This is a genomic window from Novosphingobium capsulatum NBRC 12533 (assembly GCF_001598375.1).
Lineage (GTDB): Bacteria > Pseudomonadota > Alphaproteobacteria > Sphingomonadales > Sphingomonadaceae > Novosphingobium > Novosphingobium capsulatum.
In genome coordinates, this window is sequence record NZ_BCYV01000012.1 from 57,672 (window position 1) to 173,014 (window position 115,343).

Genomic DNA, 115,343 nt, shown 5'->3' on the forward strand with positions numbered 1-115,343 from the left:
CAGCGCCGCTTCGTCGAGCAGGGCTACCTGCCCCCGGATTACCCCGGTTTCGCGGAGGCGGGCGATGCGGCGCGAACATTGCGAGGGCGAAAGGTGCACCGCCTCTGCCAGATCGGCATGGCTGGCCGAGGCATCGGCCTGAAGATGCGCAAGAATGCGGTGATCGATCCTATCCATGCGCCGATCGTGCAGCATCTGCAGGATCAGCGCAAGATCACGGCTTATCGGGTCGGGCCGAACCGCGCCACGAGTTCATAGGCGCCGGCCACGAATGTCTGACGCACGAACGTGACGCTATCGGCCCCGCGCCAGGTGTGCCGTGCCACCACCAGGCAGGCCGCGCCCGCAGCAACGCCCAGGGCGCGTGCCTGGTCGCGGCTGGCGGAATCCGCGCCGATGCGGTTTTCCGCTTCCGTCCAGGGAATGTGCCGCAGCAGCCAGCCGCCAGGGGGATCGGTGGTGAAATCCACCTCGGCCATGCCGGGCACCAGCGCCAGGTTGATCACGCGCTCTTCCAAGGCCAGCGGCGCGCCATCGGCAAGGTGCAGGCCCGACAGCCGCAGGATCGGGCCGACCGGGCCGAGTTCGGCCGCCGCCTCTGCATCGCTGGCGGTATCACCCAGGCTGCGCGACAGCAGGCGAAAGCCATAGGCCTGCCCGCGCCCCTGCACTTCCTGCGCCAGATCGGGAATATCCAGCACCATGGAAACCGTGCGCGGCCGCGCCACGAATGTGCCGGCACGCTTGCGCCGATCGAGCAACCCGCTTTCCGCCAGACGTGACAGCGCCTTGTTCACCGTCATCCGCGCGCAGCCATAGTGCGCCATCAGCTCGAGTTCCGACGGAATGCGTTCGCCCGGGCGCAAGTCACCGGCCAGGATGCGGCCCTCGATTTCCTGGCGGATGCGCTCGTGCATCGGCAGGGCGGGCGGCGAAGGATCGGCAGCGGCGGTCATTCCCCCAGCACAGAGAGCGCCCCAGGCACACTGTCAAGGGCCCAGACCATCTCAGGGGCAGTGCGGCCGGGCGCGTGCCAGCGGCATGGCCAGGCCCAGCGCCAGGGCGCAACCGGCAAACCCCACCAGCCCGACCCCGGCAAACGATCCGGTGGCATCGGCCATCAGGCCCGCCCCCAGCGCGCCGACCGATTGCGCCAGCAGCCAGGTGGCCGTCATCATCACCGCCAGCCGGCCATCGGGTTCCTGGTCATAGGCCAGGCCCAGCAGCATCGGATAGGCGATGAACCAGCTGGCATTGAACACCACCAGCGCCACGGCAAAGACCCAGGCAATGCCCGCCGTGGTCAACAGCGCGCACGACAACGCACAGGCAATCAGCCCACCGCCCAATAGCGCGCGGCGCGGCAGGCGGGTGATTACCACGGCCAGCGCTGCATTGCCCAAGGCGCTGGTGATCGTGGCCAGCGATTGAAACCAGCCAAACGTGGTGGCGGGCAGGCCAATGGCGTGGGCGGCGCGTTCCATGAACGGCCAGATCGACAGGCTGCCCCCAGCAAACAGGCCCATGGCCAGCAACAGGCGCCATCCCGCCGGGCTGATCGGCCGCTGCGCCCTCGCGCCGGCAAGCTTGGGCAGGGCCGTGGCCGGCAGCGCCAGCGTGCCCAGGCCGAGCAGCAAGGACAGACCAGCCAGCGCGCCAAACATCGCCATCAGGCCATGGCGCGCCGCCACTTGCGGCAAGACAATGTTGACCAAGGCAAACAGCACGGTCTGGCAGGCGATCCCCACCGAAATGGCCCGCGCCGGATGCGCGGTGCGCCCGGCGGCAAGGTTGACCGCCCCGTTCATCACGCCAAAGCCAAAGCCGGTGGCCAGCCGCCCGGCCAGCAGCAGCGGCAAGACCCCGCCCAGCCCGGAAAGCGCCTGGGCCGCCACCACCAGCACGGTGCTGCCCAGCGCCAGCCAGCGCGGCGCCAGCCGGCTGCCCCAGCGCGCCACGCCCAGCATCGCCGCGCCATAGGCCAGCGTTTCCAGCATCGCGAACAGGCCCATCGCCCCGGCGGTAAAGCCATAGGCATCGATCAACCCGCCCACCAGGAAGGTGGTGAAATTGTTGCCGATATGCGCCGCAGCCGTGCCCGCACCGATCGCCGCGAGCGAGAGCGCCGGGCGCGGGCCGCCAGATCCCGCCGCCACAGTGCCGGGGGCCGCATCGGCCGATCCTGCCATCGCTACCCCCATTGCCGCGTCCCCCCGTATGTGCGCGATGCGCTGGCCTGCCAGGCGATCAATCGAAGCGCACGCGCGGGAAGCGCGCAACCGCTTCCAGCAATTCCAGATCCATATGCGCGCGGATATACTCGCGCGAGGCATCGCGCGGCACCTGGTGGTCCCAATGGGTCAACGCGCCGGCCGCATTGGCCCGCGCCACCAGATGGCGGCGTTTCTGGCTGGCCAGCACCTGCGTTTCGATCAGCGGCAGGTTCCAGCGCTCGGCCACTTCCGCGCGCAAGGCCGTCACGCGATCGGCCTGGGCCGGCTCGGCGGCAAGGTTGCAGGTCTCGTCAGGATCGTCGGCCAGGTTGTAAAGCTGGTCAGGATCGGTCGGGCAGTGCACGAACTTCCAGTCGCCGCGCCGGATCATCACCATTGGCGCGATCGCTCCTTCGCCCAGGTATTCGCCCAGCGCCAGGTCGTGGCCGTCTTCGCCGCGCAGATGCGGCACCAGGCTGTGCCCGTCGATCGGGGCCGCGTCGGCGGGCGGCAATCCCGCCAGATCGAGCAGCGTGGGCAGGATATCGAGAGTCGACACCGCCGCCTCTACCCGCCTCGCGGCAAAGCGGGCCGGGGCATGGACCAGCAGCGGCACCCGCGCGGCGTTTTCGAAGAAGTTCATCTTGTACCACAGCCCACGCTCGCCCAGCATCTCGCCATGGTCGCCGCTCACCACCACCACGGTGTTTTCAGCCAGGCCGGTTTCATCCAGCGTGTCGAGAATCAGGCCGAACTGTTCGTCGACAAAGCTGATCGCGCCGAAATAGGCGCGCCGCGCGGCCCGCACCTGTTCCTCGGTCACCGGCATCAGGTCGGTGCCGCACACATGGCGCAGCCGCTGCGCATGGGGATCATCGACCACGTCGCCGCGCCCGATGCGCGGCATGGGGATTTCAACGCCGTCATAGAGGTCCCAATAGCGGCGCTGGATGGCAAAGGGATCGTGCGGATGGGTGAGCGAAGCGACCAGGAAAAACGGCCGCTTCGCCGGATCGCGCGCAATGTCGAACAGCTTGCGCCGCGCGGTGAAAACCACTTCCTCGTCGAAATCGATCTGGTTGGTGCGCACCGTCGGCCCGGCAGTGACGACCGAATCCATCGAGTGATACCAGGTGGGCCGATGATCGGGGCGCGACCAGTCGGGCGTCCAGCCGAAATCGGCGGGATAGATGTCGGTGGTCAGCCGCTCTTCAAACCCGTGCAACTGGTCGGGGCCAACGAAATGCATCTTGCCCGCCAGGATCGTGTGCCACCCACCAGCGCGCAGATAATGCGCCATGGTGGGCGTATCGGCGGCAAATTCAGCGGCATTGTCATAGGCACCGATGCGCGAGGGCAACTGGCTGGCCATCAGCGAAAAGCGCGAGGGCGCACACAGCGGGCTGGGGCAATAGGCATTGGCAAACACCACGCCACGTTCTGCCAGCGCCGCCAGCCGTGGCGCATGGACCGGCCATTGCCCCATGAACGGCAAGGCATCGGCCATCATCTGGTCGGCCATGAGGAACAGAAAATTCGGCGCCTCGGTCATCCCCATCAATCCCTTTTGGCAAATCGCAAGGCATAAGCTAGAACCAAGGCAGAGCAGCGGTGAAGCCGTTGTCTGCTTAAGGGGGCATAAGTGGAACTTGCGCCTGGAACCTATGCACGCCTGCCTCTGCGCGGCCTTTTGGTGTTCGAGGCCGCGGCCCGGCGCGGCACCTTTTCGGGCGCGGCACGCGAACTGGCGATGACCCAGGCCGCGATCAGCCAGCATATCGGCCATCTTGAGGCAGAACTGGGCGTGACGCTGTTTGCCCGCCACCATCGCGGCGTGGAACTGACGCAGGCGGGCGAACGGCTGCTGCCGCGCGTGGAAGAAGGGCTGCAATCGCTGGCCAGCGGCGTGGCCAGCGCGCGGCGGCACAAGGGCACCCGCACTGTCACGATCCTCACCGATTTCGGCTTTGCCGCATGGTGGCTGATGCCGCGCATCGGCGAGTTGAGCGACCTGATGCCCGAGGTGGAAATCCGCCTGATCACCTGGCAGGGCACCAGCGACGCGCTGGGCACCGAGTTCGACCTCGCCGTGCTGTTCGGCAATGGTCAATGGCCCGGTTGCCGCGCCCATCGCCTGTTTGCCGAAGAGGTCTTTCCGGTCTGCGCGCCCAGCTATCTCGGCACGCGCACGGCCCCGCTGCCCCCGGCAGAGCTGGCCGGCATGCGCCTGCTGCATCTGCGCGGCGCAGGGCCGACCCGCTGGTTTGATTGGGCAGACTGGTTTGCCGGCATGGGCGTGCCACCGCCCGCCACCAAGCAGGAACTGGCGTTCAACAACTATCAGATCGTGCTGCAGGCCGTGATGCTCGGCCAGGGCGTGGCGCTGGGCTGGACCCCGCTGATCGACGATCTGGTGCGCGCCGGCAACCTGGTGCGCCTGACCGAGCGGCCACTATCAAGCCCGCGTGGCTACCATCTGGTAGAGCCTCTATCCCGCCCCCTTCCCGCCGACGTGGCGCGAGTCAACGCGTGGCTACGCCAGGCCGCCGCGCGCTAGGGGTTCGCCTGACGGGATGCGCCGACAAAACAGCGGGCCCCCGGATCAAGTCCGGGGTGACGAGGAAATATAGATAATCTATGAACTTACCGTCACCCCGGACTTGATCCGGGGTCCCGCTTGAACCTTTGGATCATAGCTGCAACGCCTCATCCCGCATGCCGCGCGATTTCCTCGGCAATATGCCCGCGCCACAGGGCGGCAAGCAGGTCGGTTTGGGCAATCAGGCCGAGGAAGCGGCCTTGCCCGTCCACCACCACGGCTTCGCGGTGCAGGCCTCCCGACAGGATCGGCAGCAGTTCATCGATCGCACGGTCCGGGCTGGCCAGGCACGGGGCTGCGTCCATCACAGACGCAACCGTTGCATCCTGCCCAGCGCTGGCGGCGGCCACAGCCAGTTGGTCGGCGCGCAACAGGCCGGCAACATGGCCGTCGGCCCGCACCACCGGCAGGCTTTCGCCATGGGCAGCCAGCGTGCGCGCCGCCACATCCAACAGCGCGTCGGGGGCGATCGTGGTGGCGTCAGCCCGCATGATCTGTTCGCAGCGGATAACCCCGTGCAGGCGGCGATAGGCGCGCCCCTCCACCTGGCGAAACAGCGCGTCGAGGTCTTCGCTGCTGACGTCGAGCAGTTCATCGTATTGCGCCAGCACCGCTTCCACGTCCGCCATGGTGTAGCCGGCGGCCGGCGCAGTAGCAGGGTCTGCCACGGCGCGAACATGGTGGGGATAATTGCCCCTGGTGGCGAGATTATAAAGCCAGCCAGCCGCCACCAGCAGCAGGCAGTTGATGGCCACTGGCATCAGCGCGAAATGCCAGCCTGCCGCCGCGATCACCGGGCCACCGATCACCGCCGTCAGCGCCACGGCGCCGCCGGGCGGATGCAGGCAGCGCAGCAGGCTCATCATCACAATGGCGCTCGCCACCGCCAGGCCGGCTGCCAGCGTCGGATCGCCTAAAGATCGCGCCCAGAAGATGCCGCACAGCGCCGAAACCGTGTTGCCGCCGATGATCGCCCAGGGCTGCGCCAGCGGGCTGGCCGGCACGCCGAACAGCAGCACGGCCGAAGCGCCCATCGGCGCCACCAGCAGCGGCACCGATACCGCCTGCCCGGCGGCCCAGCGATGCATGACAAAGCCCGTGATGAAAATGCCGAACACGGCACCGATAAAGGCATGAACCAGCCGCCAGGCCGCCGGGCGCGGCTGCACCCCCGCCCAGCCAAAGGCACCATGCCAACGCGCGCTTGTGCTCACGCCCCGTAGTCTCCCCCGTGCATTGTCCCTTATCCCTCCTGCGCCGCGCCGCCGATGCGGTCAACGCGCGCCAACAGCGCCGTCAGCATGGGCCGCAAGCGCCTGATCTCTTCACGGTGCACCGCCGAAAGCGCCGCCAGCGCCGCATCGGCCTGCGGCGTCAACGCCAGCAGCGCCTGGCGGCGATCGTTTGGAGCCGGCCGCCGCTCTACCAGGCCCAGCGCGACCAGGCGATCGATCAGGCCCGTGACGCTGTGGGGCTTGAGGATCAGCCGCTCGGCCACATGGCCCACGGTTACCGTGCCGGCCTGCCCGGCGCGAATGGCCAGCAACGCCTGGTGCTGTTGCGGGGTGAGGCCGGCGGCCTGGGCGTGCGCCTCGCTAAAGGCGTGAAACTGGCGCAGCGCAAAGCGAAAATCGGCCAGCGCCGCATAGTCTTCGTCGCCCAAGGGCGCTGGCATAGGATCAGGCTCGGTCATTGGCGGCGTGTCTCTTCAGGCAGGCATGGCGGCAAAGCGGCTGCGGCCGGTTTCGGCCTGCTGCGCGCGGCGGCGTGCCTTGAGCAGATCGTGCCGCGTGACAAGCCCGATTACGCGGCCGCTGCCCGGTTCCACCACCGGCAGGCGGCCCTCGCCGCTTTCCAGGATCAGATCGGCCACCGCGCCCGCCGGCGTATCGGCATGCACCACCACCTGCCCGGCGTCAGACACGGCATCGGCCAGGCGCACCTCGGCCAGGGCCAGGTCGCCCTGCCAGCGCAGCGCATCGGCGCGCGACACCATGCCGAGCAGCACCCCGCCAGCATCGACCACCGGATAGCTGCGATAGCGCGCCGGGTCCGACAGGAATTGCGTGGCCTGCGCGATCGTCATCGTGCCGGGCAGGGTATCGACGCCTTGGGTCATGATCTGCCCGGCCTGCACCAGATCGAGCGGATCGACCGTGTATTCCTGCAGGATATGCCGGCCACGCCGTGCGATCTTTTCCGTCAGGATAGAGCGCCGCATGATCAAAACACTGGCGCCATAGGCAGCCCCTGCGGCCAGCAGCGCGGCGGGCAGCAGGTCAAACCGCCCGGTCAGTTCAGCGGCAAACAGCGCGCCAGTGAGCGGTGCACGCATCGCCCCGCTCATGATCGCGGCCATGCCCAAGAGCGCCCAGGCCGCCGCTCCGCCGGGCAGCACCTGGCCCGCGAGGAACCCGGCCGCGCCGCCCAGGATCAGCAATGGCGCCAGAACGCCGCCCGATGTGCCCGAACCCAGCGCCACCAGCCACACCGTGGCCTTGAGCAGCAGCAGCGTCATCACCACCCGCACCGGCAGGGCGCCATCCAGCAGCGCCTGGATCGTGCCATAGCCCGCGCCCAGCACGCGCGCATCGGCGAGGCCACCCAGGCCCACGGCCACCGCGCCAAGCGCCGGCCACCACATCCAGTGCAGCGGCAGGCGGTGGAACAGGTCTTCCACGCGATAAAGCAGCCACGACAGCGCCGCCGCTTCCAGCCCGACAACCACGCCCAGCGCCAGGGCACCGGCCAGGCCCACCACGCCCGGTACCGGGGCCACGCCAGCCGCCAGGGCAAACATCGGCCCCGCGCCCAGCAGCAGCGGCCGCCAGGCATGGGCCACCAGCGCGGCCATCACCACCGGCACGAAGCTGCGCGGCTTCCATTCGAACAGCAGCACTTCCACCGCCAGCAGCACGGCAGCGAGCGGAGTGGCAAAAATCGCGGTCATCCCGGCCGCAGCGCCCGCCACCAGCAGTGTCTTGCGCTCGGCCGCGCTGAGATGAAAGCACTGCGCAAACAGCGAACCGATCGCGCCGCCGGTCATGATGATCGGCCCCTCCGCGCCAAACGGGCCACCGCTGCCGATCGAGATGGCGGACGATAATGGCTTGAGCAACGCGACTTTGAGCGAGAGCCGGCTTTCGCCATAGAGGATCGTCTCGATCGCCTCGGGAATGCCGTGGCCCCTGATCTTGTCAGAGCCATAGCGCGCCATCACGCCGACGATCAGGCTGCCCACCACCGGCACTGCCACGATCAACACGCCCAGATGGGCGTCACCGGGAACGACCGGCGCCGTGGACAGCCGGCCAAACCAGAACAGGTTGGTGGCGATGGCGATCAACCGCATCAGCGCCCAGGCACCCAGCGCGCCGCCGGTGCCCACGACCATGGCCATCGCCGCCAGCACCACCATGCGCATATCGGCGCTGTGATCGGCCTTGCGCCAGCCCGGCGCGGCCCATTCGCGGGATGATGTGTGATCTGCCATGGCGTTCTCCTCGGCGCCGGCAGTTATATCGCAATACGATATAGGTCAATCCATCTCCACCAGCAGTGGATCGAGATCGCAACTGACAAAGCTCGCGAAGTTGTCGGCAATGCCATAGGGCACCAGCAGGCGGCGGCCGAGCACCAGGCTGCCGCAGCTATAGACCACGTTGGGCACATAGCCGTCGCGCTGTTCCGGGCCAGGGCGCAGCAGCGGCAGCCGCGCCCGGCCCAGCACGCGCGATGGGTCATCACGATCGAGCAGCACCGCGCCGATGGTGTAGTTGCGTACCGGCCCCACACCATGAGTCATCAGCAGCCAGCCCTCGTCGATCTCGATCGGCGGGCCGCAATTGCCCATCTGCACGAATTCCCAGACATGGCGCGGGCAGACGATCCGCTCGGCCTCGTCCCAGTGCCACAGGCTGTCTGATCGCATCAGCCAGATGTTTTCGTTGTCCTGCCGCCCGATCATGGCATAGCGCCCGCCCACCTGGCGGGGGAACAGCGCCATGCCCTTGTTCAACGCCACGCGTCCGGTCAGGGTGCGGATGTCGAACCGGCGAAAATCGCTGGTCGAGAGCATCTGTGTGCGCCCGGTCACCCCGTCGAACGCGGTAAACGTACCGTGATAGCAGGCCGTGCCATCGTCCTGCCTGAACTGCACCAGGCGCAGGTCTTCCAGCCCGCGCGCCTGCGCCGCCGTCATCGGAAAGAGCACGGCTTCCGACACGTCTTGCGCGCTATCGAAATGCAGGCGCAGTGCTGTGCCGTCTTCGTCCTGCGCATCAATGCGTGGCGAGGCGGCCAGTGGCGCTGGCGGATCGATCGTCACCCCGGCAGCGCCATCCCAGCAGCCGGTGCGGAAGGTGATCGAGGATACGTGCCCCTCCCCAATGCCACGCAGCGCGCAGATAAAGCGCATGCCGCCCGGCGGCGCGTCGCTTTGATCAGGCGCCGGCACGATCGTAGGATTGAACAGGGCCGCCGCCTCGAACGCATATTCCTGCAGGAACATGCCGCCCACCAGCAGGCGCTGGCCGATGCCCAGTTGCGCAGTCTGTGGAGCGATGGCGGTGATTTCACCGACCCGCCGCTCCAGCGTTGCCAGTACGTCGCGATGCCGGGCGTCGAGCAGTTCCTTCATATAGGCCAGCGCCTGGGTCACGGCGTCATCGTCAAGCCCGGCAATGCGATCGACAATCGCGCGCACGCGGTCGCCGGGTTCCTCGCCAAAGCCTTCGGGATAGGCCAGGTCGAACGGGCGCAGCACGGTGCGCGTGGCATCGGGCTTGAGCTGCACATGCGCGCGCTGCCAGAACCCGACGATCGGCGGCGGCAGCACCGCTGCATCAACCCGCGCGCGCAAGGCATCTTCATCGCTCAGGCTGTCGTTGGGTCGATCGGCAGGGGGCATCACGGCATCCTTCTTGTCGGCACGCGCCATGCCGCAACAAACGCCGCAGCGCGGCACAGGCTCCTGCACAAAAAGGCAAAAAACGCAGTTGGCCCACCACGCCCGCGAAACCGGGCACGCCCTTGGTCGTTGCTTGCCTCATACCCCGCGCGCCGCAGGCCGCCCTATCGGGACATCCCTTGATGACAGACAGCGCCCCAACCTTTCACCCCCCGGCGGCCAAGATGCAGTCGCACGACGATCGCCTGGCGATCGACACGATCCGCACCCTGGCGATGGACGCCGTGCAAAAAGCCAATTCGGGCCATCCCGGCACGCCGATGGCGCTGGCGCCGGTGGCCTATGCGCTGTGGCGCGATGTGCTGCGCACCGATCCGGCCTGCCCCGATTGGCCCAACCGCGATCGCTTCGTGCTGTCGGTCGGCCATGCTTCGATGCTGCTCTATGCCGTGCTGCATCTCGCCGGCGTGGAAGAAATCGACGCCAAGGGCACCAAGACTGGCAAGCCCGCCGTCAGCCTGGCCGATATCGAGCAGTTCCGCCAATTGGACAGCAAGACCCCTGGCCACCCGGAATACCGCATGACCACCGGGGTTGAGACCACCACCGGCCCGCTGGGCCAGGGCGTGGCCAATTCTGTTGGCATGGCCATGGCCGAACAGAGCCTGGCCGCGCATTTCAACCGCGAAGGTTTTCCGCTGTTCGATCATGATGTCTATGCCCTGTGCGGCGATGGCGACATGATGGAGGGGATTTCGGGCGAAGCGGCCTCGCTCGCCGGGCATCTGCGCCTCTCAAACCTGTGCTGGATCTATGACAGCAACACGATCTCGATCGAAGGGTCGACGCAGATTGCCTTTACCGAGGATGTCGGCGCCCGCTTTGCCGCCTATGGCTGGCAGGTGCTGCATGTTGAGGATGCCAACGATCTGCCCGCCCTGCACGCGGCGTTCGCACGTTTTCGCGAAACCACCGACCGCCCGACGCTGATCATCGTCCGCTCGGTGATCGGTTGGGGCAGCCCCCGTGCGGGCAGCGCCAAGGCCCACGGCGAACCGCTGGGCGAAGACGGCGTGCGCGCCACCAAGGCCGCTTATGGCTGGCCGCAGGACAAGACATTCTACGTGCCCGATGGCGTGAAGGAGGCGTTTTCCGACGCGATCGACGCGCGCGGCCGCCCCTTGCGCGAGGCGTGGGAGGCGATGGTCGAACGCTATCGCGCGGTCTATCCCGCCCTGGCGAAGGAGTTGGACCTGCTGCGCGGCGGACGCCTGCCCGAAGGCTGGCAGGATGCGCTGCCCAGCTTCCCCGCAGATGCCAAGGGCCTCGCCTCGCGCGAGGCGGGTGGCAAAGTGCTCAACGCGCTGGCGCCGCATCTTCCCGCACTGATTGGCGGCGCGGCGGATCTCTCTCCCTCCACCAAGACCGAGATCACCGGCGCGCGCTCGTTCTCACCAGACGATCGCGCCGGGCGCAACCTGCATTTCGGCGTGCGCGAACATGCCATGGGCGCGATCGCCAACGGCATGGCGCTGTCATACCTGCGGCCCTACACCGCCACGTTCCTGGTCTTTGCCGACTATATGCGCGCGCCCATTCGCCTGGCCGCGATCATGGAAGTGCCCACGGTGTTTGTCTTCACCCACGATTCCATCGGCGTGGGCGAGGATGGCCCGACGCACCAGCCGATCGAGCACCTGGCCACGCTGCGCGCCATTCCCGGCCTCGATACCATTCGCCCGGGTGATGCCAATGAAGTGGCCGTGGCCTGGCGCCTGGCACTGGAAAGCACGCACACGCCCACTGCGCTGATTCTCTCGCGCCAGGCCATCCCCACGCTCGATCGCAGCGAGATGGCCAGCGCCGAAGGCGTGGCGCGCGGCGCCTATGTCCTCGCCGATTGCCCCGGCGCCGGCGATGCCGATCCCGAGGTGATCCTGATCGGCACGGGTTCCGAACTGCCGCTGGCGGTAGAGGCCTGGCGCAGCCTGTGCGAACAGGGCCTGCGCGCCCGCGTGGTCTCCATGCCCAGCTGGTATCGCTTTGAAAAACAGGATGCCGCCTGGCGCGAAAGCGTGCTGCCGCGTGCAGTTCGCGCCCGCGTGGTGGTGGAACAAGCCGGCTCCCTGGGGTGGGATCGCTATGTCGGGATGGATGGGGCGATGGTCACCATGTCCACCTTTGGCGCTTCGGCCCCGCTTGCCAAACTTCAGGAAAAGTTCGGCTTCACGCGTGACAACGTCGTCAAGCTGGCGCACGAGGCCATCGCGAAAAGCCGCTGAGCCGTCCAGGAACCGGCGCTGGCTCGCGGCCGGATTGAAAAGTTCGACAGGAGATTGCTTGCATGCGTGTTGCCATCATCGGCCTGGGCCGCATGGGCGCCGGGATTGCCCGCCGCCTGATGCGTGCCGGCCATGAAATCGTTGCGTTCGACGTGGCCAAGGAGGCCGTTGCTGCCCTCGCCGAGCATGGCGCGATTGCCGCTACCTCGCTGGAGGATGCCGCCACCAAGTTCGAGGGCCAGAAGGTGTTCTGGGTCATGCTGCCCGCTGGCGAGATCACCGAAACCACCATCGCCCAACTGGCCGATCTTGCCGCCCCTGGCGACATCCTGATCGACGGCGGCAATTCGTTCTACAAGGACGATATCCGCCGCGCCAAGGCCTTGGCCGACAAGGGCATCGCCTATGTTGACGTGGGCACGTCTGGCGGCGTCTGGGGCTTTGACCGCGGCTTCAGCATGATGGTTGGCGGGCCGGCAGAGGCCGTCGCCGTGATCGACCCGATCCTGGAATCGCTGGCCCCGGGCATGGGTGCGATCGAGCGCACTGCCGGCCGTGGTGACGATGCCGATCCGCGCCCGGAAAAGGGCTACCTCCACGCCGGGCCGGCGGGCGCGGGCCATTTCGTCAAGATGGTCCACAACGGCATCGAATACGGCATGATGGCCGCCTTTGCCGAAGGGTTCGATATCCTCAAGGCCAAGGCATCGGACAAACTGCCCGAAGACGAACGCTTTGACCTCAATCTGCCCGATATCGCCGAAACCTGGCGCCGCGGCAGCGTGGTCGCGTCCTGGCTGCTCGATCTGACGGCAGATGCCCTGGCGCGCGACCATGCGCTCGACCAGTTTTCGGGCAACGTGGCGGATTCGGGCGAAGGCCGCTGGACGGTCGAAGCCGCGATGGAAGAAGCGGTGCCGGCCTATGTGCTCTCGGCCGCGCTCTTTGCCCGCTATCGCAGTCGCATGGAAACCACCTTTGGCGACAAGGTGCTGTCGGCCATGCGTTATGGTTTTGGCGGCCACGTCGAACCCAAATGACTGCGGCGCACCCTCAACGCAATGGGGGTGCGCTAAATTGGTTCGGTCTGCATCTGGATTGCACAACCACGCAATCAGGCCATGATCTTTGCAACCCCTTGCTCCATCTCTGCTGCTATTGTGCAGACGGATTGGCAGCAGGGGGTTTTTGCGATGCACGCACGGCAGATGGCAGCGGTGGCAATTGACGCGGCGCCGCGCCGCTGGGCCGATTGGGCGATCGCCCGGATCGAGGCAGACTATGCCCGCAGCGCCGATACCCACCTGATCCCGCTCGATCTACCCGCGCTGCCCGGCGTTGCCATCTACCTCAAGGATGAAAGCAGCCACCCAACCGGCAGCCTCAAGCACCGGCTGGCCCGCTCGCTGCTCCTGCATGCCCTGTGCAGCGGCTGGATCGGCGAAGGTACCACCGTAGTCGAGGCCTCGTCCGGCTCCACCGCCGTATCGGAAGCCTATTTCGCGCGCATGCTGGGCCTGCCGTTCGTCGCGGTGATCCCGGCCACCACCGCCGCCGAGAAGATCGCCGCGATCGAGGCGCTGGGCGGGCAATGCCACAAGGTGTCCGATCCCACCGCCGTCTATGGCGAGGCGCAGCGCCTGGCTGACGAGCGCGGTGGCCACTATATGGACCAGTTCACCTTTGCGGAACGCGCGACCGATTGGCGCGGCAACAACAACATCGCCGAAAGCATCTTTGCCCAGATGCGCCGCGAGCCTGCCCCGATCCCCACCTGGATCGTGTGTGGTGCCGGCACGGGCGGCACTTCGGCCACGTTGGGCCGCTTCGTGCGCTATCACCGCCACGCCACGCGCGTCTGCGTGGCCGATCCGGCCCATTCGGTATTTCACCGCCACTGGCACGATCGCGCGATCGTGCGCAAGGACGGCGCCTGCAGCGTGATCGAGGGGATTGGCCGGCCGCGCGTGGAACCCTCGTTCGTGCCAAACGTGATCGACCGGATGGAGGTGGTGGAAGACGCCGCCTCGATCGCGGCGGCGCGCGCGCTGTCGCGCCACCTCGGCCGCCGCGTGGGTGGATCGACCGGCACCAACCTGATCGGCTGCGCGCGGCTGGCGAGCGAGATGGCCCGCGCCGGCCAGCAAGGCTCGATCGTCACGCTGCTATGCGATTCCGGTGAACGCTATGCCTCCACCTGCTTCAACGATGCCTGGCTGGCACAGCGCGGCCTGGATATCGCCGACGAGGAAGCACGGATCACGGCCTTTCTCACCCACGGGCAATATTGATGGTAGCGCAACCAAACTGAACGCCCTATCTGCCGTGGCCAGACCGCGCGGGCTGCCGCGCACAACGGCAAAGGAACTTGCGCCCATGAACGGTGCCTATCTGATCGGCGGGGAAAACCGCACCAGCAGCGAAACCTTCACCGGCGTGGCCGCCGCCACCGGCCAGGCGCTGGACGGCGATTTTGCCGTGACGCCGCTGGCCGATATCGCGCAGGCCTGTGCCCTGGCGGGCGCGGCATTCGATACCTATCGCGAAACCACGCCGGCCGCGCGCGCTGCATTCCTGGAAGCGATTGCCACCGCGCTGGAAGCCCGCGCCGAGGCAATCATCGCCCGCGCCATGCTGGAATCCGGCCTGCCGCAGGGGCGGCTGGCGGGTGAACTGGGCCGCACCACCGGCCAGCTCCGGCTATTTGCCACGGTCGTGCGCGAAGGCACCTGGGCCGGCGCGATGATCGAGCCCGCCCTGCCCGATCGCCAGCCCCTGCCCCGCCCGGCGCTGGCCTCGCGCGCCATTGCGCTTGGCCCCGTGGCGGTGTTCGGCGCATCCAACTTCCCGCTGGCGTTCAGCGTTGCTGGTGGCGACACCGCCTCTGCCCTCGCCGCCGGCTGCCCCGTGGTGGTCAAGGCACACCCGGCCCACCCCGGCACCTCGCGTCTGGCCGGCGAAGCCATTGCCGAAGCCGTGGCCCAGTGCGGCCTGCCCGGTGGCGTGTTCAGCCTGGTCCAGGGGCCAGGCAACGACATCGGCACCGCGCTGGTGGCCGATCCGGCGATCAAGGCCGTGGGCTTTACCGGTTCACGCCGGGGTGGCCTCGCGCTGATGGCGGTGGCCGCCGCGCGGCCCGAGCCGATTCCGGTCTATGCCGAAATGTCGTCGATCAATCCGGTCCTGCTGTTCCCCGCCGCGCTTGCCGCCCGCGCCGAAGACCTGGGCAAGGCCTATGTCGGCTCGCTCAGCCTGTTTGCCGGGCAGTTCTGCACCAATCCGGGCCTGGTCATCGCGCTCGACAGCCCCGATCTCGACCGCTTCCTCGCCTCGGCCGCGCAGGCGCTGGCCGGCGTTGTGCCGCAGGTCATGTTGACCGGCGCCATCGCCGCAGCCTACGCCAAGGGGATCGCCACGCTTGCTGGCAGCGAGGGCGTGACCGTCGTGGCCGCCGGCAGCGATGGCGATGCACAACAGGGCGCCGCGCGGCTGCTCACCGTCGATGCGGCCCACCTGCTGGCCAATCCCGTGTTGACCGAGGAAGTGTTCGGCCCGTCGTCGCTGGTGGTCCGCGCGCAGAGCACCGATCAGATCGCCCAGCTGCTCGAAGCGCTGGAAGGCCAGCTCACCGCCACGCTGCACCTGGATGAGGCGGACCATGCCCTCGCCGCCCCGCTCATCCCGGTGCTGGAACGCAAGGTTGGCCGCATCCTGGCCAACGGCTGGCCCACCGGCGTGGAAGTGAGCCGGACCATGGTCCATGGCGGGCCGTTCCCCGCCACCAGCGACGGTCGCACCACCTCGGTTGGCGCCATGGCGATCCACCGCTTCCTGCGGCCCGTCTGCTACCAGGCGCTGCCCGATGCGCTGCTTCCCGCCGCGCTGCAGGCGGCCAACCCGCTGGGCCTGCCGCGCCAGACCTTTAGCTGACCACGTTCCGCGCCTGCCCGCACAGCATGGCGGGCAGGCGCATCTTCCCATGCGCCGCCAATGGCGTATGGACAGGGCATGACGTTTACCGACATTGCCCGGCGCACTTACGATCACAATTTCCGGCTCGATCCGATCGTGCGCAGCCTGCTCGATACCGATTTCTACAAGCTGCTGATGCTGCAGATGATCCGGCATGTGCACCCGGATGTGACCACCACGTTTTCGCTGATCAACCGCACCACCAGTGTGCGCTTGGCCGATGTGATCGACGAGGCGGAACTGCGCGCGCAGCTCGATCACGCGCGCACGGTGCGGTTTACCAAGAAAGAGCTGATCTGGCTGGCCGGCAACAGCTTCTATGGCCGCCAGCAGATGTTCGGCCCCGATTTTCTGGCATGGCTGGCTGATTTCCATCTGCCCGAATACGAATTGCGCCGGCACGATGGGCAGTTCGAACTGCATTTCGCCGGCCCGTGGACCCACACCACGATGTGGGAAATCCCCGCCCTGACGATCATCAACGAACTGCGCTCGCGCGCGGCACTGCGCGACAAGGGCAAGTTCGCGCTCGATGTGACCTATGCCCGCGCCAAGGCCAAGCTGTGGAACAAGGTGGAGCGGCTGCGCACCCTGCCCGATCTGGTCCTTTCCGATTTCGGCACGCGGCGGCGCCATGGTTTCCTGTGGCAACGCTGGTGCGTCGAGGCGCTGAAAGAAGGCCTGGGCGAGCGCTTCATCGGCACGTCCAACGTGCTCCTGGCGATGGACGCCGATCTCGAGGCGATCGGCACCAATGCCCATGAACTCCCGATGGTTGCTGCGGCATTGGCGCAAAGCGATGCCGATCTCGCCCGCGCGCCCTATTGCGTGCTGGAAGAATGGCGCCAGCATTACAACGGTAACCTGCTGATCGCCCTGCCCGATGCCTTTGGCACCACCGCGTTCCTGCGCCACGCGCCCGATTGGCTGGCCGGCTGGACCGGCTTTCGCCCCGACAGCGCGCCGCCCATTCCCGCTGGCGAGCAGATCATCGCCTGGTGGCAGGCGCACGGCGTCGATCCGCGCCAGCGCCTGCTGATCTTTTCCGACGGGATGGACGTGGACACGATCGAGCAGACCTATCGCCACTTCCACGGCCGCGTGCGGATGAGCTTTGGCTGGGGCACCAATCTCACCAACGATTTCCGCGGCTGCGCCCCCGATGGCGATACCGCGCTCGAACCGATCTCGCTGGTCTGCAAGGTCACCAGCGCCAATGGCCGCCCCGCAGTCAAACTATCGGACAACCCCGCCAAGGCCACCGGCGATCCAGCCGAAATCGCCCGCTATCTGCGCGTCTTCGGCACCGAAGGCTTCGCGCCGGCGCCGGTGAGCGTCTGAGCGGCGGGATAGGCGAACAGAACAGCTGGACCCCGGATCAAGTCCGGGGTGACGAGACATATCAATGATTTAAAAAATCAACGTCACCCCGGGCGTGATCCGGGGTTCCGCTTTCTATCAGCAGCTACCCACCCAGCCCCGCACTTGCCCGCGCGCGCACGGCGTCGAATGTATGCCGCACAAGCATCTCGCCATTGCGCCACACCGGCACCAGCAGGTCATCACCCGGCGCCACCGCATCGCGCCGCGCGGCGACCATCGCGCCATCGCGCAGGACCACGGCCTGGCGCCCGGCCTTGCTGGCCTTGGCGGGATCCGTGGCAGGATGCTTGAACACGTCATGCCACACGCCGTGCGCGTCCAGCATGGCATTGGCTTTCATCGCAAAGCGCAAGGTATCGCGGTTGACCTTCTGCAACAAGCCGGCGCCCATGCCAAAGGCGATGTTGTCGATGGCAAAGCCTGCCGCGATCAGCCGCTCTATCAAGAGGCCGATGGTTTCGGCGGTCATGCCATCGCCCTGGATCACCCGCACATGGCGGTCGAGCACGCGAAAGCCCTTGGCGTTGGTTGTGCCGCCAAAGGCATCCCATAGCGTGGCAATCGTGCGCAGCGGGGTTTCGATCGGATCGCCGCTGTCGGGGCGCACTACCAGCGTGCCCTGGCGGGCCAGCACATGGTCGCGCAGCGTGCCGCCCCAGATGCCGCGCACCGCCGCGTCGAGGTCATAGCTGTCTGATACCACGGCCACCAGCCGTCCAGGTCCATCGAACGCATCGAGCATGGTGCGATAGGCGTCTGCCTCGCGCGCCTCGCCCCAGCTGGTCATCGTGCTGTGTTCGGCCGCCGGGATGGAAAATCCGGCCATGTCTGCCCCGTAATAGCGGCGCGCGGCCAGCAGCCCCTCCATCGTGTCGGTGCCCTGGAAGTTGACGAGGTGCGCGAGGCCGCCCAGCCCAGCACTTTCCCCGCTGCTCACCCCGCGCGCGCCAAAATCGTGGAGCTTGAACGGCAGTTGCCCGTCCACGTCCTCGCTCGTTTGCTCCAGCCCGGCGCGGATCACCTGGCGGCATTGCCAGCTCATCGTGGCAACCGTGCTGGGATACCACACCGCGCGCAACAGCGCGGTTTCGACAAAGGTGGTGAGCCACGGCATGCGCGGGTCGGTGTTTTCCACCTGCACCAGCGGCACACCCGCCGGCACCACGCTGCCTTCGGGCAGGGCGCGGATTTCCAGTGGCAGGTGGCCGTCGTGGTCATCCACGATCGCCTGCCAGCCGGCGCGGTTGAATGGCACGCCGTGCGCCATGCACACCGCCTCGGCCTCCTCGATATCCGCCCCGGTCACCGCGCAGCCCAGGTAATCGATCAGATAGGGTTGCAGCCCCAGGAACAGGACCACGTCACTCGCCCCGCCGGGCCGCGCCTCCACATAGGCGCTGATCACCCGCGCTTCGGGCGGATATTGGCGAAAGTGGCTGTGCTTGTAGCTGTCGGTGGCCAGGATCGGATTGGTCATGATGGGTATTTCCCTCACACGCCAGGCCACGCGCGGCAAGCCCTGCGCACGCGGCGGCCGCTGCCCTTTCTGCATGGTGCAGGATCGTTGCAGCCTGTTGCGCGTTCGAACCGCACATTCTCCCCCAAGACGAGGACCGCTTCCGGCCATGGCCCCCACTTTGCCAACCGCGCACGTCAACGGCCAGCCGCAGACGCTGCCCCTAGACCCCCGCCGCACCCTGCTCGATTGGCTGCGCCACGATCTGGGCCTGACCGGCACCAAGAAAGGCTGCGACCATGGCCAGTGCGGCGCCTGCACCGTGCTGGTCGATGGCAAGCGCATCAATTCCTGCCTCTCGCTGGCCGCGCTGCATGATGGCGACAGCATCGAAACGATCGAGGGCATCGGCACGCCCGACGCGCTTGCCCCGCTGCAGAAGGCGTTCGTATCGCATGATGGCTATCAGTGCGGCTATTGCACGCCCGGCCAGATCTGTTCGGCCAAAGCGCTGATGGCCGAACTGGCCCAGGGCTGGCCCAGCGCGGTCAGCGCCGATGTGGCCGCCCGACCCATCCCCACCGCCGAAGAACTGCGCGAGCGGATGAGCGGCAACCTCTGCCGCTGCGGTGCCTATTCCAACATCATCGCCGCGCTGAAAGAAGTCATCGGGGCGGAGGCGCTGGCATGAAGCCCTTCACTCTCGATCATGCCGCAAACGCAGCGGCCGCGCTCAGCGCCATGGGCCAGGGCGCGACGGCGATTGCCGGCGGCACCAACCTGGTTGATCTGATGAAGCTGCAGGTGGCGACGCCCGAGCGCCTCGTCTCGATCCGCCGCACCGGGCTCGACAGCATTGTGCCCGATGGCACGGGCCTGCGCATCGGCGCGCTGGTCACCAACGCCGATTGTGCGGCAGACATGCGCGTGCGCCAGGATTGGCCACTGCTGGCCCAGGCGATCCTGGCCGGCGCCAGCCCGCAGCTGCGCAACCGCGCGACCACCGGCGGCAACCTGTGCCAGCGTACCCGTTGCGGCTATTTCTATGATACCACGCAGGCCTGCAACAAGCGCGCGCCCGGCAGCGGCTGCGCCGCGCGCGACGGTTTCAACCGCATCCATGCCGTGCTCGGCACCAGCGACGCCTGCATTGCCACCTATCCCGGTGACATGGCCGTGGCCTTGCTCGCACTCGATGCCGTGGTGCTGACCGAAGGCCCGTTCGGCCCGCGCCAGATTCCGCTGGCGATGTTCCACCGCGAGCCGGGCGATGACCCCACGCGCGACAACGTGCTGCAGCCGGGCGAACTGATCACGGCAGTGCGCCTGCCCGCTCCGACCGGCGGAACCCAAGTCTATCGCAAGGTGCGAGACCGCGCGTCCTATGCCTTTGCTCTGGTTTCCGTCGCAGCCGACGTGACCATGGAAGAAGGCCGCATCGCGCGCTGTGCTCTGGCCTTTGGCAGCCTCGGAACCGTGCCGTGGCGCGACAGCGCCGTGGAAGCAGCGCTGGTGGTGGAGAAGCCCTCTCCCGCGCTGTTCGACCAAGCTGCCGAAATCCTGCTGCGCCAGGCGCGTGGGTTTGGCGCCAACGATTTCAAAATCCCCCTTGCCGCGCGGGCCCTGGCCGCGACGCTGGCCCAAGCGACGAAGGGTTGAACACCATGCACCTTCCCCTGTCAGACATGTATAACCAGCCCGACGAACGCAATCTGCTCGACCAGATGCGCCAAGGCGTGATCGGCCAGCCGCTCGACCGTCCCGAAGGTCCGCTCAAGGTCAGCGGTACGGCGACCTATGCCGCCGAATGGCGCATCGATGGCTGCGTCGAAGGCGTTCTGGTGCTGGCCGGCATTGCCCAGGGCCAGGTCAGCAAGATCGACCGCGACGCGGTGCTGTCGCGCGAGGGCGTGATCGCGGTGATCGCCGACCCGGCGATGACGCGGCGTCCGGCGCAGGGCATGGCGGCCAAGGCGCCGCAGCAGGATGCGGCGAAGGTGGAATACTTTGGCCAGCCCGTGGCGCTGGTGGTAGCGCAAACCTTTGAGCAGGCGCGTGACGCCGCGCTCGCCCTGCCGATCCACTATACCGACGCCGACGGCGATCCCGTGCCTTTCGATCCCGCCGCGCCGGGCGTGAAGGTGGAAGCGCCATCCAGCAGCAAGCCGGTTGAGGGCGGTGACCTTGACCAGGCAATGCAGAACGCGGCCTTTTCCGTCGACGTTGAATATGAAACGCCTGGCCACGCCAGCGCCGCGATGGAACCCCACGCCACCATCGCGCAATGGCAGGGCGACAGCCTGATCCTGCACGGCAGCTACCAGATGCTGTCCTATAACGTGAAGGAAATTGCCGATTGCCTGGGCCTCTCGGCCGACAAGGTGCGGATCATCGCCCCCTATGTCGGTGGCGGCTTCGGCTCCAAGCTGGGCATCACCCACGAAGCAGTGGCCGCCGCGCTCGCCGCGCGGGAATTGGGCCGCCCGGTGCGCGTGGTGATGAGCCGGCAGCAGGTGTTCCAGACCGTGATGCGCCGCTCCGAAACGCGCCAGCGCGTGCGCCTGGCCGCCGATCCCGCTGGCCGGCTGATCGGACTGGGCCACGAGGCGCTGGTATCCAACCTGCCGGGCGAAAAGTTTGCCGAGCCCGTCACCCAGGCGACCGAGTTCCTCTACGGCGGCGAAAACCGCCTGCTCAAGGTTGAAGTGGCGCGGATCAGCCGCCTCACTGCCGGATCCGTGCGCGCCCCCGGAGAAGCGGTGGGCATGCAAGTGCTCGAAGCGGCGATGGACGAACTGGCCGAGAAGATCGGCATCGATCCGATCGAGTTGCGCAAGCGCAACCTGCCGTCCGCAGTTCCTGTGGCCGGCACGCCTTATTCCTCGCGCATGTTGACACAGGCGCTCGAACAGGGGGCTGAAGCGTTCGGGTGGAGCGCGCGCCAGGACCGTCCCTGTCAGACGCGGGACGGCGATTGGTGGATCGGCATGGGCGTGGCGAGCGCCGCGCGCGTCAACATGATGGTGCCAGCCAAGGCGCGTGTCACGCTCAAGGCCGATGGCAGCGCGGTGGTGGAATCCGACCAGACCGATATCGGCACCGGTTCCTATGCCATCCTCGGCCAGATCGCCGGCGAAATGCTGGGCCTGCCGATGGCGCGTGTCGACGTGAAGCTGGGCGACACCGTCCACCCGGCTGGTGCCGGTTCGGGCGGGAGCTTCGGCGCCATCTCCACCGGATCTGCCGTGATGTATGCCTGCGAGGCGATCCGCGCCAAGCTGGCCAAGGCGCTGGGTTGCGACGCCGATGCACTGGTTCTGAAAGACGGCATGGCCAGCGGCGGCAACGCGCCGGCACGCCCGCTGCGCGATCTGCTGAACGGCGAAGACATCGCGGAAACCGGCACGATCAAGCCGGGCAAGACGGCCAAGTCATTCTCGCAGGCCAGCTATGGCGCGTTTTTTGCCGAGGTGGCGGTCCATGCGTTCACCGGCGAGGTACGCGTGCGGCGGATGACCGGCGCGTTTGGCTTTGGCCGCGTGCTCAATGCCAAGACCGCGCGCTCGCAATGCCTGGGTGGCATGGTCTGGGGCATCGGCAGCGCGCTGACAGAGGAGCTGGCGTTCGATACCCGCGACGGGCACCTCGTCAACCATGACCTGGCCGAATATCACGTGCCGGTGCATGCCGACGTGCCGGCGATCGAGGTGATCCTGCTGGAAGAACGCGATGCCGCAGCCAGCCCGCTCCAGGCCAAGGGCGTGGGCGAATTGGGCATTTGCGGCGCAGCCGGCGCCATTGCCAACGCGGTTTACAACGCCTGCGGCGTGCGCGTGCGCAGCTTCCCGCTCACGCTCGACAAGATCCTGCCCGCCCTGCCCGATCCGTTCGCTTCCGGCGCAGACACTGCGCTTTGAAAGGAATACCGTCGATGACCAATCCCCCCATCGCCTACTCTGCTGACCTCGAACAGATCGAAGACAACGAAGCGGAAACCGACGCCTCGTTGGAAAAGTCGTTCGATCATATCCTCGAAACCACGGCGCAGGACTATGGCCGGCCGGTGCGCGCGGTTCATGCCAAGGCGCACGGCCTGTTTGAAGGCACGTTCACCGTCGATGCCAACCTGCCGCCCGAGCTTGCCCAGGGGCTGTTTACCCAGGCGGGCCGTTATGACGCGGCGCTGCGCATCTCCACCAATCCGGGTGATATCCTGGATGACAATGTCGTGCTGCCCCGTGGCCTAGCACTGAAAGTGGAAGGGGTGCCGGGGGCCTACCTGCCAACCGCGGAAGGGGACGCGCAGGACTTCCTGTTCGTCAACGGCCCGGTGTTCGCGACGGCGCGGGCCGATCAGTTTGCCGGCAAGCTCAAACTGCTGGCCGCCACAACTGATCGCGCGCCTGGTGCCAAGGTGGCGCTGTCAACGGTGCTGGGCTTCATCAACAGCGCGCTGGGCAAGGTCGGCCTGGAATCAGGTGCTCTGGCCGCCATGGGCGGCGCGCCGCAGGTTCATCCGCTGGGCGAAACCTATTTCTCCACCACCCCGTTCCGCTATGGCGATCATGTTGCCAAGTTCCGCCTGCGCCCGCTTTCCCCCGCGCTCACCGCGCTGTCCGGCAAAGTAATCGACACCAGCGGCCGCCCCGATGGGCTGCGCGAAACCATTCGCGAGGACGCCGCGAACTTGACCGGCGAATGGGCGTTCGAAGTGCAGTTGCTGCGCGACCTCGATCGCCAGCCGGTGGAAGATGCCAGTGTGGAATGGCCTGAAGAGGTCTCGCCTTTCGTCCAGGTGGCAACGTTGCGGGTGGAACCGCAGGATAGCTGGAGCGCAGACAAGGTGCAGCGGATCGATGAAACCCTGCACTTTTCGCCGTGGAACGGGCTGGAAGCGCACCGTCCGCTCGGCGGTATCAACCGCGCGCGCCGGCGCGCCTATCGCCATTCGGCTGATTTCCGGGTGGCAGCACAGCAAGGCTGCCCCGTCGCGCATGGCGAGGCGCCGGCATCCGAACCGGCCGCCTGACGGCGGCCGGAATGCGGCCGGTCAGGCCTCGATCCTGACCGGCACGCCCTTGGACGCCGGCGTGTCTGACAGCTTTTCGCGCAGCGACAGCGGCACCAGGGCGTTGAGTTCAGGGAAATAGCCGGCCACCGTGCCCGCCGGCAGGTCATAGGGCACGACCTTGAGCCCGCCCACCGCACGGCGCGTGGCCGGATCGGCGGCCGTCACCAGAGTGATGCGCTGCCCTTCGGCGAGGCCCAGCCGGGCGATTTCCTGCGGCGCCATCAACGCGATCGTGCGCTCTCCCGAAAGACCGCGCAGCCGGTCGTTCATGCCATAGACCGTGGTGTTGAACTGGTCGTTCGACCGCAGCGTGACCAGGCGCAGCGTATCGTCTGCCTCATCCTGCGGGCCGGCGTTGAGTACGCTGGGGTCGGTAAACTCGGCCCGCCCGCTTTGGGTATGCCAGACCCGGCGGCGGGCATCGTTGCCGCGGAAAAACCCGCCGGGCTGATGCATGCGCCGGTCCATGTCGAAGAACTCCTTGGGATAGGTCCGCGCGATCAGATCGCGAATGCGCGCATAATCGCCGCGCCATGCATCCCACTGCCAGCGCGGGTTTTCCGGCAGGCTGGCCTTGGCCAGTTCGCAGATGATCGCCGTCTCGCTCAGCAGGTGCTCGCTTGCCGGCTTGCGCTTGCCCATCGAGCTATAGATGTGGCTGAAACTGTCCTCGATGCTGACGAACTGGTTGCCGCTGTCCTGGATATCCTCTTCCGAGCGGACCAGGCAGGGCAGTATCCAGCTTTCCTTGCCCGGCAACAGATGCGTGTGGTTGAGCCGGGTGGCGATGTGCACCGTCAGGTCCATCTCGCGCCACGCGGCGTGGATCTGGCCGTGGTCCGGCACGGCCATCGCCAGATTGCCGCCCAGCCCCACATAGGCGCGGTTCTTGCCGCCCTGCAGCGCTTCCAGGAACTTGGCCGTGTTGTGCCCATCCTCTGGCGGTGTCTCCAGCCCCAGCACGGTGCGATAGGTTTCCACCGGCGCCAGCGCCACCTTTTCGGTGATGCCCACGGTGCGCTGGCCCTGCACGTTGGAATGGCCGCGAATGGGCGAACAGCCCGCGCCCGGCCGCCCGATGTTGCCGCGCAGCAGGAGCAGGTTGACCAGCATGCCGATCGCCTCGCTGCCGTGGACCTGCTGGGTCAGCCCCATGCCATAGATGCCGATCACCGCCTTGGCATCGGCATAGACATCGCCGGCCGCTTCCATCTCGGCGCGGGTCACGCCGCTTGCCGCCTCCAGCGCGTCCCAGCCGGTGACATCCAGCTTGGCCCGGAACGCCCCGAAACCATGGCAATGGGCGTCGATAAACCCTTGATCGAGCAGGCCCGGCTCATGCGCAGCGCGTGCCAGCACATGCTTGCACACGCCCATCAGCGCGGCGATATCGCCACCGGGGCGCACTTGCAGATACAGGTGGCTCAACCGCGTGGCCTTGCCCGCCAGCATGTCCAGCGGGCTTTGCGGATTGACGAATTCGACCAGCCCCGCTTCCTTGAGCGGGTTGAACGTCACGATCTTGCAGCCGCGCTTTACCGCCTGTTGCAGCGGATGGAGGATGCGCGGCGAATTGGTGCCGGGGTTCTGGCCCAGGTAAAAGATCGCGTCGCACTGCTCCAGGTCTTCCAGCTGGCACGTGCCAACCGGCGAGCCGATCACCTTCTTGAGACCGACCGACGTGGTCTCGTGGCACATGTTGGAACTGTCGGGCAGGTTGTTGTGCCCCAGCATGCGCGCGAATGCGGCGTAGAGATAGCTCGGCTCAAGCGCCGCCTTGCCGCTGGCGTAGAATGTCATGGTCGCAGGATCGATCTGGCGCAGCCGCGCGCCGATCGCGGCAAAGGCTTCTGCCCAACTGGCGCGCAGGTAGCGGTCGCTGGCAGGGTCATAGCGTAGCGGCTCGGTCAGGCGGCCTTCGCGCTCAAGCTCATTGGCGCTCAGTCCCCACAGCGAACTGACGGTGTGCTGTTCAAAGAATTCGGGTGTGCAGCGCGCGCTGGTCAGGTCCCACAGCGTTGCCTTCGCGCCGTTTTCGCAGAACTCGAACTTGGCCGGCGTCGGCGGCTTGATCCACGCGCACGAAGTGCAGGCGGTGCCATCCGGCTTGTTGAGATGCGCCAGTGTTTCCAGCGCGCCGGGGCCCGCCCGCTGCGACAGTTCGGTGGCGGTAATCCCTTCCAGCGATCCCCATCCCCCGGCTGCTTCGGGCACCTCGATCGCTTGTGCCTTGGCTTCCGGGGTCTGGGGCTCAGTCATGATCGGCTCATCCTGTCTAAAGGGTCGGCGGCACAATGAAAATTCAAGAAATCACAACGGCCATCACCCCGGATTTGATCCGGGGTGATGGTAACGTTTCACTCTTTTACCGCTTGCGGGATCAAGCCAGGGCGCGGACCTTTGGCTCGCGGGCAAAATGGCGCACCGGCCCCACCTTGATCAGGTCTTCGTTGGGCACCACGCCATCGTCCTTTTCCACACCGGCCTTGTCCAGGATCACCTGGGTGCCGGGACAATGGGCAATCGTCTTGCAATGGCCATAGGCGTCCATGAACCATTGCACCGCTGCGCCTTGGCGGGCCAGTTCGGCTGCCGCTTCGGGCATCAGGACCGAGGCGACCGCATCGAACATGACCGAGGGCGAACCATCAAGCTGCCCATCGGCCTTGAGCGTGCCGCCCTTGACGGCAATGCCGCCCACCTTCGGCGCCACCAGGAATACCGATCCGCCGGCACCCTCAATGTCCTTCTTGAGCGTGTCGATCGCCGCCTTGTCCGATCCTTCCGCAAACAGGATGCCCACCTTGCGGCCTTCGAAGGTCTTGCGGGCCTGCTTCTGGATCGACAGCGCATCTGACGGCTTCATCGCCGTAACGGCACGCGCGGCGGGTGCCTTTTCCGGCAGGTCCATCGCCAGGCCCTTGGCCACGCGGCTGGCCAGTTCCTCGTCCACATTGCGCAGGCGCGACAGCACGCGGGTGCGAATATGCTCCAGGCTCACCTTCGACAGTTCGAACACCAGGGCAGAGGCGATGTGCGCCTGCTCGCTTTCGGTCTGCGAATGGAAGAACAGCGCAGCCTGGCTATAGTGATCGGCGAAAAGCTCGGGCCGCACGCGCAGCTTTTCTGTGGGATCGTTGCGCTCGCCGTTTTCCCGGAACGAGGTGAACCCGCTATCTGGATCGGCCCGCGGTCCGCTGGCTTCGCCCGCTTCATTCAGCGAGTTCGGCTCGTAATTGGCGCGGCCGGTGGGCACCAGCGTCTGCATCAGGCCATCGCGCTGCATGTTGTGGAACGGGCATTTGGGCGCGTTGATCGGGATCTGGTGGAAATTGGTCGTGCCCAGGCGCGATTTTTGGGTGTCGAGGTAGGAAAACAGGCGGCCCTGAAGCAGCGGATCGTTGGAAAAATCGATGCCGGGCAAAACGTTGGTGGGCAGGAAGGCCACCTGCTCAGTCTCGGCAAAGAAATTGTCGACATTGCGGTTCAGGGTCATGCGCCCGACGATTTCCACCGGCACGTCTTCCTCGGGCACCAGCTTGGTCGCGTCTAGCACGTCATAGGGCTGCTTGGCCGCCCATTCCTCGTCGAACACCTGCACGCCCAGATCCCAAGCGGGATAGGCGCCGCTGTCGATCGCTTCATAGAGGTCACGGCGGTGGAAATCGGGGTCGGCACCGGCGATCTTCACGGCTTCGTCCCAGATCAGCGACTCCAGGCCCTGCACCGGCTTCCAGTGGAACTTGACGAAGCGGCCCTTGCCCTTGGCATCAACCAGGCGGAAGGTGTGGACGCCGAACCCTTCCATCGTGCGCAGTGTGCGCGGAATGGCGCGATCGCTCATCGCCCACATGATCATGTGCATGGATTCCGGCATCAGCCCAACGAAATCCCAGAACGTGTCATGCGCGCTCGCGGCCTGGGGATAGCCGCGATCGGCCTCCATCTTCACCGAGTGGATCAGGTCGGGAAACTTGATCGCATCCTGGATGAAGAACACCGGGATGTTGTTGCCGACCAGATCCCAGTTGCCTTCGTCGGTGTAGAACTTGACGGCAAAGCCGCGCACATCGCGCGGGGTATCGACCGAGCCGGCCCCGCCCGCGACGGTCGAAAACCGCACGAACACCGGGCAGGTCTTGCCGGTTTCCTGGAACAGGCCGGCCTTGGTCAATTCCGGGATCGCGCGGGTCACTTCGAACACGCCGTGTGCGCCGGAGCCGCGCGCGTGAACGATCCGCTCAGGGATACGCTCGTGGTCGAAATGGAAGATTTTTTCGCGCAGGATGAAGTCTTCCAGCAGCGCCGGGCCGCGCGCACCGGCCTTGAGGCTGTTCTGGTTGTCGGCCAGGCGATGGCCGAAGTTGTCGGTGAGATAGCCATCGGCCGAGGCACCCGTCGCTGCATCCTGATGGGTTTCCCCGCCGCTGCCGGCGCGGGTTTCGTATCCTGCGTTTCCGGCGCCGGGCTGATGATCATGCAGCGCGTTGTCCTGCGCGGGCGAAGACTTGGGGGGCTTGGTCATGGTCATGGTCCTTTTACCGGCGGCAGGCGCGCGCGGTCGCCCGGACAAAGCAGCAAAAGGCTTCGCCCGGCAGCAGACGCCAAAAATGAAACGGATAAGTTCAATTAAAGCGAAACCCCCGCTCCTATGCCGGAACGGGGGCTTGCTGGGGTATCATATTAAACGGCGGGAGCGCGGCGCGCCTGGCGCTTGGCCATGTAGCGCTTGGCCAGCAGACCACCGGTTGCTGCCGCCACAAAGCCCACAGGGCCCAGGCGGCGCAGCACGGTAGCAGCAGCCACGCCAATCAGCGCGCCACTGCCTTCGCTCATCCCGGCGGTGCGCTCTGCAATCTTCTTGCCGACCACGGCGGAAACGATCTTGCCAATCACGGGGCGCCCTTTCGATCTGGGGAAATTCAAGGGCTTTAACGCCTGCGTGCGGCCATCGTTCCACGCCGTGCGCCGGTTGGCCGCAGATCAGACCTTCTGGCCGACAGCGGGCGCGGGGACAGCCGGTGCCTCAGCCTTGGCGGGGATTGCCTGGCTATTGGGCCTGACCGCGCTGCAACTGTCGGACGCCGCCTGGGTTACGCGCGGGGCCGCCTGCGCGCCGCCTTCAGAGCTGTACGATACCGTGCGGGTGCAGCCCGAAGCGTCCGTCGTGCTCGACACATAGGTCATGTGCACCCCCTTGGGCAGGTTGGTCATGCCCGCCACCGTCATGCCCGGTACGCCGTCTGCCGCGCCCGCCGTACCCTCGGCCATGGCAGCGCGCTGCATCAGCGCGGCTTGCTGCATCATCGCGGCGGCCTGCTCATCGAGCATCGCCGAAACCAGCGCCATGTGGGCAAAGGGATCAGCCGCCATCAAGGCCTGCTCGTCGGCCGCCGGATCAACGCCAGCGTCCATCGCGGCCACCGGCTGGATCGCGATGCGCGGCGCGACAGCGCCGTGGTACTGTACCTGCGCCACCGTGCCGTCGGGCAGATTCACCAGCATCGTGTGCAGATCATTGGTTGCAGCCTGGGCCGCGCAGGCACCAGCTACGCTCAACGCTGCGGCACCGATCACAAACTTGGGAAATCCTGGCATGGATATCGCTCCTTGTGCTTGTTTGCGCGGGAAATCTCCGCAATCGGGCTGAACGCGCGATGAAGCAGCAAAGGCGATGCGACGGGCTGTGAAGCAGTGGCGCCCCACACCACGCCAGCAAGCGCGGCATGGGGCGACAGGTGATCATCAGCCGCCCGTGACGGCGATGACATTGTCATCGCTCTTGCGGTCGATGAACGTGTTGTAGGGATCGACCCCGGCATAGGCCGGCTTGCGGTGGCTGGTCAGCACGATCGTGCTGGTGCCGTCGTGCAGGCGGTGGCGCTCCATGGTGATGACATCGGCCTTGCCAAAGGCGCCCTCGCCCGGCTGTGCGGTGAACAGGCCAATGTCGACATCCTGATCGAGCGGCACGGGGGTGCTGGCGCCCTTGCCATCGTCGCGCGCCATGCTGGCGCTGAGCGTCAGCGTGGTCTGCCAGGTGCCATCGGCACGGCGCTGGGTTTTCGCGCTGTCCGCCTTGAAATCCCACACCGTGATGGTTTCCAGAAGATCACGCACCAGCGCATGTTCCTGCGGCGTCCGCGCCAGCGCGTGGAAGCCGCGCACCAGATCCATCGAGGTGGAATAAGGCGGCCCCTGAAAGCGATAGCGCGCCAATATCTGGCGCAGCATGGCATTGACCCGCGCCTCGCCGAGGCGATCCTGCAGCAGGTAGAGCGCGACCGCGCCCTTGCGATAGTGGATATAGGGCTGGTCTTCCACGCGGGCCAGCGGCACTTCCTCCACCGCTTCCCGTCCGCGCGAGGAAAGGTAGCGATCGAGTTCATAGCGCAGGAAGCGGCGGATCTTGTCCGGCCCGTAAAGCTGCTTCATCACCATCAGCGCCGAATATTGCGCCAGCGTTTCGACCATCATCGTGCCGCCCTGCATTTCCGCGCTGATTTCCTGGTGGGCCCAGTACTGATGCGACAACTCGTGCGCGGCGACATAGGTGGCGTAGTCGATCTTGTCGGGATCGCTGAAATCACCCAGGAACCCGATCGATTCCGAAAACGGCATCGTGCCGGCAAAGGCCTGGGCAAAGCTGGCATAGCCGGGGAATTCGATGATGCGGGCATAATCGAACTGATAAGGCCCGAAATTGCGGCGGTAATAGCCCAGCGCCACACTGGCGGCGCGCTGCAGGCGGGCGACGTTGTAGGCATGCTGGGGATCGTAATAGATCGAGACCTGCACGCCATCGGCATCGCGGGTGTCGATCGCATAGCGGGCCGACTGGATTGACCAGAAGTTGAGGATGGGCACACGCGAGACAAAGCGCGCGGTGCGCTGCCCGCCCGCCACCGCATCGGCCACCTTGTCGCCCGGCGCCAGCGGCACCTGGTCGGCGGCGGTGGTGACGGTGATGTCGCTCGTCACCCAGCTGGCGTTGGCGATATAGTTGAACCGCCGCGCGCCCTGGTCTTCCAGCTTGGGCATGCGGTGCTCTGCCGGCAGCCCGTGTTCGCGGCGCTTGACCGGATCGCTCAACATGGCGGCGCGCTGGATGCCGATCGTCGGCGCGATCTCGCTGGAATCGAGGAACGTGCCATTGGCCAGCAGGCGCGTGTCATCGCCCAGCGGGTTGATACCCTGCTGCCAGCGCCGCACGCGGAAATGCAGCCGGGTGGTGGCGCCCGGCGCCAGCGGGTGATCGAACGTGAAGAAGCGCACCTGGCGTCGATCATCGTCATGGCTTACCCGCGCGCCGTCGATCGTCAGCGCCAGGACATCGCGATCGTGCTGCGGCAGCATCAGGTGCACGGTGGACAGCGGCGCGCCGGTGCTGTTGACCAGGTCATAGGTGCCCTCTGCATCCATCCGCGGCGTGGCCGGATCGATGCGGACCTTGAGCGCGATATGCGTGACGCTCGGCTCGGGCGCATATTCATAGCGGGCATAGAGCTTTTCGAGGTTGGCCGTGTCGATCTCCTGCTGCGCGCCATTCTCGTAATGGTTGCGCACATCCATCTGATAATAGAGCCAGGCGCCGGTTGCCGCCATGCCGGCCAGCGCGGCCAGGATCAGGCCGCCGGCCGGGCTGCGCAGCCGGCGCAGCGCCTGGCGGCTGCGTGCGCCGACGCCATCGTTGGCACCACGCGGCCACAGCAGATGCGCTGCCGCCATCAGCGCCACCAGCAGCAGCCCTGAATAGAGCCGCAGCCACCAGTTGGTGGCCCAGCCCACCCGCGCGCCGTTGATGTCGGTCAGCGGATTGGGCACGCTCGAGGCATATTGGTACAGCGGGTGGTCCCAATGCATCGCCGAGGCGACGATGCCGAACACGAACCACACCAGCAGCAAGCCCCAACCGACATACTTGCTGGGCGAAACCACCTGAAGGAACACGGCCAGGCCGGCCAGCAACACCATGTCGGCCGTGGTCGGCACCAGGTACCACCACAGGTATTGCCCCAGGGCGATCGCGGTAAAGCCATTGGCCAGTTGCACGCCAATGCCCACCAGCGTGCCCAGCGCCACGGTGATGAACAGCACCAGCACCAGCGCCAGCACCTTGGGCAGCAGCAAGGCCCAGCTGGGCAAGGCGCTGGCATCGATGATCGCGCTGATCCGCCGCTCACGATCGCGCCAGACCAGTTCGCCGGCATAGAACCCGGCGATCACGATCGGCCCCAGCGTGAACGCGCTGCGCAGCGCCATGATCTGCAGGAACGTGGCAGGGTAGCTCTTGCTGCCATACATGCTGTCGCTGAAGCTCAAGGCCGCCAGCGCGTTGATCGCGCCCACTGCGACGAGCACCAGGAACGCTGGGCTGCGCAGGATCATCCGCGCCTCGAACGTGATGCGCGCGATCAGGCGCGGCCATTGCGCGCGGGCCTGGTCAGGATCGGGCAGCCGGCTTACCCGGTTGGGCGTGGCAGCGGCAAGCTTGCGCGCGCGCCGTGCCTCGCGCCGCAACTGGCGCTTGCTCGCCGCCGGGGTAGCAAAGCTGAAACGCCACCATGCCAGCGCCAGCGCTGCAACGGTGACAGCCAGCCAGATGGCGCGGTTTTCCAGCATGAGCGCGGAAAACGGAAAAGGCTGCGCGTTGATTTCCGCCAGCGTCCAATAGCGGGTTTCGAGCGCGATGCCGACAACGCCGAACGGATCGGTGAGCGCCGCCAGCGTGCGCAGATCGGGATGGCTGGCGAGGATGCCGCGCGTTACGCCCCAGATCAGCAGGCTGGCCACCACCGCCACATAGGTTGCCATCATCGAGCGGGTAAGCGTGGCCACGGCAAAGAAAAACGCCGCACTCCACAACAGCGTGGGCATCGCCACCAGCACGAACGGGCGCAGATAGGCGTCGAGCCGGTTGGGCCCGATCGTTTCGGGATCGAGCCAGGGCATCAGCGACCCGACGAAGCTGCCCAGCGGCACCGCGGCAAAGACCAGCAGCGACACGAGATAGGCCCCGGCAAAGCGGCCGAACAGGTAATCGCCCTTGCGCACCGAGGTTGCCCGCACAAGCGGGCCAAAGCCGCTGTCATCATCGCGCACGATCACGTTGGCGACGAATGCCGTGGTGGAAAACAGCGCAAAGATCGTCATCACACCCTGGGTCATCGCCAGGGACAGCGTGCCGTTTTGCCAGGCGTTGTCGGGCGTGCCACCGATCGAGATCTGGCTCGAAGCCATGGCGCCAAACGAGAGGAGGAAGAACAGCGCGAACACCACCCAGAACACCGGGCTGCGCAACTGATAGCGGATTTCGAACGCGGCGATGCGGCCAAGCATGTCTGTGCCCCCTTGCCCGCTCAGGCGACGACGGCCGCCGGCGCGGATGCGCGCGCGGCAAGCAGCGTCGAGAAATAGACATCTTCAAGCCCGCCGGGAACGGCGGTGAAGCCCTCTCCTGGCGCCGTGTCGGCAATCACGTGGACCACGGTGCGGCCACCACGCAGGCGGGTGGAGATGACGCGGTGCGCCGCGCTGATCGCGGGCAGATCGGCGCGGTCGATCGCGCGCTCCCACACTTGGCCAGCCAGGGCGCCGATCAGGGCGGTGGGCGCGCCTTCCAGCAGGATCTGCCCCTGCCCCAGGATCGCCATGCGCGGGCACAGGTCGGTCACGTCGTCCACGATGTGGGTCGACAGGATCACCACCACGTTCTCGCCGATTTCGGCCAGCAGATTGAGGAAGCGGTTGCGCTCTTCGGGATCGAGCCCGGCGGTGGGTTCGTCGACGATGACCAGGCGGGGATTGCCGATCAGGGCCTGGGCAATGCCAAAGCGCTGCCGCATCCCGCCCGAATACCCCGCCACGGCCTTGCGCCGCACGTCCCACAGGTTGACCTGGGCGAGCAGCGTCTCGACCGTGTCGCGCCGCTCGCCCCGCCCGGCGATACCCTTGAGCACGGCCATGTGATCGAGCAGATCATAGGCGCTGACGCGGGGATAGACGCCGAAATCCTGCGGCAGATAGCCAAGCTGTCCACGGATCGCCTGGGGATCGCCGACCACGTCGATGCCGTCGAACATGATCCGTCCGCTGGTGGGGATTTGCAGCGTGGCGATGGTGCGCATCAGGGTGGACTTGCCCGCGCCATTGGGGCCAAGCAGCCCGAACATGCCCTTGGGAATGGTCAGGCTGACGGCATCCAGCGCGCGCGTGCCATTGCCATAGACGTGGGAAACCCCCTGAAGTTCAAGCATGATCTGATGTGCCCTGCTGCCGTGATCGAACCGGGGCAGGCTAGGCAGGGCACCGCCGCTTGGCAAACACCGCTCGACGAACGCCTTGGTCGATCATTTGGGAAAGGTCGCCGCGAGGTGATCGATCAACGCGCGCACCGCCGGCGGCAACCCCCGCCTGGTGGTGAAGACCAGGTGCACGATACCGATCTGCGCGCGCCACTGCGGCAGGACATGCACCAGTTGCCCCTGGCGCAGCGCCTCTGAACACACGTGATCGGGCAGCAGCGCCACGCCCAGGTTGCGGATCGCGGCGGCGCGCACGGCGGTAAAGTCGCTGCAGGTCATGCGGGGCTCGTGCCGCAGGCGGTGGGTTGCGCCATCAATGTGCTCCAGCTGCCATTCCACCTCGCCAATTTCGTCAGAAGTGCCCAGTGTCGGCATCGTGGCCAGCCCAGCTGGATCCGCGCCCATGCTTTCTGCCAGCTGTCGGCCGGCCACGAGGATACGTGCCGAGGTGCCCAACGAACGCATCGTCAGCGCCGCATCGCTGGTCAAGGCCACGCGGACGCGCAAGGCAAGGTCGATACGTTCTTCGATCAGGTCGACGGCGCGGTCGCTGGCGATCACCTGCAGGCGCACGCGGGGATAGCGGGCGAGAAATCCGGGCAGAATATCCGACAGGATCTCGACCAGGCCGGTCGGGCAACTGAAGCGCACGCGGCCATGCGGTTCGGCCTGCGCCTCGGCCACCAGAGCGACGGCCTGCTGCGCCTCTGTCATCATGGCACGGCAGCGTTCGTAAAATGCCTGGCCGACGTCGGTCACGCGAAAGCGGCGGCTCGATCGCTCGATCAGCCTTACGCCCAGCCGCGCTTCGAGAGCAGCGACACGGCGGCTCAACTTTGACTTGGGTTCGCGCAGGGCACGGCCCGCCGCGGCAAAGCCGCCATGCGCCACCACCTCGGCAAAGTAGGCATAGTCGTTGAGGTCTTCGCGCATCAGCGTTCCTTTGATGCAACGATACGTATCAATTTTGCTGACTACAGCCAATATCGTTGCACACTTATGTGCTTTTTCACCGGCGCAGCACAGCGCCGCTCCAACCAACAGGAGATGAAAGATGGCACAGGATTTCAACAACAAGGTGGTGGTGGTCACCGGCGGCACATCGGGTATCGGGTTGGCCACGGCGCAGGCGTTCGCAGCAGCTGGCGCAGCGGTGTTCATCACCGGACGCCGCCAGGAAGCGCTGGATGCGGCAGTCAAGGCAATCGGCGGGCGGGTTACCGGCGTGCGCGGCGATATATCGCAACTTGCCGATATCGATCGCCTTTACGATGCCGTTCAACAGCAGCACGCCCAGATCGACGCGCTCTTCGCCAATGCTGGCGGGGGCAGCTTCGCCCCGCTCGGCGCAATCAGCGAGGAACATTATCAGCAGACCTTCGACACCAATGTGAAGGGCGTGCTGTTTACCGTACAAAAAGCGCTACCCTTGCTGCGCGATGGCGCTTCGGTCGTTCTTACCAGTTCGACCGCGGCGATCACCGGCACCGCAGCGTTCAGTGTCTATTCCGCGACCAAGGCGGCGGTGCGCAGTTTCGCACGAAACTGGATGCTCGACCTGAAGGACCGCAAGATCCGCGTCAACGCCGTCAGCCCGGGGCCGGTCGAAACGACGGGACTGGTCGAACTGGCAGGACCAGACGCGGCATCGCAGCAGGGCCTGCTCGATTTCATGGCAGGACAAGTTCCGCTCGGCCGGGTTGGCCAACCCGATGAAATCGCCAAGGCTGTCTTGTTCCTCGCTTCGGACCAGGCAAGCTTCATCAACGGCATCGAACTGTTCGTCGATGGCGGCATGGCCCAGATCTGAACCGCAAATGCGGGGCGCGCTGCAATTGGCGGTGCGCCCCACGCGGCTTAGGCAACGGGCAAAGGCTCAATGCACGCGCGTCAGCTTGTCGGGATTGCGGATGACGTAGATGGCCTGGATGTGCCGGCCCTCCACCAACAGGGCCGTGGTCTGCAGCAAGCCATCGGGCTCTCTCGTGATAAAACCCGGCAGGCCGTTGATCGTGGTGAACCGCACCAGTTCGGAAGGGGCGCGGCGCAGCCGTATCAGCGCCGCCTGGGCGCGCAGATATTCGCTGGCGCCTTGCAGGATACGCGCCACTGCGGGGCGCTTGCCGCCGCCATCTGCATGGAACTGCACGTCCTGGGCCAGCAACATGCTCAATTGCGCCATGTCTCCCTTCTGCGATGCCTCGAAAAAGGCAGCGGCGATGGCCTTGCCGTGTTGGTGATCGATCGGGAACCTTGGCCGGGCATCACGCACATGCCCCCGCGCGCGGCTGGCAAGCTGGCGGCAGGCGGGCACATCGCGATCCAGCACCAGCGCGATATCCTCGAACCGCTCTCCAAACACGTCATGCAGCAGAAAGGCTGCCCGCTCGAGCGGGGAAAGCCGCTCGAGCGCCAGCAGCAGCGGCAGGGTCACATCGTCATCGAGCGCGTCATCCACGGCCGGTTCGGGCAGCCACGGCCCGACATAGATTTCGCGCTGGACCCGCGCCGATTTAAGGTGATCGAGGCACAGGCGCGTGACGATGCGGCGCAGAAACGCGGCCGGCACTGCCACCTCTGCATGATCCACTGCCTGCCAGCGCACATAGGCATCCTGCACCACGTCTTCGGCATCGGCAATCGTGCCCAGCATGCGATAGGCAACACGCAGCAAGGTGGATCGCTGCGCGTCAAAGATCTCGCCCGCCGTCTGGCTCATTTCCAACCCAGTTCCGGAGCATAGAAATTGAAGCCGACCGCCAGGCGGTTCCATCCGTTGATCACATCGATCGCCAGCGTCAGTTGCACTTGCTCGGCCGGGGTGAACTGCGCAGCCAAAGCGGCATGGACGGCATCGGGCGCGCGGCTGGTCGCGATCTGCGTCATGTGTTCGGTCCAATCCAGCGCCGCGCGTTCGCGATCGGTGTAGCACGGCGCATCACGCCATGCAGCCACCAGATGGATGCGCTGCTCGGTTTCACCAGCCTTGCGCGCATCAGACGTGTGAATATTCAGGCAGTTGGCACAGCCATTGATCTGCGAGGCGCGGATTTTCACCAGTTCGAGCAGTGGCTTTTCCAGGCCGCATTCCGCCACTTTCTGCGAATAGGCAAACCAGGCTTTGAAAATGTCGGGCTCGGCGGTGTAGAGATTGAGACGCGGGGTCATGGTCAGCATCCTTTCGATAGGGATGCCATCATGACGAACCCGCTCCACGCTTTGTGACATGGGCACTGGATTTTACTGCTCCACCTGCAAACACGCGAAGGCTGGCGGCCTTCGTGCGGGACGGACCAGGTGCTGCTTCCGAGCGGAATCGCCATACCCTCAAACTCGCTCGCGATACCGAAGCATTCCGATGGCATCGGCAAAATCCCGGCAATATTTCCTATAAATCACAATGCATATTGGCAGAACCTGCCATTTCAGACGATTTAAGGGCAATCCTTTCGCAAGGACATGCCCCGCCAGGCAGCGCTAGAACCTGTCGCTCCACATCAGGACACGCTCATGGACACGACGACTTCCCCTTCCCGGCAGGACACGATCAGCGCGCTGGAGCATCTCGACACGCGCCTGTTGTGGCTTTCGTCGTGGATGATCCACAATGCCAACCATCTGCGTCCCAAGCGCGATGGCCTGAAAGTGGGTGGCCATCAGGCCAGTTGTTCGTCGATCACCGCGATCATGGCGGCGCTCTATTTCCATGCGCTGCGTCCGCAGGATAAAGTGGCGGTAAAGCCGCACGCCGGACCGGTGCTGCACGCCATCCACTATCTGCTGGGCAACCAGACGCGCGAGCGGATGGAGCGGTTTCGCGGCCTGGGCGGCGTGCAGAGCTATCCCAGCCGCACCAAGGACAACATTCCGGTCGATTTCTCCACCGGCTCGGTCGGCCTGGGCGTGGCAGTGACGGCCTTCAGCAGCCTGGTGCAGGATTATCTCATCGCGCATGGGCAACTGCGCGAGGAAGACGCCGGGCGCATGATCGCGCTGATGGGCGATGCTGAACTCGATGAAGGCAATATCTACGAATGCCTGATCGAGGGCTACAAGCACGACCTGCGCAACTGCTGGTGGATTGTGGACTACAATCGCCAGTCGCTTGACGCCACCACGGCCGATCGCATGTTCCGCCGCTTCGACGATATCTTCGAAACCTGCGGCTGGCGCGTCATCACGCTCAAGTATGGCAAGATGCAACTGGCCGCCTTCGCGCGGCCGGGCGGCAAGGCGCTGGAAGAGTGGATCGACAGCTGCCCCAACGCCGAATTCGCGGCGCTGACCTATCAGGGCGGCACGGCCTGGCGCGAGCGGCTGCTGGCCGACATTGGCCACAAGCCCAACGTGAAGACGCTGCTCGACAGCTATGACGATGTCGAGCTGGCGCGGCTGATGACCAACCTGGGCGGCCATTGTGTCGAAACCCTGATGGATGCCTTCGACGCCGCGCAGGACGATCGCCCCACGCTGTTCATCGCCTATACGGTCAAGGGCCACGGGCTGCCGCTCGCCGGCCACAAGGACAACCATTCGGGGATGATGAACCCGGCGCAGATGGAGCAATTCCGCCTGAGCCTGGGCATTGCCGAGGGCAACGAGTGGGAGCCGTGGGGCGCGCTCGGCGACAATGTCGCCACCGATCTCAAGGCCTTCGTGGCCAATTCGCCAATCGCCCGGACCAAGGCTGAACCGGTTGCGCCTGCCGTTCCCGTTCCGGCAATCCCCGCGCCCGAGGGCGCCGACCAATCGACGCAGGCCGCGTTCGGGCGCATCCTGCTCGAATTGGCGAAATCGGGCGAGGAACTGGCCGATCGCATCGTGACCACGGCACCCGATGTTACCCAAACGACCAACTTGGGCGCCTTCGTCAACCAGCGTGGGCTGTTCCGGCGTCAGGAACTGGCGGACGTGTTCCACAAGGCCAAGATTCCTTCGGCGCAGAAGTGGGCGCAGCATGCTGCTGGCCAGCACATCGAGCTGGGCATTGCCGAAAACAACTTCTTCCTCATGCTCGCGTCGCTGGGCCTGGCCGCGCCGCATTTCGGCACCCGCCTGCTGCCGGTCGGCACGGTCTATGATCCGTTCATTGCGCGCGGCCTCGATGCGCTCAACTATGGTTGCTATTCAGACTCGCGCTTTCTGCTGGTGGGAACGCCATCGGGCCTGACGCTGGCCGCAGAGGGCGGCGCGCACCAATCGATCAACACCCCGCTGATCGGCATGGGGCAACCCAACCTGACCTATTTCGAGCCGGCCTATGCCGATGAACTGGCGGCGATGATGGCGTTCGCGTTCGATCACATGCAGCAGGTCGATGGCGGCTCGGTCTATCTGCGCCTGACCACGCGCGCGATCCCGCAGATCACGCGCACAGATGACACCTGGCGGGAAGACGCCTTGAAGGGCGGCTACTGGCTGCGCCGCCCCGCCGAAGGCGCGGATGCGGCGATCGTGTTTACCGGCGTGGTGGCCACCGAAGCGCTCGCGGCCTGGGAACAGCTGGTCGATGATATCCCGGGCCTGGGCCTGCTCAACGTGACCTCGCCCGATCTCTTGCATCGCGGCTGGTCGGAACGCCACGCGACACGCTGGACCACCGGATCGCCAGCGCCCTGCCATGCCGAAACCCTGCTGGCGCCGCTTGCCCCGGGCGCCGGCCTGGTGACGCTGATCGACGGGTCACCCGGCGCGCTGTCGTGGCTTGGCGGCGTGAAGGGCATGCGCGTCAGCCCGCTCGGCACCGACCGGTTTGGCCAGACCGGCGATCTGCCCGATCTTTACCGCGAATACCGGCTGGACAGTGATGCCGTCATCGATGCCGCGGCAGAACTGTTCCTGGGGCAATGACGTGGCAAGCGAGGATGCCGTCTAGCCACAGGGTCTAGATTGGCAGCGCGGTCTTGTAGACCACCGGCCGCAGCGCAAAGCTGGTGGTGACCTGCGAGACCCCCTCAATGCGCGTCAGCTTCTGCCGCAGGAAATCCTCGAAGGCGCCCAGTGAATCGAACAGGGCGCGCAGCTGGTAATCGCAATCGCCCGACATCAGGTAGCATTCCATGACTTCGGGAAAAGAGGCCACCGCCGCTTCGAACTGGGCCAGATGGCGATCGTCCTGCCGGTCCAGCCGCACGCGAATGAAAGCGGTGACCGGCAGGCCAACCGAGATCGGATCGACCAGCGCGACATAGCGGAAGATCACGCCGTCGCTTTCCAGGGCGCGCAGACGGCGCAAGCACGGAGAGGGCGAGAGGCCAACCTGTTCGGAAAGATCCTGGTTGGTCATCCGCCCGTCACTTTGCAGGGCGTTTAGAATGCGGCGATCGATCTGGTCCATGATTGTCATTCCATGCTCAGCCCATGATTGAGCATGGATGTTCCAAAAATAGACATGAACGGCAAGATGCTGCCGCATTTTTGAGATTTCGGGCTATTACCTGGAAGGCCCCTCCCTCCCCCTTACCGGCCGCGCGTCCTGATGATCGCGACCGGTTCGGGGATGGACTGCGGGCTGGCCAGCCGAGCCGCCTTGCGGCCCGTGCTGCATGAAAGCCAGCCACGCAATCCAGGGTCGCACCAGCGCCCGGTATCACCAGGCCGTGATGAAGGGCCCGTAGGTTGGCGTGCGGTCGCCAACCTCTTCGGCGACGATATGGTTGGTCTGGCGGCCCAGGTAGGTGATCTCGCTTTCCATCACATCGCCGGGCTTGAGCCAGGCATTGCCCCACATCGCGCCGTTCCCCGGCGGCGAACCGGTGATGAGCAGATCGCCCGGCACCAGACGAATGCGTTCCGAGGCATAGGACAGGATCTGTTCCGGCTGGAAAATCATGTCGGAAATCGGCCAATCCTGCCGGATTTCGCCATTCACCTTAAGGCGGATCTGCACCTTCGAGCGATCGACAAATTCCTTGGGTACGGCAAAGGGGCCGAACGGCTTGAAGTTGGGCTGATGCTTGCTGACCCAATCGTACATGAAGCGCACATCGACGCGGCGGAATTCGTCCACCGTGCCCAGGTCGTTGACCATGACATAGGCAGCGATCAGTTCGTGGGCGTCTTCCGGGCGGACATAGCGGCCAGTCTTGCCGACGATCGCGCCGAACTCCAGTTCCCAGTCGGGATTTTCGCCGATCAGCGGCAGCGGCACGTCGTCATTCGGGCCGCACAGCGAGGAATGCAGGCCGGTCCAGAAGAACGGCATGCCTTCGCGGCTGCGGCGATCGATTTCGGCCAGATTTCGCTGGAAGAACTGCTCGTCGCTTTCGCCTTCGCCACGCTTGTCCTGGTTGAACTTGTTGAAGGTCATCATCTCGGCCACGTGCTGGCGATAGTTTGATCCGCCACACAGCATGTTGGGATGGGCCAGAACGGGCAGGATGGTCAGCGCGCGATAATCGTGCGCCTTGCGGTCCTGCTTGGCCGCAACATCGTTGGCCAGGTTGGAAGCGCGCGCCCAATCCTCGAACACGGCATGGGTATCGGCATATTCGCCGGCAAGGCTGAACACGCCGCCGCCCGGCACGACGACACCGGGAAACGCGGCGCCATCACCATCACGGAACGTGCCAATTCCGAAAGAACCGGAAACGAGGCCGGTAACATCATCGATGCCCTCGGGCTGGGGTGCGGCGGGCAGCGGCTTCAAGAAGGAATGATCAGACATGGATTTCTCGCTAACGTTTCGTTTGAATATTTTGGGGATCAGGCAAAATAACGGTCGGGCGGGTCCGAGCGCCACACGTCCATCTCGACATCGTGAATATTGTGAATTCGCGTGCCGTCAGACTTCTTCAACCGATCGGTGTCGCTGAACGTCTCGAAGCGGTTGCGGTCAGGGTCGCGCCACACGTCGAACACATGGCTGCCGTGGGGGTGGCGCCCCACGCCCCAGACCAGTTCGTACCCCTGGGTTTCGAGGTAGCGGTGCGCCATGAACTGCGCCTCGAAGTCTTGTGCTTCGAAGCTGATATGATGGCAGTCGACCCGCCCATCCATGCTCTGCATCAGGGCAACGCTGTGGTGATCCACCAGGTCTTCGCCATGGTCAAGGCGCAGGAACCCGACGATCTGGACATGGGGCTGGCCCGGAACGTGATAGACATCGCTGGGGATCAGCCCGAGCACGTCCTTGTACCAGGCCTGGGTAGCCAGGTAGCTCGGCACGAACAGGCCAATATGACCCAGACGAAACAGCTTGGCCGGGGCCAGCGGGCGCTTGGGCTCGAAACGCCCGGCGCGCGGATAGCCCAAGGGCGAGTTCATCTGCCACTCGGGATAGGACTGCAGCGCGGGCTTGCTGGCAATTCCGTGGACCAGTTCCACCCGGAAGCCATTGGGGTCAAACAGCGACACGGACCGACCGCCACCGGGCAGGTCCATCTCGACCACATCGCTGGCGCCATGATCGGCAATGGCCTGGGCAAGATCGGCCTCGTCGGCAACCTCGAACGCAAGTCCGATGAACTTGGGTTCGTCAGATTGGTAGGCGACATAAGAATAGGAATCGCCGCCCTGCGTGGCCATGACAAGTCGTTGGCCAGCTTTTTCTACCGTCAGCAGGCCAAAGTCGTTTGCAAACCGCTCTGTCGCGTCAAGATCACTGACATGAAACGTAACATGGTGCAGCTTTCGCAGCATCATTAGGGTTCTCCCTGGATTTTCTTCTGACGCTCGCGGCGTGCTATAGACGTGACGAAATTTACCAGGGCATCTTCGTCGATCGGGAAATTACCGTCCAATCGAATATCGCGGTTGTCAGCTATAGGTTGCGCTGATAGGTTTCGCGGATGCGATTTGATGGTCTCGATCTTAACCTGCTCGTGGCGTTTGAAGCCTTGTCAGAGGAAAGGAACGTCTCGGCGGCAGCCCGGCGCCTGAATTTGACCCAGCCTGCGGTGACCGGGGCACTCAACCGCCTAAGGGACTATTTCCAGGATGATCTCCTGGTGCTCCACGGGCGCAAGATGCACCCCACGCCCAAGGCAGAGGCGCTTGCCGGCCCGGTGAAACGGGCGTTGCTGCAAATTCGCGGCGAAATTACCAGGGCAGGTAACTTTGATCCTGCGACATCAAACCGCCATTTCCTGCTCGTGGCCTCGGACTATGCCTATGCGATCAGCCTGGCCGATATCATCGCCCATGCCTCGCACATTGCGCCCCTGGTGACTTTTGAAGTCATTCCGCCCAGCGGCATCGCAACCGAACGGCTCGAGCGTGCAGAGGTCGATCTCGTGATCACCGTGCAGCCCTATGCCAACTCGCGCTATCCAACCCGCGAGTTGTGGCGAGACACCGACGTGATCATCAGTTGGCGCGACGCAAATTATGGCACGATCAGTGAAGAGGTGTTCTTTGCCGCGGGCCATGCGGTTGCCACTTTTGGCCCCGACCGGCGCCCTTCCGTCACCGATCAGCATATCGCGAAAATGGCGCATGATCGCCGCGTCGAAGTGCTGCTGCCCAGCTTTGGCGATCTATGCCGCGGCATCGTGGGAACGCGCCGGCTGGCCACCATGCACCGGCGCTATGCCGAGCATTTCGCCAAGCTCTATCCCATTGCCATTCATGAGACCTGGACACCGTTTCCCGACGTGATCCAGATCGCGCAATGGCACAAGGTGCGCGACAGCGATCCGGGCGTGCAATGGATGCTGGAAATGCTCGAGAACGGCTGCTCGGAAAAAACGCAATGATGGGGGAAGCGCGATGCTCCCCCCACCCTTGCGCCATGACGGCAGCAAATTTCTAGAAGCTGTAGGACACGCGCCCACCATAGGTGCGCGGCGGGCGCAGCGTGGTGGCGTAAAAGGCCGTGCCAGGCGTTGGATATGATTGCGATTTCAGGGTCTTGTCGAAGATATTGTTGACGTAGACGCCAAACGTCAGCCCATGGATATTGGGGCTGAAGCTGACCTGGGCATCGGCCAGCCAATACGCCGCCTGCTGTTCGACCGGGGCGAATTCCATGCCGGTCATCGTCGCGGTCTGGTAATGCGCTTTGGCGTTCAGCGTGAATTCGCCGACCGAGACGGGAACGCGCTGGTCGACACCCAGGTTAAGCGTCCATTTTGGGGCATTGACCGGCCGCATGCCGCTGCAGTTGATGATGTAGGAATTGTTGGCAAATCCGGCCGTCGGGCAGGATGTGCCGTTGAAGACTCCGCCGTTGCTGTTCGGGCTCTGATACGTGAACTGGTCGTATTTCGCGTCGAGGTATTGCGCGTCAACATGCAGCGTGGTGAACGCGGTCGCGGCGAATTGCCCCTCGACTTCAAAGCCCTGGAACGTGGCCCGCCCGACGTTTTCGGTCACGAAAGTGGGCACGGTGCCGATCGTCAGCAGATGGCTGATCTGCTGGTCTTTGTATTTCCAGCGGAACACTTCCAGGTTGAGCTGAATCCGGTTGTTCCAGAAACGGTTCTTCGATCCGAACGTCAGCGCGCCCAGCGTCTCGGGTGCGAACTGCCCCCCGGCGCCGTTCGGGCTGTAGAAAAAGCCGCCGGCCTTGAACCCGGTTTCGTACGAGACATACAGCAGGTTGTGCGGCGTCAGATCCCAGTCAGCGCCGACCCGCCAGGTGAATTTGCTGAACGATTTGTTCTCGCTGTTGGAAAAGACCGTGGCGGCCTGGATGACGTTGGGGTTGCCGACAACATCGGGCAGGCCACCATAAGGGGCAGCACCCAGTGCTGGCACCACGACCGAGGGGAATGCGCCCAGCGCCGGCGCCGTGGGGCCATAGGGCAGCGAAGGCGCCGTCGGGCACGAGGCGGCGGTGCAAATGCGGGTCAGCGATATGCGCGAGCCGCTGAAATCCTTGTCTTCCCAGGTTTGCCGCCCGCCCACGGTCAGGCGCAGCGCAGGCGTGGCCGCATACGTCAGCCGGCCGAACAGCGCCTTGCTGGTGGTGTTGAGCAAAGTGTTCTTGTCATACTGGGCGTTCCAGTTGGACGCATAATCGCCATAGGGGCTGTCGGTGTGGTCATGGTAGTAAAACGCCCCGAACAGCGCCCGAAGCGGCAGGGCATCGGGCGTGGCAAAGCGTGCTTCGACGCTCGTCTGCGCGTTGCGCTCCACCGAATAGACCTGGAAGCCGGGCACGAAGCTGTTGAAGTTGAGATGCCCCTCTCGATAGGAAGGAACAATCGTCAGCGTGCCCAAATCGCTTTGCCATTCCGCCGTCGCTGACACGCCGACGAAGTGGTTGCGCAGGAAAGGCTGGAAATTCGCGGCGAAAGCCTGGAACGGCCGCCCGAGCGTGCCGGCCCACTGGCTGGAGTAAAACGCCTGGCCTTGCGGTGAATAGATGCCGATGCGGCTGTCGGGCGAAATCATCGTGGCGGCAGGGGTTCCCTGCGGCGCCAACAGCGGGGTCATGCCAACGCCGCGCCCGCCCTGGTCGAAATAGTCTGCCACCACGCCGATATGCAGATTGCTGGTCGGCTCGAACCGCAAGGAACCACGCACGCCGACGTCGTCCTGATCGTCAGTGCCGTCGTTCATATAGCCATCGTGCTTGACGCGCACGACGGCAAAGCGCGCGGCGGCCTTGTCGCCCAGCGGGATATTCAGTGCGGCATCGAGCCGCACGGCCGAATAATTGCCCACATCGACCGCGCCAAATCCGCTCCAGACGCCCAGTTCAGGCTTCTTGGGCAAAACGTTGATCGCGCCACCGGTGGCGTTGCGGCCATAGAGCGTGCCTTGCGGCCCCTTGACCACCTCGATCCGGTCAAGGTCATAGAAAAAGCCGGTCGTGGCAGACGGGCGCCCGATGTAGACACCGGCGAAATTGAACGCGATGGCAGAATCGGAAAACGCGTTGCCGTTGAAATTACCAACCCCGCGCAAGTAAAACAGATTATAAGGCCCAGCCGCGGGGGCAACCTGCAGAGAGGGTACCACGCTGGTCAGCCCGGTTGGCTGGGTGATCCCAGACGCGCGCAGTGCATCCCCCGTCACTGCCGACACCGCGATGGCCGCTTTCTGAAGGTTTTCGTTGCGCCGCTGGGCGGTCACAATGATCTCTTCGACGCTGGGCGCAGCAGTTTGTGCGCCATCGCTGCGCGCTTCGTCAGCCAGTGCCACGTTTGGAAGCGCAAGCGCAAGGCAACTGGCCGCGATGAGATATCCCGACTTCATCTTCTCCCCTCCGATGTTACTGCCCTTTTGTGCAAGGGCGGATTATTTCATCTGGAATTTCACGTCAGCAGAACGCCGTCCAATCAATAATTAGCCGGTTTAATATCACTGAAATTTATTGAACTGTGCTAGGTGTGATGGGCGCAGCCGTGGGGGCACGCCGACAAGCCGAGCAGGTCTGCTGCATTCAGCCCGAGCAAGCGCGCCTTGATGTCGTCCGGCAAATGGTCGTGAAAACCCAGCGGGTCCGGCTCGCCCATATCGAACGGATAATCGGTGCCCAGGCACAGGCGACTGGCGCCATGGGTGCGCACCAGGCTGTCGAGCTGGTCGCGATCGAACACCAGGGTGTCGAGCCAGACGTTGCGCAGATAGGACGATGGCTCTCGCGAAATGAACTGGCGGCAGTCTTCCCTGGCGCGGAAGGCGTGATCCATGCGCCCCCAATAGGCAGGAAGATACCCACCACCATGCGCGACGCACAGCTTCAGGCCGGCATGCGCTTCCAGTACGCCGCCAAAGATCAAGTGGCTTAACGCTATCGTCGATTCCAGGGGATTGCCGATGATGTTGTCGAGGTAATGCTCGGCCAGCCGGGAACCGTGGGTAAAGCCCAGCGGATGCAGGAACACCAGCACGTCCAGTTCCTCGGCCGCGGCAAAGAACGGCCGGAATTCTGCGTCAGCCAGTTCCTTGCCCGCCACGTTGGAGCCGATTTCCACGCCGCGCAGGCCCAGTTCGCCCACGCAGCGCCGCAATTCCTCCACCGCCATGCCAACGTTCTGCAGCGGTACCGTGCCCATGCCGACCAGCCGGTCGGGATGCTTGGCCGCCGCGTCCGCCATGCCGTCGTTGATCAGCCGCGCGGCCTCGCGGCCGACTTCCGGCGGTACGGCATAGTAATATTGCCCTGGCGATGGACTGATTGCCTGCACGTCGACGCCCAGACGATCCATGTCCTCAAGGCGCTCGTCGATCCCGTTGAGCTTGCGCCCGATCGCGCCAAACAGCTTTGCATTGGTTGCCTTCGACGCGTCCGACATGAAGGCGAACGGGTTGGGCAGATCGGGAACCTCGCGGCGCACAAGCGCTTCGGCCGACGCCACGTTCAAATGGCAATGCAGATCGACCACGAGATGCTGGCCGCGCTGCGCTACAGGAATAGGGGCACGTTCGGGCCCACACGCCGTCAGGGTTGTGCCGTTGCTCATGCTTCGGCCTCCATCATGAGGGCGATCTGGCGGCGCACTTTCACCGCCGGGGCGTCGGACTTGGCCAGCAATTCCTGCTGTACCCGCGCGGCGGCATCGACATGCGGTTCGATCGCTTCCACCGCATCGATATCCTGTTGCCGGATCTTTTTGTCAGACTCCAACTGGAACGCGTCCAGCGCCGGATCGTCGAGCCGGAAATTGCGGTTGGCGAAGCCGAAATAGTGCGTGCTGTTCGCCGTTTCCGGGGTGATCCCGTGCAAGATGTGCAAATGCCCAAGCGCCGCCGGCACCTCTTCGTGCCCCGGAATTCGGGTGAACAGCGGCATGTTGGTGCGGATGAACTCGGGCCCATAGAAATCGGTGATCGATTCCCAGTCGGCCAGGCCCTCATAGCGATTTTCCGCGCCCCAGAGCAGATCGTGGAAGCCACCCCACGGCAGCTTGCCGGTTCGGATCAGGCGATAGCTTTCCTCCCGCTGCTCCTCGCGCATGGGCATGGACTTCATCGCCTCGCCACCGGCGACGTGGTAATGCAGGTAGGGAAGATGTGTCAGATCCATCAGGTTATCGATGATCAGCTGCGCGCGCGCCTTCACGATGAAATGGTTCTGCGAGCTGTAGCGCCACCCCGGCTCACCAAGGCCGAAATCTGCGTAAGGCGGGATCAGCGACGGATCGCACGCGGCGGCGTCGCCCATCCAGATCCAGCACAGCGGGCCGCGCTCCTCGATGCGGTAGGTCGGTTGGCAAAAGCCGGCGCCGGTGCCCTGAGAGGGGATGGCGCTGCACTTGCCGTCCGCCTCGAACACGAAGCCATGATAACCGCACACCAGTGCATCGCCTTCGACCTTGCCTTTCGCCAGCGGGAAATAGCGATGCGGGCATAGGCCATACATAGCCACTACCTTGCCCTGCGTGGTGCGATAAAGAGCGAGCGGTATATCCAGGATCGTGCGCGCGAGCGGCTGGCGGCTCACCTCGTCCGAGAACGCGGCGATATACCAGCGATTCTTCACAAAAGGCCGATCACTTCCAAACGGATACATCCTCGATCGCTCCCATCAGCATTCTTTGCGCGGGACGCTACAGGCAGGCGTTTGGGAAATATAATCGATAATATATTGGCATTCTATCAGCCAAAATGATGGATATGCCGCCGGCGTGTTCGCCTTGGGCTGGCGCGGCTCGTCGGTGGCAGCGCAGCGCCAGCAACCGTCAAGAATGCGCGCGGATGCTGCGAACCGGCACCACCGACACACATCGTTGCACGGCCCTAAGTATAATTTTTAACGATAGCTAATGCGGCATCTATTGATTTGACGAGAATGCACCGCCTCCGTCATCAACCGCCCCGTACCCCCCTAGGTGCCCCGTGTGACGTGCGCCGACCGAAAGAAGGGGATCTGAGAGGAGGCATTATGAAGCGACTGCTTTTGACCACCACGGCCTTGCATGCGGCGTGCATGTTGGCGACCCCCGCCCTGGCGGATGACGCGCAAGCCGCGCCACAGGCCACCACGAGCGCCGCCCCGATTGCCCAGGCAACGCCGGAAATCATCGTGACGGCGCAAAAGCAGAGCCAACCGCTTCATGGCACGCCCGCGGCAGTGACCGCGCTTTCCCAAGATGCCCTCACCACCGCCGGGATCACCGATATCCGCGGCGTCGCCAGCCTGGTTCCTTCGGCACAGTTCCAGGCCGAACGCGGCGCAACCAAGGTGTACCTGCGCGGCGTTGGCACCTTCCTTGACGTGGACAGCACCGATCCGGCCGTGGCGATGAACATCGATGAAGTCTACGCGCCGCGCGAAATCACCGGTGGCGCACTGTTCGACCTCAACGACGTTGAAGTGATCTCTGGCCCGCAGGGCACGCTCTATGGTCGCAACGCCGCGGGCGGCGCGGTCAACATCTCGACAAAAGACCCCACCCATAACTTCGGTATCAACATGATGGCCGAAGGCGGCAATTACAATTTCATCCACACCACGGGGGCCGTCAATGTCCCAGTCGGCGACGATGTCGCGGTGCGCGCTGCCTTTGATTACCAGGATCACGACGGCTACCTGAGCAATGGCTTGAACGATCAGAAGAGCATTGCCGGCCGGCTCAAGGTCAAAATGACGCCGACGGAGCGTTTGACCGTCACCCTTTCGGGCGAATACTATCACAGCGGCGGGCTGGGCTTGACGCCCAAGCCGGTCACGCCCAGCGCGCAGTTTCCGTCTGATGCCAGCCCCTGGCAATTCAATGTTGACCCCACGGCGGCCAATTTCTTCAACAAGTCATGGTATGATCTTGTCCATGCCAAGTTCGAATATGACCTGGGCGGTGGAACCAGCCTGATCTACATCCCGGCCTACCTGCATTACAGCAGCCGCTCGAACTTCTACAACGGGCCGGGCACGCTGGAACTCGATCCCTCGGCCACCCAATACACCCATGAATTGCGGCTGTCGCACCAGGGTGAGCACCTGAACTGGGTTGCCGGTGGCTATGCCTATCTCAACGATGGCCTGACCACCAGCACCCTCACGCTGGCGCCCATTCCCGCCCGGTATCCGCAGGTCACCCAGAATTTCAACGTGCATTCGGTCAGCTATGCCGGGTTTGGACAGGCGACGTACACGCTGCACGACGGCCTGAAGCTGACCGGCGGCATTCGCTATTCATACGACAAGCGCAGCGGCGGCGGGGTCAACGGGTTCGGGCCTGCGCCAGGCGTGAGTTTCCCCACCACGTTTACCACCGCGTTGAGCTCCAGCAACGTCGATTACCGGGTCGGCGTGCAGTATGACATTTCGCGCGACAACATGGTCTATGCCAACTTTGCCACCGGCTATAACGAGGGCGGGTTCGTCCCCACGGTTGACGCGAACGGCAAGGCGCTGACGTTCCGGCCGCAAACGCTCAAGGCGGTCACGGTCGGCACGAAAAACCGCTTCTGGGGCGGCCGCCTCGAGATCAATGACGAACTCTATTACTACGCCTTTTCCGATTACCAGGTCAGCGCGTTCAACCAGGCAATCGGCGGCCTGATCATCGTCAATGCCAAGTCGGCACAGATGGTGGGCAACGACCTGACCGTGCGCTTCAAGGCGACCGTGCACGACACGCTCGGCCTGGGCCTCGGCCTCGAATCCGCGCGCGGACTGGACTTCGATGTTCCGGCCTCGGCGGTTGGCGCCGGCAATGCCTGCGCCTGTAGTGGCCTGGCTCTGCCCCAGGCGCCCACCACCACGCTCAACGCCGATTACACCCACATCTGGGACTTCAGCAATGGCGCAACCCTGGCGCTGGCGGGTGATCTGTATTTCTCAAGCAGCTATTGGGAAGTCTATACGCACAACCCGCAGACGCTTTCGCCTGCCTATACGCGGTCGAACGCCACGCTGACCTATACCACAGCCGACAAGCGCTGGACCGTCGCTGCATGGGTCAAAAACATCGAGAATACTGCCCGCTACAACGCGATTTCGCAGCCTTCCAGCGATGCCACGCCGACCACCGGCATTATCGAGCCGCCTCGCACCTTTGGTCTGCGCTTCGGAGTACACATCTGATGCAACACGCTGACACCGCACGTCCGGCGACCGGACACCCCCTGATGCCGCGGGTGTTCGACCCGCAGGGAACATGGTTTGAAAATGGCATTTCCCTGGCCGGCCGGGCGATCATCGCATGGTTTTTCATCGGTGCGGCGCGCTATCACCTTTCCAGCGCCCACTATGCCGATACCTTGAGCGACATGACTGCCAGGGGCGTGCCCGCCCCTGCCCTTGGCCTGGCCATCGGCATGGCCGTGTCCGTCATCGCCTCTCTTGCCCTGGTGTTCCGAATGGGCGGCCGCTGGCCCGCCCTGGTCCTGGCGGTCTACAGCATTGCCGTATCGTGGTTGATGCACAACCCGATCTATGGGCACGGACCGGACATGTTCTTTTTCTACAAGGATCTGGCGATTACCGGGGCGCTGCTGCTCGCCGGGTCATGGCCCGGCAATTCCAGGCTCTGACAGGCCAGGCTCTGACAGGCTTTCCACAGGATGCCTGCACCGGGGGGACGCTCCCGCCTGGTGCAGGCTGTTCTGCTTCGGCGCTATCACCCCATGCCGATGTTTTCCCGCCGCAAGTTCGCGATAAGCTGGCGCGTATGGCGCCCACCCACGTCGCTGGCGATGTCAATCAGCGGTTCGTCGGGACACTCGAGCATCCGGCGCTGCTGCAGTTCCAGGACCTCCTGGTCTTCGCGAAACGTGCGCGCGGTCTGTTCAAACACTTCGTCCGGCACGCCATTGTCGAGAATGTTGGTCGCCATCGACCAGAAGTAATGCGTGGTCGTTTCCGTTTCAGGCGTGATCGCGTGGCAGCCGCGCATGGAAAACCGCGTCGTGCCCAAGGCGCCGTAATCCGGCCCGTCATATGCCCCCGTGCCTGCGTCGCACGCGCCGGTGTGGATGCGAATGAACACGGGTTCAAAGATGACTTCCTGCCAACGGTCGACCTTGCCCTGGAAATTGGCAGCGTCGACATAGGTCGGCGGCGGCTCTGAATCGGGCATGAGCCGGGTGACCCGCACTGTCTGGCCACGCTTCTCGGACTTGGTCTTCGTGCGGAAGTGGAGATCCGGATCGCCGCCGATCGTGCGGGCGTGAATGTATGGCAAGTGTGACAGGTCCATCAGGTTGTCGACCAGCAACTGCCAGTTGCCATTGACCTGCAAGTGCGCGCCACGCCAGGCGTAGCCGGCGTCTTCGTGAATAGGGTAATCGGGAATCAGGCTAGGATCCGCCTGTTCGGCATCGCCCATCCAGATCCACATCAAAGCCTGTCGTTCGACCAGCGGATAGTGCCGCACGCGCGCCGTCTCGGGAATGCGATCCTGCGCCGGAATCCGCACGCAGCGCCCGTCCGCCGCAAATTCCAGGCCATGGTAGGCACAGCGCAGACGCGAGCCGGTGACGACACCGGCCGACAGGGCCATGGCGCGGTGGACACAGCGATCTTCAAGCGCGCTGGCCGTGCCTTCCTCCGATCGCCACAGCACGACCGGCCGGTTCAAAATGGTGCGCGCGATCCGGGCGCCGGGCGCCAGATCGGCACTCCATCCCGCAGCATACCAAACGTTTTTCAGGAATGTGGATTGGCTCACAGCACGCTCTCCCGGATCATGCGCGCGGTTCTAGCAAGGGCAGAGGAAATCCACATCACTGTATAGCGTTATTTCCGATATCCAGATATCTTATAACCCATGAGCGTACGCGATTTTGACCTCAATCTGCTCGTGGTTCTCGATGCGCTGATCGAAGAGCGCAGCGTCAGCGCCGCGGCAAGGCGGCTGGGCGTCAGCCAGCCCAACGTGAGCTTTTCGCTCAACAAGTTGCGGGTGCAGTTCAAGGATCAACTGCTACTCCGCTGCGGCAATACGATGCAGTTGACGCCGCTGGCCGAACGGCTGCAAGAGCCGCTCCGGCGCGTGCTTGACGGTGTGCAAACCGACGTTCTGGCGGAACGGAAATTCGAGCCCGCCAGTTGCCAGCGCCGCTTCGTCATCAGCACTTCGGATATCGGTGAACTGATCTTTCTGCCGCGGCTGATGGCGGCGCTGTCGCGGCTTGCGCCGCAGGCAACGCTACAGTCCCGTTCCATGACGCCGATCGAACTCGAGACCGCGATGGCCGAGGGCAAGGTCGATCTCGCGCTCGGCTATTTTCCCGATCTGAACGGCAGCAACTTCATGACGCAGAAGCTGTTCGATCACGACTTTGCCTGCATCGCGGCGGCTGACCACCCGCATGCCAGACCGGGCTGGGCGCTCGATACGTTCCTGAGCCTGGGCCATATCGTGGTGGCGCAGTCCGGGCGAAGCCAGGAACTGGTGGAGCAGGAGATGCGCCGCAAGGGGCTGGAGCGGCGCGTGCAACTCCAGTCGCCACACTTCATGAGCGTGCCCCTGCTGGTTGCCGAATCCGAACTGATCAGCACCGTTCCAGCGGCAGTGGCAGGGATATTCGCCACCATGGCCCGGCTGCGGGTGGTCGCGCCGCCGCTCGCGCTGCCGCGTATCAACATTCAGCAATTCTGGCACCGCCGCGTCCACGACGAGCCGTCGAACCGGTGGCTGAGAGGGCTGATCTGCGAACTGTTCCTCAATCGCGACCCTTCGCCGGCAACACCTGCGCGCAACAAGCGGTAAGACCGCTGCTGCGCGCAGGCGCAGGGCTATGCCAGTTCTGCCTTCAACAGGGCGCTCACCCGCCGGCGCGCCAGCACGGCTGACTTGTCGATCGGCAGCAGCAGGGGCTTCATGTCGAACAGTTCGCGTCCCTTCATGCGCCCCTGGATATCCGCGATCATCGGTTCGTCCTCGTTCTTGAACGCGCCCTCGACGCCCAGCCGGAATCCTTCGGAAACGGCCGGCACGCCCTGCAGCTGGTTGCGGCCACCCGCCCAGAAATAGTGCGTCGTGGATTCCGTCTCTGGCGTCAGCAGGTGGCAGAACGGAACCTGCACATGGGCATTGGCCATGTCGGCGTGCCGGGCAACGTCAAAGCAATTGCGTTGCACGAGATTGGCAGGTGCCTGCCAGCGCATGACGGACAGCAGGCTGATCACCTCGGGGGCGTCGTTCCACAGGCCTGCAACCAGCGGCGTGCGCTTGCACTGGGGGCGGTTGTACTGCGAAACCACCTGCTCCCCCTCTTCATGACAGGTCACTTCCGTGGGGAACGTGTCCGAAGGGTCTGCAAGGAATGGATGCAGGAACTCGACATGGGTCAGGTCCAGCAGGTTGTCGATGACGAGTTGGTAATTGCCTTCGACATGAAGGTAGCCCTCCACCCAGTCAAACTGCGCGTCCTCGCGCGCCGACAGCACGGGAATTTTCGCAGCGTCGGCATTGTCCGCCTGCCCCATCCAGATCCACACCATGCCATGGCGTTCGACCAGGCTGTATGACCGTACGCGGATTGCGCCCGTCGCCGGTCCATGTGGATTGTGCACGCAGCGCCCGTCGGGGCCAAACCGCAAGCCATGGTAAGGGCAGGCAATGGCATCACCATGCAGCTTGCCCTTGGCCAGGGCGGCAAACCGGTGGGGGCAGATATTGGACAAGGCGACCGCCGTGCCCTGGCTATCGCGATAGAGCACCACCTCCTCGCCCAGAAACGTGCGGGCAACCGGCTCTGCCCCAAGCGACGACGACCAGCTTGCCGGATACCAACTCTCGCGGATGAACGGCATTATCCCACTCCCTTGTTGTACGGGCACGGCGTGATCGCGCGCCAGACGATTTTCGTTGCGTGGAGCCTAAATCCTTCGGATGCTGGCCGTGATGGTTACGCGTACGGAAAAACGGCTGCTCCGTCCGGATTTTGCAGCACCCTCGATCACCAGCAGCCTGCTAGCGGATTTCCGGCTGGTGGGCGCCTCGCTTACCCGGTTCACGCTGCGTGCGCGAAAGGGGTTTGTCATGAGCGGCATGCCCTACATGTTCATCGTGGCAGAAGGGCATTGCCGCGTCGGTCTTCCCGATGGGCGAACCATCAAGCTGGAGCCAGGCGATGCCGTGATGGCACTGGGTGGCGCCCCCACCCAGCTGGCTGTTGGCGGCAGAGTGTCTAGCTACGCGGACATGGGCGAAGTCTGGGACGCCAATGCCGGACCGCCGACCTCGCTTGAGGGCTATGAACGCCCGGTCGATATTGCCTGGGGCGATGGCCCCGTCGGCTGCGTCCTCATCGGCAGCGCGATGACCCTGTCGCACCGCGCGGGAACACCGCCCGTGCAGAAAACGCTCCCCGCGGTGCTGCTCGCACGCGACAGCGAGACGCGGCTGCGTTTTTGGACCGCGGCGCTTGTGCAGATGCTCGACGCGGAAAGCGCTAAGCCGTCAGACGGATTTGCCGCGATCAGCACGATGACCTCGCAGTTCCTCATGGCGCAGATCCTGCGCACCCACCTTGCTGCCAATGCCCCGGCGTTGAGCGACATCCTCGACAAGGGCCGCTCCCGCGCGCTCGCCAGCCTGATGCGCCGGCTGCAACGCCACCCCGAAAACGCCTGGACCCTGGCCGACATGGCCAAGGCGGCCGGCATGTCTCGTACCGCCTTTGCCGAAGTGTTTGCACGCGCGACGGGCACGACACCTTTTCGCTATCTCACCGGGTGTCGCATCAATGCTGCGGCTGATTTGTTGCGCAACACCGATCTGCCCATAACCGATGTGGCCGATCGCTGTGGCTATCGTTCGGAACGGGCATTTCGGGACGCGTTCGTCCAGGCTCACAACATGCGCCCGCTCGCCTTTCGCAAGGCACAGCGGGCGAAGGATGATGCGATCGCCAGGGCGTGATGTGGGGCGAGCCCGGCCGGGTGGGCTATCCTGCCGGCTTGCCATCCTCCGTCCACACCGCCGCCTCGTCGCGGATCAAGCCCGTCAACCATTGCAGGCCCATGTCGCCCCTCCGCGCCGGGTGGTGCTGCATCACAACTTGCTGCAAGGGCATGGCAAAGGGTGGCTCCGCCACGGCAAGCGGGGCGATCCGCGCAAAGAAAGCGGCAAGGCGCCCATGCATGAGCGCAAGCCGCGGCGTGCCGACCAGGAACCACGGCAGCGACGCGAACGAACTTGTCGTCACCGCGATGCGACGCTCGATTCCCATTTTCTCGATCACCTGATCGGCAAACGAAGCCTCGCGGTTCGGTCCGAACGTGGCGACGACATGCCCGGCAGCGGCATAGTCAGCCATGGCAATCGGTCCAGAGAACAGCGGGTTGTTCGCGCAGCCGACGATCACGTGCCGCTCTTCGAACAGCAGTTCTGACGGAAACCGCGCCAGCACAAAGGCATCGGGCCCGATCAGCAAGTCCACCTGTCCGTTGTCGAGCGCCAGCCCGGATTGTTGCGAGGGAGGAATGATATCAAGGCAGACATGCGGCGCCACCTCGCCCAATCGCGCCGCCACGCGGGTGAGCAGTACCACGGCCATGTAGTCGGACGCGATGATGCGAAAGGTGCGCTGGCTGCCGGCAGGTTCGAACCGCTGGCCAGCCTGCAGCATGGTCTCGGCATCGCGCAGCAATTGCCGCACCAGGGGCAGCAGTGTCTCGGCGGTTGTGGTGGGCAGAAAGCGCTTGCCATTCAACACCAGCAACGGATCGCCGAAATGATCCCGCAGACGGCCAAGCGCTGCACTGACAGCGGGTTGCGACAAGTTCATCCGCTTTGCCGTCTCGGTGATGCTACGTGTGGTCAGCAGCACTTCGAGGGCCACCAGCAGGTTGAGATCCAGGCCTTTGAAGCGCATGCCATCCTCTGATTTGGTGAGGATTTATCCTCAAACCTTTCGATTTGCTTGAGACATGACGCACACCCAAGATGTCCGCAACAGCAAAACGGGAGAAGATCATGGACGATGCGAGCGCCACCGCACCCGAACCCGTGCGTGACGGCATCAGCACCACCGGACCAGAGCGCAATTGGCCGAACAACAGCTGGTGGGTCGCCGCGCATGGCAGCGAGGTGACGGACAAGCCGATCCTGCGCTGGATCCTCGAAATGCCGGTTGCGCTCTATCGCAGCGAGGCGGGCGTGGTCTCGGCCCTGCACAACCGCTGCCCCCATCGCTGGGCACCGCTGCATCTTGGCCATGTCGAAGGCGCGGATCTGGTCTGCCCCTACCATGGCTTTCAGTTCGCGCCATCCGGGCAGTGCGTCCGCGTACCCAGCCAGGCCACCACCCCACCGGCCATTCGCGTGCGCGCGTTCCCGGCGGTGGAGCGCTATGGCTTTGTGTGGATCTGGACCGGAGAGGTGGAAAAGGCCGATCCCAACCTTATCCCGGCAGACCTTGCCTACCTTTCCGATCCTGCCTGGCACACCGTCTGGGGCTACAAGTCGGTTAACGGCAACTATATGCAGCTCAAGGAAAACGTCCTCGATCTCACCCATTTCGCGTTCCTGCACAAAAACTCGCTGCAGGTCAGCGGGTGGGACCGCGCGCCAGAAGTGGAGATGGGCGAAGGCCGCGTCGGCTATGTTCAGGTGCACGACATGGAGCCGCTCGCCCCCGTCTATGCCGTTCCGGCAGGCAAGCCGATCGGCAAGCTGGCCAATCGCACCACGCGTGGCACCCAGCTTTCACCCGGCGCGCACCATGCCGAGGTCGCAATCCACGATCCCGCACCCGACGACGGCGGGCTGGCACATTTCTCGCTCCGCATGGTTCACCTTACCACCCCGGTGTCGATCGCCCGCTCGCACTATTACTGGGCGATGGCCCGCGATCATGGCGAGCCGTTCGACGTGGAAGCGACCCGGGGCATGGCCGACATCGTCTTTGGCGAAGACATCGCCATGGTCGAGGCGACCCAGCAGATGGCGCGCTGCGCCATTGATCATGATCAGGCGGTGGAGTTCAGCGTATCGGCCGATCAGGCCGCCATCCAGGGGCGCCGGCTGGTGCAGGCGATGGTCAACGCCGAGCGCGCAGGCTGAAGCGCGGCGACCATCGACGCGGTCGATAGCACGACCTCACGCATAGTCATTCGACCTCGCATGCGGCGCAGCGTTATGACGCCGCAACAACGAGATCGCGCCGCGCCTGCATCACCGGAGCGCTGGCCGAAATACCATCCGGTGGGGGAGGCCAAGCATGAAAGAGACCCGCACCCGCCTTCGCCCTGCGCGGCGGCGGCTACCCATGGCGCGCACGCTGGCGCTGATCGGGACACCGGCCTGGGCTGCCGCTGGCCTGGTCTTGTTCGGTGCGCCCGGCAACAGCCAGGTTCCCGCACCCGCTGATCGCGGCGTTCCGGTGGTCTCCGCCCTGGTCCGCACAGGCGATCCGGTGGGCGTGCAGGTCTATGCGCGCACCTGCGCCTATTGCCACGACCATGGGGTTGGCCCGGCCATCACGCACCGTGGGTTGGATCCCGCCGTGGTGCGCCTGATGGTGCGGCATGGCGGGCTTGCCATGCCGGCATTCCGCCCCACCGAAATCAGCGATGCAGAGCTTGCCGCCGCCTCGGCCATGCTGGAGCAAAGCAAGTGACCCTTCCGCTTGGCCGCCGCGCCTTTCTCGCTACCACCGGCGCGGCCATGGCAGCAGCCAGCACTAGCGCACTGGCCAAGGCCGCCCCGCCCACGCCAGGCTTGTTGCTCCTTACCGACGCACCTGCGGCGCAGGCCTGGCTGCAATCGCTTGCCAGCGCCTTTGCCCAGCAGGCCGGCAGCCCGGCCGAAATCGTGGTGGCAACGCAGCCCGAGACCATGATGACGCTGATCGCCGATCGGCTGGCGCGGCCGCGCGGTGCGTTTCTCAGCCTTCTCGCCAGTTCCTCGCACCTGCTGGTGCAAGTGGCCCTGCGTGATTCCGGGGCGCACCAGTACCTGGAACTGGAACGGGCGGCCGATCTCCTCCAGGCGCCCCAGGCTGCACTTCCCCTGCACAGGGCGTTGGGTTTCGCGCCGCAACTGCCCACACCTGCAACGCTCGCCGGCCGCTCGCTGTTGGCAGGCGCAATGGAGATTTCGCGATGACCGTCGATTCCCCCAGGCCGGTCCTTCCTCCCGGGCACGATCGCCGCAGCTTCATGGCCGGCATCGCCGAGTTCCGAAAGGCGATCGGCGAGGACAATGTGTTCGTCGAAGAAGAACGCCTGGCGCCCTACACCAAGATCATGATCCCTGGCGAGGATGCAGACCATGCGCCCTCGGCAGCGATCGCCCCGGCATCGGTTCCCGAAATCCAGGCCATTCTGGCGATCTGCAACCGGCACCGGATTCCGGTCTGGCCGGTCTCCACCGGCAAGAACTTCGGATATGGCACAGCCGCGCCGGCCATGCGCGGCACGGTTGTGCTCGATCTCAGGCGGTTGAACCGCATCATCGAGGTCGATGGCGAACTGGGCACCGCCTTGGTCGAACCGGGCGTGACCTATCGCGCGCTGCTCGATCATCTCAAGGCGCAAGACCTGCCCTATTGGATCGACGTGCCCGCCCCCGGCCCGATCGTCGGCCCTGTGGGCCAGATCCTGGAACGCGGCATCGGCTATACCCCCTATGGCGATCATTTCGCCCACGCCTGTGGCATGGAAGTCGTCCTTGCCAATGGTGATATCCTGCGGACCGGCATGGGCTCGATCGCGGGCGCCAAAAGCTGGCAGACCAACCGCTATGGCTATGGTCCCTATCTCGACGGGATTTTCAGCCAGTCGAACTTTGGCGTGGTTACCAAGATGGGCCTGGGCCTGATGCCGCGGCCCGAGGTTTACAAGCCGTTCCTGGTCTCGTTCCCCAACCACGGCGATCTGCCCCGCGCGGTAGAGATTGCCCGTGACCTGAGCTTGCGCGGGGTCATCCGCAACACACCAGTCGTGGGTCACGTGCTCTACATGATCGCGATGAAAGCCCGGCGTGCCGACGTCTTTCCCGGCGAAGGCTCAGTCACCGACGAATGGATCACGCAATTCACGCGGGATCATCATCTCGGCATATGGGTGATGCAGGCCGCGCTCTATGGCTCGGCGGCGCAGGTCGCTGCAGACTGGGCGCTGATAGAGCAGGCCTATGCCAAGAGCGGCGCGATGCTGCTGACAGACCGCGAATTGGGCGACGAGCCCACCTGGCAGCATGCCAAGCGGCTGATGGCCGGCGAACTCGATCTCGACGAATTCGGGCTCTACAACTGGCGCGGCGGCGGCGGATCGGCCTGGTTCGCGCCGGTTGCCCGCGCCACCGGCGCCGACGCAACCGCGATCGTCACGCTGGGCAAGCAGATCCTTGCCGAGTTCGGCTTCGATTATCTCGGCGGCTTCATGGTGCAGCAGCGCAACATGATCGCAGTGATGGACCTGCTGTTCGACAGGTCTTCGCCCGATGAACGCAAGCGCGCCCACGATTGCTTTGCCCGCCTGATGAGCGAGTTCGGCAAGCGCGGCTATGGCATCTATCGCACCAACATTGCCTTCATGGATGTGGCAGCGGCCCTGCAGGGTCCGGTGCGGATGAACGTCAACCGAACGCTGAAGCGCGCGCTCGATCCCAACGGCATCATCGCCCCGGGCAAGTCAGGCATCCATCTCTGAACACATCGATCGTTGCGCTGGGGGCGTATCGCCCCTCAGCGCAAACCGAACAGCTTGCCACGCAGCTGGAACAGGTGCTCGCGCATCAAGGTCTCGGCGCCAGCGGGGTCGTGCCGGCGGATCGCGTCGACCACTTGGGCGTGCTCGCTGTCGGTATCCGCCTTGGGTCCTGGCTCGGCGCCAAACACCTGGTCGATGCGGCTATCGAGCGTGAACTTCATTTGCGTGCGCAGCGTGTCATACAGCGTGAGCAGCAGATTGTTGCGGGTCGCCTGCGCGATGGCGCGGTGCAACCGCTCGTCCAGTCGCTTCCAGTGGAGCATGGATGGGGCGAGCTTCATCTCCGCAAGGCAGGCGTCCATCTCTGCCACGTCCTCCGGGGTGCTGTGAATGGCGGCCAGCGCGGCGAGTTGCGGCTCGAGCGCGGTTCGTGCCTGAAGGATATCGTCGACGCTGAACGAGACGGCAACGGGATTGCTGTCGATCAGCTTGCGCGGGCCAACAAAGGTGCCCTTGCCAACATGGCGCCAGATCTCGCCTTCACTTTCCAACCGCTTGAGCAAGGTACGCAACCGCCCGCGCGAGATGCCGAGTTCGTCGCTAAGCTTCGGCTCGGGCGGCAAGCGATCTTCGCCGCGCTCCACCGTCTGGTCGAGAAGGGCCCTGAGACGGACCAGATCGTCCTTGATCACCCTGCACTCCCCATCGCTGTCGCTGCTTTCGCCACGCCTCTCCCATGCGGTATGCGCCCGTGCCGATCAATAGCATGGGCGCGGGAAAGGCGCGGGCGGCAGCTGTCAAATCCCGCCCAGGGCCACGTACTTGGTTTCGAGGTATTCCTCGATACCGACCTGGGAGCCCTCGCGCCCGAGCCCCGATGCCTTGACCCCGCCGAACGGGGCCACCTCGGTAGAGATCAGGCCTTCGTTGACCCCGACCATCCCGAATTCCAGCCCTTCGACCACGCGGAAGATCCGCCCGGCATCGCGCGCACAGACATAGGCGGCAAGACCGAACGGGGTATCGTTGGCGAGGGCAATCGCCTGTTCCTCGGTTTCAAAGCGGAACACCGGCGCTACCGGGCCAAAGGTTTCCTCGCCAAAGATCTGCGCATCGTGCGGCACATTGACCAGGACCGTCGGCTCGAAGAAATTGCCGCCCAGCGCGTGGCGCCGGCCACCCGCCGCCACGCTGGCGCCCTTGGCCACCGCGTCGGCGATATGCTCCTCCACCTTGGCGAGCGCGGCCGCGTCGATCAGTGGGCCGATCGCCGCATCGGGCTGGGTGCCTTCCGCCACCTTGAGCTTGGCGGTCTCCTCCGCCAGACGCCGGGCGAACGCATCGTGGACGCCGGCCTGGACCAGAAAGCGGTTCGCGCCGATGCACGATTGGCCACTGTTGCGATATTTGGCGACCAGCGCCGCCTTGACCGCCACGTCCAGGTCGGCATCGTCGAACACGATGAACGGCGCATTTCCGCCCAGTTCCATGCTGGTGCGCTTGATGGTCGGCGCGCATTGTTCCAGCAGCAACGCGCCGATCTCGGTCGATCCGGTGAACGACAGCTTGCGCACGGTGGGATTGGCAGTGATCTCGCCCCCGATTGCCCCGGCAGACCCGGTCACCACGTTGCACACACCCTTGGGCAGTCCCGCGCGCTCGGCCAGCACGGCCAGCGCCAGCGTGGTCAACGGGGTCTGGCTGGCAGGCTTGATCACCCCGGTGCAGCCTGCGGCCCAGCCTGGCCCGGCTTTGCGCGTCAACATCGCCGCAGGGAAATTCCACGGCGTGATGGCGGCAAACACGCCCACTGGCGCCTTTTGCACCAGAATGCGCCGGCCCTGCATGTTCTGCGGGATGATCGCGCCGTTGACGCGCTTCGCCTCTTCCGAAAACCACTCGATAAAGCTGGCGGCATAGAGCACCTCGCCGCGCCCCTCGCTCAGCGGTTTGCCTTGCTCGGACGTAATCAGCAGAGCAAGATCATCGATATTCTCGATCATCAGGTCGAACAGGTTGCGCAGGATGGCGCCACGTTCCTTGGCCAGCAGACCCCGCCAGGCCGGCAGGGCCGACGCAGCGGCCGCGATGGCACGGCGCGTTTCCTGCGCGCCAGCCTTGGGCACGCGGGCGATGAGCGCGTTGGTCGCCGGATTGCGCACATCGAACGTTGCGCCATCGTCTGCCTGCACCCATTCGCCATCGATCAGCATCGCCTGCCTAAGCAGCGACGGGTCGTTCAGCGCAAGCGGGGTCGGTTGTTCCATGGTTACGCCTTTCAGCAGGGGTTGCGGCCGATGAAGAACAGCTCGTCGGCATCGGTAGTCGGATTGAGGCCAGCGGCTTCCTGCCCACGGCGCAGCGCGGTCATGTCGCGCTGGTAAACCCGCGCCGTGGGATGGCGCAGCGGGCCACCGTTATAGCCCTGCAACCAGGCTTCATACTTCCACATCATGCGGTTGATCAGGCCATTGCCAGCCTGGGGAACCCCGGCAAACGCACGACGCGCAGGATCGACACGGTGAAATTCGGCCGTCGCCTCGTCAAAGCGCTTTTCGCGGATAAGCTGGAACACCTTGGGCAGCCAGGGCCCGAAATAGGCCGAGAAGTTGGTGCCGCAGAACGGCACGTCGATCAGTTGGGCCAGCGGCACGAACTCATGCTCAAGCGGATAGGAGATCACCACTTCGTTGCCGAACGCGCGCTGCGCCTCGATCGCGCCCATGATGAACGGCGCCCCACCCTCGGCCTTGATCGATACCACGTTGGGGCAATCGTCGACCAGGCGGCGCAGCAGTTCGATCGGCATGTCAGTCGGGCTCAGGCGCGAAAAACCCCAGGTCGGGATCGGGAAGAGCATGACCGCCAGGTCGGTCGCATCGCAGAACGCCTTGGTATAGGCATAGATATCGTCGAGCGACTTGGGGAAGAAATAGGGCGGATAGCCCAGCAGGATCAGCTCTACCCCCGCGGCCTGGGCCAGCTTTGCCGCCGCAATGTTGTCCTCCAGCGTGTTGAACACGGCGTGGTGGACCACGAAGATCCGCCCGGCGGACTGCTCTACCATCACTTCGACAAAGCGCTGGTATTCGGCCATGGTCACGGCCACTTCCGAACAGGCCAGCGTGCCGACAAAGCCATGCGCAATGGTCGTCTCGATATCGTGGCGGGCGGCCTTTTCATTCAGGCCGGCAAAGTCGTTGGTCATCGTCGGGATGGTGACGTTGGCAACGCCAAGCATCTTTTCGCGCGCCCAGGCGCGGGCTTCGCTCTTGGTGTAGCTGGGCATGATATCACTTCCCCTTGTTGACGGGTTGAATAGGAGCCGGAATTTCGGTGCCAAGGCCCAGTGCCCGCGCGCGTTCGACGCACATGGCGGCAACGGTCAGGTCCTGGATCGCCGCGCCGACCGACTTGTAGAGCATGATCTGATCGGGTGACGTGCGCCCGGGGCGGGCGCCCGACACGACGGCCGACAGGCTGGCGAGCTTGTCAGCAAAGGCAACGCCGGCAGCGCTCGCCGCGATCATGTCGCCCGTGTCGTGCGCCACTTCCTCGACCATGTCGGCCACGATCAGATCGGCCCGTTCGATGGCTTCGGGATCGAGTTCGCGCTGTTCCGGCAGGGTCGATCCGATCGACACCACGGTCATCCCCGGACGCAGCCAAGCGCCGCGCAAGGTCGGGCTTTCATCGCGCGAACGCGCAGCGCAGATCACCAGGTCGGCCGATTGCACCGCCTCCTGCGCGCTGTGGGCCGCTGTTACGGCAACGCCCTTGTCTGCCAGGGCCGCGCAAAAGGCAGCGCGGCTGCTTTCGCGCGGACTGAAAACCTCTACTGCCCCGATCGGGCCGGAGTGTGCCAGTGCTTCAAGATGGGTGCGCGCTTCGAAGCCCGATCCGATCACGGCAACCCGGGGCTGCGGCTTATCGAGTAGCTCGCGCGCGGCCAGCGCCGATGTCGCCGCCGTTCGCAGGCCCGTGATCGAGGCAGCGTCCATCAGCGCCTCAAGCGCCATCGTCGCGCCGTCGAACAGCGGAATCAGGTAAGAGGCACAGGCATTGCGCGGTGACGCGGCGATCATCTTGGCCCCCAGGTACTTCTGCCCCGGCATCACCCCAGACAGCGTGCGCAGCCACAGGCCCTGTCCACGGGCCATCGAGCGTGGGGGAAACTGCGCATCGGTTACATCCACACCATAAGCGTCACGCAGCGCCGCAATGGCCGCAGCCCAGTCAAACGCGGCCCCCACGTCCGCATCGGTCAGGATCAAGGTTTTGAGGCTCACGCACGACTCCTGCGAAGATGCACCAGGCTGAATTGCCATTTTGGGTGCGCTAATTACATCAATGAAACGTGTCAATTTATAAATTGATTCGAAAGAGGTCAGCCAAGGTCGTGCGCCGCCGCACACCGTCCCCATGTTGTAATTTTCGCGATATCAGCCCGACGCGGTGCGTCCGGCGCTGCTTGCGGCAAGGTGCGCCTTGGCAGGATCGCGCGACGCCATCAGCCGGATGCGTTCCACCAGCCAGTTCAATGCCAAGTCGTTGCCGCTGGCGACATGCCATTGCAGCATCTCGCGAATGGGCGGCATCACGAAGGGCAACTCACGCAGCACGATCGCCTCGCTCTGCGCCATCTGCTCGGCCAGCCGGCGCATCACTGTCGCCACCCGCCTGGTGCCGACCACCAGTTTGGGAAGCACCAGAAACGTCGGCGCAACTACCTCCACCCGGCGCGCCAGCTTCATCCGCGACATGAAGCTGTCCTCGAAAGCCGGCACCCGCATGCGCCCAAAGCGGGCAACGGCGTGGCCCACATCAAAGTAGGACTGGCGCGTTATCTCGCTGTGCATGAAGGGATTTTCGTCCCAGCCGATCATCACGTGATCGTCCTCGAACAGCAGGCAACTGGGATGATCAGGGCTCAGCGCATAGTCGAGCGAGACGAGGAGATCGGCCTGCTGCCGCTCGATCACCTCGTGCGGGGCATCATGCAGGGGGAGAATGTCCACCCGCATGTTGGGTGCCGATGTTTCGAGATCGCACAGCACGTCGGCCAGCAGGACCTGCGTGACATAGTCCGAGCCCACGACCTTGATCTGGCGATCGCAGGTCAGCGGGTTGAATTCAGGAGCGACCGTGATCGTGTTGCGGATCTGCTCAAGCACGGCGCGGACCGGCTCGCGCAGTTCCTCGCCACGCACGGTCAGGGTCATCTGGCGGCCACGCACCACCATGAGCTCGTCGCCGAAATAGTCGCGCAGCCGCGCCAGGGAACTGGAGGCGGCAGACTGGGACAGGCACAGGCGCTCTGCCGCCAGCGTCACGCTGCGTTCAGTGAGCAGGGCATCGAGCGCCACGAGCAGGTTAAGATCGAGTCGCTCGAACCGCATAGAACATCTCCCGGTCGTTTTTCATCATTTTGCGCCAAGCCTACTAACGCGTCGCGCCTTGCCGAACCACCTCCCCTGTTCAGATCGGCTCCGCCAGCGCGGCAACAGCGGCCCCAAACACCTGCGTCTGCTCTGCAGACGGGGCGCGGTCGATCTCCATCTGGCCCAGCCGCACGCTGGTTTGCACCACCAGCCGGCTGCGTTCCCAGCGGCGCTCTGCAAAAGCGTGCCACCCGGTCGCAACGCTGTCCGCCGCAAGCATTTCGTGCGCCAGAACCAATCCGTCTTCCACCGCCAGACCGGCGCCCGACGCAAGATGCGGGGTGGTCGCGTGCGCGGCATCGCCGATCAGGCCGACCCGGCCCACGGCCCAGGGGCGCGGCAGCAGCATCGCCTCGAGCGGGCGATAGTTGAACGCGCTGTCGGGCCCCAGATCGTCGCGCACAGTGGCGATCACGCCGCCAAAGCCAGCCAGAATCTCGCGCAGCATCGCGATCCCTTCCTCGGCACCCACCCGCGGGTTGCCGGGCATCGGGGTATTGCAGAACAGGTACATCTTGTCGGCCGAGCATGGCGTCACGCCGGCCTTGCGGTCTGGGCCGTAATACATGCGGCCACTGTCCAGCCACGCCGGCCGATCGGCCAGCACGCGCCAGCACCCCTGCCCGGTGAATTGCGGGCGCGGTGCATCGGGAAACAGCAGCCCGCGCATGGCAGAAAACGCGCCATCGGCCCCCACCACCAAGTCATAGCGCCCGGTTGCCCCATCGGTGAACACCACGTCCACGCTATCGGCATCCTGCGTGAACGATGCCACCGTCACCCCCAGCCGCACATCGGTGCCCACTGCGCGGGTGCGGCTCGACATGATGTTGTGCAGCACCGGACGCAAGATGCCACCGGCGGCCGGAAGGTCGGCGGCCAGCGGCGGCATCGCGTGCTCGGCAATCAAATCACCGGCCTGGGTATAGAGCCCGACCTTCTTGGAAAAGGCCGCAGCCGTGCTCACTTCGTCCAGCAGGTCGAGCGCCTTGAACGCGCGCAGCGTAGGCCCGGTGATGGTGATGCCGGCGCCCAGCACCTTCCACTGCGGATCGATATCCACCAGATCGACCACGATGCCGTGCTGGGCAAAGGCAATCGCGGTGGCCATGCCGCCAACGCCGCCACCGACGACAAGGGTTTTCAATTGCTTGGGCATAGTACGTTCCTTGTCGGGAGGCTGCAGTCTAATCAGAGTTTCTTGATGCCCGGCGTTGCCATGCGTGGTTTGCCATCCGGGCACCGGGGAAGGATCGCCCTTCCCCGGCTTTGAGCTTTAGAACTTCACCGATGCGCGCGCGCCATAGGTGCGGGGCGGCGCATAGGACGTGGCGATCACACCGCCGACGTTGTTGTTGTATTGCGTCAGGATGCGGACGTTGTTGTCGGTCAGATTGCGGACCCACGCCGTCAGTTGCCAGCGCTGGTCCTGCGGGCCGAACGCGATCGAGGCATCAGCGGTGAAATCGTCGCCGGAGTTGTGCTGGGCGAGATATTCAAAGCCGATCACCCGGTTGGAGCGATAGCGGCCATCGAGCGACAGTTGCAGGGTGTAATCACCCAGCGGGACATCCTGGCGAATGCCGCCATTCAGCGACCAGCGCGGGGAGTTGAGCCCCGGCTTGCCGCTGCAGTCAATCGTGTAGACCGGCAGGCCACCCTCGGTGCCGGGCGCGTAGGGGCACCCTACCGCCGGCGGCAGCGAGGTGCCGCCACGCGGCACGTTGTAGGTGAACTGGTCCAGTGTGTTGTCGACATATTGAACGTCACCCAAAAGCAGCGTGGTCGGCGTCGCCTTGAACTGGAAATCGATGTCCACTCCCTTGATCGTCGACTTGCCGACGTTGGTGGTGAAATAGGTCGTCAGGCCATCGCTGCCGAAGCCGAAGTGTGAAACCTGCTGGTTGCGGTACTTCCACAGGAACGCCTCGACGTTGATTTGCAGGCGATTGCCCATGAGCCGGTTCTTGATGCCAGCGGTATAGGCATCGATGAATTCCGGCGCATAGGTTTCACGCCCCGTGGCCAGGGCAAAGCCGCCAGAACGATAGCCGGTCTCGTAGCTGAGATAGGCCAGCGATTGCGGCCCGACATCGTATTCTGCGGCCAGGCGATAGGTGAAGCGGTTGTTGTTGAGCGGCTTGTTCACCGCAACCGGGGCATAAGTCAGGATGTTGCCGGCATTGCCGAACGGACGCACATCACCCGGCGCAGTGGGGAAGCCCGCTGGCAATTGCGACGCAGGAATCTGGGCGGCGATATCTGCCAGCGTCAGGCCGGTCGGCACCGATGGGCCGCCAAAGCAGCCATTCCCGGCGGGCGGCGGCGCGTTGGTGCACAGGTCCAGCAGGGTATTGGCCAGGCCATCGATGCGCTTTTCGTCACGCGTATAGCGTCCACCGGCAACCAGGCGGAAATGATCCGTGGCATGGAACACAAGCCGCCCAAACCCGGCATAGGACTTGGTGCCGATGGTGTAGCTCTGGATGGAACTTACCAGATACTGGTTGTAAGTGCTGTTGCCCTGGACGTTTTCGTCATAGAAAAATCCGCCGATCAGCCATTCGACCGGGCCGATCGGCTTGCCCGCAAGCCGCACTTCGGCACTGAACTGATGACTGTTTTCCTTGGTTCGTGCCCCGCGGAAACTGGGCGCCCCGTTGAACAGGTCGTCCAGGGTCGATTTGCGATAGGCCAGCAGTGTTGTCACCTTGCCAATGCTGGTGTCGAGGTTGGCTTCGCCTTCAACGCCCCAGTTGGTATCGTTGATGAACGGCTTGTCGAGCGGTGCAGGAGAGATGAACGACCCGCCGATCACGGTGTTTGCAAAAAATGCGCTGGCCTTGGGAGACAGCAGGCCCGACCACGCCCCCAGATTTGCAGGAACATAGGTGTAATTCGCCGGCGCATTGGCCGAAGCCGGTGCACCCGGCGTGAAATTCAGAAGGCCATCATACGTGGCGCCCACGCCCATGCCGCCGTTGTGCGCCCAGTCCGCCGCCAACCGGAGCGACACTGCCGCGCTGGGCTGCGTCAGGATCTGCGCGCGCAGGGCCTGCGACTTGGTATTGCCCGTGCCGTCGGAATAATAGCCTTTGCTGTCAACGACCTTGCCCGCCAGCCGGACCGCCGTGTTGTCGCCCACCGGCACGTTGATCATGGCATCGCCGTCGATGGCATTGAAGTTGCCATAGCCCAGCGAGGCCGCGCCCATCAGCTTGCCGATCACCGGCTTGGCGGGAAGCACATTGACCGCGCCGCCAGTCGCATTGCGGCCGTACAGCGTGCCTTGCGGGCCCTTGAGCACTTCGATCCGCTCAAGGTCGAAAAATGCGCTGCCGGTCGACGTCGGGCGGCCGATGTAGACACCGTCATAGTTAAAGGCGACAGCCGGATCGCTGTAGGCATTGTTGGTGAAATTGCCGACACCGCGCACGAAATAGCTGGTGGTCGCGCCACCACCCTGGGCAACGGTCAGCGAAGGCGCCACGGAATTGAGAGTGGCCGCGCTGTTGACGCCCGCCTTCGTCAACGCTTCTGCCGTAACCACGCTGATCGCGATCGCGGCCTTTTGCGCGCTCTCCGCCTTGCGCTGCGCGGTCACGACGATTTCCTCGAGCCCGACAGTGCCAGATTGCTGGCCCGCCTCATCGGCATGCGAGACCTGCGGCATCGCGGCCATGGCCATCATCGCCAGCGCTGAAGCGCCCGAACGAATGCCCTGCTTCATGTTTTCCTCCCTCTCCGTGACTGTTTTTTGGCTTTTATCGTGCTCGGGCTGCCCCCGATGCGCATGTCATTGTTCCGCCATTTGCAAACGCCTGTCGTTTATGCTGTCGCACGCGGCGCGCCGCGCCCGCTGCGCCAGAGCGGCCCGACCGGCTTCCTGCTCACCCGCGTTTTTCCTGACATTGTGCCGGCAAACCTAGTCAGCATCGCAGGCGGAGAAAAACGAAAGATACGCATAGCGCATTATCGATGCCATCAATGTGTGTATAAACACGAATCAATCTTCGCATTGATGGAATAAATATGGACCTATCGCCGCTAGCGGCTTTACTCCCGAGGCCGGCATGGCAAGTTCGGGCCTGCCGCCAAGCGGCGAAATACCAGTTCAAGGGAGAGTAGGATGCTCAAGATCGTTGCCGCCGTCCGGCGCAAGCCGGGCATGACGCATGCCGAATACCTCGCCTATATCGAGCAGGTCCACGGCAAGCTGGCAACGGACAACCCCTTGCAACTCCACCGCTATGTCCAGAACCATGCCTTCGACGGGGCCTATGGGTCAGGCGATCGGCCCGATCATGTCGGCGTTTTCCATCGCGACAGCGTGACCGAACTCTACTTCACCAGCCCCCAGGCCATGGCGGAAACCTTTTCGGCCGAATACAACCGAACCGTGATTGCGCCGGACGGTGCGCACTTTGCCGAATTGCCGACCAACCAGGCCTTGCTGACGATCGAAACCGTACTGGTCCCCCCGCCGGCCGCCCCGGCCGCGAACACGGTGAAGATCATGATGCTGCTGGCTTGCGCCGACGGCGTGGTCGCGGCGAACGCCCAAGGCGGATGGCAGGCCGCGCACGAAGCCGGGCTGGCTGCGGCCCCCGCCTTTGCCACGGCGATCTGTGGGCTGACGCGTTCCGACCCGCAGGAAAGCGGGCCAGGCGCGGCGATGGCCGCGCATTTTGGCGGGGGAGATCAGCCACCGCTGGCCCTGCTCGTATCGATCTGGGCGCCGGAAGACGCGCTGGCCAATTTCCGCCGCTACGAACGCAGCGTGCTGGCCAGCGGGCTGTTCCACCGCGATTACAGCTATTTCCTGTTCACCCGCGAGGTGGAAATTCTGGCGCCGCGAACGGATCAATAGGCGCGATCCGATCGGCCACCGCGCAAATCCGGGCGGGGAATTGGCGCGCGAATGCGATCGCTGCCCCCTCCCTGTTTGCCACGGTTGCGTCCCCTGCCATTCAACGGCTAGACCAGCGGCCTATGCCGCCCTCCCCCGCACCAGATGCTCTGCCGCGTTCCGAATTGGTCGCCCTTCTGCTGGCCGCGGCGGAAGGCGACGAGCCGAGCTTCTCGGAACTCTATCGCCGCACCAGCGCGAAACTATTCGGCGTGGTCCTGCGTATCTGCCCTGATCGGGGGATCGCGGAGGACGTATTGGTTGATGTCTACCTGACCATCTGGCGCCGTGCCGGCGCGTTCGATCCGGGCCGGGCCAGCCCGATCACCTGGATGGCGACGATTGCGCGCAACCGGGCGATCGACGCCATGCGCCGCCAGCCGCGTGTTGCGCCAGTCGCGATCGACATGGTCCCCGAGATGGCCGACTGTGCCACGCTGGCAGAAGCCGCCCTGATCGAAGCGGAAGGCGATGCCCGCCTGCACCTGTGCGTCGAGCAGTTGGGCGAGCCGCAGTCTGGCGCCATCCGCGCGGCCTTTTTCCACGGGCTGACCTATGCGCAACTGGCAACCACCATGGCCGTGCCGCTGGGCACGATGAAAAGCTGGATCCGGCGGAGTCTTGCCCGGCTGAAGGAGTGCCTCCATGCCGAGGACTGATCCCGTGCTGTCCGAAGAGGATGTGGTGCTGGCTGGCGAGCTGGCGCTTGGCGTGCTGGAAGGCGATGCCTTGGCCGCCGCCCGGCGCAGGCTGATTGCCGAACCGGCGTTTGCCCGCGAAGTGGAACTGTGGCGCGATCACTTTGCCGCGGTTTCCGTGCGCGGACCTGCTGTGGAGCCTCCAGCCGCCTTGGCCGGCCGCGTGCAGCAGGCCGTTCGCGCGCAGGGCGGCGGCACTCTGGCAAGCATGTCGCAGCGGGCAGTGGCGCGCTGGCGCGCGGCTGCCATCGGGTTTGGCGCGCTGGGCCTTGGCGCGGCGGCTGCGCTGGCCCTGGTATTGCTCCGTCCCGCCACCGTCGACAATACAACCGGCGATAGGGTCCTGGTGGCTGCGCTCGATGTCCCTGCGGCGCATGCCACGCTGCTGGCGCGGATCAAGCCCGGACGGCTGCATGTCACCGGCGCGCTGCCCATTCCCGACCAGCATGACGCGCAGGCGTGGGTGATCGATGCTTCGGGCACGCCGCGTTCGCTCGGCGTGTTGCAGCGAACGGGCGGCCAGGCACTCGAAACCGTGCCACAACGCGCGCTCGCGCCGGGGCAGACGCTGGCGATCAGCATCGAGCCGATGGGCGGCGCGCCTGGCCCACTGCCGACCGGGCCTGTCGTCGCCACCGGCACGATCGAGACAATCTGAGCGCATGACAGAGGCGGGAGCGCACCGACAGTTGCGCGCCCGCTAGCCTGACAGAAGCGAAACGGGCGCGATCCGGTTCGCAGTGTCGCTGCGCGCGCCATCAGCGCAAAAATCCGCCCTGCCCGAAAAAATTTTTCACCGGGCGTGCATCCAAGCGCCGGGCCCCTTGCGTAGCTGCGGCATCGGCGGGGGCAGGAAGCCATCCACTATCCCTGCGCCCGTCGAAATGAATGCAGCATTCGTCCGCATTGCCTGTGGTTGTGCGGAAACCCAAAAGGAACAAGATCATGAAGCTTTTCAAGATCCTCACCACCCTTATTGCTGCCAGCACGCTGCCCATCGGCGCGACCGCTCTCTATGCCGCAGCCGCGCCGGTCACCGTCGGTGGCGCGCCGATGTATCCCACCAAGAACATCATCCAGAACGCGGTCAATTCCAAGGACCACACCACCCTGGTCGCGGCTGTGAAGGCCGCCGGGTTGGTCGATACGCTGCAAGGGCCTGGGCCGTTCACCGTGTTTGCGCCCACCGATGCGGCCTTTGCCAAGCTGCCGGCCGACACCGTGCCCACGTTGCTCAAGCCGGAAAACAAGAACCAGCTGACCGCGGTGCTGACCTACCATGTCGTGCCCGGCAAGCTCAGCGCGATGGCGCTGCGCCGGAAGGTGATGCAAGGCCACGGCAAGGCGATGCTCAAGACCGTACAGGGCGAGGATCTGACCGTGACCGCCATGGGCCGCAAGCTGATGATCACCGACAGCAAGGGCGGCATGGCCACCGTCACTATTCCCGACGTCAACCAAAGCAATGGCGTGATCCACGTCATTGACGCCGTTCTGTTGCCCTGAGGGTCGCACACCAGGCGGGCATCACGGGGCGGGGGAAACGTGCGCGTTTCCCCCAAACCCGACAGCACACCGGGGGGGCACGAACGCGCGCACCCATCGTACCGAACACAAACACACACACGCCGTATCTGATGCAACGCGGGACGGATGATCCTGCATTTTCAGTGGAGTAGAACAACATGAGGTTGAACGATATTCCGCGGGCCGCGATGGCGGCTCTGGCGGGAGCGGCTATCTGCGCGCTCAGCGCCCCCGCGTTTGCCGAGACAGCACCCGGTGATGCCGAGACCGCCGCACCTGCCGATAGCGGTGGCGGCGACACCCAATCGCCTGGCGACGCGTCGCACGAGCTGGTGCCATTTCGCAATGGCGGGCGCCTGCTGCTGACCGGCGGCGTCTCCACGATCGAGGGGGCCGGCGGCGGCGGCCTGGTGCCCTGGGCGCTGATCGGCGGCTATGGCACGCGCGACGAGTTCGGCATCCAGTCCTACGTCACCGGCGTAAAATCCGAGGATTTCGCGCTGGTCGCCTTCGGCGCCTCGGCCAACATCAAGAACCGGTTAGAGATTTCGCTCGGCCGGCAGAATTTCCATTTGCGCGATGTCGGCAAGGCGCTCGGGTTGGGCAACGATTTCATCATCAGTCAGACCATCATCGGCGCCAAGGTCCGCCTGATCGGCGATGCGGTGCTCGATCAGAACACGCTGGTGCCGCAAATCTCGGTGGGCGTGCAGCACAAGATCAATGACGACAAGACCGTGGTGGGCGGCGCGCTTGGCCTGCGCCGATCGAGCACCGATTTCTACATCGCCGCCACCAAGCTGTTCCTGGACAAGAACCTGCTCGTCAACACCACCGTGCGGCTGACCAAGGCCAACCAGTACGGCATTCTCGGCTTCGGCGGGCTTGGCGGCAAGGACCAGGCCTACAAGCCGACCTTCGAAGCCTCAGCGGCTTATCTGCTTACCCGCAAGCTGGCCTTCGGCGCCGAAGTGCGCACCAAATCAAACCGCCTGCAAGGCGCGCTAGGCGGGGATTCCTTCCGCGAGGACGCCGCCTACGACATCTTTGGCGCCTATGCCCTGGGCCGCAACCTGTCGCTGACGGCGGCGTACGTCGATCTTGGCCATATCGCGCTCAAGAACCAGCACGCCGCCTATCTCTCGCTGCAAGTCGGCTTCTGACGCTGCCATTCTTCCGGAGACATTCCCGATGATCACCATGCTTCTCGCCGCTGGCCTGATGGCCGCCCAACCTGCTGCTGCCGAACCGCCCGTGGCTGACCCGGCGGTCAAGCCGCACTATCCGACCCTGCCGGTCATCACCCAGAACGAGCATCTCTATGAAACGTTTGGCGGAAAGGAAGGCCTGACCGCGCTGATGGATGATGCCATGAACCGTTGGCTGGCCAATCCGCGCACGCGGCCGTTCTTTGCAAATGCCGATCAGGCCCGGATCAAGGATCTGCTGGTCAAGCAGTTCTGCGTGATCATGCACGGCCCCTGTACCTACGACGGGCGGACCATGGCCGAGGCCCACCGCGGCATGAATGTTTCCGAAGGCAGCTTCTATGCGCTGGTAGAGGAATTGCAGGTGGCAATGAACAAGCGCCACATTCCCTTCAACGCCCAGAACCGGCTGATCGCGGCGCTCGCCCCGATGCACCGCGACATCATAAACAACACCAAGTGATGCAGATGACCATGCGCAAAGCCATCACGGTTGCGCGCATGGCCATTGTGGCGGCGGCATTCTCCCCTGTGGCCGCCGCCACACCCCAGCTACGGCCCGCGCTATTCACACGGCTAAGCCACGCGGATGCGCGTGCTCATACGCTGCAATATCCGCGATCGCGTCCCGTGGCGCACGCTGGCCATTGCGTTGGTCCAGGACAAAGAGCCTCAACGCGGCGACAGGCCAGAGGGCCCGAAGGCTTCCGGCCCGGCGGGGGGAACGAGACCAGCGGCATCTTCCGGCAAGATGATGCCTGCGGCCACTGCGGCGCGGGTGGCGGCGGCAAAACGGCGGGCATAGCGCGCGTAGGAGCCGTAGAGCTTGCGCATCAGCGCGGGAGAAAAGGCCCGCTTGCTGTCGTAGACCGTGCCGCAGCCAGTCTCAAAGTCGGTCCAGTATTCGAATGCCGGCACGGTGATCCACGGCGGCCGCATGCCGCCCACGATTGCCTGGGTGCGCGGATCACGCCGCACGCCGTTACTGGTGCGCACCACGCGGGGATAGCGCTGCATCGGCGCGCCGGTACGCACCCAGCGGTCCATCGCATCGAGCAGCGCCGAGAACGGCAACTCGGCCGGCTCGTCATAGATCGCCTGGCAGCGTGGGTCGTTGCCATGGCCGCGCTGGTTGGGCAGCGGCTCCACCTCGCCAGTGCCGAGATCGGTGGCACGCAGGTGCGGCGTCCCCATCACCTCGACATAGCGCAACATCGGCCGGTCGCTGTCCGGCGGCAGTGCAATGTGCTCGATCGCATCGTGTACGGTCTCGGACTGGCTGTAGACAGTCACGAAAGGAACATCGTCGGGTAATCCGCGCGGGATGCGGCGCGGCGCACCGGCCACTTCGCCATAGGAAAACCGCCCGGTCATGTAGGCATCGATCAGCGGCCCGCCATCGGGTCGGCGCCATTGCTGGTGGCGCCCCTGGTCGAGATAGTCGAACCAGACCTGCGCCTGCACTGCCCAACTGTCGACGTAGACACGGCGGACCGCCAACCCCGCCATGGGCCCGGCAGCAGACGGCGTGCGCAGCAGAAGGGCCAGTTCGGCACCGATACCCTGCGCCTGGGGCAGGAACGGATCGGGCGCACCACCACGCAAAAACCGCTGCGGATCATAATAGCTGCCGAGCGGCGCATAGCGTGCATAGTCGAAGCGTCGCATGAACTCGAGGTTCACGATGCCGCCGTACTGCGCCTGATCGGAATTGCCCACCTCGCCCGGCACCGGCGGGAACTTGGGATCGGCAGGCGGGGCATTGATGTCGAGGGTGTAGGCGACGAAGGCATAGCCGCGCCGCATGAGATAGGCGCGGGTCAGTATCCATCCGGCTGCACGCGCGCCGAACCAGCTGAAAGGCTCGATCACCACCGTGCCGTTGAAGCGCGCAGGGTCAGCCGGGCGGCGCACCAGGATGCGCGTAATATAGGGCGCCGCCGCCACGCGCACATGGCCATCGGCGTCGATCGCCGGGGCCTTGCCTACGAGGTAGTATTCCGCCTCTTCATACCCTGCTGCAGCAAGATCGGCATGCTCGGGGCCAGGCCGCCGCGCCGAGGACAGTGGCAGGGCGCCGCTGTCGGGCACCGGGATGGCCTCGGGCAGGGTAATCGCCGCCGCCTCTGGCGCAGTGGCCGATGCGGGGGTGGGCAGCGGCGCAACGGCGGGGGCGGCCCTTGCCGTGGGAGCAAGGGCTGCAAGCGCGCCGCATGCCAGGCTACACATCAGGCCAAGTGCCAGCATAGCCCCGCGCATGTCGCCGCTGCGCCGCCTCATTTGCCGAACGGCACCCGCAGCGTGGCGCCATAAGTCACCGGCGGGCCATAGATCGATGTCACGCCCAAAATGCCAAGGTTGAGCGCATAGGCACGATAGGCCTTGTTGAACACGTTGCGCCCCCAGGCAGTCAGCGAGATGCCGGTGCTCGTGTCGCGCCAGGTCAGCGAGGCATTGGTGATGTTGTACGAAGGCTGCAAAGAGCCAAGGCCGTTGGTCACCTCGAGGAACTGCTTGTCGTACCACACCCCGTCGATCTGCACGGCGAGGTTGCCGCTGCCGATATCGTGGTTGTAGCGCAACAGGTAATTGAAGCTGAAGCGCGGCGCATTGGGCAGCTTGGCATTCTTGATATCGGCCTGCGGGAAATCGCAGCGGAACACATTGCCCAGGTTCTTGCAATACTGCGAATCCGGCGCACCGGGGAACAGCACCGGGCCAAACTGGGTACCGGTACCGGGAATGCTGTCGACCGACGAGGTTTCCCACGTAGCGCCGAACACGCCATCGACATGGCGCGAGGGTGACCAGAACGACTCCAGTTCGGCCCCGGTCGCATGGGCATTGCTGTTGTAAACATGGGGCACGCCGCCAGCCAGCGAGAAGGCCTGATAGTCTTCGTAGAAGTAGTGGTAGACCGTGCCGTTGACGCGCAGCGTGCGGCCGAGCAGGCTGGTCTTGAAGCCGGCTTCGAGGCTGTTGAGCGTCTCGGGACGATGCTGGAAATCTTGCGGAGTGATCGTCGAGGACAGCGACCAGTTGCCGCCCTTGATGCCGCGATTCCACGACGCGAACAACAGCGTGTCGGGCGTGGCCTGGTAATTGAGCGAGACGCGGGCAGCCCAGTCGCCATAGTTGATGCGGTTGACGCCCGGCACCACGGCCGCCAGGTCACGATCGGTGAACAACACGCGCGGGTCGGGCTGCGGGGCGTATGTCGGGTCGATCAGGACCGCGGTATAGTCGATCGCCTTGTGGTCCTTGGAATAGCGCCCGCCGATCGTGACCGAAAAATTGTCGGTCAGTTGCAGATCACCCTGCGCGAACAGCGACCAGTTCTTGGAGCGCAGCACATAGAACTGATCGACCGTCGGGAACGAAAAGCCGCCGTTGGCTTGTTCGGCCAGTGAAATCATCGGCACCCCTGTAACGCCGTGGACGCCGTCGTATTTCATGTCGAGGTAATAACCGCCCGCCTGCCACTTGAGCAGCCCGGTATGGCCTGAGAAGCGCAATTCCTGCGAGAACTGGTGGAAGCGCACGCGCGTATCGACGTTGACGACATCGAGCGGCGTGGCATCGCCGTCTTCGGCATAGACCTTGTTCATCGTCAGGTAGTTGGTGATCGCGGTGAGACTGACGCCGCCCAGGTCCCAGTCGAGCTGGCCCTGGTAGCTGTTGGTTACACGGTTGAGATCGCCCTTGCGGTTGCCGAAGTGTTCCCACGGCGAGGCCGGGGCCGAGGTGACGCCGTTGATGACCCCATTGCGGCTGTCGCTAAGGCCAGCGGCGTTGGTGTCGCAATAGCCGTTGGCAAGATAGACGCAGTTCTCGAAAACATAACCGCCCGTGGCGACATGATTGTCTTCGGAATGCTTGTACCACAGGCTGAGCGTGGCCTTGGGGGCAAGATCGACCTGCAGGTTGAGGCGTGCGGCCCAGCCGTTCTTGCCGCCGAGGTCCTGCCCGCTGCCCGGCAACACGCCGAGACCCAACGCGGTAGCATCCGTGCTGCGCGACTTGATGTAGCCATCGGCCTTTTCGACCCGTCCCGCCGCGCGGAAACGTACGCCCGGCACGATCTGCGCCCCGATGGCGCCTTCGAGCGAGCGATCGTTGAACTTGCCATATTCGCCCTGGACGTAGCCGTTGAGCGCGTCCTGGCTGGCATCCTCGCTGAGGTAATGGATCAGGCCGCCGGTGGCGTTGCGCCCGAACAGCGTCCCCTGGGGGCCGCGCAGCACTTCGACGCGTTTGATGTCGAACAGTTGCCCTGCCACGGCGTTCATCGAGGCGATATAGGCGTTGTCCTGGTAGACCGCGACCGGAGCCTCGAGGTTGTCGGTGAAATTGTTCTGAGAGATGCCGCGCAGACTGAAGATCGTCAGGTTGGGCGACCAGGCGTTGACACGCAGCGCGGGGATCTGCTGGGTGATCTGGGTGGTGTCGGTGATACCCAGGCGCTTGACCTGTTCGCCGGAAAACGCGCTGACCGAGATCGCCACCTTCTGCACACTTTCGCTGCGCTTGTTGGCGGTCACGAGAATTTCAGAAGCAAGCCCCCCGGCGTTGGCTTGCGCTGCCGGCGCAGCGGCGGCCCCTGCGGCTGGGTCGGCGGCCTGCTGGCCAATGGCCAGTGCAGGTGCTGCGGCCATCGTCGACGCAAGAAGATAGGCCACGCGACGCGCGGCATGGTCACGGCGGATCATGGTACTGCTACTCCCCATAGCGATCCACGCCTCCTTTTAGAGTGCGCGCGCAAATGTTGTTCCTGCTGCGACTTTGTGTCTCACGGTTTACAGTATATGGCAATAGCCTATTATTGTTGCGTTCAAGGAACAGTCGATAATGCCCCCTCCACGCATGGGAATCCGCGCAGCGTCGGTAATTTAGCCCCTGCTATGGCCCTGACCGAACGGGAAGGTTGACCTTCATCGCAGATATGCGACATTGTTGCGCAATCGAGAAAATAACCTCGAATCGACAATTATTGTAACTCATAAGTCGAATCAGGCCGGTTCTGGCCCACGACAGCCCCAATGGAGAGAGCGGTCATGAGCGTTACAGTTGCCCCCCATATGGATGCCGCCCGCGAAGCGCATGACCTTGCCGCCATGCTGGTCCAGCGCGCACGCGACATGGTGCCGGTTTTGCGCGAGCGCGAGGTGGAGGCGATTGCGGCCCGCCAAGTTTCGGCCGAAACGATCCGCGATTTCAAGGATGCCGGGTTCTTCAAGGTGCTGCAACCGCGCAAGTACGGCGGCTTCGAACTCTCGCCAGCAGTCTATTGCACGATTGCCAAGACGCTGGCCGAAGGCTGCATGGGCAGTGCGTGGGTCTATGGCGTGGTGGCCGTGCACAACTGGCAGATGGCGCTGTTCGATCCGCAGGCAGCAGAAGACGTCTGGGGCAAGGATCCCTCGGTGCTGATCAGTTCATCCTATATGCCAACCGGCAAGGCCGTGCCGGTGGAAGGCGGCTACCGCTTCAGCGGGCGCTGGCAGTTCTCCAGCGGATCGCAACACTGCGATTGGGTGATCCTGGGCGCCAACATGGTCGCCCCCGACGGAGACGGCACGCCCGAGCCCTACAACTTTCTGGTGCCGCGCACCGATTATCAGATCGTCGATACCTGGCACACGATGGGCCTGTGCCCCACAGGCAGCAACGACATCGTGATCGAAGATGCATTCGTGCCCGCGCACCGCGTGATCCGTGAGCGAGACATGTTTGCGATGAACTGCCCAGGCCATGCCGCCAACCCGGGCCCGCTCTATCGCATTCCCTTCGCGCAGGTGTTCAACCGCACCGTCTCGACCACGTCGATCGGTTCGCTGCGCCGCGCGCTCGAAATCTTCGTGCGGGCCACGCGCGAGAAGCGCGCCACCTATTCGGGTGCGCGCCTGGCGGCCGATACTACCATCCAGCAAGCCGTGGCCGAGGTGAAGCTGATCCTCAACGACCTGGAACTGCGTCTCGCCAGCGACCTGGCCGAGCTTGACGCGCGATCGCTCAGCGGCGACTGGCCGATCGAACGCCGCGCCGAACTGGGCCACCACACCACCGCCATGGTCAGCCGCTGCGTTACCGCGATCGACCAGCTCATGCTGTTTTCGGGCGGCAAGGCCATCTACGCTGGCAATCAGGTACAGCGCGCGTTCCTCGACATCCATTGCGCCCGCGCACATGTTGCCAACAATCCCTATCCCTATGCCCGCAACGTTGGCGCGATGGCCTTCGGTTACGACAACGATTGCATGGACCTGTAACCAGGCGGCCCGCGCAGCGGGGCGCCGCGCGCCATTTGCGCGGTGATCGCGCCTGATAGTCGCGGCCGACAGCGCCCTGCCCCCGTTGCTGTGACCGTAACCCAACCGTTTCACGCGCGGCCGTGCTGCACTCCTGCCCTATCGCGGTGACAGGCAATACGCTGCAGGAAGGAATTGAAAGTGATAGACGGGGTGAAACGGGCCGGACGGTTGGGCCAGGGAATGCTGTCAGTGGCAGCGCTGGCGCTGCTCGCCTGTGCCTGCAGCGGGCAGCGGGAAGACCAAGCTGCAAGCCACGCCGCGAACGGGACGGCAAAGGGCGCGGCGACATCGGGTACGGCCGCGATCCAGCCGGTGGTTTCGATCAAGGAACTGATGGATTCCACCGTCGACCCCGCTGCTGACGGGGTGTGGGACGCGGTAGGCACGATCACCACGGCCAGCGGCGTCGATCACCACCAGCCGCGCAACGATGAGGAATGGCAGGCGGTGCGCCGCCACGCAGTGACTCTTGCAGAGGCAATGAACCTGGTCATGCTCGATGGGCGCCATGCCGCTCCCACCGGCACCCGCCCCGGACTGGGCGAGCAGGCCCCGGCACAAATCGAGGCGGCAATTCGCGCCAACCCGGCGCAGTTCGACCAGTTCGCCACGGCCACGCGCGACGTTGCGATCGACATGGTCCGGGCGATCGACCGGCACGACGTCGATGCCGTGATGAAGCTGGGCGGCACGCTCGACGATCGGTGCGAGTCCTGCCACGTGACCTATTGGTATCCGAACTCACCGCGCCCCAAGACCTGAGGTTGCGAAGCGCTCTCGGCCACGCGGCCCCAGGGAGTCGCGCGGTCCGATGGGAAGGATCTGAAGAGAGGCGACGCGCACGGAACTTCGCCGTGCGCGTCGCTATGCCTGCGTGCGCAGGCTAGGCGGCGTGGACAGGGTAGCCCCTCATGGCGTGGGCTCGGTTTTCATCTCAAGGCTGCCGTCAGTCCCCACCACCGTGCGATCGCCATCACAGACGTATTCTTCGATGCGGTAGCTCGCCGGCTCGCGCTTGTAGAGGAAGGTGAAACGATAGGGTGCGGTGAGGTACTGTGGGTCGGTAATGGTCACATCGTCGGCGAGGATGCCATCAGCCCGCAGGTGCAGACGTTCCTCCACATGCATCGCGGGCGAATGCGGGATGTCCTCATAGCGGACATCCTCACGCACGCCGGCGGTTTCCACCACGAGCACACCGCCTTCCCAGCGTCCAACCGACCGACCGAAATAGCCGGGGTTGATCGCCTCCACCGGCGGCAACGCTTCGTCAAGGTAGATGCGCCGGACCTGCGACATGAACTCGGCCAGCACGGTCACCTGCCGCAATGCCGGGTTCTGCAGAATCTGCAGCGCATAATGCGCGCCCATGATCCCAGGCACGCCCTCGGGCAGGCACTGCGAACTCGGCGTGGGCAAAGGCTTGCCGGCAGCATCTGCAGCGGCGCGGCGCTGCTCCATCGCCTGCCACTGCGCGAGGTATGGTGCGCGCAGCGGCGGCGGCACGACCTGCAACTCGGCCGGGTCAGGCTGGCCCGAGAACGTGCCGGGATAGGGCGGATAGCGGTTCCACACCCCCGAAATATCGGGCTCTTGCGCAGGTGCGGATGCAATCGCCGGGGCGGCGGCGAGCGCCCCGGCAATTGCCAGTGTGGCGATGATGCGCCGCTGTGCCGCAGTGAAGGCCATCACTGCCGTGCCGTCAGCGTCAGGCCGATGGTGCGCGGGCGGAAGCTGCCGGCGCGGTACCAGGTCGATATCGGCGAATCATGGTAGAGCCCCAAGATCGGCTGGCTGTCGGTGACATTGTTGACGAAGACGCTGAGGTCGATACCAGCCTTGCCCGCCTTGAACCGGCCCCCAGCGCGCAGGTCGAGCTGCGACGTGGCGGGCGGACGCGGCAGCGCGGGATCGACCAGCGGGGAGTTCGTATCGATCGGCGTGTTGTTGTGGCTGCTATAGGAATAATCGGCACGGGCGTAGCCATCGACCGATCCCACCGGCTCGACCAGCTCGGCATTGAGCTGCAGCGACCACGGGGCCACCGCGAAAGGCTCGCCCGCGCGACGGATCGTGGTGCCGCCGGGGCCCGGGATCGCGGTGGTATAGCGCGCATTGGTATAGGCCACCGAGGCACCCAGCGTCAGGGCCGGGATGGGCTTGGCGGCCAGCGACAGATCAAAGCCGTCGATCTTAGCCTTGCCCAGGTTGAGCGCGGCATAGATCGAGCAGGTCGGCAGCGAGAACAGCGTCTGCACGTTGTTCCAGTCGATGTGATAGGCCGAGGCATCGACCGCCAGCTTGCCGCCGAACAGCCGGTTCTTGGCCCCCGCTTCATAGCTCCAGATCGAGTCGGGCTTGAGCGTCTGCGACGCCAGCGGATCAAAGCCGATCGCTGCGGCGTCGGCAGCGCAGGTCAACCCGACCGGCGGCGAGATCCCTGGTCCGCGCACGCCTTTGGCCGCACTGACATAAAACAGGTTGTTGCGATCGGCCTGGAACGACACCCCCGCGCGCGGCGTGAAAGTGCGGCTGGTCACGCCGAGGCTGTCGGTGTGGCCGGCGGTGGTATAGAGCGGACCTGCGGTGAAGCCCTCGAACTTGTAGTTGGCGATGGTGTAGCGGCCGCCCAGCGTGAGCTTCACCCGCGGCACGATCTCGTAGTCCGCCTGGGCATAGACTGCTGCCTGGCGATCGCGGTGCGTGTTGCGCTGGAACACACTGTAGCGCCCCTGATAGAGATCGACGCCATAAGCATCGGCGAGCGATGCATATTCCGGGTCACCAGCCTGCCGCTGACTATAGTTGACCACGTCGAGCAGTTGCGGATCGCTGCCAGCATACTGGTCGCGCACGAACGAGCGCTGGTAGAAGGCGCCGATGATCCAGTTGAACCGCGCGTTGGCGTTGTCATTCTGCAGACGCAGTTCCTGGGTGAACGCGGTCTGCTTGGTGTTGCTGGCCGTACCCGGGGCGTAGTTGGCAAATTCGGCCGGTATAGTGCCGACTATATTGCCGAACAGCGAAAGGCTGAGCGTGGCGTCGTCACTCTGGGTGCGCGTGGTACGGTGGAAGTACGAGGTGTCAGACACCAGTGTCGCCCCGCCCAGCGACAGCTCGACCTTGAGCGCAGGCAGATAGAAGCGGTCGGAATGGCTCTCGGGCTTGGTGTTGAGGCTCAGCCGCTGGTCCCCGCGCGAGAGGTCGGACTGCGCAACCTCGAACCGCGACCCGTCGGCGATGTCCTGGTACTGGTAGAAGATCGAGGGCGTGATCGTCAGCGTCTCGGTGGGTTTCGCCCCCACCGCCAGCCGTGCCGAGACCGTATTCGAACTGTTGATGTCCTTCTGCGTCACCTGCTTGGTGGTGCGATCGAGACGATCGATGTAACCGCCGTCGTGACGCATCCAGCCGCTGGCGCGGAAGCCGATCTTGTCGGTGATGATCGGCGCGCCCACTGCCAAGCCGCCTTCATAGCTTTCAGCGCCGTTCTTGGTCGTGGCCACTTCGGCACGGTCGTACATCGAGACCGTATCATAGCTCGGCTTGGGCATGATGAAGCGCAGCGCGCCGCCCACCGAGCCGCTGCCGAACAGCGTGCCCTGCGGCCCACGCAGCACTTCCACGCGCTCGAGATCGAAGACCTGCGGATAGGGATTGCTTAGCGAGGGGCTCACGCCAACGCGGGTCTGCACCGGGGTATCGTCGATATAGACGCCGGTGGTGGGAATGCCCGACGAGGAATCCACGCCGCGGATCGCAATCGTGGTCTGGCCCGTGCCATAGAGCACCGCGGTCTGGCCGAACGAGACCCCCGGGGTGATCTGGGCGATATCGGCAATCGAACGTACGCCCTGCGCGTCGAGTTCGGCGCTGGTCTTGGCGACCACGCTGGCAGGCACCCGGCTCAGCGACTGTGCCTTGCGCGTGGCAGTAACGATGATTTCTCCCACCTGGCCGCTGCTCGGCGTGTCGGTGGGCGGCACGGTCGCGCCCGGCGGCGTGGCAACATCGCCGACCTGCTGTGCCAGCGCGGCCAGCGGGGCGATGATTGTTGAAGACGCAAGAAGGAGGGCCGCGCGACGCGCGGCAACGGAACGATCTGTCATGATAATGCTACTCCCCGATAGCGGAACGCGCCTCCTTGTTGGAGTATCGCGAGTGAGGCTCTTATGAGTGGCCGATAGTGTTACCTAGTTTACATTATATGGCAATATGCTTGTTTTGTTGATTATTTGCAACAAAAGGGGTTTAGCTCGATCTTGCTGATTTATGAGGGCAACTGCCCTTTTTTGCAGTTTCCAGGCGCAGCCCAAAACCGAGGTAGCGCCAACAAATCAACCCAATTGTTGCATAATTTATACAAATATCAGTTTTTCAGATATTTTGTTTTGTTATGATCACCAGTTTGCCTAGCATTGGATACGGCGAGGGCAATTGATTCGCGCCGCCCGCCGAGCTGGCCAGGCGAGAGGCTGGCGCCATCGCCTTGAGGAGCGAGGCTGGGCGCATCATAGACTTTGTTTTAACCTTAAAGTAAATCAAAATTTGGCGTTTTCATCACGATGCAGGTAAAGCAACAGCGATGTCGCGTCGGTCGCCGCGGATGAACCCGGCCATGAGGGAGAGACCGGATCGTGGAGAACCCCGCAAATCCCCCGCCAAAAGCCGGTGACACGGGCGACCATGCGGCAGCACGCCTTGCCGAAGAGATTGCCCGCGTACGCGCGGTTCTCGCCGCCAGCCGCTCAGCCGTGCAGTTGCGCCTGTTCGACTACCTTGCCGCGCGATCGGGCGATGCACGCGCGCCCAAGGAAATCGAGATCGCGCATGCCGTGTTCGGCGGCGACGAATCGACCGACGCAGCCGCCGACTCCGGTGTGCGCGTTTATGTCCACCGCCTGCGCAAGCGCCTTGAAGACCACTATCGCGGGCAGCCCGGTGCGCGTCTCGTCATTCCCAAGGGCGAATATCGCCTCGTGCTTGCCGAGGTCGAGGCCGCGCAGGCCAATGCAGGCTTTACAGCACCGGACCTGGCCAAGACAGCATCGCTCCGCGCGCCCGCCATCGCCCCGCCGCCGGTGCGGTTTCGAAGGATGCCGCCCGGCGCAGTTCCGGCCCTGCTAGGGCTGGCGTTATGCTGTCTTACCATCGCGGCCGGTTTAGCGGTTTACGCCTGGCCATGGTCGCACGGGGCAGGTGGCGAGCCCGACGATGAACGGCTGCGCAACACCGCACTGTGGCGCAATCTCGGCGCAGGCGTCCCCGTGCTGGTCGTGGCCGGCGACGCCTATGCCGCCGCCGAAACCGGCGACCAGCGCAACGTGCAGCGCATGATCCTCGACCCGCGCATCGCCTCGCGCGAGGAACTGGGACAGCACATCCGCAGCCACCCCGACCAGTTCTACCGGCTCTATGACTTCGACCTGCACTTCACGCCGGTGCCGACCGCCCTCGCCGCCTGGAACGTCGAGGCGACGCTCCCCCACGAGTCCACTGGAACGCGCCGAAGTGCCTCGATCGTGCCTGCCTCCGCGCTGACGCCTGCGCTCCAGCAAGGCGCTGACATCGTCTACGTTGGCCACCTTGCCGACATGGGCACGCTCGCTGCGCCGCTCGCGGCCGCCAGCAGCCTGCGTTTCGACCGACCCGGCGCGATCGTCGATCCCGCTGCGGCACGCGTCTGGCAAGCCTCGCTGCCCGCGCCCGACAACACCTCGCGCGTGCGCGATGCCGTGACCACCGACTATGGTTATCTTGCCAGCCTGACCGCCCCCGGCGGGCGGGCGCTGTTGGTGATTGCAGGTTTGGGCGATGTTGCCACGGCCCAGTTGGCCGGGCTGGCCACCAGCGCGCAGGCGCTCGGCCAGATCGCGGTGCATACCGGCAACCGCCCCCATTTCGAGGCGGTCTTTGCCATCGACACACGCGACGGCATCGCCGTTTCGCGCCGCCTGCTATTGGCGCGCGCACTGCGCTGAGCAAGCAGGCAATATACACCCAGCCGGTTGGCACACATGATCCACTTGGCGGCTTGGCCTTTATGCTTTAAGCCTAAAGAAAGAGGAGATCTGATGCCAACCCCTGCCCCGGGCAACGAGCCGCCCGCAGTCACCGCCACCGACAATCTGACCGCCGCCGGCGGCCCCGCGACACGCGCCCCATTGCCCGGCGCCGGATCAGCCACGCTTCGCATGTGGGTGCGCCTGCTCGCCTGCGCCAAGATTGGCGAGAAGCAGTTGCGCCGCAAGTTCGATGAGCAGTTCGATACCACCCTGCCCCGCTTCGACGTGCTCGCCGCCCTCGATCGCGTGCCCGAGGGCCTGAGCATGAGTGCGTTGTCGCGCGCGCTGCTAGTCTCCAACGGCAACGTGACCGCAATCGTGCGCCAGTTGCAAGCCCAGGGCTTGGTCGCCTCGCGCATAGACCCGCACGACGCACGTTCGGCGATCGTCTCGCTCACGCCCGCCGGCCAGCGCCAGTTCGATACCCTCGCCACAGCGCACCACGCCTGGATCGCCGCGATGCTGCGCGATGTCCCGGCCGAGCGGGTAGACCAGCTCGTGCGCAGCCTTGGCGAATTGCGCGCCATCCTGGAAGAGCGGACATGACCCGTTTCACCACCACTGCCCTCGTCCGCTTCGCACATGTCGATGCGGCCGGGATCGTCTTCTACCCGCGCTATTTCGAGATGCTCAACGGCGCGGTGGAGGACTGGTGCGCCCAGGGCCTCGGGGCCGATTTTCGTGCACTGCACGACATCCGCGGGATCGGCGTGCCCACCGTAGGTCTCGAGGCCGAATTCCACAGCCCCAGTCGGCTCGGCGACATGCTCGATATCGCGCTGGTCCCGCTCCATGTCGGGCGCAGCAGCTGCCGGCTAGAGCTGACGTTCTCGTGCGGCGGCGAAACGCGCCTCATTGCCCGCGTCACGCTGGTGTGCACCGACCTTGCCGCGATGCGCAGCACGCCGTGGCCTGACGATATCCGCGCGCGCATGACCGGGACAGCTCCGGTTGCTGCCTGATCTGGCCGCGCCCCGCTTTGTACAGGCGGGGCGCGGACTGATGCGGCCATGTCAGGCTGCTACCACCGGGTGGCGCAACGTGCCGATCCCTTCGACGCAGGCAACGATGGTGTCGCCCGGCCAGACCCATTCCTGTGGATCACGGCCCGCCCCCACACCCGCAGGCGTTCCGGTGGCGATGATATCGCCGGGCTCGAGCGTGATGCCCTGGCTGATGTCCGCCACCAGTTCGTCTACCTTGAACAGCATGTAGGCAGTGTTGCTGCGCTGCTTTTCCACACCGTTGACAGTCAGCCACAGGTCGAGCGTCTGCGGATCGGGAATCTCGTCGGCGGTCACGACCACGGGACCCATCGGGCAGTAGGTATCCTGCCCCTTGGAATAGATCCACTGCCCGGCACGGCGGCAGTCGCGCGCGCTCATGTCGATGCACACGGTATAGCCGAACACGTGGGCCAGCGCGTCATCGCGCCGCACGCGGCGGGCGGTGGTGCCAATGATCGCGGCCAGTTCCACTTCCCAGTCGAGTTGACGGGTGATCGCAGCGTCATGGCGGATAGGCTCGTCCGGCCCGATCACGCTGGTAGGCGGCTTGGAGAAGATCACTGGCTGGCGCGGCAGGTCGGCGGAGGTATCAAGCGAGCGCGCGCTTTCGGCGACGTGTTCGGTATAGTTGAGGCCGATGCCGAACACGTTCTTGCGCGGACGGGGGATCGGCGCGAGCAGACGCACATTGGCCAGTGGCAGCGCGGTGCCCAGCGGGAAGAGGTCGCCTTGCTCGGCAATCAGCGCCGTGATCGTAGTGATCGCGCCAGGACCGAGGTCGATCAGATCAAGCATGCGCGAGGGTAGATCCACTCCGCGCGCCGCGCCAAAGCGGGCGAGATCGAGCACCAATGTCGCTTCGGCACCCACCAGGACGCCAAGGCGCGCTTCGGCTTCCGCCGTAGCGCGGTAGGTAACCAGTCGCATTGCAATTCCTTCCAGGGTTCGGTTCGTATCAGGCGATGAGGGGTTGGTGGCCGCCGTTGTCTCCGAAGGCCTCTTCGCGATAGAGGCCCAGAGCACGCATCACCGGCAGGTCGTGGAATGCGAAGAGGCAGGCGTCCTCACGATCAGAGGCGTTGGCATGTTCGTGGTACATCCAGGCGGGCACCACGAAAATGTCGCGCTCCTTCCAGTCGAACCGTCGGCCGTTGATGATCGACCAGCCGCTGCCTTTGCAGCACTGGTAGACGAAGCTGCCCGTCTGGCGATGCGCGCGCGTGCGCTCGCCGGGACGAAGCATCTGCATGTGCGCACCAATGGTCATCATCACCGGACCACCGGTGTCGGGATTGACGTATTCCATCAGCACCCCGTCAAAAGGAGAACCTTCGGTCACCGCGGCATAGCGCTGCAACGCCTCGTAGGTGGGTGCCCATTCGTACTTGAGCAGCGGCGAATAGCGTTTTTCCCAGGTAGATCCCCAGGGCCTGAGCCCGGGGTTGCCCCAGGTATGGACCGAGGCATCGACCGGGTAGCGCATCGCCTGGGACAAGTCGGGGTGCACCTCGTAGAAGTTTGCCTCGAGCGCGTTCATCAGCGGGATGTCGAGCCCATCCTGCCAGATACACACGCTGCCATCCTCGGCCACGCCATGTTCGTGCCAGGTCCCGTTGGGCGTCAGCACGAAGTCGTTTGCGTCCAGCGTCATCTTCTGCCCGTCGACGTTGGTGAACGCGCCAGTGCCCTCCATGATGAAGCGCAGCGCCGAGGCGCTGTGGCGGTGCGACGACGCGCATTCGCCCGGCTTCATGACCTGCAACCCCGAATAGAGCCAACCGACGGCGGCGACCACATCCTGACGCCCGGGATTTTCCAGATAGATCACCCGACGCCCCGCCTGCTCAGGAGTAACGAGATCGAGCGCTCGCAGCACATCGGCGCGCAGATCTTGGTAACGCCACAGCATGGGTTGCGAGGTCGAGGCAGGCTCCCACGGCTCGATCTTGTTGGCCACCGTCCACAGCGCGCCTGTACCCAGCGTCGCGAGCCGGCGGTAGTAGGCCACCAGCTCGGGGGTGTCTGCCACGTTAGCGCGGCCGATCCGATCCTCGCGATAGCTGTCGTATGCCTTGGTAGTCACCGCACTCTCCATCGCGCCAACGAGGCCCAGGCCTCGCCCACAAATTTATTATAGGCTTAAAATATCTTGCTTCGGCGGCGCTGGCAAGCCATCAGTTGCAGCGCAATGCCACCTGCCGAGGAGCCCCGCATGACAAAGCCGTTTCGCGCCGCCGTGGTCCAGGCCGCCGCCGTTCCCGATGATTCGCTGGCCTCGGCCGAACGCGCGGCCGCGCGGGTGCGGCAAGCAGCCGCCCAAGGCGCGCGGCTGGTCGTCTTTCCCGAGGCATTCATCGGCGGCTATCCCAAAGGGGCCACTTTCGGCGCGCCCGTGGGCCTGCGCCGGCCCGAGGGACGCGAGGATTACCGCCGCTATCACGCCAACGCGATTGCGCTCGATGGCCCCGAGGTCGCACTTCTCGCCGAGGCAGTGCGCGAGACGGGTGCCTTCGTGGTGATCGGCGTGATCGAGCGCGACGGCGGCACCGTCTATTGCACCGCGCTGTTCCTCGACGGCGAACGCGGGTTGGTGGGCAAGCACCGCAAGCTCATGCCGACGGGCGCCGAACGCCTGATCTGGGGCTTTGGCGACGGCTCGACGCTGCCGGTGATCGACACGCCGCTCGGCCGGATCGGCGCAGTCATCTGCTGGGAAAACTACATGCCGATGCTGCGCATGGCGATGTACGGCCAGGGCGTAACGCTCTACTGCGCCCCCACGGCCGATGACCGCGATACCTGGCCAGCCTCGATGCAGCACATCGCGCTGGAGGGCCGCGCTTACGTGCTCTCGGCCTGCCAGCACATTACGCGCGGTGCCTACCCGGCCGATTTCGACTGTACGCTGGGCAACGCCCCCGAAACCGTGCTGTTGCGCGGCGGTTCGATGATCGTCTCGCCGCTGGGCGGCGTGCTCGCCGGGCCCGACTATACGCCCGATACCATCCTTTATGCCGACATCGATCCCGACGAGGTGATCCGCGGCAAGTTCGATTTCGACGTGGCCGGGCATTACGCCCGCCCCGACGTGTTCTCGCTGCATGTCGATGCAACCGCGCGGCAGCCGGTCCGCTTCGACACCGGGCCCGCCAACGAGCGCGCCGATTCAACCACTTTGCCAGGGGCTTGACGCCGATGCAGTTCGATTTCACCAATCTCGACGCGCCCTCCCGCTACAAGCTGATGGCCGCCACGATCACCCCGCGCCCGATCGCCTGGCTCACCACGCAATCTCCGCAAGGCGTGCGCAACGCCGCCCCCTACAGTTTCTTCAACATGATGGGTGCGGCACCGCCTCTGGTCGCGATCGGCCTGATGCGCCGCCCCGATGGCACGCACAAGGACAGCGCACACAACATCCTCACCACGCGCGAATTCGTGGTCAATCTGGTGGCCGAACACGATGCCGCAGCAATGAACTTCACCTGCATCGACGCCCCGCCCGACTGTGACGAGTTGGCCGCGGCAGGCGTTGCCGTCGCCGCCAGCACCGCGATTGCCCCACCGCGGATCGCCAGCGCACCGGTGTCGATGGAATGCCGGCTGTTCCAGGCGATCGAGGCGGGTACATCGACAATCGTGCTGGGCGAAGTGGTGCGCTTTCACGTCCGCGACGACCTCGTCGATCCCGCGCGGCTCCATGTAAATACACTGGCGATGAACCTTATCGCGCGCATGCATGGCGGCGGCTGGTATGCCCGATCGACCGACCTGCTGCAGCTCGAACGCCCGATCTGGGCGGAATGGCAGGGCATGCTGCACGCGGGTGGCTAGGCCCGGATCTGTCAGAGCGGCGCGTCCCACGCCGCGACGGGCGTGATCGCCAGGTCCGTGATGCGATCGTCCGCCGTTGTCGCCAGCGTCACATCGACAATTCCGCCGGCATAGCGCGCGCGATAGCGCCAGGCCGGACCGCCGCAGGCACTGGTGTGCGCGAAGGGCGCGAGCGCCTCCAGCCGGCCAAGCGGCGCTACCACCCCGGCATATTGCCCCACCATCTCCTTGAGATCGAGCGCGGCATAGTGGGCGAAGGCAGCGGGCTCCACGCGGTTTTCCGCAATGGCGCCCAGCACTTTGCGCACCCGCGCGTTCATCGCCGCCACCGGCGCGGTCGCCCGGTCGGGCAGCGGCTCTGCCTTTGGCCGGGCCAGCGCCGGCACGGTAAGCGCGGCGATCAGGCGTGCCAGCGTCTCGGCGTCGGCGCCCTCGCCGTTGGCGAGTACCGCCACGGTCAGACCTTGCGCACCATAGCGGATGGCAAATGTCTGGAAACCCTGCCAGCTGCCGCCATGCCACCAGGTGCGCCCATCGACATACCAGCCCAGGCCATAGCCACAGGTTGCGCCACCGGGCAGGCGTGCGGCCTCGCCCATTTGCGCCCACGACCGCGGCGACAGCACGGCGCCCCGACTCATCGCCGCAGCCCAGGCGGCATAGTCCAACGCCGACAGGTAAAGCGAGCCATCGGCGGTGGAATTGGCTGCGGCAGAGATCCATTCGGCGTTGCGCAACTGTCCGTCGCGGCGCTCGTAGCCGGCGGCGCGGCCAGGGATGATCGCCAGTTCGTCGATCCCACGCGCACGCGTCATGCCCGCAGGGGCAAAGACTTCTTGGGCAAGGTAGGCGGCATAGGGCCGCCCGGTGATCCGCCGGATCGCCTGACCCAGCACCACGTAATCGACATAGCCAAACCGCCAGCGCGTGCCGGCGGCGAAGTTGAGATCTTCGTGCGCGATGATGTCGAGCATCTGCGCATCGGTATATTCTACGCGGAAATCACCGTTGGGCGTCGCCGGCAACCCGGAGGTGTGGGACAGCATCTGCCGCACTGTGACAGGCTGCCAGCGCGCGGGCAGTTCGGGCAGGATTGCCCGGATCGATCGGTCAAGATCGAGGCGGCCCTGTTCGGCCAGCCGCAGCACGCCGGCCGCGGTGAACTGCATGCCCAGCGCCCCGGTCTTGAACAGCGTATCGGCATGCACTGGCACGCCATGTTCAAGGTTGGCGATACCGAAGCCCTCGACTCGCAGCGGCACTCCGTCCTTGACGATGGCGATGGCGATGCCGGGCACGTCGCCACGCGCGCGTTCGGCCTCCACCGCGCGCGCCACCGGGTCGTCGGCGGCCGGAGGGGTGGCGAACGTCTCGGCACGGCTTGGCCGGACGATCGCCAACGCCGCAACCGCCGCGACCAGCACCAGCAGCGCCGGGATGGTGGAAGAGTGCGTCTTGAAACGAACGGGCCTTTGCCCGCGAAACAGGGTCTGGTTCATGCTGCCCACGATGCCCGCGGGCCACGGCGGGCCCAATGGCGCAATCGGCCTCGAACGCGGCGAATGCGGCCGCGCCCGATCTGGTGGCCATGCCGTGTCGTTTCAGTGTACCTGGGCCGCAGTGGCCGCGATCGGGTGATACTCGGGCGCAGGGGCGGCGTTGTCCCAGATGCCCTGCGATCGGGTGGGGCGATCGACCACCAGACTCGCGCCCAGGTTGGCATTGCCCAGCGTGCGCACCTGGAACAGCGCCTCGAACCCGCCGCCACACCCGATCCGTCCCCGCCGCAGGCCGCGTAGCCGCCCTGTATCGGTGGCAAGATCCGCCATCTCGCGCAGGCCTGGATCGCGCAGCGCGGCGATCACCAGCACGGTATTACCCGCCGGGCCGGGCAGGCAGGCAAGGTAGCCATAATCGCGCCGCGCGATGCGTTGGTCGCGCAGTTCCAATCCGTCGCTGTGATAGGGCTTGCCGCCCTGCGCATCGACCAAGCTGTCGAGCCCGGCATCAAGGCGAAAGCCCGAGGCCTGCGCCAGCGGATCGCGCAGCAGCGCGCCAATGCCGCTCAACTGCCCGACATAGACCACGTCGGAAACCTTGAGCACGTCGGGCGTCAGCTGCGAGGCAGCGATCAGGCGGATCGGGCGCTGGGCGAAGGCCGGGTCGCGCAGCAACGCCGCACGGATCGTGGCCGCTGCCGTCATCGTAGCGCTGGTAACATAGTGCTGATCGCGGTCTGTCACGGCGCTGGCAGTCTGGGGGTTGAGCATCTGGAAAATGATCAGATCCTCGCGCGTGGGGACGGCGCGATCCCAAACCAAGCGCGCCGGCATGCCCGAAGCGGGGGTTTCGGCGAAGAAGTAATAGTCTCCCATCACCACGGTGATCGGTCGCGATGCCCCGGCCAACGCCGACCATGGCGCGGTGCCGTCGAGCCTGTCACCCGCCCCGCGCTGCCAGCGCACCACCAGCGCGCTGCCCAGCACGAGAGCGACCACGGCCAGGACGGCGACGAGGGCTATCACCCAGGGTCGCGTCGGGCCGGTGCCGGGCGGTACAACCGGCGGCTGTGCGGTGATCGCGCCTTGATGCTGTGCAGGCGTTGCGGCATCGACCAACATCAGGCGATAGGTGCCTACCGGCAAGTGCAGCCTAGGGCCCGGCTCGTGGGCAAACTCGGCCTCGATCAGGCGACGCAGACGGTGGACATAGACCCGCACGTTGGCGTCGGGGCGATGCGCTGCACTGCGTCCATCGGCAAAGACCTCCGCAGCGATCTGCGCCTCGGACGGGGCGGCGGCATCGCGTGCCCGCGCCGCCAGATGGTCGAACAGCGCAAGCAGCTTGTCCGATCGGCTGCGTTCGAGTGCATCGCGCATCCGTGCCACTGCCACGCCGAAGCCGGTATCGCTGCCGTCACCGACGGCATCTTCGCACCCGCCGTTGGGCGGCGCTGCGGGCGAATCGGGTGGCATATCTGGGGGCGGAATCGCTGGCACAGGCCTCTCAACAAAAATGCAACAATGCATGCTCAATTACGCGTGTTGTTTCGATTTGGAAATGACTTCGCGCGAATTCTGGAGTCCATTGCGCGCCGGTCATACCGATCCGCCAGCCCCAGAATGCAGTGCTTGTAACGGTTTCACAACAGTAATCCCGTCGCGCGAGCCGTCACTGTCCGCCAGCGTTGCATTACCGGTTGCACGGTTGCCGAAACGCGGGCGGACAAGGGCTGAACCAGCCGAATGCACACCGCCGCCCGGCAGCCCCGCCCAGCGCCCAGACGCCACACAAGAGGAGCTTACCCATGATCCGGATCAGCAAGACGGCCGCCGCTCTCGTCGGCATCGTCACCCTGGCCCTCGCCACCCCGGCTGTTGCCCACCATTCCTTCGCGATGTTCGACCAGACCCGGATCGATACCAAGCGCGGCGCCACCGTTGCCGAGTTTCGCTTTACCAACCCGCATTCCTTCGTGGTGGTCAATGTCAACGAGGGCGGCGCCGTCACGCGCTATGCGCTCGAATGCAGCAGCGTGAACATGATGAGCAAGGTCGGCTGGAAGTTCAACACGCTCAAGACTGGCGACAAGGTGGACATCGCCTTCTACCCGCTTCGCAATGGCAAGCCCGGCGGTATGCTCAAGACCATCAAGGTCGCCGACGGGCGCACGCTGAGCGGCTGGTAAGGCCGGCACGGCTGTCGAGACGACCACAGCGCCCACACCAAAAATGCCAACGACGCGGCGCATGTGATGCGCCGCGCAGGGAGATCACTATGCACCTGCGCCCCTCCATCCTATTGGCCGCCTGCGCCGCCGCGCTGATCGCCGGCAGTGCCACTGCGGCACCGGCCCATGCAAGCCGCCCTGCTCCGGCAAAACCTGCCGCCGCCAACGCGCAGCCCGACATCAGCGGCGTGTGGGAGCTCTATCCCGATCCCTTCGCCGGCGACGAGAACACGTTCCGTGAATTGCCGGTGCCCGGCGACGGGCCGAAACTGCGCGAACCCTATGCCAGCCAATGGAAGGCCCAGCGCGCCAAGCGCGATGCCGCGCTCAAGGCGGGCAAGCCGCTGGTCGATCCCAGCACGCAGTGCCTGCCCGAAGGCATGCCGGCGATCATGGGCGCGATCTTTCCGCTCGAAATTCTCCAGACGCCGGGCCGGGTCACAGTGCTCGCCGAATTTCTCACCCAGACCCGACGCATCTACCTTGGCCGCCAGCAGCCCGCGCTCGATGACATCAATCCCTCGTTCTATGGTCTTGCCACCGGCCGCTGGGAGGGTGACACACTTGTCGTGACCACGCGTGGGGTGAAGGAGGACGTGCGGTTCTTCGAGATACCGCACAGTGCCGAGATGACGATCACCGAGCGCATCCGTCGCACTGGTCCCAACCTCATGGAAGACCAGATCACCATCGATGATCCCAAGATGCTGATCGAGCCCTATCGCTTCACCTATGGCTACAGGCGCAACCCCACCTACGAGATGCAGGAATACTTCTGCGACCGCGAGGACCCGCTGTTCAAGGTGACCAGCGACGGCACGGTCGAGATGAAGGACACCGACGAGATCAAGTAGGCCGTCGCGGGTCTGCACCGCCGGGCCGGTCGCGCGCGGCTGGCCCGGATTTCCATGGCGGAGGAGCCCGAGACGATGAGCGACCGGCGCACGTTCCTGCAAGGATCGCTGGCGAGCCTGGCCACCGGCATGGCCGGCATGCCCACGCCGGCCAGTGCGAACCCGGCGCACCGCCAGGTCATCGGCGCGGTACGGCGCGAGGACACGATCGTGCGCCTCGGTGGCCTGGGCGACGGCTACAAGATGACGCTGCGCCCTGACGGCACGCAGCTCGTCGTCGTCAATGATGGGCCGGGCTGGAATGATCCGCCCACCACCTTCTACAACACCCGGCTGTGGACCGTTTCGGGCAACCCGCCCGCGCCGCGCTTCGCCATGCTGCCGGGCTATCCCGATCTCGATCGCGACGCCCGGCCCGACGCGCCACGCTATTATGGCCACGGCGTGATCCAGGTCGGGCCGCGAATCTATCAGTTCGTCGCCACGCACGATGCCGCCCAGGATCGCCCGCAGCGCTGGCGCGGGGCCAAGCTAATCCTGTCGGACGACGGCGGCACAACCTGGCGGAACCGCGACGGCACTACCCCCGTGGTGTGGGAGGACTGGGCCGAGCAGCGACGCGGGCGCTTCACTTTTTTCGACGAGCCCGACGGTGCGCTTTCGCTGCTGACCTTCCTCCAGCAGATGCGCGGGCAGCCCGCCGCTCCCGGTGGTTGGCTCACGCTCTATGGGCTCGATGGCAACACCGATGGGTGGATGAACCATCTGCTATTGCTGCGCGTGCCGGTCGATGCCGTGACCGATCGCGCCGCCTACCGCTTCTTTGCGGGTCGGGACGCCATGGGCCAGCCAATCTGGTCGGCCGACATTGCCGCCCGCCGCCCGGTGCACCGCTTTCCGCGCGGCTGGGTCAACCATGCCAACCTCTTCCCCGGCGACCTCGTGGTCGAAAGCTGGCTGCCCAGCGTAGTCTACAACGCCCCACTCGGGTTCTACATGATGGCGAGCGCGGGCATTGGCGTGGGGGCCGACGGAACAGAGTTTGGCAAGCCCAGCTATTTCGGGCTGTGGGTATCCCCCTCACCCTGGGGACCATGGCGCCAGATCCACGAGGAGGCAGCCTGGTCCCCACGCGGAGACCAGCACGCGCGCGCCTATGCCCCGCAGATCGCGCCGGGCTGGATCGCAGCCGATGGGCGCTCTTTCTGGCTGGTTTGGTCAGACCTTCGCGGCATCCGCGCCTTTGGGCATGACGAGGCGCTGCTCGATGCCGCCCTTGCCAAGGCCAGTACACCTGCCGAGCGCGCGACGATCGAGACCCGCTTCCTGCAACAGTACATGCCAGGCTTCTCGTTCAACGCCCAACGCGTCGATCTGCGCCTCGCCCCAGCCTGACGGGCGGCGGTCGTGCACATCACACCGATTGACCTGCTCTCCATATAAATGTATGCGCATGCATATATATGGAGAGCAGGAATGGCCGAGCGTTCGTTTGCACGTGAAGTGGAGCATCTGCGGCTGGGGGCGGGCGAGGAATTTCGTGGGGAAGCGATCCTCGCGATTACCAAGGGCCTGCTCCAGGCGGGCGTAGCCTATGTTGGCGGCTATCAGGGCTCGCCGATCTCTCACCTCATGGACGTCCTCGCCGATGCGCAGGACATCCTTGGCGAGTTGGGCGTGAACTTCCAAAGCTCGGCCAACGAATCCACCGCTGCGGCCATGCTCTCGGCCTCGGTGATGTACCCCTTGCGCGGCGCGGTGGCGTGGAAATCGACCGTGGGCACCAACGTCGCGTCCGACGCGCTCGCCAACCTGGCCTCAGGCGGCATCACTGGCGGCGCCATGGTCATCATCGGTGAAGACTACGGTGAAGGTTCCTCGATCATGCAGGAACGCACCCACGCATTCGCGATGAAATCGCAAATGTGGCTGCTCGACCCGCGCCCCGACCATGCCTGCATCGTCGACCTGATCGAGAAGGGCTTCCAACTGTCCGAGGCGTCGAACACCCCGGTCATGCTCGAGGTACGCGTGCGCACGTGCCACATGCATGGTACCTTTGTGTGCAAGGACAACGTGGCCCCCGCCTTCACGCTCGAGGATGCGCTCGCCCATCCCCAGCGCGATCTCGACCGGATCGTGCTGCCTCCGGCGGCCTATGCCCACGAACACGAGAAGATCGCGCAGCGCCTGCCAGCCGCGATCGCGTTTGTGCGCGACAATCGCCTCAACGAGTGGTTCGGCCCTGAGGACGATTCAGACGGGGCGCCGCCGGTGGGGATCGTGCTGCAAGGTGGCATGTACAACAACGTGATCCGCGCATTGCAGTACCTCGGGCTTTCCGATGCCTATGGCAACACGCGGGTGCCGCTCTACGTACTCAACGTCACCTATCCACTGATAGACAGCGAGATCGTTGCCTTTGCCAATGGCAAGAAGGCGATCCTGATGGTCGAGGAAGGGCAGCCCGATTATCTCGAGCAGGCGGTCAACACCATCGCCAATCGCCAAGGCCTGACCACCCGCGTGCGCGGCAAGGACGTGCTGCCGATGGCAGGGGACTATTCGGTGCAGGCGATCCTTGCGGGCATTGACGCATTCCTTGCAACCGAGGCACCACGCCTGCTGGGCAATCGCCCGCCGTTGCCCGATGCACGCCCTGCCCTCGACCTGCCGGTCGTGGCCCGCTTGCGCGAGACGGTGCCGGCGCGTCCGCCAGGATTGTGCACCGGCTGCCCGGAGCGCCCCATCTTCGCCGCAATGAAGCTGGTCGACCAGGAACGCGGCGCGCACCACGTCTCGGCCGACATCGGCTGCCACCTGTTCTCGATCCTGCCGCCATTCAACATCGGCAACACCACGATGGGGTTCGGCCTCGGCGGCGCCTCGGCCGCAGCGTTCGGACGCAAGACCACGGGCAAGCGTTCGATCGCGGTGATGGGAGACGGTGGCTTCTGGCACAACGGCCTGACCAGCGGGATCGGCAACGCGGTGTTCAACAAGCACGACGGCGTGTTCGTGATCGTCGACAATTTCTATTCCTCGGCCACCGGGGGGCAGGACATCCTCTCGTCGCGCGCCAGCAACGCCAGCCGCAAGACCAACAACCCGATCGCCAAAGCCGTCGCGGGCATTGGCGCCACGTGGATACGCGAGGTCGATCGCACCTACGACGTCGGCCGGATGAAGGCAGTACTGACCGAGGCGCTGACCACCCCAGAGGAAGGCCCCAAGGTCATCATCGCCAGTTCCGAATGCATGCTCAACAAGCAGCGCCGGGTGAAACCGCAGGTCGCCAAGGCGATTAGGAGCGGCACGCGTGTGGTCAAGGAGCGCTTCGGCGTCGATGAGGACATATGCACCGGCGACCACGCCTGCATTCGCCTGTCAGGCTGCCCATCGCTGTCGGTCAAACAACTGGACGATCCGCTGCGCGATGATCCGGTGGTCACGATCGACAACACGTGTGTGGGCTGCGGCAACTGCGGCGAAGTGTCCGAGGCCGCGGTGCTGTGCCCCTCGTTCTATCGCGCCGACGTGATCCACAACCCAACCTGGTGGGACCGCGCCCGCGCGCGTGTCGCCATGGGCCTTATCACCTACCTCCAGGCGCGCCGCGACCGTGCGCGTCCCCTTGCCGGAGCCGCATGATGCCGACCGAAATTCTGCGCCTGCCGCTTGCCCCCGCCGGTGACGCCACCGAACGCCCCATCGCCATCGCCATCGTTGCCATGGGCGGCCAGGGCGGTGGCGTGCTGACGGGCTGGATTGTCGCGCTGGCCGAGGCGGCGGGCTGGGTGGCGCAATCCACCTCGGTGCCCGGTGTGGCGCAGCGCACCGGCGCCACGATCTATTATGTCGAGATGATGCCTATGCGTGGTGGTCGCAAGCCGGTGCTGGCGCAGATGCCCACGCCGGGCGATGTCGACGTGGTGCTGGCGTCGGAATTCATGGAGGCGGGCCGCTCGATCCTGCGCGGCATCGTCACCCCGGGGCGCACCACGCTGATCGCCTCGGACCACCGCGCGCTGTCGATCGGCGAGAAAAGCGCGCCGGGCGACGGCATCGCCGACAGCGGCGTGGTCCACGAGGCGATCGGTGCCACCACGCGTGCGCGCATCGTCTTCGACATGAACGCGCTCGCCGTCGCCAACGGCAGCGTCATTTCCTCCGCGCTGTTCGGCGCGCTGGCGGGCAGCGGCGTACTGCCCTTCGCGCGCGAGGCCTATCACGCGGTGATTGCCGCCGATGGCAAGGGCGTGGCCGCCTCGATCCGCACGTTCGATGCAGCGTTTGCCCGCGCTGCCGGGGAAGAGGCAACGTCCCCAGCTTTGGCAGTCGCCAGCCGAGAACCCGCGCCCGTTGACGCGCACTGCGGCCCGCTTGCGTCACGGCTGATCGAGCGGCTGCCTCCCGGCGTTCACGCGATGGCGCGCGCCGGCCTCGCCAAGGTGGTGGACTTCCAGGACCCTGCCTATGGACGCGACTATTGCGAGCTGCTCGAGCAGCTCCACACCGTGGACCTTGCCGCCGGAGGAGCAGAGCGCGACCATGCCTTCACCCGCGAGGCGGCCAAATATCTCGCCCAGGCCATGGCCTATGATGACATCGTGCGCGTCGCCGATCTCAAGACACGCAGTGGCCGCCATGCCCGCATCGCCGCCGAAGCGAATGCCGCGCCAGGCACGCTGCTCCACACCACCGAATACATGCACCCGCGGCTGGAAGAGGTCGCCGGCATCCTGCCAGCCCCGCTGGCCGACTGGCTGACGCGCCGCCCCCGGCTCTTCCGCGCGATCGACCGGCGCATCAGCAAGGGCCGGCGCGTGCGCACCTATTCGGTCGGGTGGTTCCTTACGCTCTATGCGGTCGCCGGCCTCAGGCGGCTGCGACGCAGCTCGCTGCGCCACCGTCAGGAAGTGGCGCACCGCGACGCGTGGCTGGCGCTGGCCACGCGGCTGGTGGCAATCGACTATGCACTGGGGGTCGAGGTGCTACGCTGCCGCCGCCTGGTAAAAGGCTATTCCGACACCCACGCGCGCGGACTGTCCAAGTTTGACCGCGTGATCGCCACGATCGAGACCCTCGCCGGGCGCGATGACGCGGCCGACTGGGCCCGCCGCCTGCGTGAGACCGCAGTGCGCGATGGCGAGGACAAGGATCTCGACGGGCTGATCCGCACGATCGCCTCGTTCATGGGAGCTGCCGTAGCGGCATGAGCCGGCTTGCCTGCGCCGCCCGGGTCGCGATAATGACCGGCGACCATGACTGAAGCGCCCGCCCATTCACCCCCTGCCCGATCTGTAGCGCTCGGCCGGATCACTGTGGCGCTGGCATGAGCCTTCCCACCCGCCCCGAAGACCTCGAGGCCAATCTTGGCTATGCGATCAACCGCCTCGCCAACCTGGGCCAGGCCGCACAGGCCCGGCGTCTGGCTGCCAGCGGGCTCAGCCTCGTGCTGGTGCGTACGCTCTCGGTGCTGCACATCGAGGACGGCCTCACCATCAACGAAATCGCCGCGCGCACCTTTGCCGACCAGTCCACCGCCAGCCGCACCGTAGAGGCGATGGTAGCGGCGGGCCTGGTCGACCGGCGCACCCCGCCGGGCGACCAGCGCCGGCGCGAGATCGTGCTTACCCCCGCCGGCCGCGCCGCACTCGTGGCGGCTTGGCCGCGCATGGAAGAGCATGCCGCAACCCTGGCGCGAAACATCACCGCGGCCGACCTCGAAACATGCCGCCGCGTGCTCGCTGCGATGACCGCCAACCTGCGCAGCGAGGACTGAGCGGCCAGCAACCGCCCGCGCCTGTCCCTTACCCCTCTTCATCCCGGCGCAGGAAGCGACCCGGTGAAACCCCCGTCCATTCCTTGAACGCGCGCGAGAAAGCGGCGGTATCGGCGTAGCCGAGCTGTTCGGCCGCGACGGTCAACGAGATACCCGACTTGCCCAGCATCGTCTGCGCGCGGGCCTGGCGGGCTTGTTGCAGCAGGTCGCGGAACGAGGTGCCTTCCTCGGCCAGGCGGCGGCGCAGCGAGCGTTCCGACAGCTTCATCTCCGCCGCAACCGACGCGCAATCGACGTGGGTTCGGCCCAGCCAGCGCCCGATGATGTCGCGCGTCAACTCAACGAAACTTTCTGCCGGGGTCGCCTCGGGGCCCATCAAAGCCAGCAAGTGCCATTCGAGGATGGTGCGCAGCTTGCGGTCCTCGGCCGGCACGGCGCTCGGCAGCGGGCGATCAAGGTCTTCGTTGCGCAGCACCAGCGCGTTGGTCACCTGGTTGCCACTCACCGGTGCGCGAAAGGCCTGCGCCAGCGCGGCCTCGCGTCCTGTCACCGCGTGCTCCAGGTGCACCGCAACGGGTGTCCACCGCGCGTGGGTGAGCTGGCGGATGAGAGTCACGTAGCTTGCCAGGGCAAACTCGGCATCCTGCACGCGCGGCCAGATCGCCGAGTCCTCGATGCGGTAGCTATAGGTGGTGGTCTCGGCGTCGCGGCGGCTATCGAACAGCGTGCGCGTCTGCAGGCGCGACTGGAACAACACGAGGTAATCGAGCGCGCCGCGCAACGAGCCGGCCGCGCGCAGCAGCGCGTAGAACGGGCCAAGGTCGGCAAGCCCAAAGGCCGCGCCCATCGCCAGCCCCAGCGCCGGCCGATCGAAGCGCGCGGCCGCCGCCTCGAGCAGGGCAACATAGCGGTGCAAAGGCACGGTTTCGTAGGGTGTCTCAAGCTGGGCGCGGAACATGCCGTGTTCGCGCAGCAGCGGGTCGATGCGCTTGCCCACGTCCTCCAACGCGGTGAACAGCGCCGTCAGGAACAGCAGGCGGATGGTGGCCTGGCCAGCGCGGCCGGCGATATCGGGCGGAAGGCCTGCAGCGGCATGATCGGCCGCAAGGCCGGACGGGGGAAGATCGGGGTCTGCCATCACGGGGCGCATGTGTGTGGCCGATTCTGCAATGCGTCAATCCCCGCCTGCAATTGTCGCAAGGCCCGCGCTCGACCAGACCGTCAGCATCCTGGCGCACCACGCCGGCACCCAAGCAAACGATGGGAAATCTGCGTGCCTGACCTGTTCACCGACACCCTCACGGCGGCGGCCGCCCCATCCGCCACGCCAGCTCTGCCGCGTGTCGATTTCCTCTATCTGTCCGAACCCGACATGATCCGCGCCGGGGTGACCGACATGCCCGCCTGCGTCGATGCGATGGAAGAGATGTTCCACCTGCTGCACCATGGCGACTATCGCATGGCCGGTGGCAACAACAACCAACACGGCGCGGTGATCGTCTTTCCCGAGGATTCGCCCTTTCCCGCGATGCCCAAGCCCACCACCGACCGCCGCTTCATGGCGATGCCGGCCTATCTTGGCGGCCGCTTCGGCACGGCGGGGATGAAATGGTATGGCTCCAACATCGCCAACCGCGAAAAGGGCCTGCCGCGCTCGATCCTCACGTTCGTGCTCAATGATGCCGATACTGGCGCCCCGCTGGCCTACATGTCGGCCAACCTGCTCTCGGCCTACCGCACCGGTGCGATCCCCGGCGTGGGCGCGCGTCACCTCGCCCGGCCGGATTCGCGCGTGGTCGGCATCGTCGGGCCCGGCGTGATGGCACGCACCTCGCTCGAGGCGTTCATGGCTACCTGCCCGGCAATCGACACGGTCAAGATCAAGGGGCGCGGCGAGGCCAACCTGGCGGCATTCCGCACCTGGGCCGAGGCGCGCTTCCCGCAGCTTTCGGTGCGTGTGGTCGCCACCGATGAAGAAGTCGTGCGCGAGTCCGACATCGCGACGTTCTGCGCCTCGGTGCCGACCGGCGATCCCGCCCGCTATCCCACAGTGCGGCGCGAATGGGTCAGCCCGGGCACGTTCCTGTCGATGCCTGCGCCGTGCAGCATCGATGCCGGCATGGAAGCGCCCGAGATCCGCAAGGTGCTCGATTTCACCGGGCTTTACGAGGCTTACCGCGAGGAACTGCCGCGCCCGATGCACCGCATCATCCCGGCGGTAGGCGTGCGCTGGTTTGACCTCGTCGATGAAGGCCGGGTCGCGGCCACGTCGCTCGAAGATCTCAGCGCGATCGTAGCAGGCGCAGCGCCCGGCCGGCGCGATGCCGACGAAATCATCATGCTCTCCATCGGCGGCATGGCGGTGGAGGACGTGGCCTGGGGAACGCACGTCTATCGCCGCGCGCTGGCCCAGGGAATCGGCACGCGCCTGACCCTGTGGGACGAACCCGTCCTGCGCTGAGACCAGGCAGCGCTCAAAACCGCCGCCCCCCGTCCCCCTGAAATCCTCCTCCCGCGAAAGACATTCCATGCCCGACGTCATCAAGCTCAAGACCGGCAACAAGTTCGAGGAGCACGGCAGCTATTCCCGCCTCGTGGCCGTAGGCGATCTGATTTTCGTGTCCAATACCGCCGGACGCAACCCGCAGACCAAGGAAATCCCGGCGAACCTGGCCGATCAGACCAACCAGGTGCTCGACAACATCGCCGCCGCGCTCGCTGCGGTCGATGCCTGCCTCGAAGACGTGGTCGCCGCGCGGGTCTTCGTGCAGTTTCCCAAGGACGTGCTGGCAGTGATGACCGCCTATGGCGCGCGCATGCGCGGCATCAACCCTACGCTGACGATGACCTGCCCGCCGCTTGGCGCGGCTGAATACAAGGTGGAGATCGAGGTCACCGCCTGGCGCGGCGCGTCGAAGGGCGCGGTGCGCGAACTGCAGATCAGTCTCTGAGCGGACCAACAGCGATGGGCCCCGCAATAACCCCCGTGACGACATCGGAGCGCTTTCCCGGCAGCACATCGGTCGTGGTGATCGGCGGCGGTATCGTCGGCCTGTCCACCGCGCTGACGCTGGCCGAGCGCGGCGTGCCGGTGGTGGTGCTGGAGAAGGGCAGCATCGCCGGCGAGCAATCGTCGCGCAACCTTGGCTGGGTGCGCAAGGTCATGCGCGCAGTGCCCGATCTGCCGATGGCCATCGCCGCCGAGCGGATGTGGCAGCAGATGCCCGCGCGCGTGGGCGAGGATTGTGGCTTTCGGCAGGCCGGGATCACCTATGTCGCGCGGACCGATGCGGAATTGGCCGCCTACGAGGGCTGGCTCAAAGCCGTGCGCGGCGCGGGTCTGGACAGCCGGATGCTGACCGGGGCCGAAGTAGCGCAGGCGATCCCCGGCAGTACCGGGCGCTGGGCCGGCGGCATCGCGACCCCGTCCGACGCCCGCGCCGAACCGACGCTCGCATCCAGCGCGATCGCGCGCGCAGCCCTGACGCATGGTGCCGTGATCGTGGAAAACTGCGCCGTGCGCACGCTGGAGACCAGTGCCGGCGCGGTGCGCGGCGTGGTGACCGAGCGTGGCGCGATTGCCTGCGACCATGTCGTACTGGCAGGCGGCGTGTGGTCGCGCCGTTTCCTCGCCAATCATGGTGTGCGCCTGCTGACCTTGCCGCTGGTGGCGTCGGTGTTGCGCACCGCGCCAATGGACGGGCCGACCGACAGCGCGGTCGGCGCGGCTGACTTCTCGTTCCGCAAGCGGCTCGACGGGGGCTATACCATCACGCAGCGCGGCGCGCTGTTCGCTCCGCTGACGCTCGACCACCTGCTGATCGGCATGAAGTACCTGCCTACGCTGATCGCGCAGTGGAAAAACCTGCGCCTATCGTTCGGGCGAGACTTCTTCGCCGATTTCGCCCTGCCCCGGCGCTGGCGCGCCGACGCTGTCTCGCCGTTCGAGCGGCTGCGCACGATCGATCCGCCAGTCAACCAGGCGCTCAACGCAGAAGCCATGCGCAACCTTGTTGCGGCATGGCCTATCTTTGCCAACGCACGCGTGGCGCAGGCATGGGGCGGGATGATCGATGTGACGCCGGACTCGCTGCCGGTGATCGACAATGTCGCGCAACTGCCCGGCCTGACACTGGCCACCGGCTTTTCCGGGCACGGCTTCGGCACCGGCCCAGCGGCGGGCCGCCTCGCCGCAGACCTCGCCATGGGCGAGACGCCGTTCCTCGATCCCACCCCCTACCGTCTCGAGCGATTCTGATGGCCAGCCCGCAACCCCGCACGCCGCACAGGACAACGCCGTGAGCAAAGAGACCGTCTTTTCGCGCTTTTCCGCCGCGGCGACGCGCTGGTTCGACAAGCCCTTTCTCAACGTGCTGCCCGAAACGGCGCATATCTACGGCATCGCGGCTGGCGAGATCACCTACGCGACGATGCTCGATCGCGTGCTGCGCCGCCAGGTCGCGCTGGCCGCCGCCGGCTTCGGCACAAGCACGCGCGTGGGGCTGCTGCTCGACAACCGGCCCGACTTTATCGAGCTGTTCCTCGCAACCAACAGCCTTGGCGCGTCGATCGTGCCGATCAACCCCGACTTGCGCCAGGCCGAACTCGAATATCTCATCACACACTCGGGCATGAGCGCCGCTTTCGTCGTCCCCGGTCGCCACGCCGACGTTGCGCGCGCCGCGCTGGCGGTGGGCAGCCCGATGGTCCCCGTCACCCCCGACGCGCCCGTCCGTCCATTGCTGCCACTGGTGCAACTGCCGGCCGATCCCGATTCCGCGCGCGAGGCGGCGCTGCTCTATACCTCTGGCACGACCGGGCAACCCAAGGGCTGCGTTCTGCCCAACAGCTACTTCCTGCATTCGGGCGACTGGTATCGGGACACTGGCGGCCTCATCGCGCTGCACGCCGGCGCAGAGCGGATGCTTACACCGCTGCCCATGTTCCACATGAACGCCTTGGCCGTCTCGCTGATGGCGATGATCACGCTGGGCGGCTGCCTCACCGTGCTCGACCGCTTCCATCCCTCGACCTGGTGGGATTCGGTGCGGCGCAGCCGCGCCACCTGCCTGCACTACCTGGGCGTGATGCCGGCGATGCTGATGAAGGCACCCGATAGCCCGGCCGACCGCGAACATAGTGTGCGCTTCGGCTTCGGTGCCGGGGCGCCAGCTGCCCTGCACGGCGCGTTCGAGCAGCGCTTCGGCTTCCCGCTGATCGAGGCTTGGGCGATGACCGAGACGGGCAGCGGCGGCGTGATCAGCGCGCACCGCGAGCCGCGCAAGGTGGGCACCGCGTGCTTCGGCCGGCCCGATTCCAGCCTCGAGATCCGCATCGTCGACGACGCCGGCGACGATGTCGATATCGACGCACCAGGCGAACTGCTGGTGCGCCGCGCTGGGCCCGATCCCGCTTATGGGTTCTTCCGCGAATACCTCGCCAACCCTGCGGCCACTGCCGAGGCCTGGGTCGGGGGGTGGTTCCACACCGGCGATATCGTCGCGCGCGACGCCGACGGTGACCTGCATTTCGTCGATCGCAAGAAAAACGTGATCCGCCGCTCGGGGGAGAACATCGCGGCGGTGGAGGTCGAGACGATCCTTGCGCGCAATCCCCACGTGCGCCAGGTGGCGGTGGCCGCCACGCCCGACCCGGTGCGCGGCGACGAGGTGGCCGCGCTGATCGTGCTCGATGCCCCTGCCCGCGCCGGGACAGACAAGACCGAACAGCTGCCCACCGAGCACCTTGCACGCGATATCGCCACCTGGGCACTGGGTCAGATGGCCTACTACAAGGTGCCGGGCTGGATCGGCTTCGTCGATGCGCTGCCGCGCACGCCGACCGAAAAGATTCTGCGTGCCGCCCTCAAGGAGGAAGTGGGCGCGCACATGGCGCGTGGCGCGTTCTTCGATACCCGCGCGCTCAAGAGGCGGCAGGGATGAGCAGCTCCACCAAACGCTCGCGCATGGCCTACGACGGCGTGGTGGTGGCCGCCCCCATCACCGTGCCCTATCAGCGCTTTTCGAGCGAGCCGGCTCACGGCTGGGCCGGCGCGGCGCTGCGCGCGCTGGCGCGGGAAACAGCGCTCGGCCCGCGTGATCTCGACGGTTTCAGTTTCTCGAGTTTCTCGGCCGGCCCGGATACCGCCGTCGGCCTCGTCCAGCATCTCGGCCTCATGCCACGCTGGCTCGACCATGTACCCACCGGCGGGGCGAGCGGGGTCATGGCACTGCGCCGCGCCGCGCGCGCGGTGCAGTGCGGCGATGCCGCCATCGTCGCCTGCGTCGCGGCTGATACCAACCAGATCGACAGCTTCCGCCACACCCTCGCCACGTTTTCGCGCTTTTCGCAGGATGCTGTGTATCCCTATGGCTTTGGCGGCCCGAACGCGACGTTCGCGCTGATCACGCAGGCCTACATGCACGAACACGGCGTTACGCGCGCCGATTTCGGCCGCATCTGCCTCGCCCAGCGCGCCAATGCCGGCTCGAACCCACTGGCGTTGCAACGCAACCCGCTCGACCTTGAAACCTACCTCGCCGCGCGCCCGATCGCCGATCCGGTGCACCTGTTCGATTGCGTGATGCCCTGCGCCGGCGCCGAAGCCTTCGTCGTCACCACCCCAGAAATCGCTGCCGCGCGCGGCTGGCCGGCGGCGCGGATCATGGCCACGATCGAGCGCCACAATGCCTATCCCGACGATCTGGTGCAGCGGCGTGGCGGCTGGGCGATGGATGTCGACGAGTTGTGGGCGATGGCCGGGATCGGGCCCGGGGATATCGACTGCCTTCAGGCTTATGACGACTATCCGGTGATCGTGGCGATGCAACTGGAGGACCTCGGTTTCTGCCCGCCGGGCACGATTGCGCGCTTCCTGCGCGAGACGCACTTCGGCATCGACGGCACGCTGCCACTCAACACCAACGGCGGGCAGCTTTCCGCAGGGCAGGCGGGCGCTGCGGGCGGGTACCAGAACCTGACCGAGGGCCTGCGCCAGATCCTGCACTGCCCGCTCGGCGCGCAGGTGCCCGGTGCCCGGCGTGCGGCAATATCGGGCTTTGGGCTGGTCAATTATGATCGCGGCGTGTGCACCGCCGCTGCCGTGATCGAGGCGCTATGACGACGCCGCGCAATCCGCTGCCGCCGCCCGCACCGCGCGATCCGCTGGCGCGGCCGCAATTGCATCCCGTAGCGCCGGGCGCGCGCAGCCGCGCGATGCAGGCGATGGCCGCACGGGCCGCGCAGGGCCGCTTCGTGCTTCAGGCCTGCACCGTATGCGGTACAGCGACCTATCCCCCACGCGACGCCTGCCCACGGTGCTGGGGCACACTGGCCTGGCATGACCAGCCGACCGGCGGACGCGTGCTTGCCAACACCGTGATCCGCGTTTCGACCGATCCCTATTTCCGCGATCGTCTGCCTTGGCACATGGGCTCGATCCAGCTCGATGCCGGCCCGGTCGTGCTCGCGCACCTTGCACGGGGGCTGGAGCCCGGCGCGCGCGTCACGATGCGGCTGATGCTCGATCGTGGCGGCAATGCTGCGCTGTTCGCCCTTCCCAGCGATGCCGCACACCCGCCACAGCCGGAACAAGGAGCCACCATCATGTCCGCCGATCCCCAGGGACGCACCTTCGTGGTGCCGGTGGCAGGGGCAACTGTCCTTGTCAGCGATGCCCGCCAGCCGGTTGGCCGCGCGCTGGTCGGCGCACTTGCCGCCGCTGGCGCGCGCCTGGTGGTCGCCGGCCTGCCCGGCCCCGCGCCGATGCGTGATGCGCACGATCCCGTCCTGGGCCTGCCCGGGGTCCAGCCGCTTCCACTCGATGTGACCGATCCTGTCTCGGTTGCCGAGACGATAAGCCGGATCGGCGGTCCGCTCGACATCGTCATCAACACCGCGCGCCATGTGCGCGCCGGGGGGGTGAGCCACGACGGCAATCTCCTGGGCCACCACCGCGCGCTCGAGGTTTCGGCAATGGGGCTCGCGCGCCTGGCGCAGGCGACGGCGCCAATCCTTGCCGGCCGGCCCAGCGGCGCGTTTCTCGATGTGCTGTCGGTCAAGGCGCTGGCGGGCGATGCCGGCCATGCTGGATTTGCCGCCGCCGAGGCTGCGCGCCTCTCGCTGCTGCAAAGTTTCCGCCACGAGATGCGCAGCACCGGCGTGCGCGTCCTGGAAGTGTTCACCGGGCCGACCGACGATGCCGACCACCAAGCGCTGCCCCCGCCCAAGGTAGCGCCCGCGCGCCTTGCCGCCGCCGTGCTCGACGCGCTGGCGCAGGGGCGCGAGCAAACCTGCGTGGGCGAGGTGGCGCGTGAGGCAATGCGCCGCTGGCTCGACGATCCGGCCCTCTTTGCCAGGGAGACCCAACCATGACGTCGCTGCTTACCGATCTTGTCGCACAGCTTGCGAGCGGGGCGATCCGCGTGGTCGATCTGGCCAATACCCTGTCGTCCGATTTCCCGGTGATCGTATTGCCGTCCGAGTTCGGGCAATGCGAGCCGTTCCGGATGGAGACGGTCTCCCGCTACGATGCGGACGGGCCGGCTTGGTACTGGAACCGGATCACCATGAACGAGCACACTGGCACGCATTTCGATGCGCCGGCGCACTGGATCACCGGGCGCGACGTACCGCATGGCACGGTCGACGCAGTCGCGCCGCGCGATTTCGTCTATCCCGCTGTAGTGATCGATATCAGCGCCGAGGCCGCCGCCGACGCCGACTTCGTGGTGACACGCGCCTTCCTCGAGGATTGGGAGGCCCGACACGGCGCTATCCCGCCGCGCCATTGGATCCTGCTGCGCAGCGACTGGTCCAAGCGTGTGGGCACCCTCGCCTATCTCAACCTGCAGGATGATGGCGCGCATTCGCCTGGCCCCGATGCCGATGCGATGCGCTTCCTCGTCCACGCGCGCGACTGCGTGGGCCTGGGCGTGGAGACGGTCGGCACCGATGCCGGGCAGGCCAGCCACTTTGCCGAACCGCTGCCCGCCCATTCGATCCTCCACGGCAATGGCCGTTTCGGGCTACAGTGCCTGACCAACCTCGACCAGTTGCCGACTTTCGGCAGCGTGATCGTGGCCGCCCCGCTCAAGATCAAGGGCGGCTCGGGCAGCCCACTGCGCGTCATCGCGCTGATGCCGGAGGCATGAGCGGGAGGCGAACCCGCCCGCTGCCTTCAATAGTCGAAGTCAAGCTCGGGGCGTGACCAGGCCCAGCCGGTGATGCGCCAGCCAGCGGCTTCCTTGTGCAGCGCCACGGTGAACGTGGCGTCGACCTCGGCACCTTGCTGGCCGCCGAGGGTATACCGGAAGTCGGCCGGGACGACGACGTAGGCGCGATCCCCCGTCACGTCGACACGGCGGGGCTTGCGCAGCGTGTTGACGCCCTTGGTCAGCCCGATGGCGGCATTGTGCGCGGTGAGCGCAGCCAGCCAGTGGGCGCAGGTATCGGCGCCGTGCCACTCGTACGGTGCAAACTCGTCGACAATAGCGGCTTCGCGTGCGCAGCTGGCGATGACGCCGGCGTTGTCGCCTCGGTTAAGGCTGTCAACATAGTGGTGCACGGTCTGCATCACGGCGGCGGCGACAGCCGGATCAGGCGCCGTTTCCGCGGCAGGGGTTGATGCCGCAACGGTGGTATCTGCTGCCTGCGCGGGCACGGCGGCCAGCACGAGCGCGAGTGCTGCAAGCGCGGCGGCCCGGGCTGATTTCCGGCGCGTGAACGTCGGCGTCATGGTCGTCATCGGCGGGGCTTCCCTGATCATGGTCGTGATCGGCACAGGCTTGCCCAATGCTGCCTTGCTGGCAAGCAGGCAGGCCCTGTGCACCGGGGGCCTGGCCGAAAATACAAGGTATCCCGGCGCAAGTGCAATACCGTGTGGTGGCAAACCTGCCAGTGTTGCATCATCGGGTGCTGGCGATGCACCCCGCCCCCCACAATCGAGCATTCATGCACAAATCCGACCAAGACGCCGCCGCCGAGCCCGGCCTGTTCTCCGGCATGTTGGGGACCGGCGACATCATTTTCATGATCCTCGCCTGCGCCGCACCGATGGGTGTGCTGGCCGGAATTATCCCCCTCGCCTTCGCCTTTGGCAACGGCGCCGGGATGCCCGGCGCGCAACTCGCGATGTGTGCGGTCATGCTGCTGTTCGCGGTGGGGTATGTGCGGATCATCCCGCACGTGCGCAATGCCGGCGCGTTCTATGCCTATATTGCCGCCAGCCTCAACAAGGAGGCCGGCATCGCTGCGGCCTATACGGCAGTGGTTGCCTATACCTGTGCCGCCGCCTCGGTGCTGGGAGCGATGAGCTATTTCGCAACTGACGTGTTCGCCACGCTGACCGGCATCGCCACCTCGTGGGTGCTATGGGCGGCCGCCAGCATCGCAGCGATCGCCTGGCTCGGGTATCACAGGATCACGATGGCGGCCAAGGTGCTGACCGCGGCACTGCTGCTCGAGGTAGGGCTCATCGCCGTGATCGACGCGCTGATCCTGTGGCAACGCGGCTGGGCCGGGCTCGATTTCGGCAGCTTTGCCCCCGCTACGATCTTTGCGCCCGGCCTTGGCATCGCCGTCATCTATGCCATCAACGGCTGCATCGGTTTTGAAGCAACGGCGATCTATCAGGAAGAAGCGCGCAACCGCGCCGTGACCATCCCGCGCGCTACCTATGGCGCAGTGCTGGTACTGGGCACCTTCTACGTGCTGTCGTCGTGGTGCCTGGTGCTGGCGGTAGGCCCGGCACAGATCAAGGCAGTGGCAGCTGCCGATCCCGGCCACCTCGTCTCGGGCATCGCGTTTCGCACGCTCGGCCAATTCGGGCGTGACGCGCTCAGCCTCTTGACGATCACCAGCCTGTTCGCCGCCGCACTGGGCTTCTTCAACAACATCGCGCGCTACTTTTTCGCTCTCTCGCGCGATGGGCTGATCCCCGCCGTGCTCGGCCGCGTCCACCCGCGCCACGGCTCACCCTACATGGCCTGCCTCGCGCTCGCCGGGATACTCGCGTTGGTGATCGCGCTGTTCGCCTTGGCCGGGCTCGATCCGCTGCTCTCGCTCGCCACCAGTCTGTCGTCGATGGGTGCAGTGGGTCTCGAGATCCTGCTCACCGCCACCTCGCTGGCGATCCCGCTGTTCTTCGCGCGGCGCGGCGAATATTCCGCGGGCAAGACCCTGGCGCCGCTACTGAGCGGGGTGATCATCGCGGTGGCGACGTGGCTGTCGCTGGCCAACTACGCCACGCTGACCGGCACCACGTTGCCGGTGATCAACCGCCTGCCGCTGCTGTTCATCGCCATCGCCGCCGCAGGCCTCGCCCATGGCACCCACCTCCGGCGCTGCCGCCCGGCGATTTATGCCGGCGTCGGGTCCACCCACGTCGAAGGCCCGGTTGGCGAATGACCGTGCCCCTCTTCTCCGTTCGGAGCCACCCATGACCGCACCCTTCTCCCCCACTCTCCCGACCGGTCGACTGCTGATCGACGGGGCACTGGTCGAGCCGCTCGGCACTGCCGCCCCATTCGATGCGATCGATCCGGCCACCGGGCGGGTGATCATGCAGCTGCCGGGCTGCGACATCGCCGACGTGGATCGTGCGGTCGGCGCCGCGCATCGCTGCTTCGAAAGCGCAGCCTGGCAGTCGATGCGCCCGCTCGACCGCGGCCGCCTGCTCGAGCGGCTGGCCCTGCTGGTCGAGCGCGAGCGGGACGATCTCGCCGCGCTCGAATCGCTCGACAGCGGCAAGCTGCTCGCGGTGACGCAGGCAATCGACCTGCAGTTCACCATCGATGGGCTGCGCTATTTCGCCGGTTGGGCTTCGAAGATCGCGGGGGAGACCGTCACACATTCGCCCTTGGTCGAGGAGGCCGCGCTCTACCGCGCGTTCACCCAGCGCCGCCCCGTCGGCGTGGTAGCGGGCATCACGCCGTGGAACTTCCCGCTCGGCCAGGCGATCCAGAAGATCGCGCCGGCCATCGCGTTCGGCTGCACGGTGGTGCTCAAGCCGTCAGAGGAAACCTCGCTCACCGCAATGCGGCTGGGTGAGCTGATTCTCGAGGCGGGCTTTCCGGCCGGGGCGGTGAACATCGTCACCGGCACCGGCGCCGCCGTCGGCGTCCCGCTGGTGGCACATCCCATGGTGCGCAAGATCGCGTTCACCGGCTCAAACGCCACCGGGCAGGCGATCCTGACCCAGGCGGCCCGCACGATGAAGCGCGTCACGCTCGAACTGGGGGGCAAGTCTCCCACGATCGTGCTGGCCGATGCCGATCTCGACCGCGCGATCCCGGGCGCGGCAGCCGCAATCTTTGCCAATTCGGGGCAGATCTGCACCGCTGGCTCGCGCCTGCTGGTCGAGGCGCCAGTCCATGACGCGGTGATCGACGGGGTCTGCCGCATCGCACGCGACCTACGCCTGGGCTCGCCATTTTCTGCCGAGACGCAGATGGGACCGCTGATTTCCGCCCGCCAGCGCGATCGCGTGGCCGCGCTGGTCGAAGCGGGGCTTGCCGAAGGCGCGCATCCGCTGGAAGGCGCTGCCATACCCAGCGGTCCGGGCTGGTTCTATCGGCCGACCGTGCTCGCCGGGGTGGAGGCCGGGATGAGCGTGATGCGCGAGGAAATCTTCGGGCCAGTGGTGTGCGCGGTGAAAATCACCGATCGCGCCGACATCGTCCGCATTGCCAACGACACGCCCTATGGTCTGGCCGCCAGCGTGTGGACGCAGGACATCGATACGGCCCACCTCCTGGCTGAGCGGATCGACGCGGGAACGGTGTGGATCAACACGCACAACGTTCTCGACCTGGCGATGCCGTTCGGCGGCAGCAAGCTGTCAGGCGTAGGACGCGAGTTCGGCAGCGAGGCGCTGCAGGCCTTCACCGAACCGCGCGCGGTATGCCTTCGGCTGGATCGAGCCAGGGCGGGATTCTAAAATCGCCCGCCCGCAACCCCGCCACCCTGAGGGCAGGCTGGGTTGCGGGCTGCGCTTACCAACCGCTCAACACTTTGCCGCCCGGCAGCTTGACGGTCTTGAGCATGCCCCCCGGCTTGCCGTTGCGCAGCGGGTAGAACACGATATCAACCTGGTCACCCGCCTTGAGCGTCGAAAAGCTCCAGCCAGCATGCGTCATCAGGTTGGGGCTGCTGCACTCGAGTGCATAGGTCGTCCCGCCCGACTGCGCGACGACGAAAGCATGGGGGTTGGTCCAGGTGAACTTGCTCACCATGACACCGCGCAGTTCAACCTGCTTGGTCTGGTCGAACATCGCGAACGAATGGTGGGCCAGGGCCGATCCGGCCGGAGCCAGCGCTGTCACAGCGGCCGAGGCGGCAAGCA

95 protein-coding genes (2 of these 95 cut by a window edge) are annotated in these 115,343 nt (G+C 65.4%); 50 read left to right on the forward strand and 45 right to left on the reverse strand.

Translation table 11 applies throughout. The features are described 5' to 3' along the window. The 4 genes in view from SCA01S_RS11715 to betC are tightly spaced (at most 58 nt apart) and all read right to left on the reverse strand, a layout consistent with a single transcriptional unit that may run on beyond the window. A protein-coding gene (locus SCA01S_RS11715) for an Lrp/AsnC family transcriptional regulator (RefSeq protein WP_054130365.1) crosses the window boundary here: on the reverse strand, positions 1-177 show its 5' end (the start). 291 nt of this gene lie to the left of the window's left edge; 177 of the gene's 468 nt are visible here — the first part of the coding sequence; its start codon is at positions 175-177; its stop codon lies off the left edge, out of view. Between the two features lie 44 nt (positions 178-221). Then, complete coding sequence (gene hutC, locus SCA01S_RS11720; protein ID WP_062785737.1) at positions 222-956, reverse strand: histidine utilization transcriptional repressor HutC; 735 nt, start codon at positions 954-956, stop codon at positions 222-224. 51 nt (positions 957-1,007) lie between these two features. Further along, positions 1,008-2,189 carry an MFS transporter gene (locus SCA01S_RS11725; protein WP_062785739.1) on the reverse strand — a complete coding sequence of 394 codons (1,182 nt, stop codon included), beginning with the start codon at positions 2,187-2,189 and terminating at the stop codon, positions 1,008-1,010. Positions 2,190-2,247: 58 nt separating this feature from the next. Then, positions 2,248-3,765: a choline-sulfatase gene (gene betC, locus SCA01S_RS11730; RefSeq protein ID WP_062785741.1), complete on the reverse strand. Its 1,518-nt coding sequence runs from the start codon at positions 3,763-3,765 to the stop codon at positions 2,248-2,250. A gap of 90 nt (positions 3,766-3,855) precedes the next feature. Here betC and SCA01S_RS11735 point away from each other — a divergent pair, with 90 nt between their 5' ends. Beyond that, positions 3,856-4,770: a choline sulfate utilization transcriptional regulator gene (locus SCA01S_RS11735; RefSeq protein WP_062785743.1), complete on the forward strand. Its 915-nt coding sequence runs from the start codon at positions 3,856-3,858 to the stop codon at positions 4,768-4,770. Positions 4,771-4,919: 149 nt separating this feature from the next. On the opposite strand, the gene SCA01S_RS11740 is transcribed toward SCA01S_RS11735, so the two are convergent. Genes SCA01S_RS11740 through SCA01S_RS11755 form a run of 4 tightly spaced genes read right to left on the reverse strand, consistent with a single transcriptional unit; the run spans position 4,920 to position 9,751 of the window. Next, on the reverse strand, positions 4,920-6,026 hold the full coding sequence (locus tag SCA01S_RS11740; protein WP_245652529.1) for an HPP family protein: 1,107 nt from the start codon (positions 6,024-6,026) through the stop codon (positions 4,920-4,922). A gap of 29 nt (positions 6,027-6,055) precedes the next feature. After that, complete coding sequence (locus SCA01S_RS11745; RefSeq protein WP_245652530.1) at positions 6,056-6,505, reverse strand: MarR family winged helix-turn-helix transcriptional regulator; 450 nt, start codon at positions 6,503-6,505, stop codon at positions 6,056-6,058. Between the two features lie 15 nt (positions 6,506-6,520). Beyond that, positions 6,521-8,305, reverse strand: a complete 1,785-nt coding sequence (locus SCA01S_RS11750) for a chloride channel protein (RefSeq protein WP_062785745.1) — start codon at positions 8,303-8,305, stop codon at positions 6,521-6,523. A gap of 45 nt (positions 8,306-8,350) precedes the next feature. Beyond that, positions 8,351-9,751 (reverse strand): glycoside hydrolase family 130 protein, encoded by a 1,401-nt coding sequence (locus SCA01S_RS11755; RefSeq protein WP_245652531.1) that lies wholly within the window; start codon positions 9,749-9,751, stop codon positions 8,351-8,353. Between the two features lie 152 nt (positions 9,752-9,903). On the opposite strand from SCA01S_RS11755, the gene tkt reads away from it, so the two are divergent. The 5 genes from tkt (at position 9,904) to pncB (ending at position 17,316) form a co-directional block, all read left to right on the forward strand. Then, complete coding sequence (gene tkt / locus SCA01S_RS11760; RefSeq protein ID WP_062785747.1) at positions 9,904-12,003, forward strand: transketolase; 2,100 nt, start codon at positions 9,904-9,906, stop codon at positions 12,001-12,003. A 53-nt stretch (positions 12,004-12,056) separates the two neighbouring features. Beyond that, positions 12,057-13,043 carry a phosphogluconate dehydrogenase (NAD(+)-dependent, decarboxylating) gene (gnd, locus tag SCA01S_RS11765; protein WP_327195994.1) on the forward strand — a complete coding sequence of 329 codons (987 nt, stop codon included), beginning with the start codon at positions 12,057-12,059 and terminating at the stop codon, positions 13,041-13,043. 168 nt (positions 13,044-13,211) lie between these two features. Further along, a complete protein-coding gene (locus tag SCA01S_RS11770) occupies positions 13,212-14,294 on the forward strand; it encodes a PLP-dependent cysteine synthase family protein (protein WP_062785990.1) in 1,083 nt (360 codons plus the stop codon). An 85-nt stretch (positions 14,295-14,379) separates the two neighbouring features. Beyond that, entirely contained in the window at positions 14,380-15,933 is a 1,554-nt protein-coding gene (locus tag SCA01S_RS11775; RefSeq protein ID WP_062785749.1) for an aldehyde dehydrogenase (NADP(+)), read from the forward strand. A gap of 78 nt (positions 15,934-16,011) precedes the next feature. Then, complete coding sequence (gene pncB, locus SCA01S_RS11780; RefSeq protein ID WP_062785751.1) at positions 16,012-17,316, forward strand: nicotinate phosphoribosyltransferase; 1,305 nt, start codon at positions 16,012-16,014, stop codon at positions 17,314-17,316. A gap of 124 nt (positions 17,317-17,440) precedes the next feature. Here the strand turns inward: pncB and SCA01S_RS11785 are convergent, their stop codons facing one another. Beyond that, complete coding sequence (locus SCA01S_RS11785) at positions 17,441-18,835, reverse strand: nicotinate phosphoribosyltransferase (RefSeq protein WP_062785753.1); 1,395 nt, start codon at positions 18,833-18,835, stop codon at positions 17,441-17,443. A gap of 148 nt (positions 18,836-18,983) precedes the next feature. Here SCA01S_RS11785 and SCA01S_RS11790 point away from each other — a divergent pair, with 148 nt between their 5' ends. From SCA01S_RS11790 to SCA01S_RS11805, 4 genes are read left to right on the forward strand one after another with little or no spacing between them, the layout of a single operon-like run. Further along, complete coding sequence (locus SCA01S_RS11790; RefSeq protein WP_245652532.1) at positions 18,984-19,505, forward strand: 2Fe-2S iron-sulfur cluster-binding protein; 522 nt, start codon at positions 18,984-18,986, stop codon at positions 19,503-19,505. Further along, a complete protein-coding gene (locus tag SCA01S_RS11795) occupies positions 19,502-20,473 on the forward strand; it encodes an FAD binding domain-containing protein (RefSeq protein ID WP_062785755.1) in 972 nt (323 codons plus the stop codon). Before SCA01S_RS11790 ends, SCA01S_RS11795 begins: the two co-directional genes overlap by 4 nt. A 5-nt stretch (positions 20,474-20,478) precedes the next feature. Beyond that, the gene (locus tag SCA01S_RS11800) at positions 20,479-22,731 is read left to right on the forward strand and encodes a xanthine dehydrogenase family protein molybdopterin-binding subunit (protein WP_062785992.1); all 2,253 of its coding nucleotides are present in this window, start codon (positions 20,479-20,481) and stop codon (positions 22,729-22,731) included. A gap of 14 nt (positions 22,732-22,745) precedes the next feature. Continuing rightward, positions 22,746-23,843 (forward strand): catalase family protein, encoded by a 1,098-nt coding sequence (locus tag SCA01S_RS11805; protein WP_062785757.1) that lies wholly within the window; start codon positions 22,746-22,748, stop codon positions 23,841-23,843. A 21-nt stretch (positions 23,844-23,864) separates the two neighbouring features. Here SCA01S_RS11805 and SCA01S_RS11810 read toward each other — a convergent pair whose 3' ends face one another. From SCA01S_RS11810 to SCA01S_RS11840, 7 genes are all read right to left on the reverse strand, one after another. Further along, positions 23,865-26,144, reverse strand: a complete 2,280-nt coding sequence (locus tag SCA01S_RS11810) for an FdhF/YdeP family oxidoreductase (protein WP_062785759.1) — start codon at positions 26,142-26,144, stop codon at positions 23,865-23,867. A gap of 121 nt (positions 26,145-26,265) precedes the next feature. Further along, complete coding sequence (locus SCA01S_RS11815) at positions 26,266-28,410, reverse strand: catalase (protein ID WP_062785761.1); 2,145 nt, start codon at positions 28,408-28,410, stop codon at positions 26,266-26,268. A 158-nt stretch (positions 28,411-28,568) separates the two neighbouring features. Beyond that, on the reverse strand, positions 28,569-28,781 hold the full coding sequence (locus SCA01S_RS11820) for a hypothetical protein (RefSeq protein WP_062785763.1): 213 nt from the start codon (positions 28,779-28,781) through the stop codon (positions 28,569-28,571). Between the two features lie 87 nt (positions 28,782-28,868). Next, positions 28,869-29,483, reverse strand: a complete 615-nt coding sequence (locus tag SCA01S_RS11825; RefSeq protein WP_084390958.1) for a hypothetical protein — start codon at positions 29,481-29,483, stop codon at positions 28,869-28,871. Between the two features lie 147 nt (positions 29,484-29,630). Next, positions 29,631-33,224 carry an aminopeptidase gene (locus SCA01S_RS11830; protein ID WP_062785765.1) on the reverse strand — a complete coding sequence of 1,198 codons (3,594 nt, stop codon included), beginning with the start codon at positions 33,222-33,224 and terminating at the stop codon, positions 29,631-29,633. 20 nt (positions 33,225-33,244) lie between these two features. After that, the gene (locus SCA01S_RS11835; RefSeq protein WP_054130379.1) at positions 33,245-34,141 is read right to left on the reverse strand and encodes an ABC transporter ATP-binding protein; all 897 of its coding nucleotides are present in this window, start codon (positions 34,139-34,141) and stop codon (positions 33,245-33,247) included. A 93-nt stretch (positions 34,142-34,234) separates the two neighbouring features. Further along, entirely contained in the window at positions 34,235-35,122 is an 888-nt protein-coding gene (locus tag SCA01S_RS11840; RefSeq protein ID WP_022677583.1) for a LysR substrate-binding domain-containing protein, read from the reverse strand. Between the two features lie 121 nt (positions 35,123-35,243). Here SCA01S_RS11840 and SCA01S_RS11845 point away from each other — a divergent pair, with 121 nt between their 5' ends. Then, entirely contained in the window at positions 35,244-35,999 is a 756-nt protein-coding gene (locus tag SCA01S_RS11845; RefSeq protein WP_062785767.1) for an SDR family NAD(P)-dependent oxidoreductase, read from the forward strand. A gap of 66 nt (positions 36,000-36,065) precedes the next feature. Here SCA01S_RS11845 and sigJ read toward each other — a convergent pair whose 3' ends face one another. After that, entirely contained in the window at positions 36,066-36,908 is an 843-nt protein-coding gene (gene sigJ / locus SCA01S_RS11850) for an RNA polymerase sigma factor SigJ (protein ID WP_084390959.1), read from the reverse strand. After that, positions 36,905-37,357 (reverse strand): carboxymuconolactone decarboxylase family protein, encoded by a 453-nt coding sequence (locus SCA01S_RS11855; protein ID WP_062785995.1) that lies wholly within the window; start codon positions 37,355-37,357, stop codon positions 36,905-36,907. Before SCA01S_RS11855 ends, sigJ begins: the two co-directional genes overlap by 4 nt. Positions 37,358-37,699: 342 nt before the next feature. On the opposite strand from SCA01S_RS11855, the gene SCA01S_RS11860 reads away from it, so the two are divergent. Then, the gene (locus SCA01S_RS11860; RefSeq protein ID WP_062785771.1) at positions 37,700-40,039 is read left to right on the forward strand and encodes a thiamine pyrophosphate-binding protein; all 2,340 of its coding nucleotides are present in this window, start codon (positions 37,700-37,702) and stop codon (positions 40,037-40,039) included. A 34-nt stretch (positions 40,040-40,073) separates the two neighbouring features. On the opposite strand, the gene SCA01S_RS11865 is transcribed toward SCA01S_RS11860, so the two are convergent. The 3 genes from SCA01S_RS11865 to SCA01S_RS11875 all read right to left on the reverse strand — a co-directional run bounded on the left by SCA01S_RS11865 (position 40,074) and on the right by SCA01S_RS11875 (position 42,832). Next, the gene (locus SCA01S_RS11865) at positions 40,074-40,526 is read right to left on the reverse strand and encodes an Lrp/AsnC family transcriptional regulator (protein WP_022677578.1); all 453 of its coding nucleotides are present in this window, start codon (positions 40,524-40,526) and stop codon (positions 40,074-40,076) included. Positions 40,527-40,778: 252 nt separating this feature from the next. Further along, a complete protein-coding gene (locus SCA01S_RS11870; protein WP_054130384.1) occupies positions 40,779-41,855 on the reverse strand; it encodes a fumarylacetoacetate hydrolase family protein in 1,077 nt (358 codons plus the stop codon). A 38-nt stretch (positions 41,856-41,893) separates the two neighbouring features. Next, positions 41,894-42,832 carry a VOC family protein gene (locus SCA01S_RS11875; RefSeq protein WP_082209229.1) on the reverse strand — a complete coding sequence of 313 codons (939 nt, stop codon included), beginning with the start codon at positions 42,830-42,832 and terminating at the stop codon, positions 41,894-41,896. A gap of 146 nt (positions 42,833-42,978) precedes the next feature. Between SCA01S_RS11875 and SCA01S_RS11880 the strand changes: the two genes are divergently transcribed. After that, positions 42,979-43,884 carry a LysR family transcriptional regulator gene (locus tag SCA01S_RS11880; RefSeq protein ID WP_022677575.1) on the forward strand — a complete coding sequence of 302 codons (906 nt, stop codon included), beginning with the start codon at positions 42,979-42,981 and terminating at the stop codon, positions 43,882-43,884. A gap of 52 nt (positions 43,885-43,936) precedes the next feature. Here the strand turns inward: SCA01S_RS11880 and SCA01S_RS11885 are convergent, their stop codons facing one another. The 3 genes from SCA01S_RS11885 to SCA01S_RS11895 all read right to left on the reverse strand — a co-directional run bounded on the left by SCA01S_RS11885 (position 43,937) and on the right by SCA01S_RS11895 (position 48,593). Further along, positions 43,937-46,333 carry a TonB-dependent receptor gene (locus tag SCA01S_RS11885; RefSeq protein WP_062785773.1) on the reverse strand — a complete coding sequence of 799 codons (2,397 nt, stop codon included), beginning with the start codon at positions 46,331-46,333 and terminating at the stop codon, positions 43,937-43,939. A gap of 128 nt (positions 46,334-46,461) precedes the next feature. Beyond that, on the reverse strand, positions 46,462-47,544 hold the full coding sequence (locus SCA01S_RS11890) for an amidohydrolase family protein (RefSeq protein WP_062785775.1): 1,083 nt from the start codon (positions 47,542-47,544) through the stop codon (positions 46,462-46,464). After that, the gene (locus tag SCA01S_RS11895; protein WP_062785777.1) at positions 47,541-48,593 is read right to left on the reverse strand and encodes a Rieske 2Fe-2S domain-containing protein; all 1,053 of its coding nucleotides are present in this window, start codon (positions 48,591-48,593) and stop codon (positions 47,541-47,543) included. Before SCA01S_RS11895 ends, SCA01S_RS11890 begins: the two co-directional genes overlap by 4 nt. A 417-nt stretch (positions 48,594-49,010) precedes the next feature. Here SCA01S_RS11895 and SCA01S_RS11900 point away from each other — a divergent pair, with 417 nt between their 5' ends. Both SCA01S_RS11900 and SCA01S_RS11905 read left to right on the forward strand, forming a co-directional pair. Then, positions 49,011-51,110: a TonB-dependent receptor gene (locus tag SCA01S_RS11900; RefSeq protein ID WP_062785780.1), complete on the forward strand. Its 2,100-nt coding sequence runs from the start codon at positions 49,011-49,013 to the stop codon at positions 51,108-51,110. Further along, a complete protein-coding gene (locus SCA01S_RS11905; protein ID WP_167542891.1) occupies positions 51,110-51,559 on the forward strand; it encodes a DoxX family membrane protein in 450 nt (149 codons plus the stop codon). Before SCA01S_RS11900 ends, SCA01S_RS11905 begins: the two co-directional genes overlap by 1 nt. Before the next feature lie 86 nt (positions 51,560-51,645). Here the strand turns inward: SCA01S_RS11905 and SCA01S_RS11910 are convergent, their stop codons facing one another. Continuing rightward, positions 51,646-52,695: a Rieske 2Fe-2S domain-containing protein gene (locus SCA01S_RS11910; protein ID WP_062785784.1), complete on the reverse strand. Its 1,050-nt coding sequence runs from the start codon at positions 52,693-52,695 to the stop codon at positions 51,646-51,648. A 99-nt stretch (positions 52,696-52,794) separates the two neighbouring features. Here SCA01S_RS11910 and SCA01S_RS11915 point away from each other — a divergent pair, with 99 nt between their 5' ends. Beyond that, positions 52,795-53,739, forward strand: a complete 945-nt coding sequence (locus SCA01S_RS11915; RefSeq protein ID WP_062785786.1) for a LysR family transcriptional regulator — start codon at positions 52,795-52,797, stop codon at positions 53,737-53,739. A gap of 26 nt (positions 53,740-53,765) precedes the next feature. Here the strand turns inward: SCA01S_RS11915 and SCA01S_RS11920 are convergent, their stop codons facing one another. Beyond that, positions 53,766-54,785 (reverse strand): Rieske 2Fe-2S domain-containing protein, encoded by a 1,020-nt coding sequence (locus tag SCA01S_RS11920; RefSeq protein ID WP_082349682.1) that lies wholly within the window; start codon positions 54,783-54,785, stop codon positions 53,766-53,768. Positions 54,786-54,876: 91 nt separating this feature from the next. On the opposite strand from SCA01S_RS11920, the gene SCA01S_RS11925 reads away from it, so the two are divergent. After that, positions 54,877-55,896: an AraC family transcriptional regulator gene (locus SCA01S_RS11925; RefSeq protein WP_167542892.1), complete on the forward strand. Its 1,020-nt coding sequence runs from the start codon at positions 54,877-54,879 to the stop codon at positions 55,894-55,896. A 25-nt stretch (positions 55,897-55,921) separates the two neighbouring features. Here the strand turns inward: SCA01S_RS11925 and SCA01S_RS11930 are convergent, their stop codons facing one another. Next, entirely contained in the window at positions 55,922-56,851 is a 930-nt protein-coding gene (locus tag SCA01S_RS11930; protein ID WP_062785790.1) for a LysR family transcriptional regulator, read from the reverse strand. 101 nt (positions 56,852-56,952) lie between these two features. Here SCA01S_RS11930 and SCA01S_RS11935 point away from each other — a divergent pair, with 101 nt between their 5' ends. The 4 genes from SCA01S_RS11935 to SCA01S_RS11950 all read left to right on the forward strand — a co-directional run bounded on the left by SCA01S_RS11935 (position 56,953) and on the right by SCA01S_RS11950 (position 60,632). Next, on the forward strand, positions 56,953-58,041 hold the full coding sequence (locus SCA01S_RS11935; protein WP_062785792.1) for a Rieske 2Fe-2S domain-containing protein: 1,089 nt from the start codon (positions 56,953-56,955) through the stop codon (positions 58,039-58,041). 157 nt (positions 58,042-58,198) lie between these two features. After that, positions 58,199-58,597 carry a c-type cytochrome gene (locus tag SCA01S_RS11940; RefSeq protein ID WP_218016401.1) on the forward strand — a complete coding sequence of 133 codons (399 nt, stop codon included), beginning with the start codon at positions 58,199-58,201 and terminating at the stop codon, positions 58,595-58,597. Further along, positions 58,594-59,085 (forward strand): hypothetical protein, encoded by a 492-nt coding sequence (locus SCA01S_RS11945; protein ID WP_062785796.1) that lies wholly within the window; start codon positions 58,594-58,596, stop codon positions 59,083-59,085. The genes SCA01S_RS11940 and SCA01S_RS11945 overlap by 4 nt, the downstream gene beginning before the upstream one ends. After that, positions 59,082-60,632 (forward strand): FAD-binding oxidoreductase, encoded by a 1,551-nt coding sequence (locus SCA01S_RS11950; RefSeq protein WP_062785798.1) that lies wholly within the window; start codon positions 59,082-59,084, stop codon positions 60,630-60,632. The genes SCA01S_RS11945 and SCA01S_RS11950 overlap by 4 nt, the downstream gene beginning before the upstream one ends. 35 nt (positions 60,633-60,667) lie before the next feature. Here the strand turns inward: SCA01S_RS11950 and SCA01S_RS11955 are convergent, their stop codons facing one another. The 7 genes from SCA01S_RS11955 to SCA01S_RS11985 all read right to left on the reverse strand — a co-directional run bounded on the left by SCA01S_RS11955 (position 60,668) and on the right by SCA01S_RS11985 (position 69,803). Continuing rightward, positions 60,668-61,324: a FadR/GntR family transcriptional regulator gene (locus SCA01S_RS11955; protein WP_022677560.1), complete on the reverse strand. Its 657-nt coding sequence runs from the start codon at positions 61,322-61,324 to the stop codon at positions 60,668-60,670. Positions 61,325-61,429: 105 nt separating this feature from the next. Beyond that, positions 61,430-62,899 (reverse strand): NAD-dependent succinate-semialdehyde dehydrogenase, encoded by a 1,470-nt coding sequence (locus SCA01S_RS11960; protein WP_022677559.1) that lies wholly within the window; start codon positions 62,897-62,899, stop codon positions 61,430-61,432. Positions 62,900-62,910: 11 nt separating this feature from the next. Then, complete coding sequence (locus SCA01S_RS11965) at positions 62,911-63,921, reverse strand: dihydrodipicolinate synthase family protein (RefSeq protein WP_062785800.1); 1,011 nt, start codon at positions 63,919-63,921, stop codon at positions 62,911-62,913. Positions 63,922-63,925: 4 nt separating this feature from the next. Continuing rightward, positions 63,926-64,921 (reverse strand): ornithine cyclodeaminase family protein, encoded by a 996-nt coding sequence (locus SCA01S_RS11970; protein ID WP_169049070.1) that lies wholly within the window; start codon positions 64,919-64,921, stop codon positions 63,926-63,928. A 153-nt stretch (positions 64,922-65,074) separates the two neighbouring features. Next, a complete protein-coding gene (locus SCA01S_RS11975) occupies positions 65,075-66,031 on the reverse strand; it encodes a LysR family transcriptional regulator (protein ID WP_054130397.1) in 957 nt (318 codons plus the stop codon). Positions 66,032-66,110: 79 nt separating this feature from the next. Beyond that, a complete protein-coding gene (locus SCA01S_RS11980; protein ID WP_062785802.1) occupies positions 66,111-67,232 on the reverse strand; it encodes an FAD-dependent monooxygenase in 1,122 nt (373 codons plus the stop codon). A 117-nt stretch (positions 67,233-67,349) separates the two neighbouring features. Continuing rightward, entirely contained in the window at positions 67,350-69,803 is a 2,454-nt protein-coding gene (locus tag SCA01S_RS11985) for a TonB-dependent receptor (RefSeq protein WP_062785804.1), read from the reverse strand. 63 nt (positions 69,804-69,866) lie between these two features. On the opposite strand from SCA01S_RS11985, the gene SCA01S_RS22255 reads away from it, so the two are divergent. The 7 genes from SCA01S_RS22255 to SCA01S_RS12015 all read left to right on the forward strand — a co-directional run bounded on the left by SCA01S_RS22255 (position 69,867) and on the right by SCA01S_RS12015 (position 74,878). Continuing rightward, complete coding sequence (locus SCA01S_RS22255) at positions 69,867-70,103, forward strand: hypothetical protein (protein ID WP_167542893.1); 237 nt, start codon at positions 69,867-69,869, stop codon at positions 70,101-70,103. Between the two features lie 99 nt (positions 70,104-70,202). Beyond that, positions 70,203-70,943, forward strand: coding sequence for an EthD domain-containing protein (locus tag SCA01S_RS11990; RefSeq protein WP_062785806.1), 741 nt, complete (start codon positions 70,203-70,205; stop codon positions 70,941-70,943). Between the two features lie 164 nt (positions 70,944-71,107). Then, a complete protein-coding gene (locus tag SCA01S_RS11995) occupies positions 71,108-71,641 on the forward strand; it encodes a sigma-70 family RNA polymerase sigma factor (protein WP_245652534.1) in 534 nt (177 codons plus the stop codon). Beyond that, positions 71,628-72,338: an anti-sigma factor gene (locus SCA01S_RS12000; RefSeq protein WP_062785810.1), complete on the forward strand. Its 711-nt coding sequence runs from the start codon at positions 71,628-71,630 to the stop codon at positions 72,336-72,338. Before SCA01S_RS11995 ends, SCA01S_RS12000 begins: the two co-directional genes overlap by 14 nt. 287 nt (positions 72,339-72,625) lie before the next feature. Continuing rightward, complete coding sequence (locus tag SCA01S_RS12005; protein WP_022675877.1) at positions 72,626-73,186, forward strand: fasciclin domain-containing protein; 561 nt, start codon at positions 72,626-72,628, stop codon at positions 73,184-73,186. 179 nt (positions 73,187-73,365) lie between these two features. Beyond that, a complete protein-coding gene (locus SCA01S_RS12010) occupies positions 73,366-74,370 on the forward strand; it encodes a DUF3034 family protein (protein WP_157088954.1) in 1,005 nt (334 codons plus the stop codon). A gap of 28 nt (positions 74,371-74,398) precedes the next feature. Beyond that, entirely contained in the window at positions 74,399-74,878 is a 480-nt protein-coding gene (locus SCA01S_RS12015; protein ID WP_054130404.1) for a group I truncated hemoglobin, read from the forward strand. A 209-nt stretch (positions 74,879-75,087) separates the two neighbouring features. Here SCA01S_RS12015 and SCA01S_RS12020 read toward each other — a convergent pair whose 3' ends face one another. Beyond that, positions 75,088-76,695, reverse strand: a complete 1,608-nt coding sequence (locus SCA01S_RS12020) for an alpha/beta hydrolase domain-containing protein (protein WP_245652535.1) — start codon at positions 76,693-76,695, stop codon at positions 75,088-75,090. Beyond that, positions 76,692-79,124, reverse strand: coding sequence for a TonB-dependent receptor (locus SCA01S_RS12025; protein ID WP_245652536.1), 2,433 nt, complete (start codon positions 79,122-79,124; stop codon positions 76,692-76,694). The genes SCA01S_RS12020 and SCA01S_RS12025 overlap by 4 nt, the downstream gene beginning before the upstream one ends. Positions 79,125-79,469: 345 nt before the next feature. Between SCA01S_RS12025 and SCA01S_RS12030 the strand changes: the two genes are divergently transcribed. After that, positions 79,470-80,684 (forward strand): acyl-CoA dehydrogenase family protein, encoded by a 1,215-nt coding sequence (locus SCA01S_RS12030; RefSeq protein ID WP_231627475.1) that lies wholly within the window; start codon positions 79,470-79,472, stop codon positions 80,682-80,684. Positions 80,685-80,915: 231 nt separating this feature from the next. Then, positions 80,916-81,488: a cytochrome c gene (locus SCA01S_RS12035; protein WP_167542894.1), complete on the forward strand. Its 573-nt coding sequence runs from the start codon at positions 80,916-80,918 to the stop codon at positions 81,486-81,488. 147 nt (positions 81,489-81,635) lie between these two features. Here the strand turns inward: SCA01S_RS12035 and SCA01S_RS12040 are convergent, their stop codons facing one another. Both SCA01S_RS12040 and SCA01S_RS12045 read right to left on the reverse strand, forming a co-directional pair. Continuing rightward, the gene (locus tag SCA01S_RS12040) at positions 81,636-82,415 is read right to left on the reverse strand and encodes a hypothetical protein (protein ID WP_062785816.1); all 780 of its coding nucleotides are present in this window, start codon (positions 82,413-82,415) and stop codon (positions 81,636-81,638) included. Next, positions 82,415-84,835: a TonB-dependent receptor gene (locus SCA01S_RS12045; protein WP_062785818.1), complete on the reverse strand. Its 2,421-nt coding sequence runs from the start codon at positions 84,833-84,835 to the stop codon at positions 82,415-82,417. Before SCA01S_RS12045 ends, SCA01S_RS12040 begins: the two co-directional genes overlap by 1 nt. 528 nt (positions 84,836-85,363) lie before the next feature. Here SCA01S_RS12045 and SCA01S_RS12050 point away from each other — a divergent pair. From SCA01S_RS12050 to SCA01S_RS12060, 3 genes are all read left to right on the forward strand, one after another. Continuing rightward, a complete protein-coding gene (locus tag SCA01S_RS12050; protein ID WP_062785820.1) occupies positions 85,364-86,707 on the forward strand; it encodes a helix-turn-helix domain-containing protein in 1,344 nt (447 codons plus the stop codon). A gap of 93 nt (positions 86,708-86,800) precedes the next feature. Next, entirely contained in the window at positions 86,801-87,337 is a 537-nt protein-coding gene (locus tag SCA01S_RS12055; protein WP_218016402.1) for a MarR family winged helix-turn-helix transcriptional regulator, read from the forward strand. Further along, a complete protein-coding gene (locus SCA01S_RS12060; RefSeq protein WP_022678563.1) occupies positions 87,334-87,753 on the forward strand; it encodes an acyl-CoA thioesterase in 420 nt (139 codons plus the stop codon). Before SCA01S_RS12055 ends, SCA01S_RS12060 begins: the two co-directional genes overlap by 4 nt. 51 nt (positions 87,754-87,804) lie before the next feature. Here the strand turns inward: SCA01S_RS12060 and SCA01S_RS12065 are convergent, their stop codons facing one another. Together SCA01S_RS12065 and SCA01S_RS12070 are read right to left on the reverse strand one after the other, a co-directional pair. Further along, the gene (locus SCA01S_RS12065; RefSeq protein WP_062785822.1) at positions 87,805-88,725 is read right to left on the reverse strand and encodes a fumarylacetoacetate hydrolase family protein; all 921 of its coding nucleotides are present in this window, start codon (positions 88,723-88,725) and stop codon (positions 87,805-87,807) included. Between the two features lie 28 nt (positions 88,726-88,753). After that, positions 88,754-89,881, reverse strand: a complete 1,128-nt coding sequence (locus tag SCA01S_RS12070; RefSeq protein ID WP_062786005.1) for a cupin domain-containing protein — start codon at positions 89,879-89,881, stop codon at positions 88,754-88,756. A gap of 129 nt (positions 89,882-90,010) precedes the next feature. Here SCA01S_RS12070 and SCA01S_RS12075 point away from each other — a divergent pair, with 129 nt between their 5' ends. Both SCA01S_RS12075 and SCA01S_RS12080 read left to right on the forward strand, forming a co-directional pair. Beyond that, entirely contained in the window at positions 90,011-90,988 is a 978-nt protein-coding gene (locus tag SCA01S_RS12075) for a carbon-nitrogen hydrolase family protein (protein ID WP_062785824.1), read from the forward strand. 5 nt (positions 90,989-90,993) lie between these two features. Next, positions 90,994-91,632, forward strand: coding sequence for a flavin reductase family protein (locus SCA01S_RS12080; protein WP_062785826.1), 639 nt, complete (start codon positions 90,994-90,996; stop codon positions 91,630-91,632). A gap of 11 nt (positions 91,633-91,643) precedes the next feature. Here the strand turns inward: SCA01S_RS12080 and SCA01S_RS12085 are convergent, their stop codons facing one another. Together SCA01S_RS12085 and SCA01S_RS12090 are read right to left on the reverse strand one after the other, a co-directional pair. Then, positions 91,644-93,131, reverse strand: a complete 1,488-nt coding sequence (locus SCA01S_RS12085) for a serine hydrolase domain-containing protein (RefSeq protein WP_245652549.1) — start codon at positions 93,129-93,131, stop codon at positions 91,644-91,646. Positions 93,132-93,233: 102 nt separating this feature from the next. Further along, complete coding sequence (locus tag SCA01S_RS12090; RefSeq protein ID WP_062785830.1) at positions 93,234-94,607, reverse strand: hypothetical protein; 1,374 nt, start codon at positions 94,605-94,607, stop codon at positions 93,234-93,236. 332 nt (positions 94,608-94,939) lie between these two features. Between SCA01S_RS12090 and SCA01S_RS12095 the strand changes: the two genes are divergently transcribed. From SCA01S_RS12095 to SCA01S_RS12120, 6 genes are all read left to right on the forward strand, one after another. Beyond that, positions 94,940-95,320 (forward strand): DUF6152 family protein, encoded by a 381-nt coding sequence (locus SCA01S_RS12095; RefSeq protein ID WP_062785832.1) that lies wholly within the window; start codon positions 94,940-94,942, stop codon positions 95,318-95,320. Positions 95,321-95,409: 89 nt separating this feature from the next. Beyond that, positions 95,410-96,216, forward strand: a complete 807-nt coding sequence (locus SCA01S_RS12100; protein ID WP_062785834.1) for a hypothetical protein — start codon at positions 95,410-95,412, stop codon at positions 96,214-96,216. Positions 96,217-96,291: 75 nt separating this feature from the next. Then, entirely contained in the window at positions 96,292-97,611 is a 1,320-nt protein-coding gene (locus SCA01S_RS12105) for a glycoside hydrolase family 183 protein (protein ID WP_218016403.1), read from the forward strand. Positions 97,612-97,692: 81 nt separating this feature from the next. Next, positions 97,693-99,867 carry a thiamine pyrophosphate-dependent enzyme gene (locus tag SCA01S_RS12110; RefSeq protein WP_062785836.1) on the forward strand — a complete coding sequence of 725 codons (2,175 nt, stop codon included), beginning with the start codon at positions 97,693-97,695 and terminating at the stop codon, positions 99,865-99,867. Continuing rightward, positions 99,867-101,435, forward strand: a complete 1,569-nt coding sequence (locus SCA01S_RS12115) for an indolepyruvate oxidoreductase subunit beta family protein (protein ID WP_062786011.1) — start codon at positions 99,867-99,869, stop codon at positions 101,433-101,435. Before SCA01S_RS12110 ends, SCA01S_RS12115 begins: the two co-directional genes overlap by 1 nt. 116 nt (positions 101,436-101,551) lie before the next feature. Next, entirely contained in the window at positions 101,552-102,001 is a 450-nt protein-coding gene (locus SCA01S_RS12120) for a MarR family winged helix-turn-helix transcriptional regulator (RefSeq protein WP_062785838.1), read from the forward strand. A 28-nt stretch (positions 102,002-102,029) separates the two neighbouring features. Here the strand turns inward: SCA01S_RS12120 and SCA01S_RS12125 are convergent, their stop codons facing one another. Beyond that, positions 102,030-103,139: an AraC family transcriptional regulator gene (locus tag SCA01S_RS12125; RefSeq protein WP_084390980.1), complete on the reverse strand. Its 1,110-nt coding sequence runs from the start codon at positions 103,137-103,139 to the stop codon at positions 102,030-102,032. Positions 103,140-103,274: 135 nt separating this feature from the next. Between SCA01S_RS12125 and SCA01S_RS12130 the strand changes: the two genes are divergently transcribed. The 7 genes from SCA01S_RS12130 (at position 103,275) to SCA01S_RS12160 (ending at position 111,153) form a co-directional block, all read left to right on the forward strand. After that, on the forward strand, positions 103,275-104,462 hold the full coding sequence (locus tag SCA01S_RS12130) for an ornithine cyclodeaminase family protein (protein ID WP_245652537.1): 1,188 nt from the start codon (positions 103,275-103,277) through the stop codon (positions 104,460-104,462). Positions 104,463-104,529: 67 nt separating this feature from the next. Beyond that, complete coding sequence (locus tag SCA01S_RS12135) at positions 104,530-104,952, forward strand: Rid family hydrolase (RefSeq protein WP_022678547.1); 423 nt, start codon at positions 104,530-104,532, stop codon at positions 104,950-104,952. A gap of 35 nt (positions 104,953-104,987) precedes the next feature. After that, positions 104,988-106,259 carry an NAD(P)/FAD-dependent oxidoreductase gene (locus tag SCA01S_RS12140; RefSeq protein WP_245652538.1) on the forward strand — a complete coding sequence of 424 codons (1,272 nt, stop codon included), beginning with the start codon at positions 104,988-104,990 and terminating at the stop codon, positions 106,257-106,259. A gap of 40 nt (positions 106,260-106,299) precedes the next feature. Further along, the gene (locus tag SCA01S_RS12145; protein ID WP_062785842.1) at positions 106,300-107,943 is read left to right on the forward strand and encodes an AMP-binding protein; all 1,644 of its coding nucleotides are present in this window, start codon (positions 106,300-106,302) and stop codon (positions 107,941-107,943) included. Continuing rightward, entirely contained in the window at positions 107,940-109,121 is a 1,182-nt protein-coding gene (locus SCA01S_RS12150) for a thiolase family protein (protein ID WP_062785844.1), read from the forward strand. Before SCA01S_RS12145 ends, SCA01S_RS12150 begins: the two co-directional genes overlap by 4 nt. Then, positions 109,118-110,374, forward strand: coding sequence for an SDR family oxidoreductase (locus tag SCA01S_RS12155; RefSeq protein ID WP_062785846.1), 1,257 nt, complete (start codon positions 109,118-109,120; stop codon positions 110,372-110,374). Before SCA01S_RS12150 ends, SCA01S_RS12155 begins: the two co-directional genes overlap by 4 nt. Next, positions 110,371-111,153, forward strand: coding sequence for a cyclase family protein (locus tag SCA01S_RS12160; RefSeq protein WP_062785848.1), 783 nt, complete (start codon positions 110,371-110,373; stop codon positions 111,151-111,153). The genes SCA01S_RS12155 and SCA01S_RS12160 overlap by 4 nt, the downstream gene beginning before the upstream one ends. Positions 111,154-111,179: 26 nt before the next feature. Here the strand turns inward: SCA01S_RS12160 and SCA01S_RS12165 are convergent, their stop codons facing one another. After that, positions 111,180-111,746 (reverse strand): Cif family virulence factor, encoded by a 567-nt coding sequence (locus SCA01S_RS12165; RefSeq protein WP_157088957.1) that lies wholly within the window; start codon positions 111,744-111,746, stop codon positions 111,180-111,182. A 206-nt stretch (positions 111,747-111,952) separates the two neighbouring features. Between SCA01S_RS12165 and SCA01S_RS12170 the strand changes: the two genes are divergently transcribed. Beyond that, entirely contained in the window at positions 111,953-113,407 is a 1,455-nt protein-coding gene (locus SCA01S_RS12170) for an APC family permease (protein ID WP_062785852.1), read from the forward strand. Between the two features lie 31 nt (positions 113,408-113,438). Beyond that, the gene (locus SCA01S_RS12175) at positions 113,439-114,938 is read left to right on the forward strand and encodes an aldehyde dehydrogenase family protein (RefSeq protein ID WP_062785854.1); all 1,500 of its coding nucleotides are present in this window, start codon (positions 113,439-113,441) and stop codon (positions 114,936-114,938) included. A 55-nt stretch (positions 114,939-114,993) separates the two neighbouring features. Here SCA01S_RS12175 and SCA01S_RS12180 read toward each other — a convergent pair whose 3' ends face one another. Next, a protein-coding gene (locus tag SCA01S_RS12180) for a DUF6152 family protein (RefSeq protein ID WP_133726793.1) crosses the window boundary here: on the reverse strand, positions 114,994-115,343 show its 3' portion. The gene runs 25 nt beyond the window's last position; the window shows 350 of its 375 coding nt (coding positions 26-375); its start codon lies beyond the right edge, outside the window; its stop codon occupies positions 114,994-114,996.

Bases quoted from the DNA above. Each gene is read 5' to 3' on its own strand.
- SCA01S_RS11750 (WP_062785745.1), bottom strand. From the start codon at position 8,305: ATGGCAGATCACACATCATCCCGCGAATGGGCCGCGCCGGGCTGGCGC.
- SCA01S_RS11980 (WP_062785802.1), bottom strand. From the start codon at position 67,232: ATGCCCAAGCAATTGAAAACCCTTGTCGTCGGTGGCGGCGTTGGCGGC.
- SCA01S_RS11870 (WP_054130384.1), bottom strand. From the start codon at position 41,855: ATGTCTGATCATTCCTTCTTGAAGCCGCTGCCCGCCGCACCCCAGCCC.
- SCA01S_RS11785 (WP_062785753.1), bottom strand. From the start codon at position 18,835: ATGACCAATCCGATCCTGGCCACCGACAGCTACAAGCACAGCCACTTT.
- SCA01S_RS11790 (WP_245652532.1), top strand. From the start codon at position 18,984: ATGGCCCCCACTTTGCCAACCGCGCACGTCAACGGCCAGCCGCAGACG.
- SCA01S_RS12015 (WP_054130404.1), top strand. From the start codon at position 74,399: ATGATCACCATGCTTCTCGCCGCTGGCCTGATGGCCGCCCAACCTGCT.
- SCA01S_RS11725 (WP_062785739.1), bottom strand. From the start codon at position 2,189: ATGGCAGGATCGGCCGATGCGGCCCCCGGCACTGTGGCGGCGGGATCT.
- SCA01S_RS11925 (WP_167542892.1), top strand. From the start codon at position 54,877: ATGGTTACGCGTACGGAAAAACGGCTGCTCCGTCCGGATTTTGCAGCA.
- SCA01S_RS12125 (WP_084390980.1), bottom strand. From the start codon at position 103,139: ATGGCAGACCCCGATCTTCCCCCGTCCGGCCTTGCGGCCGATCATGCC.
- SCA01S_RS11895 (WP_062785777.1), bottom strand. From the start codon at position 48,593: ATGTATCCGTTTGGAAGTGATCGGCCTTTTGTGAAGAATCGCTGGTAT.
- SCA01S_RS11885 (WP_062785773.1), bottom strand. From the start codon at position 46,333: ATGAAGTCGGGATATCTCATCGCGGCCAGTTGCCTTGCGCTTGCGCTT.
- SCA01S_RS11975 (WP_054130397.1), bottom strand. From the start codon at position 66,031: ATGCGGTTCGAGCGACTCGATCTTAACCTGCTCGTGGCGCTCGATGCC.
- tkt (WP_062785747.1), top strand. From the start codon at position 9,904: ATGACAGACAGCGCCCCAACCTTTCACCCCCCGGCGGCCAAGATGCAG.
- betC (WP_062785741.1), bottom strand. From the start codon at position 3,765: ATGACCGAGGCGCCGAATTTTCTGTTCCTCATGGCCGACCAGATGATG.
- SCA01S_RS11795 (WP_062785755.1), top strand. From the start codon at position 19,502: ATGAAGCCCTTCACTCTCGATCATGCCGCAAACGCAGCGGCCGCGCTC.
- SCA01S_RS12115 (WP_062786011.1), top strand. From the start codon at position 99,867: ATGCCGACCGAAATTCTGCGCCTGCCGCTTGCCCCCGCCGGTGACGCC.
- SCA01S_RS12040 (WP_062785816.1), bottom strand. From the start codon at position 82,415: ATGGCCTTCACTGCGGCACAGCGGCGCATCATCGCCACACTGGCAATT.
- SCA01S_RS12075 (WP_062785824.1), top strand. From the start codon at position 90,011: ATGACAAAGCCGTTTCGCGCCGCCGTGGTCCAGGCCGCCGCCGTTCCC.
- SCA01S_RS11775 (WP_062785749.1), top strand. From the start codon at position 14,380: ATGAACGGTGCCTATCTGATCGGCGGGGAAAACCGCACCAGCAGCGAA.
- SCA01S_RS12045 (WP_062785818.1), bottom strand. From the start codon at position 84,835: ATGACAGATCGTTCCGTTGCCGCGCGTCGCGCGGCCCTCCTTCTTGCG.
- SCA01S_RS11990 (WP_062785806.1), top strand. From the start codon at position 70,203: ATGCTCAAGATCGTTGCCGCCGTCCGGCGCAAGCCGGGCATGACGCAT.
- SCA01S_RS11920 (WP_082349682.1), bottom strand. From the start codon at position 54,785: ATGCCGTTCATCCGCGAGAGTTGGTATCCGGCAAGCTGGTCGTCGTCG.
- SCA01S_RS12055 (WP_218016402.1), top strand. From the start codon at position 86,801: ATGCCAACCCCTGCCCCGGGCAACGAGCCGCCCGCAGTCACCGCCACC.
- SCA01S_RS11830 (WP_062785765.1), bottom strand. From the start codon at position 33,224: ATGCTTGGCCGCATCGCCGCGTTCGAAATCCGCTATCAGTTGCGCAGC.
- SCA01S_RS11880 (WP_022677575.1), top strand. From the start codon at position 42,979: ATGCGATTTGATGGTCTCGATCTTAACCTGCTCGTGGCGTTTGAAGCC.
- sigJ (WP_084390959.1), bottom strand. From the start codon at position 36,908: ATGAGCCAGACGGCGGGCGAGATCTTTGACGCGCAGCGATCCACCTTG.
- SCA01S_RS11825 (WP_084390958.1), bottom strand. From the start codon at position 29,483: ATGCCAGGATTTCCCAAGTTTGTGATCGGTGCCGCAGCGTTGAGCGTA.
- SCA01S_RS12060 (WP_022678563.1), top strand. From the start codon at position 87,334: ATGACCCGTTTCACCACCACTGCCCTCGTCCGCTTCGCACATGTCGAT.
- SCA01S_RS12000 (WP_062785810.1), top strand. From the start codon at position 71,628: ATGCCGAGGACTGATCCCGTGCTGTCCGAAGAGGATGTGGTGCTGGCT.
- SCA01S_RS12080 (WP_062785826.1), top strand. From the start codon at position 90,994: ATGCAGTTCGATTTCACCAATCTCGACGCGCCCTCCCGCTACAAGCTG.
- SCA01S_RS12010 (WP_157088954.1), top strand. From the start codon at position 73,366: ATGAGGTTGAACGATATTCCGCGGGCCGCGATGGCGGCTCTGGCGGGA.
- SCA01S_RS12100 (WP_062785834.1), top strand. From the start codon at position 95,410: ATGCACCTGCGCCCCTCCATCCTATTGGCCGCCTGCGCCGCCGCGCTG.
- SCA01S_RS12105 (WP_218016403.1), top strand. From the start codon at position 96,292: ATGAGCGACCGGCGCACGTTCCTGCAAGGATCGCTGGCGAGCCTGGCC.
- SCA01S_RS12090 (WP_062785830.1), bottom strand. From the start codon at position 94,607: ATGCCACCCGATTCGCCCGCAGCGCCGCCCAACGGCGGGTGCGAAGAT.
- SCA01S_RS11930 (WP_062785790.1), bottom strand. From the start codon at position 56,851: ATGCGCTTCAAAGGCCTGGATCTCAACCTGCTGGTGGCCCTCGAAGTG.
- SCA01S_RS11935 (WP_062785792.1), top strand. From the start codon at position 56,953: ATGGACGATGCGAGCGCCACCGCACCCGAACCCGTGCGTGACGGCATC.
- SCA01S_RS12020 (WP_245652535.1), bottom strand. From the start codon at position 76,695: ATGAGGCGGCGCAGCGGCGACATGCGCGGGGCTATGCTGGCACTTGGC.
- SCA01S_RS11855 (WP_062785995.1), bottom strand. From the start codon at position 37,357: ATGACCCCGCGTCTCAATCTCTACACCGCCGAGCCCGACATTTTCAAA.
- SCA01S_RS22255 (WP_167542893.1), top strand. From the start codon at position 69,867: ATGTCATTGTTCCGCCATTTGCAAACGCCTGTCGTTTATGCTGTCGCA.
- SCA01S_RS11905 (WP_167542891.1), top strand. From the start codon at position 51,110: ATGCAACACGCTGACACCGCACGTCCGGCGACCGGACACCCCCTGATG.
- SCA01S_RS11865 (WP_022677578.1), bottom strand. From the start codon at position 40,526: ATGGACCAGATCGATCGCCGCATTCTAAACGCCCTGCAAAGTGACGGG.
- SCA01S_RS11860 (WP_062785771.1), top strand. From the start codon at position 37,700: ATGGACACGACGACTTCCCCTTCCCGGCAGGACACGATCAGCGCGCTG.
- SCA01S_RS12155 (WP_062785846.1), top strand. From the start codon at position 109,118: ATGACGACGCCGCGCAATCCGCTGCCGCCGCCCGCACCGCGCGATCCG.
- SCA01S_RS12005 (WP_022675877.1), top strand. From the start codon at position 72,626: ATGAAGCTTTTCAAGATCCTCACCACCCTTATTGCTGCCAGCACGCTG.
- SCA01S_RS11755 (WP_245652531.1), bottom strand. From the start codon at position 9,751: ATGGCGCGTGCCGACAAGAAGGATGCCGTGATGCCCCCTGCCGATCGA.
- pncB (WP_062785751.1), top strand. From the start codon at position 16,012: ATGACGTTTACCGACATTGCCCGGCGCACTTACGATCACAATTTCCGG.
- SCA01S_RS11840 (WP_022677583.1), bottom strand. From the start codon at position 35,122: ATGCGCGAAGACCTCAACGACTATGCCTACTTTGCCGAGGTGGTGGCG.
- SCA01S_RS11875 (WP_082209229.1), bottom strand. From the start codon at position 42,832: ATGATGCTGCGAAAGCTGCACCATGTTACGTTTCATGTCAGTGATCTT.
- SCA01S_RS11940 (WP_218016401.1), top strand. From the start codon at position 58,199: ATGAAAGAGACCCGCACCCGCCTTCGCCCTGCGCGGCGGCGGCTACCC.
- SCA01S_RS11800 (WP_062785992.1), top strand. From the start codon at position 20,479: ATGCACCTTCCCCTGTCAGACATGTATAACCAGCCCGACGAACGCAAT.
- SCA01S_RS12150 (WP_062785844.1), top strand. From the start codon at position 107,940: ATGAGCAGCTCCACCAAACGCTCGCGCATGGCCTACGACGGCGTGGTG.
- SCA01S_RS11810 (WP_062785759.1), bottom strand. From the start codon at position 26,144: ATGACTGAGCCCCAGACCCCGGAAGCCAAGGCACAAGCGATCGAGGTG.
- SCA01S_RS12110 (WP_062785836.1), top strand. From the start codon at position 97,693: ATGGCCGAGCGTTCGTTTGCACGTGAAGTGGAGCATCTGCGGCTGGGG.
- SCA01S_RS12165 (WP_157088957.1), bottom strand. From the start codon at position 111,746: ATGACGACCATGACGCCGACGTTCACGCGCCGGAAATCAGCCCGGGCC.
- SCA01S_RS12025 (WP_245652536.1), bottom strand. From the start codon at position 79,124: ATGATCCGCCGTGACCATGCCGCGCGTCGCGTGGCCTATCTTCTTGCG.
- SCA01S_RS12175 (WP_062785854.1), top strand. From the start codon at position 113,439: ATGACCGCACCCTTCTCCCCCACTCTCCCGACCGGTCGACTGCTGATC.
- SCA01S_RS11900 (WP_062785780.1), top strand. From the start codon at position 49,011: ATGTTGGCGACCCCCGCCCTGGCGGATGACGCGCAAGCCGCGCCACAG.
- hutC (WP_062785737.1), bottom strand. From the start codon at position 956: ATGACCGCCGCTGCCGATCCTTCGCCGCCCGCCCTGCCGATGCACGAG.
- SCA01S_RS12065 (WP_062785822.1), bottom strand. From the start codon at position 88,725: ATGCGACTGGTTACCTACCGCGCTACGGCGGAAGCCGAAGCGCGCCTT.
- SCA01S_RS11835 (WP_054130379.1), bottom strand. From the start codon at position 34,141: ATGCTTGAACTTCAGGGGGTTTCCCACGTCTATGGCAATGGCACGCGC.
- SCA01S_RS12095 (WP_062785832.1), top strand. From the start codon at position 94,940: ATGATCCGGATCAGCAAGACGGCCGCCGCTCTCGTCGGCATCGTCACC.
- SCA01S_RS12085 (WP_245652549.1), bottom strand. From the start codon at position 93,131: ATGAACCAGACCCTGTTTCGCGGGCAAAGGCCCGTTCGTTTCAAGACG.
- SCA01S_RS11965 (WP_062785800.1), bottom strand. From the start codon at position 63,921: ATGCCCAGCTACACCAAGAGCGAAGCCCGCGCCTGGGCGCGCGAAAAG.
- SCA01S_RS11845 (WP_062785767.1), top strand. From the start codon at position 35,244: ATGGCACAGGATTTCAACAACAAGGTGGTGGTGGTCACCGGCGGCACA.
- SCA01S_RS11960 (WP_022677559.1), bottom strand. From the start codon at position 62,899: ATGGAACAACCGACCCCGCTTGCGCTGAACGACCCGTCGCTGCTTAGG.
- SCA01S_RS11770 (WP_062785990.1), top strand. From the start codon at position 13,212: ATGGCAGCGGTGGCAATTGACGCGGCGCCGCGCCGCTGGGCCGATTGG.
- SCA01S_RS11950 (WP_062785798.1), top strand. From the start codon at position 59,082: ATGACCGTCGATTCCCCCAGGCCGGTCCTTCCTCCCGGGCACGATCGC.
- SCA01S_RS12030 (WP_231627475.1), top strand. From the start codon at position 79,470: ATGAGCGTTACAGTTGCCCCCCATATGGATGCCGCCCGCGAAGCGCAT.
- SCA01S_RS12170 (WP_062785852.1), top strand. From the start codon at position 111,953: ATGCACAAATCCGACCAAGACGCCGCCGCCGAGCCCGGCCTGTTCTCC.
- SCA01S_RS11985 (WP_062785804.1), bottom strand. From the start codon at position 69,803: ATGAAGCAGGGCATTCGTTCGGGCGCTTCAGCGCTGGCGATGATGGCC.
- SCA01S_RS12120 (WP_062785838.1), top strand. From the start codon at position 101,552: ATGAGCCTTCCCACCCGCCCCGAAGACCTCGAGGCCAATCTTGGCTAT.
- SCA01S_RS11815 (WP_062785761.1), bottom strand. From the start codon at position 28,410: ATGACCAAGCCCCCCAAGTCTTCGCCCGCGCAGGACAACGCGCTGCAT.
- SCA01S_RS11745 (WP_245652530.1), bottom strand. From the start codon at position 6,505: ATGACCGAGCCTGATCCTATGCCAGCGCCCTTGGGCGACGAAGACTAT.
- SCA01S_RS11915 (WP_062785786.1), top strand. From the start codon at position 52,795: ATGAGCGTACGCGATTTTGACCTCAATCTGCTCGTGGTTCTCGATGCG.
- SCA01S_RS11805 (WP_062785757.1), top strand. From the start codon at position 22,746: ATGACCAATCCCCCCATCGCCTACTCTGCTGACCTCGAACAGATCGAA.
- SCA01S_RS11890 (WP_062785775.1), bottom strand. From the start codon at position 47,544: ATGAGCAACGGCACAACCCTGACGGCGTGTGGGCCCGAACGTGCCCCT.
- SCA01S_RS12160 (WP_062785848.1), top strand. From the start codon at position 110,371: ATGACGTCGCTGCTTACCGATCTTGTCGCACAGCTTGCGAGCGGGGCG.
- SCA01S_RS12135 (WP_022678547.1), top strand. From the start codon at position 104,530: ATGCCCGACGTCATCAAGCTCAAGACCGGCAACAAGTTCGAGGAGCAC.